The organism is Micromonospora sp. NPDC004551 (assembly GCF_040609975.1).
GTDB lineage: Bacteria > Actinomycetota > Actinomycetes > Mycobacteriales > Micromonosporaceae > Micromonospora.
The window spans coordinates 170,246-276,463 of sequence record NZ_JBEXLM010000006.1 but is presented as its reverse complement, the minus strand read 5'-3'; the positions used below and the strand labels follow the sequence as shown (position 1 = coordinate 276,463).

Genomic DNA, 106,218 nt, shown 5'->3' with positions numbered 1-106,218 from the left:
GCGGCGGGCCCCGCCGCGGGCCCCCCCCCCCCCCGGCGCCGCGCACGTAGAGTTCAGCAGTCCGGCGTGACGCCACCGGGGCGGGCGGGTCGCGCCGGCCGGGAGCTACGCACAGGGGGCGGGCGCATGATCGAGGTGGACGCCGACGTGCCGGCGCGGGTGGACGGCCGGTCGGCGCGGGCCGAGCGGACCCGGGCCGCCATCGTCGAGGCGCACCTGGCGCTCATCGACGAGGGCGACCTGCGGCCCACCGGGGAGCGGATCGCCGAGCGCGCCGGGGTGTCCCTGCGCACCCTGTGGACCAACTTCAAGGACATGGAGACCCTGTTCGCCGCGACCGGGCTGCGGGTCGGCGAGCGGCTGGACGCGCTCTGGCAGCCGATCCCGCCGGAGCTGCCGCTGACGCGCCGGATCGCCGAGTTCTGCGACCAGCGGGCCGAGATGCTGGAGGTGCTGGCGCCCTCGGCGCGCGCCTCGGCGCTGCGGGAGCCGTTCTCGCCGCAGTTGCGGCGCAACCGCGAGGCCGCCATCGCCCGGGTCCGCCAGGAGATCGAGCTGACCTTCGACCAGGAGCTGGCGCACGCGGGGGAGGGGCGCGAGCAGTTGCTGGACGCACTGACCGTGGCCTGCACCTGGGCGGCCTGGGCGATGATGCGCGACGCCATGGGCCTCGACGTGGCCGCGGCCCGGGCCACCCTGGCCCGCACCATCGGCGCGCTGCTGGTCGACGCGATCGCCGCCGGCCTGCGCTGACCCCGCCGGGCCCACCGCCCCTCAGTCGTCGCGCAGCCGGCGCAGGATGCGGGTCAGCTCGGCCCGGTCGGCCGGGTCGAGGGCGCCGAAGAACCGTTCCGCCTCGGCGGCCCGGGCGACCCGGATGGCCTCGCCGACCCGTTCGCCCTCCCCGGTGAGCGCGACCAGGGTGGCCCGCCGGTCGACCGGGTCGGGCCGCCGCTGCACCAGACCGCGCTCCGCCAGGCCGTCGACCACCTCGGTGGCGGAGCGGGGCGCGATGCGCAGGTGCTCGGCGAGCGCGCTGAGCCGCACCGCGCCGTGCCGCATGAGTACGGCGAGCGCCCGGGCGTGCCCCGGGTTGATCTCCCAGGGTTCGAGGGTGCGCTTGGACTGGTGGCGCAGCCGCCGGGCCACCGCCCAGAACGTCTCGGCCAGGCTCTCCTCGTCGTCGCTCCCGCTCACCGGAATACGGTAGCAGCACATGCTGTTGCTACCTCATGATGAGGTAACCTCAGCAATGTCCCCCGACGAGAGAGAGCAACCCTTGGACGGATTCCGTGACGGCCGCGGTGGCGGCCGAACCACCGTGACCCCCGCCGAGAAGGCGCAGGCCCGCCAGGTCTCGCTGCGCCGGATCGGCCGTCTCTTCACCGCCCACCGCGGCCCGCTCGCCGCCGTGGTGGCGATCATCGTGGCGTCGTCCGTGATCGCGATGGCGTCGCCGTTCCTCCTGCGTACCGTGATCGACCGGGCCCTCCCCGAGCGCGACCTGACCCTGCTGGCCTGGCTGGTCGCGGGCATGGTCGCGGTAGCCGCCGTGACCGCCGTGCTCGGCGTGGCGCAGACCTGGATCTCCACCCGGGTGGGGCAGCAGGTCATGCACCGGCTGCGCACCGACGTGTTCACCCACCTCCAGCGCCAGTCGATCGGCTTCTTCGTCCGCACCCGCACCGGTGAGGTGCAGTCGCGGATCACCAACGACATCGGCGGCATGCAGGCGGTGGTCACCTCCACCGCCACCTCGATCGCCGCCAACCTCACCACCGTGGTCGCCACGGTGATCGCCATGGTCGCGCTGAGCTGGCGGCTCACCCTCGTGTCGGTGGTGGTGCTGCCGCCCGCCATCTGGCTCACCCGGCGCGTGGCCCGGCTGCGCCGGGAGATCACCGCCCGCCGCCAGCGCGAGCTGGCCGACCTCAACGTCACCATCGAGGAGGGGGTGTCGATCAGCGGCGTGCAGCTGGCCAAGACCCTCGGCGCCGGCGCGACCCTTGTCGACCGGTTCACCACCTCCTCGGCCCGCCTCGTCGACCTGGAACTCCGCTCGGAGCTGGCCGGCCGCTGGCGGATGGCCTCGATGACGGTGATCTTCGCGGCCATCCCGGCCGTCATCTACCTCGGCGCCGGCCTCCCCGGCACCGCCGGCACGCTCACCATCGGCACCCTGGTCGCCTTCACGGCCCTCCAGGGCAACCTGTTCCGGCCCCTCATGGGCCTGCTCAACGTCGGCGTGTCGCTGACCGCCTCGATGGCGCTGTTCGCCCGGATCTTCGAATACCTGGACCTGCCCGTCGAGGTGGCCGACCCGGCCCGGCCGGTGACCCTCGACCCGGTCCGGGTCCGCGGCCACCTGCGCTTCTCCGACGTCACCTTCAGCTACCCGGGCAGCGACACGGCCGCCGTGGCCGGCGTGAGCCTGGACGTCCCGGCCGGCACCAGCCTGGCCCTGGTGGGGGAGACCGGCTCCGGCAAGAGCACCCTCGCCGCCCTGATCAGCCGGCTGCACGACCCCGACGCCGGGCGGATCACCATCGACGGCGTCGACCTGCGCGACGTGCGCCTGGCCGACCTGGCCGCCGTCGTGGGCGTGGTCAGCCAGGAGACCTACCTGCTGCACGCCACCGTGCGGGAGAACCTCCGGTACGCGAAGCCGGACGCCACCGACGCCGACATCGAGGCCGCCGCCCGCGCCGCGCAGATCCACGACCTGATCGCCGCGCTTCCCGACGGGTACGACACGGTGGTCGGCTCCCGCGGCCACCGGTTCTCCGGCGGCGAGAAGCAGCGCCTGGCCATCGCCCGCACGCTGCTGCGCGACCCGCGGATCCTGGTGCTCGACGAGGCGACCAGCGCGCTGGACACCGAGACCGAGCGCGCGGTGCAGCGGGCCTTCGACGAACTGGCCCGGGGCCGCACGGTGGTCACCATCGCGCACCGCCTCTCCACCGTCCGCGACGCCGACCGGATCGCCGTGCTCGACCACGGCCGGATCGTCGAGTCCGGCACCCATGAGAGCCTGCTCGACCACGCCGGCCGGTACGCGGCCCTCGCGGCCTGAGCGCGGCACTGGCGGGCCGTCACCGCCCCTTGATTCGGGACGCCAGGTCCAGGGCGCCCCGGATCGGGTCGTCCGCCCAGCGGCTGGCGAACACGTCGTGCAGCCGCCATCCGGCCCGGGTCAGCGTGCGCTGCCGTTCCAGGTGGGCCGCGACCCCCTCCGGATGCACCGCGCAGACCACCCCGACCGCGTCGGCGTCCGTGCCCACGCAGAGGTCGACCCGCCAGCGGCCCACCGGATAGCCGGGCCGCACCGGCAGCCCGAGCCGGCGCAGCTCCTCCGCCAGGTCGGCGGTCCAACCCGTCACCGGTTCCGCCTCGGGTGCGACCGGCGGCCGGCCCGCGTACGCCAGGTAGTCGCCCACCAGGCCCTCGGGCGCCCGCAGGGAGGTGACCACGGTCAGCCGCGTACGGGCCCGGGTGACCAGCACGTTGAACAGGTTGGGCTCGGCCACGAACCGGTGCCGCGAGGGCGGATCGCCGTCCACCAGCCCGAGCGAGGCGATCACCACGTCCGCCTCGCTGCCCTGGAACGCGTGCACCGTGCCCGACCGCAGGCCGAGGCGCTCGATCTCGTCGACGTCGAACGCGGCCAGCAGTTCGGCCTCCAGCGCGTCCGCCTGCGCCCGGAACGGGCTGACCACCGCGATCCCGCCCGCCGGCGGGTTCTCGGCGAGCCGCCGCACGAGGTCGAGGGCGGCGGTGACCTCGGCCTGGTTGACCCCCTCGACGACGGTCGCCCCGGCGACGGTCAGCACGTCGATGACGTCGGCGCGCTCGTTGCGCGGATGCCGGGTGACCAGTTCCAGCCGGTCACCGTAGAACCTCCGCGCGGAGAACTGGATCAGGTGCGGCACGGACCGGTGGTGCTCGCCGAGCCAGGTGACCGGCGCGGCGCCGGCCGCCACGTCGAACGCGCTGGACCGGCGCACGTCGAGCCGGTCGCCGTACCGGTCCAGGCCGTGCCGGCGCAGGGTGGCGGCCACGTCCACGTCGGCCACGAACGACACGAACCGGAGCTGCCGGGGGTCACCGGCCACCAGCGCGCGCCGGGCCCGGGCCAGCGCCGGCGCGGCCCGCAGCTGGTCGATGTGCGCGGCCTCGTCGAGCACCACGAGGTCGAACATCCCGGCCACCGGCGGCAGCAGGTCCTCGACGTCGGTGACCGTGCCCACCCACAGCGGCAGCACCCGCACCAGCGCCTCGGCGTCCAGCCCGGCGAGCAGTTCGCGGCGACGGTTCCGGCCGGCCCGCAGCGCCGCGCCGAGCCCGCTCGTGGCGCGCCGTGCCGCACCCGTCCACCGCCGGGCGCCGGCCGCCCGGTGGCGCATCGCCGTGCCGACGGCCTCGGCCAGCGCGGCGTCCGCCTCCGCCAGGCTGCGCCACGCGGCCGCCAGGTCGGTGCCACCGGTGGCGGCCAGCCGCGCCGCCGCCCGTACCGCGGTCGCCGCCTCCACCGCGGCCCGCACCCGCTCCACCGGCACGTCGCCGCCCGCGAGCCGCCGCAGCCGCTGCCCGGCGCGCGCCCGCCGCCAGCGCCGCCACCAGCCGTCGCCGGAAACGGTGGCAGCGGCCAGCGCGGACCGGACCGCGCCCAGGTCGGTGTCCGGGTCGAACAGGCGCGGGGCGTCCCGGGTCAGGGCGGGCAGCAGCGGCTGCCAGCCGGGCAGCGTGGCGGCCCGGCGTTCCTCGTCGAGGGCGGCGGCGACGCCGGCCGACACGGCCGCCACCCGGTCCCGGGCCGACGCCACGGCGGTCTCGTCGGCCCGCAGCGTGGCGTCGTCCACCCCCGCCGCCGCGCCGCCGGCCAGGTCGGCGGCGATCGCCTCGCGGCGCTCCGCGTCACCGAACAGCACCGGCGTCGGCCCGGGGTGGCGGCGCAGCAGCTCGCCGAGCACGTCCGCGGCGTGCACCGACTGGGTGGCCACCAGCACCGATCCGCCCCGGTCCACGGTGTCCAGCGCGGCGGCGACCAGTGCGTGGCTCTTGCCGTTGCCGGGTGCGCCCGAGACGACCACGACCGGCTCGGTCCTGGTCCGCCGGACCACGTCGCGCTGGGCGTCGTTCAGCGGCAGGGGCGACAGCACCTCGGCGTCGTCAGCCTGGACGTTCCCGGTCTTGTCGCCGTAGAGCCGGTCCAGCGCCGTGTCCGCCAGCCCGGGGCGGGCGGCCCAGCCGAGCAGGGTGTCGCGCAGCCGGCCGGCGAGCACGTCGCGGGTGGTGAAGAGCGCGGCGGCCGCGACCCCGGTGAGCGTGCCGTCGTCGATGCTGCGGGGCGGTCCCGCCAGCACCGCCTCCACCTTCAGGCCGGCGGCCTCGGCGGCGGCGGTGATCCACGCCGTGGTGCCGGGTGCGCCGAGCCAGCCCGGCCCGGCGAGGCCCGGGGCGGCCTCCAGCCGGGCGGCGAGGTCCCGGTCCTCGATCAACGAGGTCAGCTCCAGGTCACCGGCCGGCACGATCCGGTAGCCGCGGCGGGTGCGGTCCAGGCGTACCGGCTGGGCCAGCAGCGGCACCCGGACCCGCCGACGGCCCCCGTCGAGGTCGGCCCCGCCGACGACGAAGGCCAGGCCCCGGCGGAGGATCCGCTCGTCTCGGTGCAGCGCGTCCAGGGCGGCCAGCCGGTCCAGCCGGGTGCCGCGCGGCCCCCGGTCGGGCTCGGGCAGCCAGATCAGCGGGCGGCCGGCGCCGGACACGTCGAAGGTCCGCTCGGCGCCGGCCGGGGCCAGCTCGGCGAGCGCGGTGAGGATCCTCGCCGCCTCCATCGCCCGCCGATTCTGCCGTACGCGGGCGCGGGCGACCCGCCGCCCGTGGCATAACATCGATTTCTGTCGCTCAGCGCGGAGGGGAGAATCGATGTCTGTGACGTTCACCCGCACCCGGTGGCGGTTGCTCGCGTTGCTCACGGTCGCCGTCGTCGTCGGGGCGCTGTCCGGGGTGCAGCCCGCGCAGGCCGCGCGACCGGGGTTCCGGATGCCGTTCCTGTGCGGCCAGACCTGGCAGGGCAACAACTGGAACGGGCACAGCCCGGCCCACTCCATCGACTGGAACCACTACGACGCGAACGGCAGCCCCGACGACTTCGGCCGCCGGGTCGTCGCCAGCGCCGGCGGCACCGTGCTGGAGTCCTACTACTCGACCACCACCGGCTACGGGAACACCATCGTCATCGGCCACGGCGACGGCTGGCGCACCCGGTACGCCCACCTCAGCGAGCGGCTGGTCGCCGCGGGCGCCAGCGTGAACCAGGGCACCGTCATCGGCAAGGTCGGCGCTTCCTCGGCGAAGTACGACCTCAGCCCTCACCTGCACTACGAGCAGATCCACGACGGCAGCGTCGTCGTCTCGGTCGTCCAGGGCGTCACCTGGTCCGACTACCTCAAGCGCAACCAGACCAGCACCAACAACTGCTGACCGGCGGGCTCAGGCGTCGGGCGGCCCCGGGCGGTCCGGGTCGCCCGACGGGGCCTCGCCGCGCTGGGGCGATGCCGGTCGGGGCCCGGAAGGACGGCGCGGGGGAGGCGGTGCGGGCGGCGGCAGCAAGGGTTCGAGCGGGAACAAGCGCTCCACCGGGGAGTCGGGGCGGGACTGTCGCGGCGCTCTGCTCGCGCCGGCTTCCCGCTGGCCCTGCCCGTCCGGATGCCGCTGGGAGCCGCCCGGCCCGGCCTCCCGCTGGTGTGGCGGGTGCTCCTCCCGGAGCGCGTCCGGCATCCCGCCCCCCGACCCGGCGCCCTTCTCCGGTGTCTCCGCCGGCCTGGCGCCGTTGTCCGGTGTGCCCGCCGGGTGACCGCGCTGTTCCCCGGCGTACTCCGCGCGCCGGCGGTCGAGGTCGCGCTGCCAGTCCAGGGCGATGCGCTGGTCCCAGTAGGGCTGGAGCAGCTTGCGGACCGGCTCGTCCAGGTAGACCGACACGTCGGGCTCACAGGTGAACGTGACCTCGCCACGCTCGTAGCCCCAGGGGAGGGCGTCGTCGCCGGTCATCGCGTCGTCCAGCGCGAGCGCGAACGCCCGGGGGCGATCCGGCGGGATGTCCGCGGCACACCGGACCGCGAGGCGCCGGAACCTCTGCATCGCCTGGGGCTGGAACTGGTCGACGTACCAGCCGAAGAGTTCCGAGCGCGCGTTGTCGGAGGTCCAGGTGAAGGTGGCCCGGACGACGAAGTGGTAGACCTGCCCCTGCGCCGGCACCAGCAGGGTCGGCGCCGCCCGCCGGTCGACGAGCGTGACGGGTGACGCCTCCGCCTCGGCCCACCGCAACTGGTCCAGCACGGGCTTGGCCGCCGTCCACAACCACTTCGCCCCGCGCCACGCGGCCGCCCAGAGTTCCCGCGCACGGGCGAGCCAGGGTTCCCACCGATCGCGCGCCGGCACCGGGGCCCGACCGTCCTCGACGCCCCGTCCGCGGCCGGCCCCGCGGCTGCCGCCGTCCGTCTCACCCGCCCGGGAGCTGCCGTCTGCGCTGGTCCGGGAGCGGCTGTCTGGGCCGGGGCGGGAGCTGCCGTCCTCGCCTGCGCGGGAGTCGCCGTCTTCGCCGGGCGTTCCGGTCATCGCACCCCTCCCCGGCCGAGCAGCCGCGCGTCGTACGGCCGCGCCGGTGCGGGATCGGTGCGGCCGTTTGAGGGGTGTGCGGAGACGCCAGGCCGGGCCTCCGCCGTCCCACGCTAACAAGCCGGCGCGGCGACGCACGGCAGCCGCGCGGGGACCCGGGGGCGGTCGCGGTGACTCGGGCCGGCGCGCCGCTGGTAGCCGTCATGATCGCTGACGGACGGGTGACCGGACACGCCGGTGATACGGCCCTGAGGTGCCAACGATGGTCGATGAGCGGGCTGCCGGAGAACCGGCCGGCCGCGCGGCCCGGCCGGGGACTCGTCGTCGTTCCGGGCGCCCCAGAGCAGACGGCGGATGGATTCGGGGGCTGGAAAACGGCCGCCCGCGGTCGCCTCCGGGCATCCACGCAACCGAATATGTAGATGTTCGGCCGGTGTCGACCGTGCTTCTGAACTGGTCCGATGTCGGAACGGACATCGCCGTTCGACGACAGGAGGGACCGTGCGCACACCATCGCGTGCGACGACGGGCGCCAGCGCGCTGCTACTCGCGGCCGGGCTGGTCCTGACCGCTGGAGCTGGCGGCCAGGCGGCACCCCGAACCGAGACTCCGACCCAGGCGTCACCCGGCCACCTGCCGGGCGACAGCCACGACAGCAAGACCAGGGACAACCGGAAGGGACGGACCGCGCCGACCGACCGCCAGCGAGACCGTGCGGCGGCGCTCGGCGCCCGGGTCCGCTGGACCGACTTCGGCACCCCCGCCACCCTGACCTCGACCGAGCGGCCGCTCGCCGCAGGCCTGCCCGCCGACCCGGCCGCCGCCGCGCGGGCATACGTGGCCGCGAACCGGGACGTGCTGGGGCTGACCGAGGAGGGCGCCGCCGCCCTGGAGCAGTTGACCGTGGCCCCGATGGGTGACGGCGCGACCGTGCTGTTCCGGCAGCGTTTCGGTGACCTGCCTGCCGCCGTCGACGGCATGCTGGCCGTCGGCGTACGCGACGGGAAGGTCTGGCACGTCAGCTCGTCCCTGGCCCGGGACGGCGGCACGCCCGCCCCGGCTACGATCAGCGCCGACCAGGCCCGGCAGGCCGCCGCGGCCGACGCCGGGCTGACCGGGCCGACGGTCCTGCGTACCGCGCTCGTCGCGGTGCCCACCGCGGACCGGGGGCCGCGGGCGGCGTACGAGGTGGTCCTCGGCGCGGACGTCACCGGCGCGGACCCGGCGGCCTTCGCCACCTACGTGGACGCCCGCGACGGCACCGTGCTGGTCCGCGAGGACCTGGTCGACCACGACGTGGACAACCCGTCGTGGGAGGTCTTCCCGAATTCTCCTTCGGTCGACAAGTCCTCCACCGACACCCGGGTGCGCTGGTGCGCCGCGCCGGCGGCGGGCTGCGCCGAGGTGGTCGGCGTGCCCGGGCACCCCGCGTGGGACGTGGACCCGGCCACCGGGACGTCCACCACCACGACGAACGGCAACAACGCGATCGCCGTGCAGAACTGGTTCAGCAACGACCCGTTCAGCGTGGGCACCGAGACGGCCTCGCCGCGTCCCGATCGCACGTACGCATATCCCTGGACCAACCAGTGGTACGAGCAGAAGTGCAGCCCGGACACCTTCACCTCGCCGCGGGCCAACGACATCGACGCGGCCCGGGCGAACCTGTTCGCCATGCACAACCGGATGCACGACTGGTCGTACCACCTGGGCTTTACCGAGGCGACCTGGAACATGCAGCGGGACAACCTCGGCCGCGGCGGGCTGGGCAACGACCCGGAGCAGGGCAACGCGCAGGCCGGCGGCGTGACCGGCGGCCCGCCGGCCTTCGCGGCCCGCAACAACGCCAACCAGATCACCCCGCCGGACGGCATCGCCCCGACCACCAACATGTACCTGTGGCAGCCGAGCGCCGGCTCGTTCTACGCGCCCTGCGTCGACGGCGACTTCGACATGTCGGTCATCGCCCACGAGTACGGCCACGCCGTCAGCGGCCGCATGATCGCCGGCCCCAACGCCGGGGTCAGCTCCCCGCAGGGGATGAGCGAGAGCTGGTCGGATCAGCTCGCCATGGAGTACCTGTACGAGCACGGGTTCGCGGCGCCGGGCCGGAGGGGCTTCACCATCGGTGAGTACACCACCGGCGACCCGAACGCGGGCATCCGCAACTACAACATGAGCGACAGCCCGCTCAACTACAGCGCGATCGACTACGACCTCGTGGGCCTCCAGGTGCACGCCTCGGGTGAGGTCTGGAGTGCGACCAACGCCGACATCCGGGCGGCCATGATGCGCCGCTACGGCGCGGGCGACGCGGCCCTGCAGAAGTCCTGCGCCGAAGGGGCGACGCCGGTGACCGCGTGCCCGGGCAACCGGCGGTGGATCCAGCTCGTCTTCGACTCGTTCCTGCTGATGGCGGTCAGCCAGGTGAGCATGGTCGACAGCCGGGACGCGATGCTCGCGGCCGACCGGATCCGCTTCGGCGGGGCCAATCAGGACCTGCTCTGGAACGCCTTCGCCGCCCGGGGGCTCGGCGAGACGGCGGCCAGCGCGGGCAACGCCGACACCGACCCGACGCCCGGCTTCACCTCGCCGTACGCCACCGAGGCGACCGTGCGGTTCGCACCGGAGGCGGACGACGCGGCCGTGCCGGGTGCGCAGCTCTACGTCGGCCGCTACCAGGCCCGGGCGGTGCCGGTCGCGGACACCGACGCGGCCACCCCGCTGACCGACCGGGTGAGCCTGGTCCCCGGCACGTACGAGTTCGTCGTCCGGGCGCCGGGCTACGGGCACCGCCGGATCGGCCCGGTCACGGTCAAGGCCGGGCAGATCCGGGATCTCGCCGTGGAGCTGCGCCGCAACCTGGCCTCCACCAGCGCCGGCGCGGCGGTCAGCGGCGACGGGATCAACCTCGCCAAGATCGCCGACGACGACGAGGCCACGAACTGGGCCTCGCTCGGCGCGCCGGTGGCCGGGCGGCAGGTCACCGTGGACCTGGCCGGTGCTGCCCAGCAGGTCCGCCGGGTGCAGGTCAGCGCGATGCTGCGGCCGCCGGTCGCCGGTGACCCGGATGCCGGCACGCAGAGCCGGTACTCCGCGGTGCGGCAGTTCCGGGTGCTCGCGTGCGAGGCGAAGAATGCGGTGAGCTGTGCCGACGCCGCGGACTTCCGGGTGGTCTACACGAGCCCGGCGGACGCCTTCCCGTCGGTGGCCCCCCGGCCCCGGGCGCCGGAGCTGATCATGCGCTCGTTCGACATCCCGCGTACCAAGGCGACGCACCTGCGCGTCGAGGTGCTGACCAACCAGTGCACCGGCGCGCCGGACTACGCCGGCGAGCAGGACGCCGACCCGCGGGCGGCGACCGACTGCGCCACCGCCAGCCCGCAGGCGCAGAACGTGCGAATCGCCGAGTTCCAGGCGTTCGCGCAGTAGGCGACGGGATGCGGGTGGGCGGTGCCGCCCGCCCGCACCCCTTGCCAGGCATCGTCAGTCATCACTACATTGACCGGCGGGCGCCGCCGTACGGCGGCTGCACGTCCCGCCCGAGCCGGGCAGTACCGGCACGCGCCGTCGCGCGTGCCGGGCACGCGAGGTCCCCGCAGCTCCACGCCGCCGGTCGGTCGACCGGCGGCCTGCCGAGAGGACCCCGATGAGGATCTTCCGCGCCCGTCTCGCCCCGGCCGCGGCGGCCGTAGCCACCCTGGCCGCCGCCGTCGTCACCCCGCTGGTGGCCGGCCCGGCCGCCGCCGCACAGGGCTGCCAGGTCGACTACCGCCCCAACGTCTGGCCGGGCGGGTTCACGGCCACCGTCCGCGTCGCCCCCGGCGACACCCCCGTCAACGGCTGGACGGTCACCTGGACCTACCTCGGCGACCAGCGGATCACCGGCGCCTGGAACGCCGTGGTCAGCCAGTCCGGCGCCACCGTCACCGCCCGCAACGCCGCCTGGAACGGCGGCGTGCCGGCCGGCGGTGCCACCGAGTTCGGCGTCCAGGGCACGGTCGGCCCGGCCGCGCCGGCACCGACCGGGTTCGCGCTCAACGGCGTGCCCTGCAACGGCACGCCGCCCGGCCCGACCACCGCGCCGCCCTCGCCGACCAACTCGCCGAGCCCGACCATCTCACCGAGCGCCACGCCGACGACCTCCCCGAGTCCGAGCCCGACCGGGCCGCCGCCGGCCGGTTGCGCCGGCGCGGTGCTCTGCGACGGGTTCGAGAACCAGACCGGGTCGGTGCCGTCCGGCGACTGGGCGGTCGTGCACCCGGACTGCGCCGGCACCGGCGCCGCCGCCGTGGACACCGCCACCGCACACGGCGGCGGCCGGTCCGTCCGCATCGACGGCGGGGGCGGGTACTGCAACCACGTCTTCGTCCGGGCCAACCGCGACCTCTCCGGCGTGGGAACGGTCCGCTACGGCCGGCTCTGGGTCCGCCACACCACCGCGCTCCCCGCCGACCACGTCACCTTCCTGGCCATGACCGACGCCGCCGACGGCAACCGGGACCTGCGGATGGGCGGGCAGAACGGGTCGTTGCAGTGGAACCGGGCCTCCGACGACGCGACCCTGCCCGAGCAGAGCCCGGCCGGGGTGGCGTTGAGCGTGCCCCTGCCCACCGGCCGCTGGTCGTGCGTGGAGTTCATGGTGGACGGGAGCACCGGGCAGTTGCGCACCTGGCTCGATGGCGCGGCGGTCGCCGGCCTGACCGCCGACGGCGTGCCGACCCACGACGTCGACGGGCAGTGGTACGGGCGTACGTGGCGTCCGCGGCTCACCGACCTCAAGATCGGCTGGGAGAGCTACGGCGGGGCGGCTGACACCCTCTGGTTCGACGACGTGGCGCTGGGCGCCAGCCGGATCGGCTGCTGACCGGCCGGGCCGGGCGGTCCCGCGGGGCCGCCCGGGCCGTGTCGATCATGCAGCGTTCATCCGAGATTCGGGGCGCGGTCGCCGCGCGGGGGCTGTACGTCGGGAAGGATCACCGCCAGACTGGGCGCGATCGGGAAAATGATACCGATCGATATGTCGCCCAGTTCGGGGAGGATCCCTTGACCACGCTCGCGACCCCGCTCCGCTCCACCGGCGCCCGCCTGCGCAGGGCCCTCGGCGCGTGCGCCCTGCTCACCGCCATGGTCGCCGCCGCGCTCGTCGGCCCGCCGGCGGCCTCCACCCGGCTCGCCGAGCCGGCACAGGCCGCCGTCTACAGCTCCTGCACGATGACCCGCTGCGCGGACGCCCGCACCGCCCGGTCCGGCTGGTCCTCCCGCAGCTTCCCGACCAGCCGTGGTTGGTACTCCTGGAGCGGCGGGCAGTGCAACTTCGCCGGTGGCCGGTTCTACAACTACGAGGGCCAGTTGCCCACCAACGCCACCTACTACGAGTACGACGTCTACCCGCGCGCCTGCGGCGCCGCCCGGGACGCGTACCGGATCGTGGTCAACAAGAGCACCGGGGCGACCTGGTTCTCGCCCGACCACTACGCCAACTTCTACCGGCTCTGAGCGACGTCGGGGTGGGCCGGGCCGGTGTGCCCGGCCCGCGCCGGCCGGAAAGGATCGACCGATGGGCGCTGCCTCCCCGCACCCGCCGGCCTGGCTCGCGTTCGACGCCGGGCCGGAGGCCGAGGCGACGGGCGTGGCCCTGGCCGGAGCGCAGGCCCGCACCCGGGCGGGCCTGCACGAGGCCCTGGCCGCGGCCGTGCCCCTGCCCGCCTGGTTCGGGCGCAACTGGGACGCGCTCGCCGACGCGCTGGCCGACCGGCTCGACGCCGGCCCGTTGACCCTCGTCGTCGGGGATGCGGCCGACCTGCTCGCCGACGAGCCGCCGGCCCAGCTCGGCACCCTCCTCGACGTGCTCGGCGCGGTCGCCGCCGGCGGCCACCACTCGCTGCGGTTGGTCCTGCGCGACCACCCCGACCGGCTGGCCGCCCTGCGGGCCCGGATCGCCGCCGCCCTGGGCGGCCGCGTCGGCGCCCCGCCCCCGGACGCCGGCTGACCGGACCCAACCCGACGGGCGCCGGTCAGTTCGGCTGGTCGAGGATGGCGCTGAACCGCTCCTCGGCCAGGTCGAGCTGGGCGAAGATGTGCCGCTTCACCGGCGCCGACAGCGGCGTGTCCGGCCGGCCGATGAGGTCGCGGAAGACCGGCACCAGCGGCCGGTACTTGGCCGCCGAGCGGGCCACCTTCGGGCCGACCGTGTGGATCACGCCCACGCCGTTGTCGGTGAAGTCGGACACCTTGATCACCCGGGCCCAAGGCTCCCGGTCCAGGCTCGCCGCCACGTGCTCCCGGTACTGGACGTGCCGGTCGCGCCCCGGGTCGTACGCCGGGTTGGTGACGGCGCCGACCAGCCGGGCCACCCGCGGGCCGAACCGCGCGGCCAGCTCCGCCAGCGCCGCCGGGGTCGGGTCGACGGCTCCAGGTCGCTGCGCGGCGCCAGACGCGCCGAGCTGGAGTCGTCGCACGGCGATCGGGCCGGCCAGCTCCGCCGGGTGGTCCTCCACGGCGTCGTGCAGCAGGCCCGCGACGATCACGTCCACGTCCCGCACCTGGTAGTGGTGCATCATCCGGATCGCCACCCGCAGCAGGTGGTTCAGGTACGGCTCGCGCACCCGCCGGTCGTCCCGGTGCAGCTCGGCGGCGAGGTCGAGGGCGGCGGTGAGCCGCTCGCGGGCCGGCTCGTCGAACGCCTCGACCTCCAGTCGGAAGCGGGCCAGCAGACCCGGCTCGCCGTGGATCTCGGTGATCGCGTGCATCGGCATGGTCGCCAGGTACGCCGGGAACTCCATGCGTCCCTTATAGCGGATCTTTGCTCGTGCGCGTGGCCCCCGGTCGGCCTCCCGACGGTATCGGTCAGTCGCCGGTGAGCCGCTTGACGAGGCGGACGGTGGTGCCCTCCGCGGTGCCGGCGATGCTCACCTCGTCCATCACCCGGGTCATGATCATTCGCCCGCGGCCCCGCTCGGCGCGGTCCGCGTCGGCGTCGGGTCGCCAGCCGCCGCGGTCGCGCACCTCGATCACCAGGTGGTCGTCGTGCAGCTTCGCGCGGAGCGTGGTGATCCCCTCCGGTGCGAAGCGGTAGCCGTGCTCGATGGCGTTGGCGCACGCCTCCCCGGCGGCGATCAGCACGGTCTCGACGTCCCACTCGCTCACCCCGTGGGCGCGCAGCCAGCCTCGCAGCCGTTCGCGGGTCGGCGCGAGCCGCGCGGGGTCGGCGGGCAGGTCGACGGTGAACGCCGGGGCCGTCCCGGCCGGGTCGTCGCCCGGCACCAGCCCGGCGGCTGTCCCACCCTCCACGTCCGGTCCCCCGTCCCGCGCACCTTCCGGGCCTGGGCGCTCACCGTCACCGTCCCGTCCTGCCGGTCATTGTCCCCGGTCCGGGGGCCCGGTATTCCTCGACCCGGCGGTTCGTTCCGACCGGATGTCCGATCCGGCCGGGCGGGCGTGGCGCCGCCGCGTCACGGGTCACAATCGGCGGGTGGACCGGGTGCTGAACCTGCTGCTGGCGCTGCCGCCCGCGCTGGTGCTGGCCCTGGTGTTCCTGCTGCCGGCGCTGGAGGCGTCGACCTTCCTCGGGCTGCTCGTGCCGGGGGAGATCGCCGTCCTGGTCGGCGGGGTCCTCGCGCACGAGGGACGGCTGCCGCTCTGGGCGGTGATCCTCGCGGCGGTCGCCGGCGCGGCGATCGGCGACCAGGCCGGCTATCTGGTGGGCCGCCGGTACGGCCGGCGGCTGCTGGCCCGCGTGCCCCGCCGGCTCGCCCGGTCCGGGGAGCTGTCGCGGGCGTTGGAGCTGGTCCGCCGCCGGGGCGCCGTGGCCGTGGTGCTCGGCCGGTGGGCGGCGGCGCTGCGCGCCCTGGTGCCGGGGTTGGCCGGGATGAGCGGCATCCCGCACCGCGCGTTCACCGTGGCGAACCTGACCGGCGGCGCGCTCTGGGCGGTGGCCGTGACGCTGCTCGGCTATCTGGCGGGGGCGTCGTTCCGGCTGCTGGAGCGGCGGCTCGGTTGGGGTGGCGAGGCGCTGCTCGCCCTGGTGGTGCTGCTGGTGGTCGTGCGGGTGGTCCGGGCCCGGCGGGTCGCCCGCCGCGAACGGGCGGACACCGCCGGGCCCGGCTGATGGGGGCCGTCCCGGGGACCACCCTCGCGGCCGACCGAGGCTGAACCGACCGGGCGGCGGGCGAGCCGGTCGGGCCGGGCTGATGCCGGTCAGGCCGGGGCCGGGCCGAGGCTGTCGCGGTGGACCAGTGCGGCGGGGAGGGCCTCCACCCGGTCCCGGCCGTCGGGCGCGTCCAGGGCCAGGGTCATGGCCCGGGCGCCCAGTTCGGCCAGCGGCAGCCGGACCGTGGTCAGCGCCGGGGTCACGTCGGCGGCGATCGGCATGTCGTCGAAGCCGACCACGGAGACCTGCCCGGGCACCCGCACGCCCCGGGCGCGCAGGAGGTTCAGCGCGCCGACGCCCATCGAGTCGTTCAGCGCCACGATCGCGGTCAGCCCCGGCACGGCGTCCAGCAGCTCCGCGGTGGCCCGGGACCCGCCGTCGCGGGTGAAGTCCGCGTACCGGATCCGTGCCTCCGGCAGCGGCCCGCCCAGGCCTGCGGCCAGCCCGGCGAGCCGGTCGCTGGTGGTGGTGAGGGTCCGCGGGCCGGCCAGCACGCCGACGGTCCGGTGGCCGAGCCGGCGCAGCTCCGCGCCGAGCAGGCGGCCACCCTCCTCGTTGGCCGGCAGCACGGCGTCGCCCCGGTGCCGGTGCCTGCCGATCACCGCGACCCGGCCGCCGGTGGCCGCGTACGCGGCGAGCCGCTCGTCGAGCAGGGCGTTGACCGTGTCGTCGTGGTAGCCGGAGCCGGCCAGCACGATCGCGGCGACCTGTTGGGCGCGGAGCAGGTCGACGTACTCCACCTCGCGTTCCGGATCGCGGTAGCTGTTGCAGATGATGACCAGCCGGCCCCGCTCGGTGGCGACCCGTTGCAGCCCCCGGGTCACCTCGGCGAAGTACGGGTCGGACACGTCGTGCACCAGCACCCCGACCACGCTGCGCTGCGGCCGGGCCAGGAGCTGGGCGTGCGCGTTCGGCACGTACCGCAGCTCGGCGACGGCCTTCAGCACCCGCTCGCGCAGCTCGTCGGCGACCGGCTTGCTGCTGCCGTTGATGACCCGCGACGCGGTCGCGGGGGAGACGCCCGCCCGGCGGGCGACGTCGGCCAGCGTCGCCATCGGCACCCCCTCGCACAGCCCGGTGGCGGAGAGGCTACCGCAGCACCGCCGGGAAAGCCGTTGCCTGATCGGCGGAGGCGGCGCTCACCGGGCGCGTGCGGTGGGGCGGGACGTGGTTGCGGTGCTGCGGACGGCCTTGACGATGGCGGGGATGGAGCCGATCAGCAGGACCAGCGCCCAGACCAGCGCCACCACGGCGAACACCACCGCGCCCAGGTCGTCGGTGATGCTGACCAGGATCCCCGGCACCAGCTGGTGCAGGAACTCCAGGACCACCGTGCACAGCAGGGTGGTCAGCGCCAGTAGCACGAGGCCCTTGTTCTGCAGGAAGCGTGGCTGGGCGAGCAGCAGCAGCGCCGCCCAGACCAGCTTGAGCAGCAGCACCAGCCCGAGCAGCACGGCCGCGTCGCCGACCGGGAAGAACCCCCACACCGCGAGGTACGCCAGCGTGCCGAACGGCGCGGCCAGGAACAGCGAGACCATCACGGTCAGCTCGACGAAGGCGACGACGAGCAGGACCAGCGACGCGAGCAGCAGCAGGATCGAGAAGACCAGGGTGGCCACCCCCTGCACCCGGCCCTGGATCCGCTCCGGCACCACCAGGCTCAGGCTGAACAGCCCGGTGGTCCAGAGCGCCACCACGTCGATCAGCGCCAGGTGACCGGTGCCCCGGCCGGACGGCTCGGTTACCGTGCCGACGTCGCCAAGCTCGACGCCGAGCCGCCCGGCGCTGTCCCGCAGCGCGCCGCCGGCGTCCCCGCCGCCGGTGAGCGCGGCCGCCCCCAGCTCCAGCCCCACCACCAGCGCGATGGCGAGCAGCGCCAGCAGCAGGAAGGGTTTGCGCAGCTCACCCATGGCGCACCTCCGCAGCGGCCGGCGTCGGCCGGCCGGGACCGCGTCCGATCAGGACCGGGCGATGGTGACCACGCATCCGCCACCTCCCGGGCACCGCAGGGCGACCTCGGTCGCCCCGTCCACCGCCACCTTCGCGACCGCCGTGCCGTCGTCGCCGGGCGCCACCTCGTCGGTGACCGTGACGTCGGCGTCGCCCGGCGCCGGGGCGCTCACCAGGAACGGCGCCCCGCTGCGCAGCACCAGGCTGCGCAGGCCACCCGGATCGGCCACCCGCAGCCGGCAGGTGGTGCCGAAGCCGACCACCACGCCCTCGGGGGACGGGCTCGGTTCGGCGGCCGGCGGCACGCACGTCACGGCCACCGTGGCCGGGTCCACCGTGCCGCCGTGCCCGCCGAACCGGGCCAGCCAGCCGGGCCCGGCGGCCGGGTCGCCCCGGTCGTGCCGGCCGCCGCCCACCGCCACCAGGTAGAGCACCACCAGCAGCGCGGCGAGTGCCGCCAGCAGCACCTTCTGCCGCCCGCTCACGGCTTCCGCCACCAGTTCACGGCTCCTGCCGCCCGTTCACGGCTGGAGGAGCTGGGTGAAGCGGATCTGGTCGACCCCGGCGAAGTACCGGTCGGTGCCCTGCGTCCGGCTCACCGCCACCAGGGTCAGCTTGTGCGGGCCCCGGGCCAGCTCCACCGTTCCCACGTCGACGAAGTCGGTGCGGACCACGGTCGGGGTGAAGCCGAAGAAGGTGTCGCCGACCTGCCGGCCGTCCACCAGCCAGATGGTGTTCGCGTAGTCGAACGAGGTGGTGCGCACCGTGGACAGGCGCCACGTGCCGTCCGTGGGCAGGTCCACCGAGACGGTCACCCGGTCACCCACGGCCCGGCCCAGGAAGAACAGCTGCGCGTCGCCGGACCAGACCACGTCGCAGCAGTTCGGCTGGGCCTCCACCCGCGCGGCCGCCGCGGTGGTCGACTGCACCGTCGCGCCGGAGACCAGGCTCTCCGCCTCCACGGTCACCACCTGCGCCCGCGGCGGGGGTGGCGGGTCGCCGCCGCGGGTCACCAGCCAGGCCACCACCCCGGCCACCACGAGCAGCAGCGCCGCCGCGGCCGCGAGCCACGGCCACGGCGCGCGCTTCGGGGGTACGACGGCCCGCACGTCGTACGTCACCCGGCCGCTGGACCGGGAACTCTCCTCGGGCGCGGTGTTCGCCGAGTACGCGAACCCGGTCATGTCGTAGCGCCGGGGCGGGGTGCCGGCCGGCACGGTGAGCCGGACCAGGAACGAGACGGAGCCCTGCCCGGGTACCACCCGTTGCGGCTCGGCCACCGTGAACCAGCCCCGCTGGCTGCCCTCGCCGGGCGCCACGTCGAAGACCACGGTGTCGGGCGCCTCGCCCGGATTCGAGACGGTGAAGGTCAGCTCGCCGCTGTTGCGGGCGTCCAGGGTGAACTGCTCGGCGGCGGCGACGACGGCCCATTCGGTGGTCATGACGGCTCCTCTTACGGCTGGTCCTGGGGTGCGGTCGCCGGGTCGGTGATGACCTCGACGGTGACCGCGGCGGGCTTCTCCGCCTCGACGATGCGGGTGATGAGGGCGAGCCGGTCGGCGGCGGCCGGCGGTACCCGGACCACCACGTGGAACGGCCGGTCGGCCGGCTCCTCCAGCACGAATCCGGCCACCCCGGTGGCCAGCTCCAGCGCGGTACGCATCCCGTACGGGGTGCCCCGCCACCGGGCCAGCAGCGCGCCGTGCGCGACCAGGTCCCGCAGCCGCCCCACCGGCAGCGGCAGCGGGGCGTCGGCCCGGGGCGCGGCGGCCACGTGGTCCATGGCCACCCACCGGGTCAGGTAGGCCACGAACCCGTCCGGCGTCCGGTACGGCGCGAACAGCGCGTCGACGTCGGCCAGCACGGCCTCGTCCGGGGTGTGCAGCGCCTCCATGACGTCCAGCAGCGCGCCCAGCACGCTGCCCGGGCCGGCGGCCCGCTGGTACGCGGCCGGCAGCAGCCGCTCAATCGCCGCTCGGCGCATCCTGCCGCACCACCTCGATGTCGTGCTCGCCGGAGCAGAGCAGCCAGGTGCCGGGGACGGTGACGACGTCGGCGGTGGCCTGGTTGGCGCTGGCCGTCCAGTCCTCCGCGTCGCCGCTGCGGTACACGCCGCGCTCGCCACCGGCCAGGACCAGCCGGGCGCCACCCGCGCCGGACGGCCCGGTGGCGGCGACGGCGTCGACCGGGACGAACCGGGTCCGGTCGCGCAGCGGCAGCCCGCAGTTGACCATGACGGGCTGCCACTGCGGCTGCGCGGCCAGGGTGTCCAGCCGCACCACCCCGCCGCTCTGCGTGGCGGCCAGCGCCAGGGTGCCGCTGAACGCCAGGTCCCGGCAGGTGCCGCCGATCCAGCCGCTCGCCACCGGCTGCCACTTCACGTCGGACTCGAACAGCCGGGTGCGGTGGCAGCCCTGCCCGGGCTTCTTCGGGTCCGGCTCGCCGGCCCCGCTCCACAGCAGGGTGGCCGGGCCGTCGTACTGCACGGCGAGCACCCGGTTGTCCACGTTGGCCAGGCCCACGTGGGCGAAGGTGCCGGGGCGGCCGGCGGCGGTGGACAGGTAGACCCCGAAGCCGGCCTGTGCGGCCACGGCCACCCCGGGCGCGCCGCGCTCGGAGACGAACGAGCGGACCGCGTAGAAGCCGCGGTCGGCGTCGGCCGGGTCGACCAGGATCTGCAACGGCACCGCGCCGGGCAGCAGCGACACCTCGTAGAGGCCGGAGTCGGTGGCCAGCAGCAGTGCCCCGGCGCCGTCCCGGTCGATCCAGGCCAGGTCCCGCACGCCGGAGTCCAGGTCGGTCAGCAGCGTCCACGTCTCGCCCAGGTCGGTGCTCAGCCGGACCCGGGAGCCGCCCGCTTCGCGCGCGGTCACCACGGCCACGGAACCGGCCCGGGGCACCACGCCGGGGCGGAGCGGGGCGGGGGCCGGCACCACCCGCACCACACTCTCGCCGTCGAACCGGCCGGCCGGCTCCCAGCCCGCGCCCGCGTCGGTGGAGCGGAACAGCACCGGGCCGCGCCCCGCGTACCAGGTGCCCGGCTGGTACTGGTCGACGGCCACGGTCCGCACCTCGGCGTCCGGCGCCTCGTCGACCACGAACCGGACCGACTCGACGTAGCGGACGCCCGGCTCGGCGTGCTCCAGCAACCGGTAGACGTTCGACGCCCGCAGCGGCTCGCCGAACGCCCAGCCGGCCGGGTTCAGCGGGGTGGACAGCGGGCTGAGCGTCTGGTGCAGCCGGTCGTGGATGCGCCGGCGCACCGCGTCCACGTCCTCCTCGCGGCGGACCACCACCCGGGCCCGCACGGAGACCGCCTTGTAGCGCGCCCACCCGGCCCGCACGGCCGTGCCCAGCGCCCGGCGCCGGTCCAGGTCAGCCTCCACTCGGCGGCGGGCCTCCTCGACCTCGTGCTCCCGCAGCACCGCCACCGGCAGCCGGCCACCCGGGCGGGCCTGCTCCGGCACGTACGGGACCAGCACCACCTCGACCTCGCCGGGGCGGGCGAAGCTGTAGACCGCCGCCCGGGTGAACGCCCGCGCCCGGGCCACCGCACCGGAACCGGCCGCGAGGATCTCGTAGTCCCGGGCGGTCACCGCGCGCTGCTGGGCGAAGAACTCGTACGGGCCGCGAGCCAGGGCCGACTCCAGCGACTCCAGGTCCCGGCCACCGGCGGCCGGCACCGGGTTGTCCACCTTCAGCCCGGGCAGCGGGTCACGCAGGCTGGTCAGCGTTCCGGCCGCCACGTTCCCGGCCGGCCCGCCGCCGCACCGATACCAGAGCCGCACCTGCCTGCCGGCCGGCGGCACCGCCGCCACCGTGACCGGGCCGGGCGCCCCCTCGACACCCGGCCCGGCCCCGTCCGCCGGCCGCAGGTCCAGCGCCGGGGCGAAGGTGACCACCCCGGAGGCCCGGTCGACCAGGTAGACCTTGGCCTGCGGGCCGACGCCGGCGAAGCTGTCCACCGGCTGCCAGATCTCGTACGTGCGGCCCTCGTGCTCCCGCGCGGCCGCGCCCAGCTCCACCGACCCGGTCGGCACCTCCACCCCGAGCAGCAGGTCCAGCGCCTCCGTGGTCCGCGCCAGCGGCGCCCGGCCCGCCCGGAACACCTGCCCGGCCTGCCCGGTGCCGGTGCCCAGCAGCTCCGCCTCGACCGGCTCGCAGTGGTGCACGCGTACCGTCACCTCGGTCTCCCCGGCGGGCAGCACGGCCGGCTCGGTCGTCACGAAGACGACCGGCCGGGGGTCGGCACCGCGGGCGGCGGCGACCCGGGTGCCCGCCGGGACGCGGACCGCGCCCCGGTCCGGGCCGGTCCGGGTGAAGCGGACGTCCGCCCAGGCGGCGGCCGGCGGATGCCGGGTCACCCCGAGCAGGTTGAGGAAGGCCACGTACGCCTTCTCCGGCAACTGGTTCAGCCGGTAGATCATCACCTCGGTGAGGTAGGCGAACGACTCCAGCAGCGCCATGCCCGGGTCGTGCGCGGAGAGGTCCGTCCAGTCGGGGCACGACCGGCGGATCCGTTCCCGCGCCTCGGTGACCAGGTCGAGGAAGGCGCGGTCGTCCAGGTGCGGCACCGGCAGCGTCATGCGGGAGCCTCCTCGCCGGGGTCGTCGTCGACGGGCAGCAGGTCGACGGAGAAGACCAGCTGCCCGGGGGAGAGGCTGGCCCGCACCCGGTAGTCGAGCCGGATCACCAGCCGCCACTCCTCGTCCGGGTCCGGCCCGGCGTCCACGTCGAGCACCTCGACCCGGGGCTCCCAGCGCCGGATCGCCTGCCGCACGTAGTGGATGGCCAGGCCGGCCGTGGTGTCGTCATTGGGCGCGAAGACCAGCCGGTGCAGCCGGGACCCGTACCCGGGGCGCATCAGCCGCTCGCCCGGCGTGGTGGACAGCAGCAGGAACAGGGCCTGGCGTACGGTCTCGTCGCCCTCGGTCATGGCCAGGCCGCCGGCGGCGGTCAGCGCGAGACCGCCGGTCCGACCCGCGTCGAAGCCGGCGCCGACGAAGCGGAAGGCCCTCATGCGTCCGCCCCCAGGAAGGTCTGTCCCGGGTCACGCACCGTGTGGTGGACCAGCCCGGGCGGGGTGCCGTCGGTCAGCCCGTCCAGGTTCGACAGCGTCACGCGGTGCCCGTCGACCCGCAGCCAGGCGCTGTAGCCCACGGTCACCTTCAGCGTCTTCGCGCAGGGCTTGACGGTCGGCCCGTAGTTGGGACAGGCGGTGATGTCCCGCCCCTCCGGGTCGGCCTCCACCAGCACCGGGACACCCCGCACGGTCAGCCACTGCTGTGAGGGGCGGTTGGCGACCCGGCCGTCGTGGTCGCAGGTGATCAGCGAGTCGCGGTGGATCCAGCGCATCAGCCACCTCCGTGGGCGCGGGCGAGGGTACGGGCCTGGGCGGCGGCGGTCTCGGCGTCCTCGGCCGTCTCCGCCTGGAGGAAGTCGACGGTGCGGGCGCGCACCACCATGGCGCGGCCCGGCGCGGAGAGCACCAGGTCACCGGCCGCGTGCACGGTGGTCAGCTCGGGCCGCAGCTCGACGAAACTGCCGGCGTCGGTGGCCAGCCGGAGGGTGCGACCGTCGTCGTCGATGACGATCGACTGCCCGGTGCCGGTCCGCATCGACCAGCGCCGGGACCGCCCCGACACGATCCCCGCGTCGTACGGCTCGACGGCGCCGAACAGCGAGCCGAGCACCACGCCCGAGGCGGGCTCGCCGCCGGGCAGCGCCACCAGCACGGTGTCCTCCGGGTCGGGCAGCGCCACGATGCCCTTGCCCCGCCCCGCGCCCGGGCAGACCACGGCGAGCCAGCCGGCGTCCAGGTCCCCGTACGCGGGCAGGGTCACCCGGGCCCGGCCCAGCCCGTCCGGGTCGTCCACGTCGGTGACCGTGCCGAGGGTGACCGTGGCGGCGAGGGGCGCGGCGGCGGGCGGCGGCCCGGGCGGGACGGTGGAGAAGCGGGTCAGGTGCCCGTTCGCGTCGAGGGTGTGCACCACCTCGGTGAGCACGTACACCCCGGCGACCGGGTCGGGGACGCCGGACAGGGCGATCCGCCGCCCGGGGCGCAGCGCGGGGTCGCCGTCTGCCGTGCCCTCGGCCGTGACCAGCGCGGCCACCCGGGCGTCCAGCGCGGCCTGCGCCAAGGCGGCCAGCTCGTCGTCGCTGCGGCCGGGCTGGTCGACGGCGGTGCGCACCCCGTCCGCACCCACCCCGCCCGGGTCCGGGTGCAGCGGGATCCGCCGCCCGGAGCGGGCCTCGCCGGCCTCCTGGCGCAGCGGCTCGGCGCGCTGCGGATGCCAGCCCAGGGCCGCGCACCCGCCGCCCGCCCGGTCCAGGTTCTCGGCGATCCGCAGCGCGTGCACGGTGCCGCCGAGGGTGAGCGGGACCGGGTCGCCGTGCCCGTCGAGGGTCAGCAGGCGCAGCCGGTCACCCTCCACGGCCAGGTGCAGGCCGGCCCGGCCGGCCACCTCGCGGAGCAGCTCCAGGTCGGTGTGCCGGTGCTGGAGCAGCCGGTCCAGGCGCGGCCCGTCGGCGTCGGCGTCGACGGTGAGGCCGAGGTCGGCGCAGAGCGCGCCGGCCAGCTCGGCGGCGGTCACCGACTCGAACACCCGCAGCTCCTGCCGCTTGCGCAGCCGGTGCAACGGGTCGTACGCCCGGACCCGCAGCAGCGCCGCGCCGTCGTTGGCGTACTCCACCTCGACGGCGGTCACCTCGCCGGTGAACAGGGCGTCGGGCTGGCCGTCCAGGCGCAGGTCGAGGGCGGCGCCGGGGCGTACCGGGGGGTCGAGAGCGGCGGCGCCCGGTGCGGTGACCAGGGTGAGCTCGCACTGGGCCGGCTGATCCAGCCGGGCGGCGACCCGTACGCCGCGCAGCCGCCGGGGGTCGGCGAGCGGAGTGCCGTCGATCGTCACGGTGGCCGCTCGGATCACGGCGCACCTCCCGTCCCGGCCCGCCGACCGGCGGGCGGAGTGCGGCCGATCGTCACGGCGGCGACTCGGATCACGGCGCACCTCCCGCCGTGATCGGGCCCTCGGCGGGCGGCGGGGCGGCGGTGGTGGCGGTGGCCGGCACGGCCAGGGCGGTGCCGGCCGGCACGGTCAGCGGGTCGCTGATCCGGTTGTGCTCGGCCAGCAGCCGCCAGCGCAGCGGCGAGCCGAGCGCGTCGTGGGCGAGCAGGTCGAAGCGGACCCCGGACCAGCCGGGCTCGGCCGCTCCGTCCGCGGCGGCGACCACGGCCGACCCGGGCGGCACGGCCGGCGTGCTCGCCGCGGCCAGCTCCTCCTCGAAGCCCGCCTGCGCCGCCTCGGCCGTCTCGGCCACCCGGACCAGCTTGAGCCGCAGCCAGGAGCGGCGCGGAGTGCCGGTGAGGGTGAACGCGTCGAAGCGCTCCGCGATCGCCACGATGACGCCGGGCACGTTCCAGGTCTTGCCCCAGACCAGCCGCACCAGCGGAGGCCGCAGCCAGCCGTGCTCGGTGGCGGAGTTCTCGGCCAGCATCCACAGCGGACGGGTGAGCGCGCGGACGTCCTCGGGGCGAGCCGGGGACTCCACGAAGTCGGTGTCGAAGAGCAGGTCCAGCACCAGCTCGGTCCGCCCGCCGCCGGTGAAGACGAGCGGGTCGTCGGCGAGACCGGCCCCGGTGAGCCAGCCGTCCGGTGCGCCCCGGGGGCGTACCCCGGCCAGCCGGGTCACCTGCACGGTCTCCGGGTTGAGCAGGCAGTCCACCCGGGTGCCGGACTCGTCCACGAGGAAGGCGACGCGCTCCATCAGTCGCCTGCCTGTTCCCGGTCGAGCCACGCCAGCCGGTCGGCGTCGTACGCCGCGACCGCCGGCGTCCACAGCTCCCGGTCGTCGGGCAGCGCCGGCCACGGATCCCGCGGGGGTGTGCTGGTGCCCTCGTCGCGTGCCTGGTCACCGGTCTGCCCGCCAGCCTCTACCGGCAGCGCCGGCCACAGTCGGGCCGACGTCCTGGTCGGGTCCGGATGGTCGGGGCCGTGCCGCCCCGCGCTGCCGTTTCCGCTCCGGGACGGGGGTGCGAGCGGATCCGGGTGCACCTGTTGCCGCTCCAGCGACAACAGGTGCACCCGAAGGTCGTGCGCCAGCGCCGTCCGGGCGCCGTCCGATGCCGCGGCCGGCGGTCCGAGCCGGGCACGACCCGCGGCCGCGCCGGGGAGCGAACCGGCGGGCGCAGGCGGATCGGCGGCGGTGGCGGAACGAAGCGGCAGGGTGTGACCGGTCGTTCCCCGCTCGGCCGCGCTGCCCGCCGTGGTGTCGGACCCCCACCGGTCGCGGCCGGGCAGTCCCGGCGAGGCCCCGGTCCGGCCGGGCGACGATCCCGGTGGGCCGCTCGCCCGCCCGGGTGGCGTGCCGCTCTCGGCATACGACCGGTGCGCCCGCACGGCCGGGGGGACGACGGCGCCGTCCGACCCTCCGGCACGGCGGGCGTCGTCGGGCGACGCCGCACCCGGCGGCCCGAGGACGGATCCGGTCGCGGCGGACCCCCGGCTCCGGGCGAGTGGGCTACCGGGTGTTTCCCCGCCGTCCGACGTGGATCCACCCCCGGCCGCACCGCTCGCCGGCTGCCCGCGCCCGGCGAACCCGTCCGACGTGGATCCATCCCCGGCCGCACCACCCGCCCACGGTGCGCGCGAGGCGGGCTCGCTCGTTGTGGATCCGCTGTCGGCTGCGTAATCCGGCCACGGTGCGCGTCCGGTGAGCCCGCTCGACGTGGATCGACCGCCGGCCGCAGCGCCCACCGACGGTGCGCGCCCGGCGAGCCCGCCCGGATCGCCCGCCGGGCGGGACTCACCACCGAACCCGGGAACGCCCCCCGCTGCCGTCCCGACCGTCCCCGCAGACACTCCGGGTGCCCCTCCAGCCCGCCCCGGCCACCGGCCCGAGCCCGGAACCGACGGCCGCAGCCACAGCCCACGCCCGCCCCCGTCCCCACCGCCGCGACTCCCCGCCGCCTCCTCCTCGTCGTCGATCAAGAAGTTCGCGTCGGCGGAGGCGTCGGATCCGACGCAAACTTCTTGATCAACTGGGAGAACGGGGGGAACGGGGGGGACGGGGGAAGCGGGTGTGGGGAGGTCGTGGAGGAGGCCGGGGGCGTGGGTGGTTACCAGGCGGAGCCAGTGCTCCGGGGGTTCGCCGGGGCGGCGCGGTGCGGGAGGCTCGGAAGATCGGCCGCCCGGCGCGGTGGCGAGGCGGTCGGCGGTGGCCCGGAGCAGGCGGGCCAGCCGGTCACGCGGTCGCCGGGGCGGCGGCACTGCCGGACTCCAGTTCCAGCCCCTCGTACGCCAGGGTCAGCGCCTCGATGGCGATCTCCTGGCTCAGGGTGTTCAGGTGCGCCCCCCGCCACCGGGTTGGCCACGCGTTGATCATGTTCCAGCGCAGCACCTCGGCGGTACCGGCCGGGTCGAGCAGCACCACCGAGACGTTGCGCCGGCTCACCGTGCCCTTCGCCGCCGCGTTCACCCAGTCCCACAGCTCGCGTGACGAGGTCAGGCCGAAGTGGAGGGTGACCGGGGCGTACTCGACCTGGCCGGGGACGGCCCGGATCCGCTCGTTGCCGGCCTCTCGGTACGCCAGCGACGGAATCGCCACCTCGAAGCCGCTGACCTCGGTGAAGTGCCCGTTGGTGATGCCGTTGATGAGCAGCTTGAAGTGGTACGCCCGGTAGGGGTCGACGGGCGCGCCCGGCTGCGGGGTGGCCGTGGTGGGCATGTCAGCCTCCGATCGTCTCGGTCTCGGTGCCGCCGGCCCACTGGCTCAGCTTGAACACCACGAACTCCGCGGGCTTGACCACCGCGATGCCGATGTGCGCGACCACCATCCCGGCGTCGCGTACGTCGGCCGGATTGGTCTCCTCGTCGCACTTGACGAAGAACGCCTCCTCGGGCGTGCGGCCGAGCAGAGCGCCGTCCCGCCACACCCGGGTGAGGAACGCGCCGATGTCCCGCCGGATCGAGCGCCACAGCGTGTAGTCGTTCGGCTCGAAGACCATCCACCGGGTGCCGTTGGCGATGGCCTGCTCGATGGCGATGGAGAGCCGCCGCACGTTCAGGTAGCGCCACTCGCTGGCCTCGGCGGCGAGCGTACGGGCGCCCCAGAGCCGGATGCCCTCGCCGGCGAAGAAACGGATGACGTTGACGCCCTTGGGGTTGAGCACGTCGTGCTCGGGGCGGGTGACCCGGTAGGCCAGGTCGACCGCACCGCGCACCGGCTCGTTGGCCGGCGCCTTGTGCACCCCGCGCAGCGCGTCGGTGCGAGCCCAGATGCCGGCCACGTGCCCGCTCGGCGGGGTGAGGACGAGGTCGCCGCTGAGCGGGTCGCGCACCCGGATCCACGGGAAGTAGTAGGCGGCGAAGTCCGACTGCCGGGGCCGGTCGCCGCCCGGTGAGTCGTCGTCCGGCTTCGGCGTACCCTCGGCGGGCTTGCCGGACGACTTGCCGGGCGTGGCGACCCGGGTGAGCCGGGAGATGTCGGCGACGTCGGGTGGCGGGTCGCAGATGGCGACCATGGTGCGCAGCCGCTCGGCCATGCTGATGAGCGCCTCGTGCGAGACCGGGTCGTGATAGCCGGGCGCGGCCAGGATGGAGATCTCGTCGACGGCCTCCAGCAGTTGCAGGCCGCTGCGCTTCCCGCCGGTGCCGGTGAGCTGGCCGCCCTCGCCGACGTTGACCACCCAGCAGCGGGTGCCGCCGTTGTCGAGGAAGCCGAAGACCGCGCGGGCGAGGGGAGTGCTCTCCAGGTGCTCGCCGTCGGCGTAGAGCCGGAGGAACTCCGACCAGCTGTTCACGGCGACGGCCTGGTCGACGTGGGCGGTGCGGTCGGGCGCGAGCCCGACGAACGCGGCGGTGCTCGTGCCGACCGGCCCGATCGGGCGTGCGCCGCTGGGCACCTCCTCGACGTAGATGCCGGGGGAGAAGTAGGTGGGCATCGGTCCTCCAGGAGTCAGTCGGGGGCGCAGACGACGACGTGGTCTCCGTCGGCGGGGTCCAGCTCGGCGGTGTGGGTGCGGCCCCGGCCGACCAGCCGGACGCGCACCGGCCGGTCCGGAGCGTCGGGGTCGTGCGGCACGCCGACCAGCCGGAACCGGCCGGCGGCGTCGGTCTCGGTGGCCTGGGCGGTGCCGACCAGCTCGACCCGCATGGCGGCGAGGGGCTGCCGTTCCGGCCCGACCACCCGGCCGTCGAGGGTGCGCATGTCGAGCTGCCGCAGCCGCAGCGGTTGCCGCACCGGCGGCGCGGCCGGCACGGGCCGGTCGATCCGCGCGGGCACGTCGAGCAGCAGCGCGGGCCGGGGCCGCACGCCGAGGGCCCGCCAGAGCGCCGGGTCCCCGGCGGCCAGCACCACCTCGGGCTGGCCGGCCGCGCTGGCGGCGGCGAGTACCCGGTCCAGCGCCGGCAGCGCCGCCGGCCCGCCCCCGCTGAGCAGCAGCCGGACCACGAACCGGTACGGCTCGCGCGTCCCGCCGCTGCCCGCGGTCTGCCGGGCCGGCCGCAGCTCCAGCGGCCAGACGGTGAGGCCGCCGTCGGGGTCGTCGCGGGGCGGGCCGACCGGGACGGGGTCACCCGCCGCCCCGGTCAGCCAGGCCGCGAGGTCCGCGACCGCCGCCTCGATGGCGCCGGTCATCGCGGCGGGGTCCCCTGGATCCGGTACGCGATGGCCTCGTTCCAGACGTGCGGGTAGACGCCGATCTCGAAGTAGCGGGTGAACCGGTTGATCGGCGCGTTGCCGTGGTCGTGCCACAGCAGCCACACCGGCGCGATGGTGAACAGGATGTAGTTGAGGGCGACCAGCGGCAGGTAGAGCGGCCCGAGCAGCCGCGCCTGGAGGACGTGCACGTCCTCGTGCCGCTGGATGCCGGGGCTGGAGCCGGCGCAGACGGTCCCGATGGTGGTGGCGTAGCGGGGCGAGACGCCCTCCACCACGTTGACCCGCCCGCTGCCCTGCGAGACCACCCGGTCGAGCTGGTGCCCGAAGACCAGGTGCAGGGCCAGGTAGAGCGCGCCGGCCACGGTGTTGAGCAGGCTCCAGGTGTGGTCGACCACGAAGAGGAAGATGCCCTTCGCGTCGGCGCCGTAGGTGCCGGCCGAGGCGACGGCCCAGCCGAACGGCGCGCCGACGAGGAGCCCGACGACGGCGCCGACGAGCAGGCCGATGGTGCCGCCGGCGACCGCGCCGAGCCCGGCGCCGAGGACGATGTGGACGGCGGCGCTGATGATGCCGAGGATCATGGGGGTCACCTCTCTCAGACCCAGGAGCGGATGTAGCGGGGCTCGCGGTTCTCCGCGAGCTGGGCCGGCGACGCGCTCGTCGCCTGCCGGTTGCCCGGGGGCAGCTGGTTGATGCCGAGGGCGGCGGAGAAGATGACCAGCCCGTTGAAGAACGCGATGATCCACTTTTCCGGTCCCGCGTCGTCGGCGAAGGCGGCGGTCAGGTACGACAGGACGAGCGCGATCCCCAGGGCGATCCACTTGCGCGCCTTGTCGCCGCTCGGGCCGATGAGGCCGCCGATGACGTTGGTGGCGAGCAGGGTGGCGGCGCTGGCGCCGGTGAGGCTGCCGAGGGCGGCCCAGGTGAAGAGATCGTTCACGGCGATCCCCTCTCTTCGGTTGTGCGGTGGTGCGGTCGGGGTGGGGTGGTGCGGCGGCCCCGGCGGTTGCGGTGCCGGGTGCCGCCCGGGTGGCGGCGCCGCGCCCGTTCAGGCCGGCCGGTCGGCCGGGGGAGTGGGCGCGGGGGTGGGTGCGGCCGGGGCGGCGGCGACCGGGCCGCGCGGCCGGCGGAGCAGGAGGACGACGACCACGGCGACCAGCAGCAGCACGAGCACCCCGCCGGCGACCAGGAGCCAGGGGAACCCGCCGCCGGCGGCCGCGGCGGCGGCCGAGGTGACGGAGGCGGACGGCCGCGCCGGCGCCTCGGCGACGGCCCGCAGCTCGGCGGGCTTGGGCTGGTTGGCGACCACCTTCCAGCTCACCGACCGGCCGTTGGTCGTGCCGTTGGTGTCGAGCACCCGGCCGGGAAAGGTCACCGAGATCTCGAATGACATCAAGGTCATGAATGCCTGCTGGTTCCGCGGATCCTGTTCGGCGACCTTCCCGCCGTATTTCTTTGGATCCAGGGGGAGCGAGAAGCGGTAGAGATCGCCGTCCCGGGAAAGATTCACACTCTCGCTCGTGAATTGCGCCAGGGGCGTTTTCCGGTACGCGATCTGAATGCCGTAGTAGTTCGCGTCCTCGTACCGGGTCTCGGTGCCGGCGGGGAGGGTGGGGATGTTCTGCCGCAGCTCGGCGAAGGCCGCCGCGACGTCGGGGTTCCGCCGCTTGAGCACGGATTTCTCGGCGGTGAGCAGGAGTTGGCCGGTGACCGTGTCGTCGGCGTCCACGGTCAGCCCCAGGTTGAGTTGCATGCAACCGCTCAGTGCCGCCACCAGGGCGAGACACACCGCGAGGCCGAATACCTTGCTGCGGCGGAGTCTCGTATTCATGGGCACAGTGTGTGTGATCGCCGTCACGTCCAGCAGTCAGCGATCAGTCACAGGCTTGTCGCCGATCTTACCGGCCCGCTCTCCCATTCGGCCGACCCCGAAATCGCGCGCGATCGATATTCTGGAGGGTTGTCGATTTTCCTTTCGAGAGGCCGCGACGCAGGATGGTGGGCGGGCGCGACAGGGAGGCGGGCGATGGCGGGCTGGAGCGGGGTGCGGGAGGCGGCCGGGCGGCTGCGGCGCGGCTGGCTGCCCGTGGTGGAGGCGACCCTCGCGGCCACCGTCGCGTGGATCCTCGCCACCCGGCTGGTCGGCCACCCGCAGCCGTTCTTCGCCCCGGCCGCCGCGCTGATCGTGCTCGGCCAGGCCCGCGGCCAGCGGATGCGCCGGGCCGTCGAGGTGGTGCTCGGCGTCGCGGCCGGCGTGCTCGTCGCCGACCTGGTGGTGCAGGCGCTCGGCCCCCGCACCACGTGGACGGTGCTCACCGTCATCCTGCTCACCGTCGCCCTGGCCGTCGCGATCGGCGCCAGCTCGGTCACCGTGGTGCAGGCGGCCGTCTCCGCGCTCTACCTGGTGGTCGTCTCCCCGCCGACCGAGTCTCTGGTGCCCTTCCGGTTCGTCGACGCGCTGATCGGCGGGGCGGTGGCCGTGGTCGCCAGCCAGCTCGTCGACGCCCGCCGGCCGCTCGCCCCGCTGGTCAGCGAGTTCCGGCACACCTTCGAGGAGCTGGCCGGAGTGCTCGGCGAGATCGCCGACGCGCTAGACCGGGGCGACGACGCGGCGGCGCTCGCCGCCTTGGAGCGGGCCCGGCACGCCGACGCCGGCGTGGAGCGGCTGCGCGGCGCCGTGCGGGCGGCCGGCGAGGCGCTGCGGCTCAACGTGCGCCGACGGCGGCACCTGGGCCGGCTGCGCTCGGTGGAGGGCTCGATCCGGCAGATCGACTACGCGGTCCGCAACGTCCGGGTGCTGGCCCGCGCCGCCGTCACCCTGACCCGGGGCCCGGCGCCGGTCCCGGCCGAGCTGGGCGGCGCCGTGCGGACCCTCGCCGAGGCCGTGCGCTCAGCCGGCGACGCGCTCGCCGCCGACCTGACCGGGCAGGACGCCGTCGCCGACGCCCACGCCGAGCGGGTCGACGTCGCCGCCCTGGAGGCGGTCCGGGCCGCGGGCCGGCTCTTCACCCCCGGCGAGACCCTGCCGCTCGCCATGATCATCGGACAGGTGCGGGCGACCGCCATCGACCTGCTGCGCGGCGTCCGCGGCGACGACGACGCCACCGTGCTCACCCGGGTCGACGCGGCGGTCACCGGGCCGGGGCACTGACCCGGCTCACCCCACCAGCCAGTCCACCGCCCGCCGCCGGATCTCCGCCGGCACCTCGTGCCCACCGGTGAACTCGGCGTACTCGGCCGCGTAGCCGAGGGTGTGCAGGCGGGGCACCAGCCGCCGGCTGCACACGTCGATGGGCAGCACCCGGTCGTCGGTGCCGTGCGAGACGAACACCCGGGGCCGGCCGTGGGTGACCAGGGGCGCGGCGAAGCCGGGGGAGAAGGCCAGGACCGCGTCGATCAGGTCGCCGTTGGTCAGGCCCAGGGAGAGGGCGTACGAGGCGCCGTCGGAGAACCCGCCGAGGGTCAGCCCGGCCACCGGGTACGCGCGGAGCGTGGCGGCCAGCAGCGCGTCGATCCGGGCCACGTCCGGGCCGTACCCCTCGGCGATCAGGTCCCAGGTGCTGGCGAGCGCCTGCGGGGCGAGCAGCAGCAGCCGGTGCGCGTCGGCCAGCGGTTGCAGCAGGTCCAGGCCCTGGCGGGCCGATCCGCCCGCACCGTGCAGCAGCACCACGATCCGGTACGGCCCGCTGCCGCCGGCCGGCACGTGGCGCAACGCGGGCGGCCCGCCGGCCGGGTCGGGGACCTCGGCGGGGCCGACCGGCCCGGGCATGGCCACGGTGGTGAGGCGGGCGGTCAGCCGGCCGTGCCGGTAGCCCTCCTCGGGCTGCCGGTGCGGCGGCGCGGGTTCGGTCACCTCGCCCCCCTGTCGTCGGTCGGGTCGGGCGGCGGATACCCGGCTGCCGGCCGCTCAACCGCCCGGCCCTCGCTGCCGCTCGACGGCCGGCAGTGCCCGGCCGCGGCTCAGGCGCTCTCGCGCGCCACCAGCGTCGAGGGGAACGCGGTCACCGGCGGCACCGGACGGCCGTCCAGCACCGCGGTCGCCGCCGCCGTGGCGATCCGGGCCACCGGGTGGGTGGCCGTGGTCAGCGCCGGGCTGCTCACGGCCGCGTACGGGATGTCGTCGAACCCGGCCACCGCCACGTCGTGCGGCACCCGCAGCCCGCGCCCGCGCAGCGCCGCGATCACGCCCAGGGCGGTGGCGTCGCTGGCCGCGTAGATAGCGTCGGTGTCCGGCCAGCGGTCCAGCACCTCGGCCGCCGCCCGGCCGCCCCGCGCGGCGGTGAAGTCGCCGGTGACCAGCCGCACCGGGAGCCCGGCCGACCGCATGAGCCCCTGGTACGCGGTCACCGACCGCTCGGCGCAACTCAGCCAGCGCGGGCCGGTGACCATGGCGATCCGGCGGCGCCCGCCGGCGTGCAGGTGGCGCAGCACCGCGTCGGCGCCGGCCGCGTTGTCCACGTCGAAGGAGGGCACCACGGGCGAGCCGGTGCCGATCGAGACGACCCGGCCGCGCAGCCCCGCGGGGACCGCGTCGAGCACCGGCGCGGTGGTGTTGACCAGCAGCACCCCGCAGACGCTGCGGTCGTCGCCGAGCCGGCGCAGCCCGGCCGGGGCGTCCAGCGGCAGCCACTCCAGGGCGACGCCGATCCCGTGCGGGGCGCACACCCGGGCCGCCGCGCTCACCAGCCGGTCCACGTACGGGTCGTCCAGCACCGTGGCCTCGGTGCCGGACACGGCCACGACGAGGCGTGTCCCGGAGCCCCGGACCAGCGCGCGGGCCGTGGTGTTCGGCACGTAGCCGAGCCGGTCGGCGGCGGCGCCCACCCTCTCCCGGGCGTCCACGGAGGCGAACCCGTAGCCGCCGAGCACCCGGGACGCGGTGGCCCGGGAGACCCCGGCCGCGCGGGCCACGTCGTCGAGGGTCACCGGGCGGGTCGTCGGCGTCTCCATGTCTGGTCCTCCCCGTGGTGGCCGTTCTGTCGGCATCATGCCCGGTCGGTGCCGCGCGGGGTAAGGGGTGGGAGCGTTTGTGGTGGTAGCGCTCTCAGGTGTGCGATGGTCGTCGACGAATCGTGGGAGAGGACGACAGCACACGTGAGCAGCACCATCGACGCGCCGGCCGGGGCCCGTGCCGGGAGCCCGCGGGCGGTCCTGGCCGCCCGCAACGGCGTGGCGGCCGTGTTCGCCCTCAACGGGCTGGCGGTGGCCACCTGGTTCGCCCGGGTGCCCGCGGTCCGCGAGGCGCTCGGGCTCAGCACCGGGCGGCTCGGCCTGTTGCTGCTGGCCATGTCGGCCGGCGCGCTGATGGCCATGTCCACGGCTGGGCTGGTCACCCTGCGGCTCGGCCCGGCCCGCACCGTGGCGGCCTCGACCGTGCTGGTCGCGCTCGGCCTGACGGCCGCCGGCCTGTCGGCGAGCCTGGCCGGCTCGCTGGTCGGCGTCGTGGTCGGGCTCTTCGCCGTGGGATACGGCTCCGGCACGTGCGACGTGGCGATGAACGTCGAGGGCGCGGCGGTGGAGAAGCGGCTCGGCCGGACGATCATGCCCCGGTTCCACGCCGCCTGGAGCCTCGGTTCGGTCGCCGGGGCCGGGCTGGGCGCCGGCGCGGCCCGGCTGGGTGTGCCGGTCGGCTGGCACCTGCCCGTGATCGCGGTGGTGGTCCTGGCGGGCACGCTGCTCGGCGCCCGCGCCTTCCTGGCCGCACCGGCCGAGACGGCCGCCTCGACCGAGCCGGCCAGCCACCGGCGCGCGCTGCTGGCCACCTGGCGGGAGCCCCGCACCCTGCTCATCGGCCTGTTCGTGCTCGTGATGGCGTTCACCGAGGGCAGCGCGAACGACTGGCTGGCGGTGGCGTTCGTCGACGGCTACGGGGTGAGCGAGGCGGCCGGCGCCGCCGTCTTCGGGGTGTTCGTGGTCGGCATGACCCTCGGCCGGACGGCCGGCACCGTGGCGATCGACCGGTGGGGCCGCGTGCCGGTGCTGTTCGGCACCATCGGGCTGGCCGTCACCGGGGCCACCTGCGTCGTGCTGGCCGGCTCGGGGCCGCTCGCCGTGGTCGGCGTGGCCCTGTGGGGCCTGGGGGCGTCGCTCGGCTTCCCGGTCGGGATGAGCGCCGCCGCCGACGACGAGGACCGGGCGCCGACCCGGGTCAGCGTGGTCGCCATGATCGGTTACACGGCCTTCCTCGCCGGCCCGCCGCTGCTCGGCTTCCTCGGCGACCACCTGGGCATCCTCCGCGCCCTGGGCCTGGTCCCCCTGCTCCTGCTGCCCATCCTGGCTCTGGTTCCGATCCTGCGTCCGCCGGCCCGCTGACCGCCTCAGCGGACTTCCACCCGGCGTCCAGCCGGTTGCCAGGTGCGGGTGCTGCACTGGAGGGACACCGAGGAGAGGAGCCGGGCATGGGCTGGTTCAGCCGACGGGCCGCCGACCCGACGACCCCGACCAAGCTCGACCGGGAGGCGAACCGGGACGACCTGGCCGCGCTGGAGGCGTTCGTGACCAGCCGGCGCGGGGTGGAGTTCTACCTGGAACCGGAGACCACCGCCACCGACACGACCGTGGTCGCCATCGCCCACGACGGGGAGTGGATCCGCCGCCGTACCGGCTCGCCCCGGGCCGCCGGGAAGATCGCTCAGAAGCACGCGGTGCCGCTCTACGAGGCCGCCCGCACCGGCTACCCGGAGCGGATGCGGGCCTGGAACCGGGCCCACCCGGAGCGGCGCGCCCGCTGACGGCGGCTCAGCCTGCGGCCAGCGCGGCGCGCGCCTCGGCCGCCGACAGCGGCTCCTCGTGGGCGGAGACGAACCAGGCCACGTCGTCGTCGAGCAGGCTCGCCGCCAGCGCCAGGTCGGGCCCGTCCTCGGGCGTACGCAGGTGCGCGGGCGGCGGGTACCAGCAGTCGCCGAGCAGCAGCACCCCGGAGTCCGGCACCCGCACCACCGTGGAGTCCGGCGCGTGCCGGCCGCCCACGTGCCGGACCACCACGCCGGCGGGCAGGGTCAGCTCGTCGGCGAAGGTGCGCGTCGGCGGCCGCACCGCGAAGCCGTCCCAGGAGTCGACGGCCAGCGCCCGGGCCCGGAAGCTGTGCCCGAGTCGGGGGTTCTCGCGGACCTGCTCGCGCAGGTAGCGGTGGCTCCACGGCCGGGCCGCCTCGGCGCGCAGCAGGGCCACCGCCGACTCGTGCCCCACGATCTCCACCTCCGGCCAGGCGCAGGCGCCCCAGACGTGGTCCCAGTGGTGGTGGGTGTAGACCAGCCAGCGCGGCTCCGGAAGCCCGGCCGCCGCCAGCGCCGCCCGGACCTCCCGGGCGTGGGCGGGGCTCTGGCCCGCGTCGACGATCACACTTCCGCGCTCGTCGGCGACCACCGCCACGGTCGGGCGGACCGCGAGCGGGTCGGGATCGCCGGGGAACAACCAGACCCGGCCGGCGAGATGGCGCAGCGTCACCGGCAATTCCTCCCCGCTCCGTACGCGTGATCCACTGTCGACCGCGATGCTAGCGGGCGGCGCGGCTCCCGGCCGTCCGGGCTGCGGCGACGCGGTCGCCGGGCCGCGGGCCGGTGGGCGCCGGGAATGCCGCCTGGCCGCCGGAATGCGACTCCTCCCATCGACTCGCGCCATTGCCTTCGACGTGGCGGGCGAGAAATTTAGATCGACCGGCGCGGATGCCGTCGGCCGCGGGAGGGGTGGCGACCCCGGCGTTGACCCGCGCCGGGCGCCTGTGGCAGCATTCGCGGCCTGACGGCAGTGAAGGAAGCCGGTGCGATTCCGGCGCGGTCCCGCCACTGTCACCGGGGAGCGATCCCCCCTCGTGAGTCACGACCGTGCGTGCGCGGTTGGAAGGCCGGGGGTGAGCGTCGATCCGGGAGCCAGGATACTTCGGCCGTCGGAGAGCCCCAGGGCGTGGACACCCGAGGAGGACCCGATGCACGGCCTTTCCGCCATCGACGACGATCGTCGTTCCCGGCCGGCGCGCACCGACGCGCCGCTGACCGCTCACCCCGCCGCGCCGCAGGCCGCCGTGCCGCGCGCCGGGCGGGCCCGCGCCGTCCGCCGCTGACCGTCCCGCCGGGTCCCGCACCTGGCCGGGCGCCCCTGCCGACCCACCGTCGGTGAGCCGTCCGCCGGACCCGCGTACCCGCCGAATCCGCACCCGCCCCCGCCCGCCGCCGGCCCCGCCGCGCCGCCGGGCGTCACGCTCCGGAGCCGTCCGTGCGCATCCTGCTGCTCTCCACCGCCGACACCGACCTGCTCGCCGCCCGCGCCAGCGGCGCCGACTACCGGCTCGCCAACCCCGCCCGGGTCGCCGCCGACGCGGTGCCCGCGCTGCTCGACGGCGCTGACCTGGCCGTCGTACGCCTGCTCGGCGGCCGGCAGGCGTGGCCGGACGGCCTCGCCGCGGTGCTCGGCTCCGGCGTGCCCACGGTCGTGCTCGGCGGCGAGGCGGTGCCCGACGCGGAGCTGATGGCGGCGTCCACGGTGGCCGCCGGGGTGGCCGCCGAGGCGCTCGCCTACCTGGTCGAGGGCGGCCCCGGAAACCTCGCCGAGCTGGCCCGGTTCCTCTCCGACACGGTGCTGCTCACCGGCGAGGGCTTCGCCCCGCCCGCGCCCACCCCGCCGCACGGGATCCTCGGCACCGAGCCGGCGCCGGACGGCCGGCCCGTGGTCGGCATCGTCTTCTACCGGGCGCACGCCCTGGCCGGGAACACCGCCTTCGTCGAGACCCTGGCCGACGCGGTGACGGCCGCCGGTGGCCGGCCGCTGCCGGTTTTCTGCGGCTCGCTGCGCGGCCTCGCACCGGGCGCCGGCCCGCTCGAGCTGTTCGCGCGGTGCGACGCCCTGGTGGTGACGGTGCTCGCCGCCGGCGGGACGGTCGCCGCGGACGCCTCCGGCGGCGGCGGCGAGGACGCCTGGGACGTCGGCGCGCTCGCCGCCCTGGACGTCCCGATCGTGCAGGCGCTCTGCCTGACCAGCGAGCGCGACCGGTGGGCGGCCAGCGACGCCGGACTGTCCCCGCTGGACGCCGCCATGCAGGTCGCCATCCCCGAGTTCGACGGCCGGATCGTCACGGTGCCGTTCTCGTTCAAGCGGATCGACGCCGACGGGCTCTCGGTCTACGAGCCCGACCCGGAGCGCGCCGCCCGGGTCGCCGGCATCGCCGTCCGGCAGGCGCGGCTGCGCCACGTGCCGAACGCCGACAAGCGCCTGGCGATCGTGCTCAGCTCCTACCCGACGAAGCACTCCCGGGTCGGCAACGCCGTCGGCCTGGACACCCCGGCCTCGGCGGTGCGGCTGCTCGCCGCCCTGGCCGAGGCCGGCTACCACCTGGGCGACGGCCCGGTGCCGGACGACGGGGACGCGCTCATCCACGCCCTGATCGCCGCCGGCGGGCACGACGTCGAGTGGCTCACCCCGGACCAGCTCGCCGCCGCCGAGGCGCGGGTGCCCGGGACGACCTACCGGCGCTGGTTCGAGGCGGTGCCCGCCGCGCTGCGGGAGCGGATGCGGGAGCACTGGGGCGACCCGCCCGGCCGGCTCTACACCGACGGCGGCGACATCGTCCTCGCCGGGCTGCGCTTCGGCAACGTGGCGCTGCTCATCCAGCCGCCCCGCGGCTTCGGCGAGAACCCGGTGGCCATCTACCACGACCCGGACCTGCCGCCCAGCCACCACTACCTGGCCGCGTACCGCTGGCTGGCCGCGCCGGTCGCCGACGGCGGCTTCGGCGCGGACGCCGTGGTCCACCTCGGCAAGCACGGCACCCTGGAATGGCTGCCCGGCAAGGGCCTCGGGCTGGCCGCCGACTGCGCCCCCGACGCGGTCCTCGGCGACCTGCCGCTGGTCTACCCGTTCATCGTCAACGACCCCGGCGAGGGCACCCAGGCCAAGCGCCGCGCGCACGCCGTGGTGGTCGACCACCTGGTGCCGCCGATGGCCCGCGCCGAGACCTACGGCGACCTGGCGAAGCTGGAACAGCTCCTCGACGAGTACGCCACCGTGCAGGCCCTCGACCCGGCCAAGGCGCCCACCGTGCAGCGGCAGATCTGGGACCTCGTGCGGGCCGCCGAACTGCACCACGACCTGCACCAGGCCGAGATGCCCGGCGCGGACGACTTCGACGACTTCGTGCTGCACCTCGACGGCTACCTCTGCGAGGTGAAGGACGTGCAGATCCGCGACGGCCTGCACGTCCTCGCCGAGGCGCCCGCCGGGGAGGCCCGGGTCAACCTGGTCCTCGCCGTGCTGCGCGCCCCCCAGGTGTGGGGCGGGGCCCGTGCCCTGCCCGGGCTGCGCCAGGCCCTCGCCGCCCACGCCGGCCTCGACGAGGCGGCGCTGCTCGCCGCGCCCGGCGCGCGGATCGCCGTGCCGGCGGCCCTGACCGACGCGGTCGACGGGCCGGCCGCCACCGCCGCCGACGCCGTCGACCTCATCGAGGCGCTGGCCCGCCGCCTCGTGCTCGGCATGGAGACCCTCGGCTGGGACGCGGCCAAGGCCGGCGCGGTGGTCGAGGAGGTGGTCGGCGGGCCGGTGCCCGACGCCGCCGACGTGCTCCGCTTCGCCGCCCGCGAGGTGGTGCCGCGGCTGGACCGGACCACCGACGAGATCGACCGGGTGCTCGGCGCGCTCGCCGGCCGGTTCGTCCCGCCCGGCCCGTCCGGCTCGCCCACGCGCGGGCTGGTCAACGTGCTCCCCACCGGGCGCAACTTCTACTCCGTCGACCCGAAGGCCATCCCCAGCCGCAACGCCTGGGACGTGGGGGTCGCCCTCGCCGACTCCCTGCTGGCCCGGCACCTCGCCGACACCGGCGCGTACCCGCGGTCGGTCGGGCTCACCGTCTGGGGCACCAGCGCCATGCGCACCCAGGGCGACGACATCGCGGAGGTGCTGGCGCTGCTGGGCGTCCGTCCCGTGTGGGACGACCGGTCCCGCCGCGTCACCGGCGTCGAGGTGGTGCCCCTCGCCGAGCTGGGCCGCCCCCGGATCGACGTCACGGTACGCATCTCCGGCTTCTTCCGGGACGCCTTCCCGCACGTCGTCGCCCTGATCGACGACGCCGTCCGGCAGGTCGCCGCGCTCGACGAGCCGGCCGCGGAGAACCACGTGAAGGCGCACGTCGACGCCGACGTCGCCGAGCACGGGGACACCCGCCGGGCCACCGCCCGCATCTTCGGCTCCAAGCCGGGGGCGTACGGGGCCGGGCTGCTGCCGCTCATCGACGCCCGGAACTGGCGCACCGACGCCGACCTGGCCGAGGTGTACGCGGTCTGGGGCGGTTACGCCTACGGGCCGGGGCTGGACGGTCGGGAGGCGCGCGCCGACATGGAACGCTCCTTCGCCCGGATCGCCGTCGCCGTGAAGAACCAGGACACCCGCGAGCACGACATCGTCGACTCCGACGACTACTTCCAGTACCACGGCGGGATGGTGGCCATGGTCCGCCACCTCACCGGCGGCGCCCCGGCCGCCTACGTCGGCGACTCGGCCATGCCGCACGACGTGCGCACCCGCACCCTCGGCGAGGAGACCCGCCGGGTGTTCCGCGCCCGGGTGGTCAACCCGCGCTGGATCGCCGCCATGCGCCGGCACGGCTACAAGGGCGCCTTCGAGCTGGCCGCCACCGTCGACTACCTGTTCGGCTACGACGCCACGGCCGGAGTCGTCGACGACTGGATGTACGAGCGGCTCGCCGAGGCGTACCTCTTCGATCCGGAGACCCGGGAGTTCCTGGAGCGGTCCAACCCGTGGGCGCTGCGCGGCATCGCCGAACGGCTGCTGGAGGCCGCCGACCGCGGACTGTGGGCCGCGCCCGAGCCGGTCACCCTCGACCGGCTGCACGAGACGTACCTGGCCAGCGAGGGCGACCTGGAGGACCGGCTGTGAGCGCGAGGAGTGAGCCGGTTCTGCGAGCCCCGCAGTCGCGAACGAAGGAGGCACAGTGACGGGCTACCCGTTCAGCGCGGTGCTCGGGATGGACGAGATGCGGCTGGCCCTGCTGCTCAACGCGGTCAGCCCGGCCGTCGGCGGAGTGCTGGTCCGGGGCGAGAAGGGCACCGCCAAGTCCACCGCCGTGCGCGCCCTCGCCACCCTGCTGCCCCCGGTCGACCGGGTCGCCGCCTGCCGCTTCGCCTGCGATCCGGCCGCCCCGGACCCGGGCTGCCCGGACGGGCCGCATCCGGCCGGGTCGGTGGCCGAGCGCCGTCCGGCCCGCCTGGTCGAACTGCCCGTGGGCGCCGCCGAGGACCGTGTGGTCGGCTCGCTCGACCTGGAGAAGGCCCTCGCCGAGGGGGTACGCGCCTACGAGCCCGGCCTGCTGGCCGCCGCCCACCGCGGCGTGCTCTACGTCGACGAGGTCAACCTGCTCCACGACCACCTGGTCGACCTGCTCCTGGACGCCGCCGCCATGGGCCGCTGCCACGTCGAGCGGGAGGGCGTCTCGGTCAGCCACGCCGCCCGGTTCCTGCTGGTCGGCACCATGAACCCGGAGGAGGGGGAGCTGCGCCCGCAGCTGCTCGACCGGTTCGGGCTCACCGTCGAGGTGGCCGCGAGCCGCGACCCCGCCGTACGCGCCGAGGTGGTCCGCCGCCGGCTCGCCGCCGACGCCGACCCGGCCGGCTTCGCCGCGGGCTGGGCCGAGGCCGACGCCGAGGTGGCGCGCCGGGTGGCGGCCGCGCGACGCCGGCTGCCCCGGGTGGCGCTGCCCGGCGCGGCGCTGCGGCAGATCGCCGAGGTCTGCGCCGCGTTCGACGTGGACGGCATGCGCGCCGACATCGTCACGGCCCGGACCGCCGTGGCGCACGCCGCCTGGCAGGGCCGGGACCGGGTGACGGCCGAGGACGTCCGGGTCGCCGCCCGGCTGGCCCTGCCGCACCGCCGCCGCCGGGACCCGTTCGACACCCCGGGGCTGGACGAGCAGCGCCTGGACGAGGCGCTGCGCCGCGCCCGCGAGCAGCACCCGGACGACGACCCCGACGGCGACGATCCGGACGGCGGGCCCGACGGCGGCCCCGGGCCGGACGGCGGTCCGCGCGGCTCGGGCGGCGGGTCGGACGGCGCCGGGTCGGACCCCGACGGTCCCGGTCGGCCGGGCCGTGGGAAGGGCGGCGCCGACGGCCGGGACCCCTCGCGAGGGTCCGACGGGGACGGTCGCCCCGGGTCGCCGGACGACGGTCGCGGTGGAGCCCAGCGGGACGGCCGCTGGCCGGCCAACGGCTGCGCCGACGGGACGGGCCACGACGACCGGTCCGGTGACGGCGGCGCCGCCGACCCGGACCGGGCTGGTCCTCCCGACGACACGGGCGCGGATCGGCCCGGCGACGGCGCACCGCACGGCGGTGGCGACCGGTCCCGAGCCGGAAGCCGGCCGGGGGACCCGGACCAGGCGGAGGGCGGCAGCGTGGCCGTGCCGGACCGGGGGCTGCGTGCCCGGCTGCTCACCGCGCCCGGCATGGGTGAGGGCGTGCCCGGCCGGCGGTCCCGGGCCCGCACCGGGCGGGGCCGCACCACGGGTGCCCGCGTGCCCGCCGGACGGGCCGGCGCGCTGCACCTGGCGGCCACCGTCCGGGCCGCCGCCCCGCACCAGGCCAACCGGGGCCGGGCCGGCGGGCCGCTGCGGCTGCGTCCGTCCGACGTGCGCGAGGCGGTCCGCGAGGGACGCGAGGGCAACCTCGTGCTGTTCGTGGTCGACGCCAGCGGGTCGATGGGCGCGCGGCAGCGGATGTCCGCCGTCAAGGGCGCCGTGCTGGCCCTGCTGACCGACGCGTACCAGCGGCGGGACAAGGTGGCCGTGGTCGCCTTCCGGGGCGCCGGCGCGCAGACCCTGCTGCCGGCCACCTCCTCGGTGCTCGCCGCCTCGACCCGGCTGGCCGACCTGCCCACCGGTGGGCGTACCCCGCTCGCGGAGGGGCTGCTCGCGGCGGCCGACCTGCTCCGCGTGGAGCGGCTGCGCGACCCGAAGCGCCGCCCCCTGGTGCTGGTCGTCACCGATGGCCGGGCCACCGCCGGCCCCCGCCCGCTCGACCGGGCCGCCCGGGCGGCAGCCGTGCTGGCCGCCACCGGCGCCCCCTGCGTGGTCGTGGACTGCGAGTCCGGCCCGGTACGCCTGCACCTGGCCCGCCGCCTCGCCGCCCAACTGCACGCCCCGCACCACCACCTCGCCGACGTGGCCAGTGACCCGCTCGTCGGCCTCACCACGAGGAGCGCCGCCTGATGCCGCAGGGGAAGCCGAGCCACGTGCCCGCCGACGGGCTGACCACCCGGCAGCGGCGGCACCGGCCGCTGCTGATCGTGCACACCGGACAGATGAAGGGGAAGTCGACGGCCGCGTTCGGGCTGGCGCTGCGCGCCTGGACCGCCGGGCTGCCCGTCGGCGTCTTCCAGTTCGTCAAGAGCGCCAAGTGGCGGGTGGGGGAGGAGAACGCCTTCCGTGCCCTCGGCGAGGTGCACGAGCGTACCGGGCAGGGCGCCCCGGTCGCCTGGCACAAGATGGGCGAGGGCTGGTCCTGGATCCAGCGCGGCGGAGAGGCCGACCACGCCGAGGACGCCCGCGAGGGCTGGCGGCAGATCCGGCGCGACCTGGCCGCCGAACGCTACGGGCTCTACGTGCTCGACGAGTTCACGTACCCGATGAAGTGGGGCTGGGTCGACGTCGACGAGGTGGTCGCGACGCTGCGCGACCGGCCCGGCTTCCAGCACGTGGTGATCACCGGCCGGGACGCCGACCCGCGGCTGGTCGAGGCGGCCGACCTGGTCGCCGAGCTGACCAAGGTCAAGCACCCGATGGACGCCGGCCAGAAGGGTCAGAAGGGCATCGAGTGGTGACGCCCTGGGCGCTGCCCCGGCTGGTCGTCGCCGCCCCGGCCAGCGGGCACGGCAAGACGACGGTGGCCACCGGGCTGCTCGCCGCGCTGCGCCGCCGTGGCCTGACGGTCAGCCCGCACAAGGTCGGCCCCGACTACATCGACCCCGGCTACCACGCGCTCGCCGCCGGCCGTCCCGGCCGCAACCTCGACCCCTGGCTGGTCGGCCCGGAGTGGATCGCCCCGCTGCTGCGCCATGGAGCGAGCGTGCCCACCCCGGCCGACGTGGCCGTGATCGAGGGCGTGATGGGGCTGCACGACGGCGCGGTCGGGCACGGCGGGTACGCCTCCACGGCGCACGTCGCCCGGCTCGTCGAGGCGCCGGTCCTGCTGGTCCTCGACACCACGGCGCAGGGCCGCTCGGCCGCCGCGCTGGTGCTCGGCATGCGCGCCTTCGATCCGGCGGTGCGCGTCGGAGGGGTGGTGCTCAACCGGGTCGGCTCGCCCCGGCACGAGAGGCTGCTCCGCGACGCGCTCGCCGAGGTGGGCGTGCCGGTGCTCGGTGCGGTGACCCGGGCCGCCGAGGTGTCCGCGCCCTCGCGCCACCTGGGCCTGGTGCCGGTCGCCGAGCGCGCGCCCGAGTCGGTGGCCGTGGTGGCCGCGCTCGCCGACCTGGTCGAGTCCACCGTGGACCTCGACGCCGTCCTGGCGCTGGCCCGCACCGCGCCGCCCCTGACCGAGCCCGCCTGGGATCCCGCCGCCGCCGTCGGCGGTCCCGCCGGCACCGCCCGCCCGGTTGTCGCGGTCGCCGGCGGGGCGGCCTTCACCTTCTCGTACGCGGAGACCGCCGAACTGCTCACCGCGGCCGGCGCGCGGGTGGTGACCCTCGACCCGCTGCGCGACGGGGCACTGCCGTCCGGCACCCGCGCCGTGGTGCTCGGCGGCGGCTTCCCCGAACTGCACGCCGACGCCCTGGCCGGCAACACCACGCTCCGCGCCGAGCTGGCCGGCTTCGACGGCCCCGTGGTCGCCGAGTGCGCCGGGCTGCTCTACCTCGGCCGTTCCCTCGACGGGGTGCCGATGTGCGGGCGGCTCGACCACACCGCCCGGATGACCGGCCGGCTCACCCTCGGCTACCGCGACGCGGTGGCCGCCGCCGAGTCCCCGGTGCACCGCGGCGGCGACCCGGTACGCGGACACGAGTTCCACCGCACCGTCACCGACCCCGGGCACGGCGACCGCCCCGCCTGGCACTGGGACGGCGCCCCGCACGGCTTCGTGACCGGCCGGGTGCACGCGTCCTACCTGCACACCCACTGGGCCGGGCACCCGGCGGCGGCCCGCCGGCTGGTCGAGGCGGCGAGCCGGTGAACCCGCTTCGCCACCCGCCGGCCGCTCCGTCCGGCCCCACCCCACCCCGGCCCGCGCCTCCCGGCGACGGGGAGCAGCCGTCCGGCGCCGTGCTGACCGGGGTCGGGGTCGGACCCGGCGACCCGGAGTTGCTGACGCTCAAGGCGGCGCGGCTGCTGGGCGAGGCCGACCTGGTGTTCGTACCCGTGCTGGACCGGCACGCCGCGGACCCGGAGGCGCCCCCGGGCCGAGCCGAGACGACCGTGCGGGCGCACGTGCCCGCGGACCGGCTGCGCCGGCTGCCGTTCGCCCTCGACGACCGGGGCGGGGTGACCGCCCGCCGGGAGCGGGCCTGGGACGCCGCGGCGGCGGCCATGGTGGCCGCCGTCGACGCCGGCGCCCGGTCGGTCGCCTTCGCCACCATCGGCGACCCCAACGTCTACTCCACCTTCGGCTACCTCGCCGACGGCGTGCGGGCCCGGCGACCCGGGATCGTGGTGCGCACCGTGCCGGGCATCACCGCCATGCAGGACCTGGCCGCCCGTGCCGGCGTGCCGCTGTGCGAGGGCCGCGAACCGCTCACCCTGCTGCCCGCCACCGCCGGCCTCACGCCGGTCGCCGACGCGCTCGCCGGCCCCGGCACCGTCGTCATCTACAAGGGCTGGCGCCGCCACCCCGACCTGCTCGACGAGCTGCGCCGGCAGGACCGGCTGGCCGGCGCCGTGCTGGGCCGGTCGCTCGGCCTGCCCGACGAGCGGATCGGGCCGGTGGACGGCGCCGCCGCCGACCTGCCCTACCTGTCGACGCTGCTGGTCCCGGCCCGCCGGGACCGCCGGGGAGGAAAACTGTGACCACCACCGGCAAGGTCTGGTTCGTCGGGGCCGGCCCCGGCGCCGCCGACCTGCTCACCCTGCGCGCCGCCCGGGTCATCGCCGGGGCGGACGTGGTGATCTGGGCGGCCAGCCTCGTACACGCCGACGTGCTCGCCCACGCCCGCCCGGACGCGGAGATCGTCGACTCCTCCCAGCTGCCCATCGAGGGCGTCCGCCCGCTCTACGAACGCGCTGCCGCCGACGGGCTGACCGTGGCCCGGATCCACTCCGGCGACCCGGCCCTGTGGGGCGCCGTGCAGGAGCAACTCGACCTGTGCCGCGACCTCGGCCTGGCCGTGGAGGTGGTGCCCGGGGTGTCGTCGTTCACCGCGGTCGCCGCGCTGGTCGGCCGGGAGCTGACCATCCCCGAAGTCGCCCAGTCGGTGATCCTCACCCGACTGGAGGGCGGCAAGACGCCGATGCCGCCCGGCGAGCGGGTCCGCGACTTCGCCCGGCACGGCACCACCATGGCGCTGTTCCTCTCCGCCGCCCGCTCCGGGCAGGCGCAGGCGGAACTGCTGGCCGGTGGCTACCCGCCGGAGACGCCGGTGGTGGTCGCGTACCAGGCGACCTGGCCGGACGAGCTGGTGGTCCGGTGCGCTCTGGGCGAGCTGGAGGCCACCGTCAAGGCGCACCGGTTGTGGAAGCACACGCTGTTCCTGGTGGGGCCGGCGCTCGCCGCCAGCGGCACCCGCTCACACCTCTACCACCCCGGGCACTTCCACACCTACCGGCGGGCCGAGCCGGGCGCCCGCGCCGCGCTGCGCCGCACCCGGGCCGGCGACCCCGCCGGGGACGACCGGTGACGTACGCCGAGCCGCCGCTGCGCGAGCCGGACCTGCCGCGTACGGCGAAGGTCCGGCCCACCGCGCTGCGTACCGGCTGGACCACCGGCGCGTGCGCCACGGCGGCGACCAAGGCGGCGCTGACCGCGCTGGTGACCGGGGAGCCGCAGCGCCAGGTCGAGATCGGCCTGCCGGCCGGCCGGCGGGTCAGCTTCGCGGTGGCCCGCTGCGACCTGGAACCCGCCCGGCGGGCCGAGGCCGTGGTGGTCAAGGACGCCGGTGACGACCCGGACGTCACGCACGGCGCCGAGCTGACCGCCACCGTCACCTGGGGGGACGAGCCGGGACTGCGCCTCGACGGCGGGCCGGGCGTCGGCACGGTCACCCGCCCGGGGCTCGGCCTCGCGGTGGGCGGCCCGGCCATCAACGAGACCCCGCGCCGCATGATCGGCCAGGCCGTCGCCGAGGTGGTCGACCTCGACGAGACCGGCGTCCGCGTGGTGATCAGCGTGCCGCGCGGCGAGATCATGGCCCGCAAGACCACCAACCGGCGGCTCGGCATCCTCGGCGGCATCTCCATCCTCGGCACGACCGGGATCGTCCGGCCGTTCTCCACCGCCTCCTGGCGGGCCAGCGTGGTGCAGGCCGTGCACGTGATGGCCGCACAGGGGGAGCGGACCGTCGTGCTGTGCACCGGCGGGCGTACCGAGCGGGCGGCCCGGGCGCTCCTGCCGGAGCTGCCCGAGGTGTGCTTCGTCGAGGTCGGCGACTTCACCGGCGCGGCGGTCACCGCCGCCGTCGGCGACGGGATGACCGGGCTGGTCTTCGTCGGCATGGCCGGCAAACTGGCCAAGCTCGCCGCCGGCATCCTGATGACCCACTACACCCGCTCCAAGGTGGACCTGTCACTGCTCGGCGCGGTCACCGCCGAGGCCGGCGGCGACCCGGGCCTGGTCGCCGCCGTCACGGCCGCCAACACGGGCCGGCACGCGTACGAGCTGTGGGCGGCCGCCGGGCTGCTCGGCCCGGCCGGGGACCTGCTCTGCCGGCGGGTCCGGCAGGTGCTGCGCCGCTTCGCCGGGCAGGCCGTCACCGTGGACGTGGCCATGGTGGACTTCGCCGGGGACCGGGTGGTCGCCTCTTCCGGGCGGTGGGCGGCGTGACCGTGCTCGTGGCGGGGATCGACGCCGCCGGCCGCCCCGCACACCCCGTGCTCGCCGAGGCGCTGGCCGGCGCCGGGCTGGTCGTCGGCGCGGCCCGGCACCTGGCCGCCGTCCCCGTGCCGTCCGGCTGTGCCACCGTCGTGCTCGGCCCGCTCGCGCCTGCCCTGGACCGGCTCGCCGCCGCCGTCGCCGCCGGCACGCCCGCGGTGGTCCTGGCCAGCGGCGACCCCGGGTTCTTCGGCATCGTCCGCCGGCTCCGGGCGGCCGGCCTGCCGGTAGGGGTGCTGCCCGCCGTCTCCAGCGTCGCCGCCGCGTTCGCCCGCGTCGGGCTGCCCTGGGACGGCGCGGCCGTGCTCACCGCGCACGGCCGGGATCCGCGCCCCGCGCTCAACGCCTGCCGGGCGCTGCCCCTCGTCGCGGTGCTCACCGCTCCGGGCGCGGGCGCGGCCGAGTTGGGCGCCGGCCTGGCCGGCTGGGACCGCCGCCTGGTCGTCGCCGAGCACCTGGGCACCCCGGACGAGCGCGTCACCTGGACCACCCCGGCCGAAGCCGCCGCGACCCGTTGGGCCGACCCGCACGTCGTGCTCAGCCTCGCCCCGGAGCCCGTCCGCGCCGCCGGGATGCGCGTCGACGACCAGCCCGCCGCCGCCCCGGCCGGGGGCTGGGCGCTGCCCGAGTCCGACTACGTCCACCGGGACTCGATGATCACCAAGGCGGAGGTACGGGCGCTCGCGGTTGCCCGGCTGCGGCCCCGGCTGGGCCGGCTGGTCTGGGACGTCGGCGCGGGCAGCGGCTCGGTCGGGATCGAGTGCGCGCTGCTCGGCGCGGCCGTGCTCGCCGTGGAACGCGACCCGGACGCGCCGATCCGGGCCAACGCCGCCCGGCACGGCGTCGACGTCCGGGTCGTGACCGGGGCGGCCCCGGCGGCCCTGGCCGGGCTGCCCGACCCGGACGCGGTCTTCGTCGGCGGGGGCGGCCTGGACGTGCTCGCCGCGGTGGCCGACCGCCGCCCGCCCCGGGTGGTGGTCACCCTGGCCGCCCTCGACCGGGTCGGCCCGGCCGTGCACCTGCTGCGCGCCGCCGGCTACGCGGTCGACGGCTGCCAGCTCACCGCCGCCCGCCTCGCCGACCTGCCCGGCGGTTCCCTGCGCCTGGCCGCCACCAACCCGGTGGTCCTGCTCACCGCGGAGCTGCCATGACCGTCCATCCGGAGGAACCCGTGCCCACAGCCTCGAACGGATCAGCAGGGGACCTCTGCTCCACCGGAAGCGGGGAGAAGGAGCCCTTCCTCGTCGGGCTCGTGGCGGCGACCGCCGCGGGGCGGCGGAACGCGCGCACGCTCGCCGCGGCCTGGCCGCACGCCCGCCTCGTGGCGGCGGAGAGCGCCGCCGACGCGCTGCGGGCCGCCTGGCGGGAGTGCGACGCCGTGGTCGCCTTCCTGGCCACCGGCGCGGTGGTCCGCATCCTGGCCCCGCTGCTGGGTGACAAGCACACCGACCCGGCCGTCGTGGTGGTCGACGAGGCGGCCCGGCACGCGGTGGCCCTGCTCGGCGGACACGAGGGCGGCGCCAACGCTCTCGCCGCCGAGGTGGGCGCCCTGCTCGACGCCCGGCCGGTGGTCACGACCGCCACCGACGCGGTCGGCCTGCCCGGGCTGGACACCCTCGGCTGGCCGGTGGAGGGCGCCGTGGCGGCGGTGTCCCGGGCGATCCTCGACGGGGAACCGGTGCGGCTGGTCGCCGACGCCACCTGGCCGCTGCCCGCACTGCCGGACCACGTCCACGTCGAGGTCACACCCCCTCCGGCCCACGTCCCCGCGTCGATCGCCACGCCGGTCGCCACGGCGGGCGACACCCCGGCGCCGGCCACCGGAGCGGCGACTCCCACCCCGGCCGCCGCGAGGTCGACTGCGGCAACGGCTGCCCCGACTCCCGCCAGTGACGGTGACGGTGCGGGAGGCTGGCGGATCCTGGTCACCGACCGGGTCGTTCCGCTCGACGGGCGGACCGTGGTGCTCCGGCCACCGTCCCTGGTCGCCGGCGTCGGCTCCAGCCGCGGCGTGCCGGCCGCAGAGGTGACCGGCCTGCTGCGCCGGGCGCTCGCCGACGCCGGCCTCAGCCCGGCCAGCCTGCGCTGTCTGGCCAGCGTGGACCTCAAGGCCGACGAGGCGGGCATCCGGTCGACCGCCGACGCGTACCGCGTACCCCTTCAGACCTGGCCGGCGGCGGACCTGGCGGCGGTCGACGTGCCGCACCCCAGCGAGGTGGTCCGTGCCGCGGTCGGCACGCCGAGCGTCGCGGAGGCCGCGGCGCTGCGCGGCGGCGGCACGCTGCTGGTGCCGAAGACCGCCTCGGCGATGGCCACCGTGGCGGTGGCCCGGCACGCCCCGCGCGGCCGGCTCTCGCTGGTCGGCCTCGGCCCCGGCGCCGCCGACCTGCGCACCCCGCGTGCGGTGGCCGAGCTGCGCCGGGCCGCCGTGGTGGTCGGCCTGGACCAGTACGTCGACCAGATCCGCGGCCTGCTCCGTCCCGGTACCCGGGTGCTGGCCAGCGGGCTCGGCGCGGAGGAGGCGCGGGCCCGGGCCGCCGTCGCCGAGGCCGCCGCCGGCCACGCCGTCGCCCTGGTCGGCTCCGGCGACGCCGGGGTGTACGCGATGGCCAGCCCCGCCCTGGAGTACGCCGACGACCGGATCGACGTGGTCGGTGTGCCCGGAGTGACCGCCGGGCTCGCCGCGTCCGCCCTGCTCGGCGCGCCGCTCGGGCACGACCACGTCTACCTGAGCCTGTCCGACCTGCACACCCCGTGGGAGGTGATCGCGGGCCGGGTCGCCGCCGCGGCCGGGGCCGACCTGGTGGCGCTGCTCTACAACCCGCGCAGCCGTACCCGGGACTGGCAACTCGGCGCGGCGCTGGACACCTTCGCCGCGCACCGGCCGCCGGACACCCCGGTCGGCGTGGTGCGCAACGCCAGCCGGCCCGGTGAGCGGGTGCACCTGGCCACCCTGGCCACCCTCGACCCGGCCCTGGTCGACATGTACAGCGTGGTGGTGGTCGGCAGCTCGCAGACGCGGGTGGTCGCCGGCCGGATGGTCACGCCCCGGGGGTACCGGTGGCGGTCGTGACCATCGGCGCCTGCCAGGGCTGCGGCGCCTGCCTGCTCACCTGCCCGGTGCACGCCATCCGCCCCACCGGCGTCGGCCTGCGGGTCACCGACCGCTGCACCGGCTGCCTCGAATGCCTGGAGATCTGCCCCGTGGACGCCATCCGCGTCGACCCCGAACCCCGAGGAGAGCGATGACCTCGACCCCGACCGCCGCCCCGACCATCGGCCGGTGGAGCCGCGCCGAACGGGCCCGCCTCGGCGGCATCATCTGCGCGGTCGCCGCGTTGCACGTCGCCGGCGTGACCCTCTACCTCTACTGGAACAACCAGCCGGTCGCGGCCGGCGGGCTGGCCGGCGCCGGCACCCTCGCCTACGTGCTGGGGGTGCGGCACGCCTTCGACGCCGACCACATCGCCGCCATCGACGACACCACCCGGCTCATGCTGCTGCGCGGCCGGCGGCCGGTCGGCGTCGGCTTCTTCTTCGCGCTCGGGCACAGCGCCGTGGTGCTGCTGCTCGCCCTCGTGGTCGGGCTCGCCTCCACCCGGCTGACCGGCGACGGGATGGCCGGCGTCCGCGAGGTCGGCGCCACCGTGGCGGTGGTCACCGCCACCGGCTTCCTGCTGCTCGTGGCGGCCCTCAACGCGGTGGTGCTGGCCGGGCTGGCCCGGCTCTGGCGGCGGCTGCGCGCCGGCGCGCTGGACGAGACCGAGCTGGACCTCCTGCTGCTCAACCGGGGCCTGATGCACCGGATCCTCGGGGCCCGGGCCCGCACCCTGGTCCGTTCCTCCTGGCACATGGCGCCGGTCGGCTTCCTCTTCGGGCTGGGCCTGGAGACGGCCAGCGAGGTGACCCTGCTGGCGCTCTCGGCGAGCACCGCCGCCGCCGGCGGGCTGCCGGTGCTGGCGTTGCTCACCCTGCCGCTGCTCTTCGCCGCCGGGATGTCCGCCATGGACACCGCCGACAGCCTGCTGATGAGCCGCGCGTACTCGTGGGCGTACCGGCAGCCGGCCCGCCGGCTCTGGTACAACCTGGCCACCACCACGATGACCGTGCTGGTCGGCGGCCTGGTCGCCAGCGTCTACCTGGCCGGGCTGCTGGCCGACCATCTCGGGCTCACCGCACTGGCCGGGTACGCCTCGATCGCCGACCACTTCGAGCAGCTCGGCTACGCCGTGGTGGGCCTCTTCGCGCTGGCCTGGGGCGGCGCGGTGCTGCTCTGGCGGCTGCGCGGCCACGACCGCCGCTACGGGCGGGCGGAGTCATGACGCGGACCGTGCACCCCATCGAGGCGGAGTCCTACCGGATCCTGCGCGAGCGGGTCGACCTGTCCCACCTGCCGCCGCTGACCCGGGCGGTCACCGAGCGGGTGGTGCACGCCAGTGCCGACCTCGACTACGTCACCGACCTGGTCTGTGACGAGGACGGCCTGGCCGCCGGCCGGGCCGCGCTGCGGGGCGGCGCGCCGATCGTCACCGACGTGTGGATGGTCGCCGCTGGCATCACCCGGGCCGGGCGGGACATCGTCTGCCCGGTCGCCGAGCCGGCCGCCGCCGACCTGGGCCGCGCCGCCGGCATCACCCGCTCGGCGGCGGCGGTGCGGATCGCGGCCGACCGGGTCGGCCCGGGCGCGGTCTGGGTGGTCGGCTGCGCGCCCACCGCGCTGGTCGAGCTGATCGCGCTCGGCGCGGCCCCGGCGCTGGTGGTCGGTCTGCCGGTCGGCTTCGTAGGCGCGGCCGAGTCCAAGGCGGCGCTGCGGGCCAGCGGCCTGCCCGCCGTGTCCAACGTGGGCGAGAAGGGCGGCTCCGCAGTGGCCGCCGCCGCCCTCAACGCCCTGCTCTACCTGGAGGACACGTGATCGACCGGACCCCCCTGCTGATCGTCGGGCACGGCACCCGCAGCGCGGCCGGCGTCGCCCAGTTCGCCGCGCTCGTCGAACGGATCCGCCGCCGGGACGCCGTCACCGACGTCGAGGGCGGCTTCATCGAGCTGTCCCGCCCGCCGCTGGCCGACGCCGCCGCCGCGCTGGCCGGCCGGGGCCACCGCAACCTGGTGGCGCTGCCGCTGGTGCTGGCCGCCGCCGGGCACGGCAAGGGAGACATCCCCGCCGCCCTGGCCCGGGAGCGGCAGCGTCACCCCGGCCTGCGGTACGCGTACGGCCGGCCGCTCGGGCCGCACCCGCTGCTCCAGGAGGCGTTGGCGGAGCGGATCGACGGGGCGCTCGACGGCACCGACCGGGCCGGCACCTGGGTCGCCCTGATCGGACGCGGCTCGACGGATCCGGACGCCAACGCCGAGGTGACCAAGGTGGCCCGGCTGCTCTGGGAGGGGCGCGGGTACGCCGGTGTGGAACCGGGCTTCATCTCCCTCGCCGAGCCGTCCGTGCCGGCCGTGCTGGAGCGGCTGCGCCGGCTCGGGGCCCGGCGGATCGTGGTCGCCCCGTACTTCCTCTTCGCCGGGGTGCTGCCGGACCGGATCGTGGCGCAGAGCCGGGAGTTCGCCGCCGACCATCCCGGCCTGGACGTGCGGGTGGCCGAGGTGATCGGCGACTGCGACGCCCTGGCCGACCTGGTCCTGGAACGGCACGCCGAGGCGTTGCGCGGGGACATCCGGATGAACTGCGACACCTGCGCGTACCGGGTGGCGCTGCCCGGGTTCGCCGACAAGGTGGGCCGGCCGCAGACCCCGCACCACCACCCCGACGACCCGGCCGACGGGCACGGCCACCACCACCATCACCACGCCGGCCATCACCACGAGCCGGCGCTGCGCCCCGGGCAGGTGGCCGTGGTGGGCGGCGGGCCCGGGCCGGACGACCTGATCACCGTACGCGGCCAGGCGCTGCTCGACGCCGCGGACGTGGTGGTGGCCGACCGGCTCGCCCCGGCCGGGCTGCTGCGCCGGCTGCGCCCCGGCGTGCTCGTGGTGGACGCCGCGAAGGTGCCCCGGGGCCCGTCGATGAGCCAGGACGCCATCAACGACACGCTGGTCGCGCACGCCCGCGCCGGGCGGCGGGTGGTCCGGCTCAAGGGCGGCGACCCGTACGTCTTCGGGCGGGGTCACGAGGAGGTCCTCGCATGCGCCGCGGCCGGGGTGGAGACGGTGCTGGTGCCCGGGGTGAGCAGCGCGGTGGCCGCGCCCGCGCTGGCCGGGGTGCCGGTGACCCACCGCGGGGTGGCGCACGAGGTCACCGTGGTCTCCGGGCACCTCCCGCCGGGGCACCCGGACTCGCTGGTGGACTGGGCCGCGCTGGCCCGGGCCCGGGGCACGCTGGTGCTGCTCATGGCGGTGGACACCGTCGGGCGGATCGCCGCCGAGCTGCTCGGCCACGGGCGGGCGGCGGAGACGCCGGTGCTGGTGGTCCGCGACGCCGGCCATCCCGAGCAGTGGACGGCCCGGTGCCGGCTGGACGAGGTCGGCGCGCTCGCCGCGCGGGCCGAGATCCGGCCGCCGGCGGTCTTCGTGGTCGGGCCGGTGGTGGCGCTCGCCGCGGATCCCGCCGCGGCGCCTGCCGTCGTACCTGCGCGGGGGTGAGAGCGCTGGCCGGCCGGTGACGGCTGTGCGGGTGGACCTCGCCCGCCGCCCGGCCGGTGAACTGTGCCGGCGTGGTGAGTGGCGTGTCCCGGCGGGTCAGCCGGTGACGGCTCCGGCCAGCGCGTAGCCCAGGGTGGCCGCCGCGAGGCCGGCGGCGATGCTGACCAGCGCGTTGGCCAGCGCGTGCCCCCGCCGGCCCTCGCGGTGCAGCCGCACGGTCTCGTAGCCCAGCGTGGACCAGGTGGTCAGCGCACCGCAGAAGCCGGTGCCGACCAGGGCGGCCACCGCGGGGGACGCCGGCAGGGCGGTCACCGTGCCCAACACCAGCGACCCGGCCACGTTGACGGTCAGCGTGCCCCACGGGAAGGGGGAGTCGTGCCTGGCCTGCACGGCCCGGTCGGTCAGGTAGCGCAGCGGAGCGCCCAGCGCCGCCCCGAGCGCGATCAGCAGGACGGTCACCGGGCCGCCCCGTTCCCGGCGCGGGCCAGGACCCGGCCGGCCGCCGCGTCCCCGGCCCACACGGCCAGCAGCGCACCGGCCAGGGTCGCCGCCAGGTACGCCAGCGCCGTGCCCGGCGCCCCGGCGGTGATCGCCCGCTGGGCCTCCACGGCGTAGGTGGAGAAGGTGGTGAAGCCGCCGAGCACACCGACGCCGAGGAACGGCCGGACGAGCGGCCCGGCCGGGCGGGCGGTGAGCACCGCCATGAGCGCGCCGATCAGCAGGCAGCCGGCGACGTTGATGCCGAAGGTGGCCCACGGGAAGCCGGTGGGCGAATGCGGGAACGCGGCCTGGAGCCCGGCCCGGGCCAGCGCGCCGAGCACCCCACCGGCGGCGATGACGCCGAGCACCGCCGCCGGGTGGGCGGGCAGCTCCCGCCGGTCGGCGGGGACGCGCAGGTCGACGTCGGGGTCGACGCGGAACTCGGACGGTCCGGTCACGGTGCCTCCCACCAGGACGGGCATCACTGGCAGGGACCGTTGGCGAGCCTGTCGCGGTTCTCCCGGCCGTTGCCGGGACGGCGGGCCCCACCGCCGGTGTCCGCCCGAGCATAACGCCGCGTCGGCCGGCCCGGTCCGGCCAGCCAGGCCCGGCGGCCGGTCCGACCGCACGGGCGGTCAGGCCGTGGCGTCGGCGAACTCGCGGGTGTCCGCGGCGTCGGCCGGGGTACGCCGGGCGCGCCGCTCGGCCGCCAGCAGCACGGCGAGGCCGAGCAGGGTGAGCCCGGCGCCCGCCCAGATCGGGGCGGTGTAGCCGAGGCCGGCGTCGATGGTCAACCCGCCGAGCCAGGCGCCGAGAGCGTTGCCGACGTTGAACGCGGCGATGTTCGCGCCGGAGGCCAGCGTCGGGGCCTGGCGGGCGTACTTCATGATCCGCATCTGCAGCGGCGGCACGGTGGCGAAGCCGAACGCGCCCATCAGCACCAGCGCGACCACGGTCAGCACCGGGCTCCCGGCCGCCAGCGCGAATCCGACCAGCACCAGGGTGAGCACGGCGAGGACGGTGACCAGGGTCCGGGGCAACGACACGTCGGCGGCCCGGCCCCCGGCCAGGTTGCCGGCGAACAGCCCGACGCCGAAGAGCACCAGCAGCCACGGGACGGTGCCGGTGGCGAAGCCGCTGACCTCGGTGAGCGTGTACGCGATGTAGGTGAACGCGCCGAACATGCCGCCGAAGCCGAGCACGGTGACCACCAGCGAGAACCAGACCTGGGCGTGGGCGAACGCCCGCAATTCGCCGCGCAGGCCGCCGGTGGGCGCGGCGTCGCCGTCCGGACCGCGGCCGGGCACCAGCGCGGCGAGGCCGACCAGCGCGACCAGCCCGATGCCGGTGATCGCCCAGAACGTGGCGCGCCAGCCGAGGTGCTGGCCGAGGAGGGTGCCGAACGGCACGCCGAGGACATTGGCGGCGGTCAGGCCGGTGAACATGAGGGCGACCGCGCCCGCCCGGCGGGCCGGCGGGACCAGGCCGGTCGCCACCACCGCGCCGATGCCGAAGAACGCGCCGTGGCAGAGCGCCGCGACGATCCGGCCGGCCAGCATGGTGCCGTAGTCGCCGGCCAGCGCCGAGAGCAGGTTGCCGGCGATGAAGAGCACCATGAGCCCGAGCAGCACCGGCTTGCGGCGCAGCCGGGTGACGGCGGCGGTGAGCGCCACCCCGCCGACGGCGACGCTGAGGGCGTACCCGGAGATCAGCCAGCCGGCCACCGACTCGCTGACCGCGAAGTCGGCGGCGACCTGGGGGAGCAGCCCCATGATCACGAACTCGGTCAGCCCGATGCCGAACGCCCCGATCGCCAGGGCGACCAGGCCGCCGGGGAGGGCCGAGGTGCGCTGTGCCATGCCGTACCCAATCCGTGCTCGGAAACAATGAGGCGCGTGCAACTACCCGCGCCGACAACCAGATAGTTGCACGCGCCTTATATCGGCGCAAGGGTGGTAGCCTGGGGGACGTCCAGGTCACACCGGAGGGGGCGCCATGGGCATCGCCGACGACGCGGTCGAGATCCGCGCGCAGGGCTGGCGCACGCTCGCCGCGCTGCACGGCCTGATCGAGGCCGCCCTGGAGCGCGCCCTCCAGGCCGAGCACGACCTCTCGGTGGTCGAGTACACGGTGCTCGACGCGCTCTCCCGCCAGGACGGCTGGCACATGCGGATGCGGCAGCTCGCCCGCGCCGCGGCGCTCTCCGGCAGCGCCACCACCCGCCTGGTCGCCCGGCTGGAGGAGCGCGGCCTGCTCACCCGCGTGCTCTGCGCGGACGACCGGCGCGGCATCTACACCGAGCTGACCCCGGCCGGCTCGAAGCTGCTCGGCCGGGCCCGCCCCACCCATGACCGGGTGCTCGCCGACGCCCTCGCCGAGGCCGAGCGCACCCCCGAGCTGGCCCCGCTGGTCGACGCGCTGCACCGGCTCCCCGCCGCCCGCTGAGCCACCGACCTGCGGACCCGCCCCGGCCGCCTTGCGGCGGAGGTCAGGAGGTCATGTTCGCGTCGGACGCTGTCTTCGGTACGGAGTGACGAGCCCAACCCGCGCCATCGAGGTGCGTCTGGCCGGCCGCCTGGGGGCGCCATTGACGGCGATCTCCGACTCGCATCGCCCCGTGCACTCGGACGCGATGCAATTCCCGGAAGTTCAAGCGTCGCTCAAGAAAAGACGGACGTCATTGTTTGCGGGTAGCTCGGTCTCCTAGCCTTCCCGCAACCGACCGCAAAGGCGCGGTCCCGTCAGGAAGTTGGCCGACAATGTCGAAGAAATGGTACGTACGCGGTGCGGCCCTGCTGGCCGTCCCCGCCATCGTGCTCGGAGTGGGCAGTCCCGCATTCGCCGGTGACACGTGGGTGTCCCTCGTGAACAGCCAGACCGTGGTCGCGAGCATGCAGCACGTCGACGACGGCGACTACTTCCGGGTGTACGACAAGTTGGCCGACGGCCACGGCGTGCGCGGGTACCTGTATCACTACAACTCTCCGGCGGACAAGACCCTGGTGGCCACCAAGTACAACGGTGGCGGTTCGGGCTCCTACGCACAGTTCCAGTACGACGTGTGGGAGCTGAACACCTACGCGATGATGGTCTGCACGGTGGACGGCGCCAACGACACTTCTCCCGGGCCCTGCTCGCCCATTCGGAACTTCACCGAGTAAGGCTTTTCGGGGTCTCCGGCAGAGGTTCGAAAGGACCCGGAAACCGGAGACCTCGTCGCCGGACGCAGGCGAATCGGCCGCCATTCTGCCGCGGCGCCGCAGGTGCTACCCGGGGATGCCGATCGCCCGGCGGGGCCGGGCGCCGCCGGCTGCGCCGGTCTCGACCGCGCCGGCCGGCCCGGGCTGGATGCGCTGCCGCGCGAGCGGGCCTGGACCCGGGCCACCCCTGACGGCGGCATGGGGGACCTGACCTGGCAGGACGGGCCGTACGGGCGTACGGTGACCGACACCCGCCCGGCGCGACGCGGCGCCGGCGCACCCGTCGCGCAGGAGGCCACCGTGCAGGACCGCACCCCTCGTCCGGACGAGCTGGAACCCGTCGAGCGGGCCGGCGTCGACGAGCTGCGGACGCTGCAACTCGACCGGCTGCGCTGGTCGCTGCGGCACGCGTACGACAACGTGCCGCACTACCGCCAGGCCTTCGCGGCGGCCGGGGTGCACCCCGACGACCTGCGTGAGCTCGCCGACCTGGCCCGCTTCCCGTTCACCGGCAAGGCCGAGCTGCGGGAGAACTACCCGTTCGGCATGTTCGCCGTGCCCCGCGAGCGGGTCGCCCGGCTGCACGCCTCCTCCGGAACCACCGGCCGGCCCACCGTGGTCGGCTACACCCGCGCCGACCTCGACACCTGGGCGAAGCTGATGGCCCGCTCGATCCGGGCCTCCGGCGGCCGCCCCGGCGACCGGGTCCACGTCGCCTACGGCTACGGGCTCTTCACCGGCGGCCTCGGCGCGCACTACGGCGCCGAGGAACTGGGCTGCACGGTCATCCCGGTCTCCGGCGGCATGACCGAGCGGCAGGTCATGCTGATCCGCGACTTCGCGCCCGAGGTCATCATGGTCACCCCCAGCTACATGCTGGCCATCGTCGACGAGATGGAGCGCCAGGGCGTCGACCCGAGGTCCACCTCGCTCCAGGTCGGCATCTTCGGCGCCGAGCCGTGGACCGAGGACATGCGCCGCGAGATGGAGCAGCGCCTCGACATGCACGCCGTGGACATCTACGGCCTCTCCGAGGTGATGGGCCCCGGGGTGGCGGTCGAGTGCGTGGAGACCAAGGACGGCCTGCACCTCTGGGAGGACCACTTCTACCCGGAGATCATCGACCCGGTCACCGGCGCGGTGCTGCCCGACGGCGAGCAGGGTGAACTAGTGCTCACCTCGCTCACCAAGGAGGCCATGCCGGTGGTCCGCTACCGTACCCGTGACCTCACCCGGCTGCTGCCCGGCACCGCCCGGAGCATGCGCCGGATCGAGAAGATCACCGGCCGGACCGACGACATGATGATCGTGCGCGGGGTCAACGTCTTCCCCACGCAGATCGAGGAGCTGATCCTGCGTACGCCCGCGCTGTCCCCCCACTTCCAGTGCGTGCTGAACCGGCAGGGCCGGATGGACACCCTCACCGTCAAGGTGGAGCGGCGGGCCGGGGTGGCCGCCGACGAGGCCGAGCGGGCCGGGGCGACCCTGGTCGAGCAGGTCAAGAACACCATCGGGGTGAGCGTGGCGGTCCAGGTCATCGAGCCCGACGGCGTGGAGCGCTCGATGGGCAAGATGCGCCGGATCGTCGACCAGCGGCGGGAGCGCTGAGATGGCGGGCGAGGACGGCCGCACGGCGGCCCACGACATGTTCGACGCCGACGTGGCGTCCAAGGGGCTCGGCATCGAGCTGGTCTCGGCCGGCGACGGCGCGGCGGTGGCCCGGCTGCGGGTCACCGCGGCCATGCTCAACGGCCACGCCATCGGCCACGGCGGCTTCGTCTTCCTGCTCGCCGACACCGCGTTCGCGCTGGCCTGCAACAGCCACGGCCCGGCCACCGTGGCCGCCGGTGGCGAGATCAGCTTCCTCCGCCCGGTCCGCGAGGGCGACCTGCTGGAGGCCCGGGCCACCGAGCGGGTCCGCTACGGCCGCAGCGGCATCTACGACGTCACGGTCTGGCGGGACGACGAGGTCGTCGCCGAGTTCCGGGGCCGCAGCCGCACCATCGCCCGGGACTGACCGGCGCGCCGCCCGGCGGCCCGCCGGAGTGCGGGCCAGGATGAGCCGATGGCACACATCCTGCTCCTGCACAGCGTCTACGGGCTGCGCCCCGCCGTGCTGGCCGCCGCCGACCGGCTCCGCGCCGCCGGGCACCGGGTGACCACCCCCGACCTGTACGAAGTGCCGGCCGCGGACACCGTCGACGCCGGCTTCGCGCTGTTGGACAAGATCGGCCGGGACGCGGTGCTCGACCGGGCCCGCGCGGCGGCGGCCGAACTGCCCGCCGAGACCGTGCTGGCCGGCTTCTCGATGGGCGCCGGCATCGCCGGGGCGCTGCTCGCCGAGCGCCCGGAGGCCGCCGCGCTGCTCCTGCTGCACGGCACCGGCGGCGACCCCGGGTCGGTGCGCCCCGGCCTGCCCGTGCAACTGCACCTCGCCGACCCCGACGAGTACGAGCCGCAGGACGAGGTCGACGACTGGCAGCGGGCGATGACCGCGGCCGGCGCCGAGGTGACGGTCCACCGCTATCCGGGCGCCGGGCACCTCTTCACCGACCCCGGCACGCCCGACCACGACGCGCCGGCCGCGGCCCGCACCTGGGACCGCGCCCTGGCGTTCCTCGCCGACCGCTGACCGCCCGGCGTCGACGGCGGCCCTGACACGCGTTCCGGGTACCGCCGGCCCGGTGCCCTGCCCCCTGCGGAGCGAACGCCGGCGGGCCGGGGCATGCGGCGTGGGCCGTGGGCGTGCGGCTTCGAGGGCTGCGGGCGTTGTGCTGGTCCAGCCTTCCGCAGGCGGCTTCGCCGCCCACCGGGGACGTCCGGGTCGGAGTGGCCCCGTGCCCGCTCCGGCCCGGACGTCGCGTTCAGGCGGCCAGCACCGGCCCGCCCACCGCCAGGGAGCTCCCGGCCCGGCCGGTTGCCGCGGCCGTCCGTCCCCGCCGGACCCGGTGCGGAGGCGGCGGCCCGCCGGTCGTCGGTCGCCCACCCACCGGCCCCCACCGGCCCGCCGATCCGGGCGGCGGGCCGCCCGGTAACGGGTCGTGGAGCCCCGGGAACACCCCGGGTCGCGCACCCGTCGGCCGCCCGGTCCGCGTCCCCCCACGCCGGACCGCCGGCAGGCCCGGCGAGACGGAACGCGCGGCGGAGACGTCCCCCGACACCCCGGCTGGCCAGCCCACCACGCCGTTGCCCCCCTCCGCGGCGGCGGCGACCAGCCGTCGGCCACCCGGCGCGGCGGTCCCCACCACCGCGCCGGCCGTCCCGGGCACGTCCCGCTTCGCGCCCGTCGGGGACACGAGCCACGCCGGCACACCAAGCCCCGGGTCGCCTCCCGCCGGCACGACCGGCGCGGCGCGGCCCCCCGCCGGCACACCGCGCGCCCTGCCGCTCCCCACCGGCGCACCCGCCACCGGGCCGCCCGCGGCCGGTACCACCGGCATCGGGTTGCCCGCGGCCGGCGCAACCGCCACCGGGACCGGCGCCGGTCGGGCCCCTCCACCCGACCGGCGTCCCGTCCCCGCCGGGCAGGACGCCCGGACGGTGGTGACCCCGCGCGCCGTGCCGGCCGGGCGGATCGCCCCGGCCGCCGCGGTGTCCCGCAGCCGGCGGGCAAACTCCGCCCGCACCGCGCGAGGCAGCCGGTGGGCGGCCACCCGGGCGATCGCCGGTTCGGCGACCGCGTACCCGCCGGTGGCGGTGCGGCGCAGCAGGCCGGCGTCGACGAGCGCACCCAGCACCGGCTCGGCGCGCCGGGCCGGCCAGTCGAGCATCCGCGCCACCGTTCCGGCCGGGACGTCCCCGCCCCCGGCGGCGGCCGCCATGAGCACCGCTCGCTGCTCCCCTTCGAGCCGGTCCAGCCGGGCGTCGACCAGGCGGCGGACCGGCTCGGGCACCCCGGCCGGCTCGCCGTCGGCGCCGAGCGTGGCCACGTACGCCGCCGCGACGGCCGGGTTACCGCCGACCAGCGGGAGCAGCGCCGCGGCCGGCGCCGTGGACCGCCCGGCCCGGTCGAGCAGGTGCCGCAGCAACCGTCCGGTGTCGGCGGTGCCCAGCGCGGGCAGCGGCACCCGGCGCTGCCGGCCGGCCGCCCCAGGAAGCAGGTCGGCCCAGCGCGGGCCGTGGGTGGCCACCACCGCGAGCGGCAGCCCCCGTTCGCCGGCCGCGGCGAAGAGCCGGTGCAGGAACCGGTTCAGCGCCGGCGCGGCCCGGTCCAGGTCGTCGACCGCCACCACCACCGGCTGGCCGGCGGCCAGGTCCAGCAGGATCTCCCGGAACAGCTCGGCGCCCCGCACGGACGCCCCGGGGTCGCGCGGCGCGGCCAGGAACTCGGCCAGCGCGTGCGCCGCCGCATCGCGCCGGGCCGCCGGCAGCAGTCCGTCCAGGGCGGTGCCGAGCCGCCGGCGTGCGGTCTCCGGCGAGTGGGTCTCGCGCAGCCCGGCGAGGCCGCGGACCAGGTCCGTCAGCGGCGCCAGGTCCCCGTCCGGGAACGGCGGGCAGTGCGTGACGCACCAGCGCACCCGCACACCGTCCACTGCCGACACCGCGCGGACCAGTTCGTGCAGCAGCCGGCTCCGTCCGCTGCCGGCCGGGCCGACCAGCGATATCCACCGTGGACGCCGCTCGCGTACCGCCCGGACGATCTCCTCGCCGGCGGTGGCCAGCTCGTGGCGGCGGCCGACCAGCGGCCCGTGGTGCCGGGCCGGCCGGTGCGGGGCCGGCCCGGTCACCCGCCAGACGTCCAGCGGCGCCGCGCGGCCGGCCACCGTCATGGCGGCCAGCGGGCGCTGCTCGACCAGGCCGGCGACGGCCCGCCGGGTGTCCGCGCAGACCACCACCCCGCCGGGCGGGGCGTACTCCTGGAGGCGGGCCGCCGTGGTGATCACCGCGCCGCTGGCCGCGGCGTGCCCGCCGTCCCGGGTGGCGCCCAGGTCGACCAGCACCTCGCCGGTGGCCACGCCGACCCGCACCCGTAGGCGGGAGCCGGCCGGCAGCCGCCGGTCCAGCGCGTCCTGGATCTCCAGCCCGGCGCGCACGGCACGGTAGGCGTCGAAACCGTCGGAGCCGTGCGCGCCGAACAGCGCCATCACGGCGTCGCCCACGTACTTCTCGACCACCCCGTGCCAGCGGCGCAGGACCGCGGCGACCGTGCCGAAGTACGCCTGCTGCAACGCCCGGACGTCCTCGGGGTCGAGGCGCTCGATCAGGCCGGTCGAGCCCACGATGTCGGCGAAGAGGACGGTGACCGTGCGCCGCTCCTCCGGCACCGGCCAGCGCGCGACGGTGGCAGCTTCCCGACTCCCCACGGGCGTGGTGATCAGCATCGCACCCACCCTTTCCCGGTCCGGTGCCTGACGACCACCGGAGACTTTCACCACCGGGTCCTCGGGGGATCGGTAGGACGACGTATGTCGACCACCCGCAACCATTAGTCGTAATGTCGACGCGAGGAGTACCACAAGGGCCCTGAGCCCGTAGAACGGTGCGGGAACCTGTGACTAGGCTGCGGGACATGGCCAGCGATGTGGACACCGCGCCGCTCGTCGGCCGTGCCGACACGACGGCGGCGCTGCGTTCGGCGCTGCTCGACGACGTCGCCCCCGGGCAGACCGCCGCGGTGTTCCTCACCGGCGAGAGCGGCGTGGGCAAGACCCGCCTGCTGGCCGAGACCGTCGAGCACCTGCGGGACGCGGGCGCGCTGGTCCTCACCGGCACCTGCCTCGACATCGGCGACGCCTCGCCGCTGCACCCGCTGCGCCAGGCGCTGCGCCGCCTCGACGCCGACCTGACCGAGGCCCGCACCTCCTCCGCCGTCCGCGGCCTGCTCCAGGTCTTCGACGAGGAGACCCCCGGCCCGGACGGCGCGGGCGCGCTGCTGGAGCGGGTCTCGCGGGGCCTGCATCTGGTCGCCGGCGGGCGGCCGCTGGTGCTCGTCCTCGACGACCTCCAGTGGGTCGACCGCAGCACCCGCCAGCTCCTGCTCTACCTGCTCGCCGGTCTCGGCGACCTCCAGCTGTCGGTGCTCGCCGCGATCCGGGCCGAGTCGTTGCAGGGCGCGCACCCGCTGCGCCGGGTGCTCACCGAGCTGCGCCGGCTTCGCTCGGTGCGGGTGGTCGACCTGGCGCCCCTGGACCGGGCCGGCACCGACGAGTTGGCCGCCGCGATCGTCGGCGCGCCGCTGGCCCCGGAGGCCGCCGACCAGCTGTGGCAGCGCAGCGGCGGCAACCCGTTCGTGGTGGAGGAGCTGGCCCGCGACCTGCGCGACGGCCACGACGGCCTTTCCGACACATTGCGCGAGGTCTTTCTGGCCCGGGTCGACGCGCTGCCGCAGCCCGCGCACGCCGTGGTGCACGCGGTAGCCGCCGGTGTCGAGCCGGTCGAGCACTGGCTGCTGGCCCAGGTCGTCCGACTGCCGGAGGAGCAGCTGATCGAGGCGGTCCGCGAGGCGGTGGCGCACCGGCTGCTGGTCGGCGCCGACGACGGCTACCGGCTGCGGCACCGCCTGGTGGCCGAGGTGCTGGCGCACGAGCTGCTGCCCGCCGAGCGGGCCGCGCTGCACCGCCGCTACGCCGAGGCGCTGACCTCGGCCACCGCCGAGTTGCACCAGGCCCGGCTGGCGCACCACTGGCGGCTCGCCGGCGAGCCGGCCCGGGCCCTGCCGGCCGCGATGGCCGCCGCGCGGGAGGCCGAGCGCCTGCACGGCTACGCCGAGGCGCACCGGCACTGGTCGGCCGCCCTGAGCCTGGCCACCACCCCGCCCGCCGTGCTGCCCGACGGCGGCCGGCCCGAGCCGGTCGAGGTCGACCGGGCCGAGCTGCTGACGCACGCCGCCGAGTCGGCGCACCACTGCGGCGAGCACGCCCGCGCGCTGGCTCTGCTGGAGGAGCTGGCCGCCGACCCGGCCGGCCCGCCCACGTGCGCCCTGCACATCCGGCGGGCCCGTTACCTGGCCGCCGCCGGCCGGTCCGCCCCGGCCGAGGCCGAATACCGGCGGGTGCTCGCCGCGGCGGACTGCACGCCCCGGGAACGTGCCACGGCCGCCGCCCGCCTGGCCGAGCTGCTGCTGCACCTGGGCCGCTACGCCGAGGCCGGCGACCAGGCCCGGGAGGCGCTCCGGCTCGCCGCCGAGGTCGAGGGCACCGCCACGGAGGTGGTGCTGGCCAGCTCGGCGCTCGGCTTCAGCGAGGCCTACCTGGAGGACCCGGACGCCGGGCTGGCCGTCATGCGCAAGGCACTGGACACCGCCGAGCGCTCGGGCCGGCCGGAGGACGTGGCCTGCGCGTACCTGCACCTGGCCGAGCTGCTCACCGGGCCGCTGAACATCCTCGAGGAGGGCGTGGTGGTGGCCCGCCGGGGCGCCGAGCGGGTCGCCGAGCTGGGGCTCGGCCGCACCTGGGAGACCCGGCTGCTGGCCATCGCCACCAACGGGCTGTTCCGGGTGGGGCAGTGGGCCGAGGCCGAGAAGGTCGTCGCAGCCGCGCTGCGGCACCGCCCGTCGGGCGCCGACGCGGTCGAGCTACTGCTCGCCCGGTGCCGGCTGTCCGTCGGCTACGGCGACGTCGAGGCGTCCGACCGTGACCTGGAGGCGGTCGCCACCGTGCTGGCCGGCGGCGGGGCCCGGCACGTGCTGCCGATGCTCATCCTGCGCGCCGGGCTGGCCATGTGGCAGGGCCGGCACGACCTGGCCCGGCAGGCGGTCCAGCGGGGCCTGACCGAGAGCCGCTCCGACGACGTCATTGTGCTGGCCACCCTGGCGTGGCACGGGCTGCGCGCCGAGGCGGAGGCGTCCGCCAGCCGCACCGTCGAGGTGGACCCGAACGCGGTCCGCCGGCTGCGCGAGGTGGTAGACCGGGTGGCCGCCAAGAGCGGGAAGGCCGGCGCGCCGGTGCGCTACGTCGCGGACGGGTTCCTGGCCCTCTGCGCCGCGGAGCTGAGCCGGTTGGACGACGGCCGGGGCGATCCCGAGCTGTGGGCCCGCGCGGCCACCGAGTGGGACCGGCGCAACCATCCCTACCCGGCGGCGTACTCGCGGCTGCGGCAGGCCGAGGCGCTCCTGGGCCGGCGCAGCCGGCTGGCCACCGCCGGCAAGCTGCTGCGACAGGCCCACGGGACGGCCCAGGCGCTCGGCGCGGTGCCGCTGAGCGAGGAGATCCGTACCCTGGCCGGGCGGGCCCGGGTGGCCCTGGACGAGGGGCCGGCTGCCGCCCGTCCGGCGCCCCGGCCCCGGGCGGCGGCGCCGGCCGCGCCCGCGGTGGACGAGCTGGTCGTGCTCACGGCCCGCGAGCGGGAGGTGCTCGCGGCGGTCGCCGAGGGGCTGACCAACCGGGAGATCGGCCAGCGGCTGTTCATCAGCGAGCGGACGATCGGCGTGCATGTGTCGCACATCTTCGACAAGCTCCAGGTCCGCACCCGGGTCCAGGCCAGCGCCATCTTCCTGCGTAACCGCGCCGACCAGCACTAGCCGTACGTCGGCAATACGTCGTTCTACTGATCCGGCCGGCGTGCGCCGCTGGAAGGCTGTCCAGCGTCACCGGGTGGCGTCGTGGGGGGCGCCGACCACTGTGGAGGAGAGATGACCGAACCGGTCTGGGGTCCCGTGCACCAGGACATCGTCGGGCTGCTCGCCGACCACCCCGCCGACGTGCCGGCGGTCGTCGACCACCTCACGAAGCTCCAGGACCTGCTGGTCCGGCTGCCTCCGCTGGAGGAGAGCTGCCCGCTGGCCGACTTCAACAAGCTCTACCTGGTCATCACCTCCACAGTCCTCGACGGGCTCTACGACGACCGCTTCACCGACCCGGCCTTCCTGGCCCGGCTCGACGTGGAGTTCGCCGCCCGCTACTTCGACGCGCTCCGGTTCTGGACCGACTCCCACCCGAGCACCCCGAAGGCCTGGGCCTGCCTGTTCCAGCGGATGCGCGGCCCGGACGCCCGCCCGCTGCCGTCGGCCGCCGCCGGGGTGAACGCGCACATCAACTACGACCTGCCGTTCGCGCTGGTGACCACCTTCGACAGCCTCGACTCGGAGCCGATCGACGACAGCGACCAGCACCGCGACTATCTGGAGATCAACAAGATCTTCGCCGAGCGGATCCCGGAGCTGCGCCGCGGCTACCTGGACCACTGGCAGCTGATGATCGACATGGTGAACGGCGACATCGACGACTGGTACCAGGGCGAACTGGTCGAGTACACCCGGAACGTGGCCTGGCGCAACGCGCAGAAGATCTGGCGCTGCCGGCACGACCCGGACGCCCGCGAGTGTGAGCGGATGCGGCTGGACGACAACGCCGCACTGCTCGGCCGGCTGCTGCTCTCGCCCCTGGGGGCGTTCCTCCAGTAGCCGGGACGGGGGGTCCCCGCGTCCCGCGGTCGTGGGGCGCGGGGACGCCGCCCGTGCCGCCCGGCCGGGTCAGCCGCGCCGGGACCGCCCCCGGTACGCCGCCGCGGCGGCCCGGTTGTTGCACAGCTCGCAGCAGTAGCGTTGCCGGCCGGCCCGGGTCCGGTCCAGATAGGGCGCGTCGCACCCGTCGGCCGCGCAGACACCGAACCGCTCCGTCCCGCCGGTCGCGGCGGCCCGGGCGAGCGCCCCGGTGACCAGGGCGGCGAACGCCCCGACGGGGCCGGGCCGGGGCAGCGGGGTGAGTCGCAGCGTGCCGTCGGGTCCGGGCTCGACCGCCGTGCCGGCGCTCACCTCGCCCAGCACCTCGTTGAGCGTGGCCACCCGGGCGGCCGGGTCGGGTGCGGCGAAGACACCGTGGAGCCGGTCGCGCAGCTCGCGCAGCGGGGGCAGATCGGCCTCGGTGAGCGGCTCGACGGCCTCGGCGAGGCCGAGTTCCCGGGCGGCGGCCCGCAGCCGGGCCACCGACAGCTGGTCGACCGGGTCCTGGAGCACCCAGTAGCTGTGCAGCAGCGCGACGGCCAGGCGCAGCGCCGGCTCCAGGGGTGGCACCGCACTCATCCGCGCCTTCTCCCTCGTCCGATTGCCGACACGCCCGTTCCTCCGAACTTGACCGATCGCCGTCCGCCATCCTAGCGTCGTCAGTTGTAAAACGCATTTAAAAACTTATGGAGGTGGCACATGCGACGTCTGCCCGTGCTCGTGTCCGTGGGCGTGCTGCTCGTCGCCGGCGCGCTCGCCGGCGGTGGCGGCGCCCAGGCGGAGGCACCCGCCGAGCCGGCACCGGCCGCCGCGGGCCACGCGGCGCCCACGGTGGTCCGCGACATCGAGATCCCGGTGGCCGGGCAGCCGGCGGTCCGGGCCTGGCTGGTCCGGCCGCAGCGGGCCGGCGGCGGGCTGGCCGGGGTGCTGGACCTGCACTGGTTCGAGCCTGGCCGGGCCAGCCAGGACCGCAGCGAGTTCCTGGCCGAGGCGACCACCCTGGCCGGCCGGGGCGTGGTGTCGGTGCTGCCGCAGCTCACCTTCCCGTGGGCGGGCGACCCGGTCGGGGACGCCCGCGACCGGGCCGCCGTCACCGCCCAGCTCGACGCCGTGCAGGCGGCGTACCGGCGGCTGCTCGCCGAGCCGGGCGTGGACGGGACCCGCACCGCGGTGGTCGGCCACGACTACGGCGCCATGTACGCCGTCGACCTGACCGCCCGCGAGCCCGGGCTGCGCACCGCGGTGCTGCTCGCCCCCGACGCCACCTGGGGCAACTGGTTCGACCTGTACTGGCTCCAGCTGCCGGCGGGAGAGAAGGAGGCCTACCGGGCGGTCTTCGCCGGCCTGGACCCGGCGGACCTGGTGGGGCGGCTCGGCAGCGGGGCGTACCTCCAGTTCGCCGGCGCGGACCGCTTCGTGGGCGCCGAGACCCGCGGCGCCTTCGCCGCCGCCGCGCCGCAGGCGAGGGTGTCGGTCTACCCGCAGGAGGAGCACGACCTGGGCGCCGCCCGCACCCGGGACGACCGGCTCGCCTGGCTGGCCGGCCGGCTGGGGCTGCGCGGATGACGCGAGGGAACCACCGGACCGGGCGGCGTCGGTGGACGCCGTCCGGTCCCGGTCCGCGGGGGAGCGGCTGGGCCGGCCCGGGCTGACGGCGCCTGCGGGTGTCGGCCCGGCCCGACCGGGTACCCGGCGGTCATGCCGCACACCGAGCCGGTCCGCCGCTTCGCCTTCCGGTTCGACCCGGCGTTCCGGCTGCCGCTGGCCCTGCTGGGGGTACGGCCGGAGACCGCCCGGGTCGAGCTGGGCCCGGACGAGCTGACCGTGCGGTTCGGACCCTGGCGGCTGCGCACCGCCCGGACCAACATCAGCGGGGCCGAGCTGGGCGGGCCGTACCGCTGGTGGCGGGCGGTCGGCCCGCACCTGTCCCTGGCCGACGGCGGGGTCACCTTCGGCACCGGCGTGGCCGCCGGGGTCTGTCTCCGCCTCGCCACGCCGGTGCCGGCGCTCGTCCCCGGTCCGTGGCTCCGCCACCCGGCGGTCACGGTGACGGTGACCGACCCGGAGGCGCTGCGCGACGCCCTGGCCACCGCGCCCTGATCATCTTTTTCCGCTTGTCCGGTTCCGCCGGGCCGCACCCGGGGTACCGCCTACCGTCGGTTCAGGGCCTTAAGGGGTGCACATGGCGGAGGCACGGGACGGGGGACACCCCCGGCGGACGCGGGGGCGCCGCAACAACGGGCAGTCGACCCCGGCGGACCGGGCGCTGCGCGCCGCCCGCGACCCGGAGATCGGCGACCGCGCCCGGCGGGGCCCCGCGACGCTTCCGTCGCGCGTGGAGAGCCCCGTCCGGCCGGCCCCACCGGCCAACCGGCTCACCCGCTGGCTGTTCCAGCACCGGGTCCAGCCGGTCGGCCCGGAGACCCGGGAGCACCAGGCCCCGGCGCACTCCTGGTGGCAGGTCATGTGCCTGACCGGGGTGGACTACTTCTCCACCCTGTCCTACCTGCCCGGCATCGCCGCGGTGGCGGCCGGCGCGCTGAGCCCGCTCGCGACCCTGCTGATCGTCGCGCTGACCCTGTTCGGAATGCTGCCGATGTACCGGCGGGTGGCCCGGGAGAGCCCGCACGGGCAGGGCTCGGTGGCCATGCTGGAGCGGCTGCTGCCGTTCTGGCGCGGCAAGGTCTTCGTGCTGGTGCTGCTCGGCTTCGTGGCCACCTCGTGGATCATCACGATCACGCTCTCCGCCGCCGACGCCACCGTGCACCTGCTGGAGAACCCGATCCTGCCCGAGTCGTTCCCGCACGGCACCACGGCCGCCGTGCTGGTCACCGTGGTGCTGCTGCTCATCCTCGGCGGGGTGTTCCTGCTCGGGTTCAGCGAGGCGGTGCAGGTCGCCATCCCCCTGGTCGCGGTCTTCCTGGCGCTGAACGCGGTGATCGTGGTCGGCGCTCTGGTCGAGATCGCCGCCGACCCGTCGTCGCTCAGTGGCTGGACCGACCGGCTGACCCGGGTCGGCGGCGCGGGCGACGTACTGGCCACCAGCGTGCTCGCGTTCCCCCTGCTGGTGCTGGGCCTGTCCGGCTTCGAGACCGGGGTCAGCATGATGCCGCTGGTCAAGGGCGACGGCGACGACGCCGAGCGCCGGCTGGGGGCGCGGATCCGCAACACCCGCAAGCTGCTCGCCACCGCCGCGCTGATCATGTCGGTCTACCTGATCGCCACCACCTTCGTCACCACCGTGCTGATCCCGGAGCGCGACTTCGCACCCGGCGGGGCCGCCAGCGGTCGCGCCCTGGCCTTCCTGGCCCACGAGCACCTGGGCGAGGCGTTCGGCACGGTCTACGACATCAGCAGCATTCTCATCCTCTGGTTCGCCGGCGCCTCGGCCATGGCCGGCCTGATCAACATCGTGCCCCGCTACCTGCCCTCCTACGGCATGGCGCCGGAGTGGGGACGGGCGGTCCGGCCGGTGGTGCTGGTCTACACCGCCATCAGCATCGCCATCACGGTCGCCTTCCGGGCCGACGTCAACGCCCAGGCCGGCGCGTACGCCACGGGCATCCTGGCCATGATGGTCTCCGGCGCGATCGCGGTGACCATCTCGGCGTACCGGTCGCGGCATCCGTTCGCCGGGGCCGGCTTCACGGTGCTCACCCTCGTGCTGCTCTACGCGCTTGTCGAGAACGTCATCGAGAAGCCCGACGGCATCACCATCTCCGGCCTGTTCATCGCCGGCATCGTCGCCGTCTCGCTGATTTCCCGGGTGTCCCGCACCACCGAGCTGCGTGCCGAGCGGATCGAGTTCGACGACGCGGCGCGGCGGTTCGTCGCCGACTCGATCGCCCACGACGGCCGGTTGCACCTCATCGCCAACAAGCGGCAGAGCGGTTCGCTCAAGGAGTACCGGGTCAAGGAGCGCGCGCAGCGCGGCATGAACCCGGTGCCCGGCGCCGCCGACGTGCTCTTCCTGGAGATCGACATCAGCGACCCCTCGCGGTTCAGTGAGGTCCTGCGGGTGCACGGGGTCGAGGTCGGTGGGTACCGGATCCTCCGGGCCAACAGTCCCGCCGCGCCCAACGCCATCGCGGCCATCCTGCTGGCGCTGCGCGACGCCACCGGGGTCCGCCCGCACTGCCACTTCGAGTGGTCCGAGGGCAACCCGATCGCCCACCTGCTGCGCTATCTGATCCTCGGCCGTGGCGACACCCCGCCGGTGGTCCGGGAGATCATCCGCAAGACCGAACCCGACCCGGCCCGGCGGCCCGGCATCCACGTCGGCGGCTGAGCGCCGCCGGTGCCTGCGGCCCCGTCCCGGTCCGCCGTCCCGAGGGGTACGCCGACCGCCGCCCGCACCGGGCTGCGCCCGGCTACCGGCGCCCCGATCAGGCGAGTGCGCGCACCCGGTCGACGAAGCCGCCCGCGCAGAAGTCGAGGAAGCCGTCCGGGTCGGGGCCGGCGTTCTGCAGCACGACGTGGTCGAAGCCGGCCTCGACGTACGTCCGCACCTTCGCCAGGTGCGGCTCCGGGTCCGGCCCGACCGAGAACTGCTGCCGGATGTGCTGGTCCTCGACCCAGACGGTCGCCGCGTCGAAGTTCACCGGGTTGGGCAGCTCGCTCATCACCTTCCACCCGGTGATCGCCCACCGGCTGGTCTCCTTCGCCGCCCGGACCGCCTGCTCCTCGTCCGACGCCCAGGCCATGGGCACCTCCGCGTAACGTGGCCCCTGCCCGCCGGCGTCCCGGTAGTGCGTCACGATCGACGACTTCGGCTCGGTGGCGAACAGCCCGTCGCCCAGCTCGGCGGCCGTCGCGGCCGAGGAGCGTCCGCTGGCGGCCACGGCGATCACCGGCGGCGTCTCGGGCAGGTCCCAGACCCGGGCGTCCTCGAGCTGGAGGTGCTTGCCCTCGTACGACTGGTAACCGCCCCGCCAGAGCAGCCGGATGATCTCCAGGGCCTCGCGCAGCCGCTCGTGCCGGCCGCGGACGCTCGGGAAGCCCTGCCCGACCACGTGCTCGTTGAGCCGCTCGCCGGCGCCGACCCCCAGGGTGAAGCGCCCGTCGGAGATCAGCGCCAGCGTGGCCGCGGCCTGGGCGATGATCGCCGGGTGATACCGGACCGACGGGCAGGTGACCCCGGTGGCCAGGCCGAGCGTGCTGGTCTTCGCGGCGATGGCGGCGAGCGCGCTCCAGGTGAAGCAGGAGTGCCCCTGCACCTCCAGCCAGGGGTGGTAGTGGTCGCTCATCTCGACGAAGTCGAAGCCCGCCTGCTCGGCGCGGATCGCCTGCCGGATGAGTTCCTGCGGACCGAAGGCCTCCGAGGCCAGCTTGTAGCCGATCTGCATCGCCCTGGTCTCCCGTCCCTGCGCGGCTGGACCGCTGCCCTTCCCGCCGGCGGGCTGGACAAACGCGCTCGGGCCGAGGAACCCAGCCTCCTAGGACGGACTACGGATGGTGACACCGCGCACGCCGGGCACGGAGAGGCCCGCGCCGCGGGGGAGCGGGCGCGGGCCGGGGTGGTGAGGGGGTCGGGCCTACTTGGACGGCTGGGGGAGCTCGCAGTCCACCTTGGGGTTCGCGCCGATGTAGTTCAGCGGGCCGGCCACGATGGTGACCAGGATGGTGCCGGCCTCGGCACAGTTGGTGTCGTCGTTGCCGTAGTAGCCACGCTGACCGGCGGCGATCGCGCCGATGATGAGCCAGATGACGACCAGGACGCCGAGTATCGAGGTGCCGCGCATGGGTTGCCTCCACTGGGGTTGTGGTGGTTTCGAGGTGCAGCCCATGTACCCCGATCGGGTGAACGGTCAAACGGCGCCGCCGCCGCGGCGCGGCCGATTCCGACCATCGTGGCGCCGGCTCTAGTGCGGCGGTGAGGGGTCCTCCGGCGGCCGGCCTCGGCTGCGCAGGTGGTCGGCGACGGCCACCCCGGCCAGCACCAGCATCGCCCCGAGAGCGGCGTAGACCGGGGCGAGGAAGAGCAGGCCGGGCGCGATGGTGAGCAGTGCCAGGATCCCGCCGGGGCGGGAGAGCGAGACCCGGCTGAACACCTCGTACTCGAAGGCGGCGCGACCGGCCAGGAACAGCGCCGGTCCGCCGAGGATGACCGCCAGCCAGGCCGGCGGCGTACGCCCGGTCGGTTCGAGCAGCACCAGGTCGAAGCCGGCGGCGCTGGTCACCACGCCGGCGACCATGAGCAGGTGGGTGTAGGGAGCGGAGTTCAGGAACCGGTGCGGGTGCTTCGCCATGGCGATGGCGTGCGGCAGCAGCTCGCCGGACTTGTGCACGTAGATCCGCCAGAGCAGCAGCGTGGTGGCGAACGCGACGGCGAAGGCGCCGATGTTCTCGGTCTCGGAGTGGTGCAGGCTGAAGACCGTGCCGGTGACCAGGATGGCGTCGCCCAGCGCGATGATGAAGAACTGCTGGTAGCGCTCGGAGAGGTGCTCGGCGGTCACGTTGCGCTGGGAGTCCGGCACCACGCCGAGACCGGGCACCGGGTACGCGAGCCGGAACCCGAGGTAGTCGATGCCCAGGGCCAGCGCCCAGAGGATCTCGCGGGCGTGCCCGCTCGCCATGGCGCCGACGAGCCAGGGGATCGAGGAGACCGCGAACCAGGTGAAGATGCGGGCCGCCCGGCGCTGGGACTGCCGGTGGCGCCGGACCGTCGGCATGAGGAACAGCCCGCGTCCGAGATGGATCGCCACGTACGTCGCGGCGAAGACCAGTCCGCGGGCGCCGAAGGCCTCCGGGATCGCGGTGGTCATCAGCAGCGCCCCGAACATCACCGCGATGATCAGCAGTTTGATCTCGGGACGCTGCGGGTCGTACAGGTCGGTGACCAGGGTGGTGATCGCCCAGGTCCACCACATGGCCATCAGCATGATCAGCGACTGGAAGGCCCGCTGCCAGTCGACCTCGGTGAGCAGGCCGCGCGAGATGAGCGAGAGCGCGACCACGTACACCAGGTCGAAGAAGAGTTCCAGCAGGGTCACCCGGCGGGGCGCCTCGGGATCCCGGACCGGGGGACGCCGCCCGGCGGGCTGCTCCGGCGTGGCGGTGGGCACGAGGTGCTCCTGCGGTGGCGGGATCGGCGCGGCGGGCCGTCCGGCCCTGCACCGACCGTAGCGACGGCCGCCCGGGCCTGTGCCGGTTTCGGGCATTCGCGCTCGTCCGGGGCACCGCGCCGGTGGCCCGCGTGGGGTTGACCCGGGCCGGCTCGACGGCCTCCGGACACGGCGCGGGCCGGTGGTGACCGACGGTCACCACCGGCCCGGCGGTTGGATCAGGCGTCCTCGCCGGTGCCGACCGGGAGCACCCGCTCGGCGTCGGCGCGAGCGCCGGCCAGCACCTTCGCCTGCTGCGACCAGGTCGCCAGGCCCGGGGCGGCGCGCAGGCCGGCGGCCTTCACGGTGTCCCGCAGCACCGTCTCGTCCAGCTCGCTGAGCTGCTGGTAGGTGCGGATACCGGCGGCCTGGAGGGCGGCGGCCAGCTTCGGCCCGATGCCCTGGATCCGCCGGAAGTCGTCGGCGGCGTCCACCTGGGCCGGAGCCGCGTCCTCGACCGCGACGCGGGGGGCGGGCACCGCCACCGGCGCGACCGGCTCGGTCCCGACGACCGGCTCGTCGGCCGCCGGCTCGACGGCCTCGGACGTCGCCGGCACGGCCACCGGCTCGGCCGGCTCGGTCACGGGCTCGGCGGGCACGGACACCGGCTCGGTGGGCACGGCAACCGGCTCGGCCTCGGCGGCCGGCTCCTCGGCGGCGGCCACCGGCTCCGGCGCGGTCCGGACCGGCTCGTCCTCCGCGTCGGCGGTCACCGGCCGCTCCGCCGCGGCCGCCACCGTGCGGGCCGGCTCCTCGTCGGCCGTCACCGGCTCGGCGACCGCGACCGGCTCGGCGGACGGCAGGGTGGTGGCCTCGGCGGCCAGGGCGGCGGCAGCCGGGGCGGCCTCCTGCTCGACCGGGGCCGGCTGTTCGGTCACCGCCGCGGGCGCCGGCACCTCGTCAACCACGGCCTCCGGCCGCTCCTGGTCGACCGTGGCGGTCACCTCGGGCGCCGGGGCGGCACCCTCCACCGTGGGCGTGCCGGCGTCGGCGGCGCTGCGCCGGCCGCTCACCACCCACCCGATTCCCAGGCCCACCAGCAGGGCCAGGATCACGACCAGCCACTGCCCGAAGCTCGACGGCATGGCCAACCTCCTCCTATGTACGTGCACGACAATCGCGTGAAAACTCGGGGCAGCTTCGCACACGTACGCGCGGGGCGACAGGGAGGTCGGGGGCTGGCCGCAGCCCGTGGGACGGGCGGTTCCGGCCGGTGGCCGCGGGATGACCGAGCGTGTGCCACGCCGGGTGGCGCAAGGGGCGCCCCGGACCCTGGTGCCGTTCGAGGGTCCGGGGCGCCCGGTCTTCGCGCCGGAACGCTCAGCAGCCCCGCCGGGGCGCGGGCACGTCGGCCGCGTCCCAGCTGTAGAAGCAGCCGGCCACCGCGTCGCGAGGGGAACGCCAGGTCGGCAGGTACGGCGACGTGTGCGCCGACAGCCGTTCGTTGACCTGCTGGTAGAACGGGTTGTCGCGGACCCCGGCGGCCAGGTCCGGGTCGACGTCCACCGTCTCCATGAGATGCACGCACAGGTCGTGCAGGTAGTAGAGCGACCGGTGCCGGATCCCGGTGAGCCGGGGCAGTTCCGTGGCGTCGGACTCGGCGAAGATCTGGGCCACCCGGCCCTGCGCCCCCGGCACGATCCGGCTGACGACCAACAGTCGACTCATCGGGACCCCTCTCGCCGCTGGTGATGCGCCGACCCGGCCCAGGGTGTCGGCCACCGTGGGGGCCACCCTGCCCGGTCCGCTGTCACCTGGCCGTCACGGTCCGGGCGGCCACATTGATGGGGGTGGTGACGCCACGGTCAGCGGGGGTGCGGCGTGGTCGGCGCGGTCGGGCCGCGTTGCGCCGTCCCGGCCGGGCGGCCGGGGGCGTTGGACCGGTCGGCCCGCCGCTGCGGCGCCTCCCGCCGGGTGGCCCGCCGGATCGGGGCGAGGGTCTCGTCGAGCAGCGCGGACATCGCCGGGGACGGCTCCAGGCGCAGCTCGCGGAGCAGCAGGTCCCGGTAGACGTAGAAGGCGTGCACCGCTTCGAACGCGTTGCCCTCGGCCAGGTGGATGCGGACCACCAGGCGGTGCGGGGTCTCCCGCAGCGGCTCGGCGGCCATCGCCTCCAGCGCCGCCTCCAGGGCCTCGCCGTGCCGCCCGGCGTTGAGGTGGTTGCCGGCGAGCTCCTCCAGCATGTGCAGCCGGAGCTGCCGCAGCCGTTCCCGTTCCAGCAGCACCCAGTCGTCGTACCAGCCGGGGAGGAGGTCGTGCCGGCCGGCCCCGGCGGCGCCGCGGGGGACCTCGCCGTCGCGTACCCGGGTGGCGGTACCGACCAGCTCGTCGACGTCGAGGTGGACGGTGGGGTCGAGGCGGACCGTGTCCCCGTCGGTGCGCAGTGGGCAGCAGGGGTCCTGCCGGAGCCGCCACAGTGCGGTCCGCAGCGAGGAGAGCGCGCGGTCCTCCGAGGTCTCCGGCCAGAGCAGTCCGGCGAGGTGGCTGCGGGTGGCGGCCGGGCGCAGCCCGATGAGGGCGATGACCCGTTGCAGGCCCCGGGGAACCACCACCGGGACCCCGTCGTGGAGCAGTCGGAACCCACCGAGCAGGTGCAGCGACACCCCTGGGGCGGGGTCTTCCGCCGTCGGCATTCTCGATCTACCGGACACGGGCGCACCCCCTGCACCGGAACCCTCGTCCCGACCGTCCTCTGTTGCTCGCTCGGCTGCCTCGACGCCGGTGTCGGAACGGCTCCGCCGTGGCGGAGAAAGCCCGCTCTGGCCGGGCTGACCGGTACGGAGGATATCAACACTTGTTACTCTGAGTCAACGGCGCGTCGGTTTGCTGACCGTCCGTAGTGGTCGGACGAACCGCCTGTGAACTGCGAAAAACTGTCGCTATCTATTCGGGGAACTTGATCTTCGCATAGCTACCGCACAGTTCGCGTCAACGCAGCGTCACCGACTTCCCCGGCCGATGGTGGCCGGTTGACGCCCCGTTGACGGTGCCGGCGGCACCGTGGCGCCAGTCGTGCGGCGAATCCGGTCGCCGCGCACCGGGACGCCCAGGGGAGGCTGCGCATGGACCGTTCGCTCATCGTCGCGAAGGTGGTGCCGACCGCCGAGGACCAGGTAGCCGAGATCTTCGCCGCGTCCGACGCGACCGAGCTGCCCGGCCTGGTCGGCGTCCGGCACCGTTCCCTCTACCGCCTGCACGATCTCTACGTTCACCTCCTGGAGACGGAGGCGCCGGCCGAGGGGGCGGTGGAGGAGGCGCGCGGCCACCCGGAGTTCGTCCGGGTCAGCGAGCGGCTGCGCCCGTACATCTCGCCGTACCTGCCGACCTGGCGCTCGCCGCGCGACGCCATGGCGCACTGCTTCTACCGGTACGACGCCCCCGGGCGGCGGCCGTGACCACCACCGCTCCCCAGGACGAGCAGCTCTGGTCCCGGTGCGACGGCTGCGCCTCCCTGCTCTACCGCAAGCGGCTGCGGCGCAACCTCGACGTCTGCCCGGAGTGCGGGTCGCACGCCCGACTCGACGCCCCGGACCGGGTGGCGCAACTGGTCGACCCGGACTCGTTCACCCCACTGCCGGATCGCGCCGTGCGGGTCGACCCGATCGGGTTCGTGGACGCGCTGCCCTACCCGCACCGGCTCGGCGCGGCCCGCGCCGGCTCCGGCCTGGACGAGGCCGTGCTCTGCGGGACCGCCCGGATCGGCGGCCACCCGGTCGCCCTCGCGGTGATGGACTTCCGTTTCCTCGGCGGCAGCCTCGGCTGCGCGGTCGGCGAGCTGATCACCCGCACCGCCGAGCGGGCGCTGGCCGACGCCACTCCGCTGGTGGTGGTCACCGCCTCCGGCGGGGCGCGGATGCAGGAGGGCGCGCTGTCGCTCATGCAGATGGCCACGGTCAGCCAGGCCGTCGCCGGGCTGCGCGAGGCGGGGCTGCTCACCGTCAGCGTCGTCACCGATCCCACGTACGGCGGGGTGGCCGCCTCCTTCGCCACCAATACCGACGTGGTGCTCGCCGAGAGCGGCGCCCGGCTGGGCTTCGCCGGCCCCCGGGTGATCCGCCAGGTCACCGGCGCCACGCTGCCGGAGGGCTTCCAGACCGCCGAGTTCCTGCTCCGGCACGGCCAGGTCGACCTGGTGGTGCCCCGGCACGCGCTGCGCGGCCGGTTGACGGCGCTGCTCGCCGCCGCCGAGGCGGGCCGGCGGGTGCCCGTGCCCCGGCCGGAGCCGGCGCCGCGACCGGCCGCCGCGGGCGGCGTGCCCGGCCCGGCGCGGGACGCCTGGGAGACGGTACGCACGGCCCGGCACCCCGGCCGGCCCACGACGCTGGACTACCTGGAGACCGCCTTCGACGGCTTCGTGGAGCTGCACGGCGACCGGCTCGGCGCGGACTGCCCGGCGGTCGTCGGCGGGCTGGCCCGGCTGGACGGCCGGCCGGTGATGGTGATCGGCCACCAGAAGGGGCACACCACCGCCGAGCTGGTGGCCCGCAACTTCGGCATGGCCAGCCCGGCCGGGCACCGCAAGGCGCTGCGGCTCATGCGCCTCGCGGCCCGGCTGCGGCTGCCGGTGGTGACCCTCGTGGACACCCCGGGCGCCGACCCGGGAGTGGACGCCGAGCAGCAGGGCCAGGCCGCCGCCATCGCCGAGAACATCCTCGCGCTGAGCGTGCTGCCGACGCCGGTCGTCGCGGTGGTCACCGGCGAGGGCGGCAGCGGCGGCGCGCTCGCCCTCGGGGTCGCCGACCGGGTGCTGATGCTGGAGCACGCGGTCTACTCGGTGATCAGCCCGGAGGGCTGCGCCGCGATCCTCTGGCCGGACAGCTCGGCGGCACCGCAGGCCGCCCGTGCGCTCCGGCTCACCGCCGCCGACCTGTGCCGGCTCGGGGTGGTCGACGAGGTGGTGCCCGAGCCGCGGCCCGCCGCCCACGACGACCCCGCCGGCGCGGCCGAGCTGCTGGGCCGTGCCGTGGCGGCGAACCTGGCCCCGCTGCTGTCCGTGCCGCCGGCCACCCTGGTCCGCCGCCGGCGGCAGCGGTTCCGCCGCTTCGGCGCGGCCCGCTCGACCGCCGCGAACCCACCGTTCGAGGCGACCGACCGCCCACGAACGGAGGTGTTGCCGTGAGCGCGGAGGGCGGGCCTGAGGAGGTGCTGGACGGGCTGAGCCGGCAGGCCCGCAAGCTGGTCGCCAAGCTGGCCGGGCCGGTGCGCCGGGTCCGGCTGCGCAGCGGCGAGACCGTGCTGGAGGTGGAGTGGCACCACCCGGCCCGCCCGGCGCCCGCGCCGCGTGCCGAGCCCGACCCGGTCGCCGCGCCGCAGGTCGGGGCGGCGGCGCCCGTGACGGAGCGGCCGGCGGTGCGGGCGCCCGTGGTGGGCACCTTCTACCGCGCGCCCGAGCCCGGCGCCGCCCCGTTCGTGGCGGTCGGCGACGTGGTCCGGCCCGGCCAGGTGGTCGGCATCGTCGAGGCCATGAAGCTCATGAACGAGGTGACCGCCGGCCAGGCCGGACGGGTGGTCGAGCTGCTCGTGGAGGACGGCAAGCCGGTCGAGTACGACCAGCCGCTCATCGCCCTGGAACCGCTGACGGGACGGGACGCGTGATGTTCGAGAAGGTGCTGATCGCCAACCGCGGCGAGATCGCGTTGCGCGTGCTGCGTGCCTGCCGGGAGCTGGGCGTGCGGACGGTCGTGGTGCACTCCAGCGCCGACGCCGACTCGCTGCCGGTACGGCTGGCCGACGAGACCGTCCGCATCGGACCGGCGTCCAGCCGGCAGAGCTACCTGAACGCCGCGGCGATCGTCGAGGCGGCCCGGCAGACCGGCGCGCAGGCTGTGCACCCCGGCTACGGCTTCCTCTCCGAGGACGCCGACTTCGCCGAGATCTGCGCCCAGAACGGGCTCACCTTCATCGGCCCGCCGCCGCAGGTGATGGCCGCCCTCGCCGACAAGTCCACGGCTCGGGCTCTGATGAGCCGGGCCGGCCTGCCGCTGCCGCCGGGCAGCGTGCGCACCCTGCCGACCGCCGCCGACGCGCTCGACGTGGCCGCCGAGGTGGGCTACCCGGTGATCGTCAAGGCGGCCGCCGGCGGGGGCGGGCGCGGGATGACCGTGGTCCGCTCAGCCGCCGAGCTACCCCGGGCGTACGCCCGCACCCGCGCCGCCGCCCAGGTCGCCTTCGGTGACGACCGGGTCTACGTCGAGCGGTACCTGGCCGACGCCCGGCACGTCGAGGTGCAGGTGCTCTGCGACGGCCACGGCAACGGGATCCACCTGGGCACCCGGGACTGCTCGGTGCAGCGCCGCCACCAGAAGCTGATCGAGGAGGCCCCGGCGCCGGCGCTCCGGCCGGCCACCCTGGACACCATCGCCGAGATCGCGCTGCGGGGCGCCCTCTCGGTCGGCTTCACCGGCGCCGGCACGGTCGAGTTCCTGGTGGACGAGGCCGAGCGCTGCCACTTCCTGGAGATCAACTGCCGGATCCAGGTGGAGCACCCGGTGACCGAGCTGGTGACCGGCATCGACCTGGTCCACGAGCAGCTGCGCGTGGCCGCCGGCACGCCGCTGCGCTGGCGGCAGGAGGACGTCCGGCTGCACGGGGTGGCGGTCGAGTGCCGGGTCAACGTGGAAGACCCGGACCGCGACTTCGCCCCCGCCCCCGGCCGGCTGGAGCGCTTCCGGCCGCCCGGCGGCCCGTTCACCCGGGTCGACACCCACGGCCACGTCGGCTACCTGGTCAGCCCGCACTACGACTCGCTGCTGGCGAAGGTGGCGGTCTGGGCGCCGGACCGGGACGGCGCGCTGGACCGGCTCGACCGGGCGCTCGGCGAGTTCGAGGTGGCCGGGCCGGGGGTCCGCACCACCATCCCGTTCGCCCGGCGGGTCCTGCGCGACGCCGCCTTCCGGGCCGGACGGCACACCACCGCCCTGGTCGACCGCCTGCTCAACCCACCCGATGCCGGCGCCGATCCGGTCGCCGCCCCGCCGCGCGACGGCACCGGCGCGGACCCGGACCGCGCCGGACCGGTCGTGCCCGACATCCGAGCCGACGCCGACCCGGCCGGCCGTACCCCCGTCACCGCCGCGCCCGCCGCCGGCCCCAACGCCTGGAGGAACCCATGACCGTCGCCCCCGACCGACCGCTCGCCAGCGAGATCACCGACATCCTGGTGACCCACTGCGGCCTGGACGCCGACGCGGCCGCCCGCACCCCGGCCGCCAGCCTGGAGGAACTGGGCATGGACTCGCTGGCGCTGCTCGAACTCTCCGCGGTCATGGCCGACCGGTGGCGGGTGAAGATCCCGGAGCAGGCCGGCCAGCTCAGCATCGCCGGCGTCGCCGACCTGGTGGCCCGGAAGGCCGACCCGCCCGGGCACACCGAGAACGCCGTCGACATCGCCGCCCCGCTGCCGCTCGTCTGGGAGATCACCAACGACGTGGCCCGGTGGACCGAGCTGTTCACCGAGTACGCGGTGGCCGAGATCCTGCACCGGGAGGGCGACACGGTCCGGTTCCGGCTCACCATGCACCCGGACGAGAACGGCACCTCGTGGAGCTGGGTCAGCGAGCGCACCGCCGACCCGGCCACCCGCGAGGTGCGCGCCCGGCGGGTGGAGACCGGCCCGTTCGAGTACATGCGCATCCACTGGCGCTACGACGAGATTCCCGGCGGCACCCGGATGACCTGGGTGCAGGACTTCGCCATGAAGCCCACGGCGCCGGTCGACAACGCCGGCATGACCGAGCGGATCAACACCAACAGCGCGGTGCAGCTCGCCGTCATCAAGGAGAAGATCGAGCGCGCGTACGCGGGAGGCGCACGATGACCGACACCACCACGGCCCGGGTCTCCGTCCACGACGTCACCGCCGACCGGCGGCGCGGCGGCGAGCTGCGGGTGCTGCTCGGCCCGAAGACCGTCGGCAGCACGTCCGGCTTCCTGGGGGTGGCCACGCTCGCGCCGGGCGAGCGGATCGCCGAGCACTACCACCCGTACAGCGAGGAGTTCCTCTACGTCGCCCGCGGCGCCATCACCGTCGACCTGGACGACCGGCCGGTGCCCCTGGCCGCGGGGGAGGCGCTCTTCGTGGCGAAGGACGTACGGCACCGGCTGCGCAACACCGGCGACGAGCCGGCCGAGGTGGTGTTCCACCTCGGGCCGCTCGCCCCCCGCCCGGAGCTCGGCCACGTCGACACCGAGGGCGCCCCACCACCCCGGAGACCGTCGTGACCGGCCGGCGCACCGTGGTCACCGGCGTCGGCGTCGTCGCCCCCGGCGGCGCCACCCGGGACCGGTTCTGGAAGACCATCACCGAGGGGCGCACGGCCACCCGGCGGATCAGCTTCTTCGACCCGTCGCCGTTCCGCTCGCAGATCGCCGCCGAGTGCGACTTCGACCCGGACGCCGCCGGCATCACCCTGGCCGAGCGGCAGCGCGCCGACCGGTACGTGCAGTTCGCGCTCGCCTGCTCCGCCGAGGCGCTCGCCGACAGCGGCCTGACCCTGTCCGACGCCGACCGGGAGCGGGCCGGCGTGGTGCTCGGCACCGCGGTCGGCGGCACCATGGCGCTGGAGAAGGAGTACGTCCGGGTCAGCGACTCCGGCCGGCACTGGCTGGTCGACCACACCCTCGGCGGACCCTACCTGTACCAGGCGCTGATCCCGAGCAGCCTGGCCGCCGACGTGGCCGTACGGCACGGGCTGCACGGCCCGGCGCAGGTGGTCTCCACCGGCTGCACCTCCGGCATCGACGCGATCGGCTACGCCCACCAGCTCGTCGCCGACGGCGAGGCGGACGTCGTGCTGGCCGGTGCCGCCGACTCGCCGATCTCCCCGGTCACCGTCGCCTCCTTCGACGCCATCGGCGCCACCAGCCCGGACAACGACGACCCGGAGCACGCCTCCCGGCCGTTCGACGCCGACCGGCACGGCTTCGTCCTGGCCGAGGGGGCGGCCGTGCTGGTGCTGGAGGAGGCCGAGCACGCCCGCCGGCGTGGCGCGCACGTCTACTGCGAGGTGGCCGGCTACGCCAGCCGCAGCAACGGCTTCCACATGACCGGGCTGCGTCCGGACGGGGCGGAGATGGCCGTGGCCATCACCGACGCGCTCCGCCAGGCCCGGCTCGCCCCGTCGGCCGTGTCGTACGTCAGCGCGCACGGCTCGGGCACCCGGCAGAACGACCGGCACGAGACCGCCGCGTTCAAGCGGGCGCTGGGCGCGACGGCGTACCGGGTGCCGATCAGCTCGATCAAGTCGATGGTCGGGCACTCGCTCGGCGCGATCGGGTCGATCGAGATGGCCGCGTGCGCGCTGGCCATCGAGTACGGCGTGGTGCCGCCCACCGCCAACTGGGCCACCCGGGACCCCGAGTGCGACCTGGACTACGTGCCCAACGAGGCCCGGGAGGTGCCGGTGGACGTGGCGCTCTCGGTGGGCAGCGGCTTCGGTGGCTTCCAGTCCGCGATGATCTTCCGCCGCCTGGCGGTGTATCCATGACCGCCCGGGCGGTGGTGACCGGGATCGGGGTGGTCGCACCGACCGGCGTCGGCGCCGACGCGCACTGGGCCGCCGTGCTCGCCGGCACCCGGCGCACCGGGCCGATCACCCTGTTCGACCCGGCCGGCTACCCGACCCGGGTGGCCGGGGAGGTGCCCGACTTCGACCCGGCCGGGTTCTCCGACACGCGGCAGCGGGTGCAGACCGACCGCTGGACCCACCTCGGCTTCGCCGCCACCCGCCTGGCGCTGGCCGACGCCGGCCTGCCCGAGGAGGCGCCCGACCCGTACCAGTGGGCGGTCACGCTGGCCAGTTCCTCCGGCGGGAACCTGTTCGGGCAGCGGGAGCTGCAACGGCTGTGGGGCGGGCCGACCCGCACGGTCGGGGCGTACCAGTCGATCGCCTGGTTCTACGCGGCCAGCGTGGGGCAGCTGTCCATCCGGCACCAACTCAAGGGGCCCTGCGGGGTGACCGTCTCGGAGTCGGCCGGCGGGCTGGACAGCCTGGCCCACGCGGTGCGGACCATCCGCCGCGGCACCCCGCTCGTGGTGGCCGGGGCGACCGAGTGCCCGCTCAGCCCGTACGCGCTGGCCTGCCAGCTCCGCTCCGGGCTGCTCAGCGACGTGGCCGACCCGGAGCGGGCGTACCGGCCGTTCGACGCGGGCGCCGCCGGCTACGTGCCGGCCGAGGGTGGCGCCGTCTTCGTGGTGGAGGAGCTGGGCCACGCGCTGGGCCGGGGCGCCCGGATCTACGGGGAGATCACCGGCTGGGCGGCGACCCACGACGCCGCCCCGACCGACGCCGAGGCCGGACCCGATCCCACCCACTACGCCCGGGCGCTGCGCCTGGCCCTGGACCGGGCGGGGGTGCGCCCGCACGACGTCGACGTCGTCTGGCCGGACGCGCTCGGCGTGCCGGCGTACGACCGCGCCGAGGCGGCCGCCCTGCGCTCCGTCCTCGGCGCGACGACCCCGCCGGTGACCACCCAGAAGCCGCTGACCGGCCGGGCCCACCAGGGCGGTTCGGCGCTGGACGCGGCGACGGCGCTGCTGGCCTTCCACCACAATCTGCTGCCCGCCTCGGCCGGACCGGAGGAGCCCGCGCCCGGCTGCGAGCTGACCTTCCTGCGCCGGCCGCGCCCGCCGCGCAGCCGCATCGCCCTGGTCGGGGCGCGCGGTTTCGACGGCTTCAACAGCGCGCTGGTGCTGCGCGGCGCCGCCCCGCCGCCGGCCACCGGGGCCTGATCCCGCACGGACCTCGCCGCGCCGCGCAGCACGGGGCGGCCGGCGGGGTACCGAGCCGGCGTGGCACCGATACTGCCTGTCCGATCGAGCCTGAGCAATCCGCCCAGCCGCTCTTATTGATCTAGCCATTTGCATGTAGCAATGGACCAATGGCTGTCGTACTGTTCCGTCAGCACCCCGGAGAACGCACCTGATGGGCGGATTTCGCCCACTTCGAGGCTGGGCGGTGGGCGGTCGTGACAGCACATCCTATGGCGGAAAATCCTGTGTCGGCAGACGCGAGTTGGGTGGACGACACTCTGTTCACCGGGCGTCCCACCGACATCTGTCTCCGCCTGCCCGAGCCGGTCGACAAGGCCACGCTGCGCGGCCTTGTCGGCGCGGCGCAGACCCGGCTCGCCGAGGCCGGCCTGCGCCCCGGCGGCGCGGCCGCGCTGCGGCTGCCCCCGTCGTTGGCGTACGTGGTGAACCTGCTGGCGACCTGGCGCAGCGGCGCCCAGGCCATCCTGCTCGACCACCGGCTCACCGACCACGAGGTCGACAAGGCCCTCCGCCGGCTCGGCCCGCAGGTGGTGGTCGCCCCCGTGCGGACCGGCGGCGGCGCCCTGCGGATCTTCGTGGACGTCACCGAGGGTGTCACGGCCTACTCCGACCGCCCCGCCGGCAGCCCGCACGCGGTGATCCAGCTCAGCTCCGGCTCCACCGGGCCGTCCAAGGTGATCGGCCGCACGGCGGCCGACCTGGTGGGCGAGGTGCACCGCTACACCAAGATCGACGGGGTGGCGCTGCCCGGCGAGCGGATCGTCCTGCTGCCCTCGATGGTGCACGTGCTCGGCCTGGTCGGCGGCCTGCTCTACGGGCTGCACGCCGGCGTCGAGCTGTGCCCGCCGGAGCGGCTCAGCGGCGACGCCATCCTCGCCGCCGTGGCCGCCCAGGACACCCCGGCCACCGTGCTCGGCGTGCCCTTCCACATCGGCCTGCTGGCCTCCACCGTGCCGTCCGCGCCGCTGCCGCAGCTCAAGCGGATGACCACCGGCGGCGAGCTGGTCCCGGCCGCCGTCGCCCGCGCCTTCACCGACCGCTACGGCGTCCCACTGGGCAACATGTACGGGATGACCGAGGTCGGCGTCATCGGCACCGACCTGTACGGGGCGCACCGTCCCGCCATCGCCCCCGCCCCCGGCATCCGCGTCCGCGAGTCCGGCGGCGAGCTGTGGGTCAGCTGCCCGGCCAACCCGTACGTCGGGCTCGCCGACCCCACCCGCTGGGCGGACGGGTGGCTGCACACCCGCGACGCCGGCGCCGTCGACCCGGACACCGGGCTGGTGACCGTCAAGGGCCGGCTCGACTCCCAGGTGTCGGTGGGCGGCATGAAGGTCGACCTCACCGAGGTGGAGGCCACCGTCGCCGAGCTGCCCGGGGTGACCGCCGCCGTGGTGGTCTGGGACGACGGCATCACCGCCTACGTGCAGACCGACGGCTCGCTCTCCGAGGACGCGCTGGACAAGCTGCTCACCGAGCGCCTGGCCGGCTACAAGCGCCCCCGCACGCTGCACCTGCTCGACCAGCTGCCCCGCACCACCACCGGCAAGCTGGTCCGCTCCACCGCGGCGCTGCGGGACGCCGCGTCATGACCGGCCCGCTGTTCGAGGGCGACGTCGACCGGTCCGGTCGCCCCGGCGACCGCGACGGCGAGCACCAGGCCCGCCCCGCCGGCCGGATGGCCGACCCGCACCCCGGGACAGCCCGGGACCGGGCGCAGCAGCTCGCCTCCGCCATCGTCCGGCGGGGGCATCCGGCGACGCAGCCCGCCGTCGCGCAGCCCGGTGCCGAGCGCCTTGCCGACCGCCTCCTTGGCCGTCCACAGGCGCAGGAAGTCCAGCTCCCGGCCGGCCTCCGCCCGGGCGGCCAGCCAGGCCGCCTCGTCCGGGTCGTACCAGCGGCGGGCCAGGGGCGTGGCGGGCAGCGGCCGGCGCAGTTCGACGTCCACCCCGACCGGTCCGCCCGCCCGGGCGGCCACCACGACCACCCCGTCGACATGGCTGACGCTGACCGGCAGCGTCCGGCCGTCGGCCGCGTACACCTCCGGGCGCCCGCCGGGCGCCCGTCCCACCCCGATCTCCGCCTCGGGCCGGCCGAGCAACGCGCCACCCGCGCGCCTGAGCAGCCGCCGCGCCAGCTCCCGCTGGTCGTCGGCGGCACGGCCGGTCCACACGTACACGGTGTCCCGACCGGGCACCGGTAGCTGGTTCACGGAAAGAGGTTAACGCCATGCGAGACGAGGTCCGCACCTTCGTCATCGAGCAGCTCGCCGACATGAACTACGACGTCGAGGACATCGACGACGACACCACCCTCGGCCCCTCCGGCGTCGACCTCGAGTCGCTGGCCCTGGCCGACCTCGCCGTCCGGGTGGAGGACCGGTACGGCCTGAAGTTCGCCGACGACGAGTCGGAGAAGCTGGCCCTCATGACGGTCGGCGAGTTCACCACGATGGTCGCCGACCAGGCGGCCGCGAACAGCGACAACGCCTGATGACCGGTCAGCCCGACCTGGGGCGAGCTGACCTGGTGAGCATGCTCGCCGAACTGACCGCGAAACCCGTCGACCAGGTGTCCGACCGGATCGGCTCGATGGAGCTGGCCTGGCTCGTGCACCTCGTCGAGCAACGCTACGACCGCCGGCTGGAGCTGACCGACGACCAGCTCGCCGGCATCCGCACCGTCGACGACGCGCTGGCGGTGTTCCACACCTCGCTGACCGCTCCCGCAGATGGCTGAGCGGGAGCACCTGAGGATCACCGGCGTCCACGCGGTCAGCGCCCTGGGTAGGGGCGCCGACGCGCTGCTCGCCGGGGTGCTCGCCGGCACCCCGGCGTTCACGCCGGTGCGCCGCTTCGACACCACCGGCCGGCGGGTCACCGTGGCGGCCACCCTGCCGGACGTCGGCACCCTCACCGACGAGCTGACCGACGCGGTCGACCGCGCGTGCCGGGCGGCCGGCCTGGACCAAGCCCACCGGGCCGGCGCCGCGCTGTTCCTGGCGACCCACGGCGGCCCGCCCTCGCTGCCGGCGTCGGACGCGCCGGCCGGCGACCCGTCCGGGGCGCCGGGCGGCGGGGACGCCGCGTCGGAGGTGCCGGCACTCGCCGGTCGCCTGGCCCGCCGCTGCGGCCTGGGCGGACGCACCCGCGTCTACACCACCGCCTGCGTGTCGGCGAGCACCGCGGTCGCCGACGCCGCGACCCTCATCAGCCGGGGCGACCTGGACCGTGTGGTGGTCGCGGCCGGCTACCTGGTCGAGCCGGACCAGTACGCCCTCTTCGACGCCGGTCGGGCGCTGGCCGCCGACGGAGCGGTCCGACCGTTCAGCGCCGGGCGGCAGGGGCTGCTGCTCGGCGACGCGGTGGTGGCGGTGGTGCTGGAGTCGTCCCGCGCCGCCGCCAGGCGGAGCGCCCCGACGCTGGCCACCGTTGCCGGCTGGGGGCGGGCCGGCGACGCGTACCACCCGTGCCAGCCGCACCCGCAGGGGCACGGCCTGGCCCGGGCGGTCGAGGCGGCGCTGCGCCGGGCCGGGCTGCCGGGCACGGAAGTGGGCTACGTCAACGCCAACGCCACCGGCACGCCGTACAGCGACGCCTCGGAGGCGGCGGCGCTGGTCCGGGTGTTCGGCGCGGCGGCGGGGCGGATCCCGGTCAGCTCGACGAAGGCGGTGCACGGGCACGCGCTGGAGGCGTCCGGGCTGCTCGAACTGGTGGTCACCGTGTTGACCCTGGGCCACGGCAAGCTGCCGGTCAACGCCGGCTGGCTCGGCCCCGACGAGAACTGCCCGCTGGACGTCATCACCGACGCCCCGCGCCCCGCACCGACGCCGTACGCCCTGACCCTGAACGCCGCCTTCGGCGGGGCGAACACCGCGCTGCTGGTCGGTGCGCCGTGACCGCCGCCGTGCTGGCCGAGGCGCGATGGCCGCAGGCCGGGGACGGGGCCGCGCCGCCGGTGCCGGGGTTCGTGCACTCCGGGTTCGCGCCGCTGGTGGTGGCGGTTGCCGACCGGTGCCTGCGGGCGCGGTACGGGGACGGGCCGCTGCCGGCCGGCAACCGGACGGCGGTGGTGCTGGTCAGCGCGAGCGGCGACCGGGCCAGCGCCGTGCACGTCCGGGCCACGGTCGCGGCCGGCGGCCGGGTCGGCCCGCTGTTCTTCTTCCAGTCGGTGCCGAACAGCGCAGCCGGGCACGTCGCGGCGCGCTGGGGACTGGACGGGCCGGTGGTGTGCCTGAGCCCGACGGGAGACCCACGGGCAGAGGGCGCCGCCGAGGCGGACCTGCTGCTGCACGACGGCGACGCCGCGCAGGCGTTGCTGATCCTGATCGAACAGGCACCGGACGGTACGCCGGGCGAGGCGACCGCGGTGCTGCTGGGGGAGGGAACACGTCAATGAGGACGAAGGGACTGCGCGGCGCCCTCGCGGCGGACACCGAGCTGGGCGCGGGGAACGTGCTCGCCAAGGTGCTGGCCCACGGCGCCGACCCGGACGGGCCGGGACTCACCTTCGACACCGCGGTCGACGGCCACCCGGCCGACACCCCGCTGTCCCTGGGCCGGCTCGACGAGCTGGTCGCCGCCCGGGCCGCCTGGCTGCACGAGCGCGGCGTGAAGCCACGCGACCCGGTCGCCGTCTGGGCCGGCGGCGCCGCCGACATGGTGCTGTCGTTCCTGGCGCTGGCCCGGCTCGGCGCGATCCCCGCGCTGATGAACGGCCGGCTGCGCCCGGAGATCGCCGCCGAGTACATCCGCCGGCTGCGCGCCGCCGGGGTGCTCGCCGACGCCGCGCACGCCGCGGCCCTGCGGGGGCACGACCTGGGGGCACCCCTGCTCGGCGAGCCCGCCGAGGCGGGCGGCGGCGACCCGGCCGCGGCGCCGCCGCACTACCGGCACCACGACGACGACCCGATCGTCATCACCCACACCTCGGGCACCACCGGGGTGCCGAAGGCGGTGACGCACTCGCACGCCAGCCTCTTCGCCGCCACCCGGCACCTGCTCGCCATGCCCCAGGCGCAGGGCACCAGCCGGATCCTCAACGCGCTGCCCGCACCGCACACGGCGACCGTGCTGATGGTCAACCAGGCGCTGGGCAACCGGGCGGAGATGTACCTCCTCTCCGAGCAGGGCGGCGAGGGGGTGCTCGACGCGATCCAGCGCTGGCGGCCGGACGGCGTGTTCGGGTTCTCCGTCACCTGGGCCGAGCTGGCCCGTTTCGACCTGTCCGCGTACGACCTGGACTCGGTGCGGCTGTGGTTCAACACCGGCGACTGCTCACACGAGCCGCACGTGCGCCGGCTCGTGAAGGTGGGCTCGCGGGACGTGATGACCCGCGACGGGGTGACCCGGGTGCCCGGCTCGGTCTTCATCGACGGGCTCGGCTCCAGCGAGATGGGGCACTCGATGTTCCACATCACCCACACCGTCGACACCGACCGGTACGGCCGCTGCGTCGGCCGCCCGTACCGGTTCACGAAGGTGGCCGTGCTCGACGAGGCGGGCAACGAGCTGCCGCCCGGGCAGGTCGGCTGGCTGGGCATCGACTCGCCGTCGCTGTTCCGCGGCTACTGGAACGACTCGGTCACCACCTACCGGTCCCGGCTGCGCGGCTGGTACCTCACGGGCGACCTGGTCCACGCCGACGCCGACGGCCGCTACTACCACCTGGACCGGGCGGTGGACTCGGTCGAGGCGGGCGACGGGAAGCGGTTCTTCACGGCGCTGTCCGAGGAGCGGATCCTCGCCGCCTGCGCCGACGTCACCGACTGCACCGTGGTGATCGTCAAGGAGAGCGACGCGGTCGTGACCGACGTGCTGCTGGAACTGGCGGCCGGGGCGGACCCGGCCGAGGACCGCACCGCGCGGATCCGCGCCGCGATCGGGCCGGACCTGGCGGCCACCCTGCGCCGGGTGGTGCCGGTGCGCGCCGACGACATCCCGGTCACCGTGACCGGCAAGGTCCGCAAGGTGGCGCTGCGCGAGCGCTACCTCGCCGAGGCGCCGTCATGAGCGCCGTCGTCACCGGCATGGGGCTGTTCACCCCGGCCGGCCGGGGCGTCGAGGAGACCTTCACGGCGCTCACCACCGGCCGGTCCGGGCTGCGCCGGCCTCCCGAGGGGCACCCGGCCCGGGACAGCCTGGAGGTGGCCGGGATCCTGCCGGACATCGACCCGCGCAGCGTCGCCTCCGGCCCCGAGACCAAGGTGCTCGACCGGATCGTGCTGCTCGCCCTGCTCACCGCCGCCGAGGCGCTCGCCGACGCCGGCATCGAGGTGGGGCGGGACGTCGACCCGGACCGGATCGGGGTGATCGTCGGCGGCGTCGGTGGGATGTCCACCCTGGAGAGCCAGGTCCTCGCGCGGGCGGCCCGGGGCCGGGCGGCGGTCAGTCCGTACCTGCTCACCGGGATCCTGCCGAACATGCCGTCGGCCCGGATCGCCATCGCCCACGGCATCCGGGGCTACAGCTCGGCGGTGGGCACCGCCTGCGCCTCCGGCGCCCAGGCGGTGGCCGACGGGGTACGCCTCATCCGCGCCGGCGAGGCCGACGTGGTGGTGTGCGGGGCGAGCGAGGCCCCGCTCTTCCCGACCTTCGCCGACACCTTCGGCAACGCCCGGGCCCTCGCTCGCGGCTGGGACGAGCCCACCGAGGCCAGCCGCCCGTTCGACAAGCGGCGCAACGGGTTCGTGCTCGCCGAGGGGGCGGCGCTGCTGGTGCTGGAACGCGCCGAGCACGCCGCCGCCCGGGGGGTCACCGGCTACGCCGAGGTCGCCGGCTACGGCGTGAACACCGACGCCCACCACCCGACCGCGCCCCGGCCGGACGGCGCCGGGGCGGCCGCGTGCATGCGCCGGGCGCTGGCCGGCGGGGGAGTGACACCGGCCGACGTCGGCTACGTCAACGCGCACGGCACCGGCACCAAGCTGGGCGACATCGCCGAGACCACCGCCCTCGCCACGGTGTTCGGCGCCGGCGGGGTGCCGGTCAGCTCCACCAAGGCCCTCACCGGGCACCTGCTCGGCGCCTCCGGCGTGCTGGAGGCGGCGGCCACCGCCCTCGCCCTCGGGCGCGGGCTGCTCCCGCCCACCTACCACCTCGACGACCCGGACCCGGACTGCGAGGCGGACCACGTCCGCGCCGCGCCCCGGGCCACCCGGGCGGACCACGCGCTGACCAACTCGTTCGGGTTCGGCGGCCAGAACGTCAGCCTGCTGCTGCGCCGGGTGCCGGGACCGGTCCGGCGGGCCACCACGGCGAACTGATCGGAACATCCCGGGCGGACGCCCGGGTCGCAGTCACGGGGGGGAACAGGGGGAAAGGCTACCTATGGACATCAATGGAATAGACCACATCGAGCTGTACGTGGGGGACGCCCGCCAGGCCGCCTTCTACTTCGAGACGGCCGTCGGTTTCCGCCTGCGGGGCCAGGGCGGCCCGGAGACCGGGCTCGCCGGGCAGCGCTCGCTGCTGCTCGAACAGGCCGCCATCCGGATGGTGCTCACCAGCGGGCTGACCGCCGATCACCCGGCCTCGACGTACGTGCACCGGCACGGCGACGGCATCGCCGTGGTGGCCCTGGAGGTCGACGACGCGGCCGGGGCGTACGCGGAGCTGGTGGCCCGGGGTGCGACCGGGGTGACGCCGCCGCGCACCTTCACCGGCGCGGACGCCGAGGTGGTGACCGCCGAGGTCGGCGGCTTCGGCGACGTGCTGCACCGGCTGGTCGAGCGGCGCGGCGACCGGACGGCGTTCCTGCCCGGCGCCATCGAGGCGCTGCCCGGCGGCGGCGACAGCACGCTGCTCGCCGAGATCGACCACCTGGCGGTCTGCGTGCCGCCGGGCCAGCTCGACGAGACGATCCGGCACTACGAGAAGGTCTTCGGCTTCGCGCAGATCTTCGAGGAGCACATCGAGGTCGCCGGGCAGGCCATGAACTCGAAGGTGGTGCAGAGCCCGTCCGGGCGGGTGACCCTCGTGCTCGTGGAGCCGGACACCAGCCGGCGGCCCGGCCAGATCGAGGACTTCCTGCGCTGGCACGCGGGCGCCGGCGTGCAGCACCTCGGGCTGCGCACCGACGACATCGTCACCGCGGTCGGCGCCCTCGCCGGCCGGGGGGTGCGCTTCGCCGGCACCCCGGACACCTACTACGACGACCTGGAACGGCGGGTCGGCAAGGTGGACGCGCCGCTGGACCGGCTGCGCGACCTGAGCATCCTGGTCGACTCGGACCACGACGGCCAGCTGCTCCAGATCTTCACCGAGTCGATGCACGTGCGGCGCACCCTCTTCCTCGAACTCATCGAGCGGCGCGGGGCGCGCACCTTCGGTAGCGGCAACATCAAGGCGCTCTACGAGGCCAAGGAACGCGAACTCGCCGCGGCGGGGGCGACCCCCGCCGTCGCGGCCGGGACGGCAGGAGGGGTTCGGGCATGACCACGACACATCCGGGGCTGACCGCCGAGGAGGAGGCGCTGCTGCCGTCCGAGGAGGACGTGCGGCACTACGCCGAGCACGGCTGGTACCTGAGCAAGAAGCTGCTCACCGACGACGAGGTGGACACCCTCGCGGCGGCGACCGACCGCTACTACGCCGGCGAGCGGGACCGGCGGCTGCCCGTCCGCCCGCCGAAGCTCGCCTACTGGGAGCCCGCCAGGGGCGACGTGCAGCGGCACAACGACTACGTGCACCACGAGCACGACGCCCTCGGCCGGATCCTGCGCAAGCCGCTGATCGGCGCGGTCGCCGCCCGGCTCGCCCGGGCCGACGAGATCCGGATCTTCCAGTCCACCCTCATCTACAAGCCGCCGATCTCCGGCGAGCCGTCCAACATCGTGCCCTGGCACTTCGACAAGCACTACTGGGCGTCCTCCTCGTCGGAGAACATGCTCACCGCGTTCATCCCGTTCCACGACTGCGGCGAGGAGATGGGCACCATCACCATCGTCGACGGTTCGCACCGCTGGCGGGAGATCGGCGCCGACGACACCGTGGTCCGGCACTTCGCCGACCGGGACCGCGACCAGCTGGAGACGATGCTCGCCGAGAACGCCGCGCACAACCAGGCGGAGATCCGCAAGGTGCCCATGGTGATCCCGAAGGGGCACATGAGCTTCCACCACTGCCGCGTCTACCACGGCAGCGGCCCGAACGTCAGCGGACGCCCCCGCCAGGCCGTCTCGCTGCACCTCCAGGACGGCGCCAACGCCTGGCGGGAGTATCCGCTCTCCGACGGCACGCTCGCCGCGTACAACCACGACGTGCTGGTCCGCCGCACCCCCGAGGGCCGGCCCGACTACGCCGACCCCGACTTCTGTCCCGTCATCTGGCGCGACCGCGCCCCGCAGGGAGGCTGACATGTCACGGTACGACTGGGGGAGGACGCACCCGGGCATCGAGCGGCTGGAGCGGGCGGTCACCGACCGCCGCGACGTGGTGGTCAAGCACCCGCTCTACGCCAATCTGGACACCCACGAGGCGCTGGTCACCTTCATGGAGCACCACGTCTTCGCGGTGTGGGACTTCATGTCGCTGCTGAAGTCGTTGCAGCGCCGGCTCACCTGCGTGGACGTCCCGTGGATCCCCACCGGCCCGACCGGCAGCCGCCGCCTCATCAACGACATCGTGATGGTCGAGGAGAGCGACGAGCTGGGCGAGGGCTACATCAGCCACTTCGAGCTGTACGTGCGGGGCATGCGGGAGGCCGGCGCGGACACCGGCGCCGTGGACCGGCTCGTCGATCTGCTGCGCGCCGGCCGCCCGGTCACCGGTGCGCTGGCCGAGGCGGGCGTGCCCGCGCCCTCGGCCGAGTTCGCCGCCACCACCTGGCGGATCATCGAGAGCACCCCGGTGCACTGCCAGGCGGCCGCCTTCGCGTTCGGCCGGGAGGACCTCATCCCGGAGATGTTCACCCAGGTCGTCGCGGTCAACGAGCGCAGCAACCGGCTCAACACGTTCGTCGACTACCTGGAGCGGCACATCGAGGTCGACGGCGAGCAGCACACGCCGATGGCCATGCAGATGCTGGCCGACCTCTGCGGCGACGACGACGGCAGGTGGCAGGAGTGCGCGGACACGGTCAACGCCGCGCTCGCCGCCCGGGCGCGGCTCTGGGACGGCATCCTGGCCGCGATCAAGGAGGGGCGTCCGGCGTGACCGGTCCCGACCCGGTCCGGCTCTACCGGACGGTCCGGCTCATCCGCCGCTTCGAGGAGCGGGCCATCGAGCTGGTCGACGCCGGGGAGATCGTCGGCGGCATCCACCCGTACGTCGGTCAGGAGGGCGTCGCGGCCGGCGTCTGCGCGGCGCTGGCCCCCGCGGACCTGGTGACCGGCACCCACCGCGGGCACGGGCACGTGCTGGCCAAGGGCGCCGACCCGGCCCGGATGCTCGCCGAGCTGTGCGGCCGGGTCACCGGGCTCAACCGCGGCCGGGGCGGGTCGATGCACGCCGCCGACTTCGGCGTCGGGGTGCTCGGCGCCAACGCCATCGTCGGGGCCGCCGGCGCGATCCTCACCGGAGCGGTGTGGGCGCGCCGGCGGCGCGGCGACGACGTGGTCGGGGTGACCTTCTTCGGCGACGGCGCGGTCAACGAGGGAATGCTCCTCGAGGCGTTCAACCTGGCCGCGCTCTGGCGGGTGCCGGTGCTCTTCGTCTGCGAGAACAACGGCTACGCCACCACCATGCCGGTCGAGGGCGCGGTGGCCGGCACCATCGCCGGCCGCGCCGCCGCCTTCGGCATGCCGGCGACCGCCGTGGACGGCCAGGACCCCGAGCAGGTACGCGCGGTCACCGCCGCCGCCGTCGCGCGGATGCGCGCCGGCGGCGGCCCCGAGCTGGTCGAGGCCCGCACCTACCGGTTCGACGCCCACCACACCTTCGAGCACCGGGTACGCCTCGACTACCGCCCGCCCGAGGAGGTGGCGGCCGCGCGGCGGCGGGATCCGGTGCTCATCCAGGGCGACCGGCTGCCCGCCGAGGTCCGCGCGGCGGTCGACGCCGAGGTCGAGGCCACCCTCGCCGCGGCGGTGGACTTCGCAATGGCCGGCCCGGCACCCGATCCCGCCACCGCCCTCGACCACCTGTACGCCAGCGGGCTCACCGCCCGGACCGGAGGTGGCTGATGCCCCGGCTCTCCTACCGCAGGGCGCTCACCCGGGCGCTGGCCGACGAGATGACCCGCGACGAGTCGGTCTTCCTGCTCGGTGAGGACATCCGGGTGGCCGCCGCGAACGTCACCACCGGCCTGCTGAAGAAGTTCGGCCCGGAGCGGGTCCTCGACACGCCCCTGTCGGAGCAGGCGTTCACCAGCTTCGCCACCGGAGCCGCGCTGGCCGGGGCGCGGCCGGTGATCGAGTTCCAGATCCCCTCGCTGCTGTTCCTGGTCTTCGAGCAGATCGTCAACCACGCGCACAAGTTCCCGCTGATGACCGGCGGCCAGTGCGCCGTGCCGGTCACCTATCTGGTGCCCGGCTCCGGCTCCCGCACCGGCTGGGCCGGGCAGCACTCCGACCACCCGTACAGCCTGTTCGCCCACGTCGGGGTGACCACCGTGGTGCCCGCCACCCCGGCCGACGCGTACGGGCTGCTGGTCTCGGCGATCCGCTGCGACGACCCGGTGGTGGTGTTCGCCCCCGCCGGGGCGCTCGACCTGCGGGCCGACGTCACCGACCTCGCCCCGGTGCCGCTGGGGCGGGGCGTGGTGCGCCGTCCGGGCGCCGACGTCACGGTGGTCGCCGTGGGGCACCTGGTGCACGACGCCCTGGCCGTCGCCGACGAGCTGGCCGGCCAGGTCTCGGTGGAGGTGTTCGACCCGCGCACGCTGTACCCGTTCGACTGGGACGGGCTGCTCGACTCGGTGTCGCGCACCGGCCGCCTCGTCGTGGTGGACGACTCCAACCGGTCGTGCGGGATCGCCGGCGAGATCATCGCCACCGTCGTCGAGCGGGTCCCGCTCGTCGCCCCGCCGCGGCGGGTCACCCGCCCGGACGGTGCCGTGCTGCCCTTCGCGCCCGCTCTCGACCGCGCCGTGCAACCCGGCCGCGACCAGCTCACCGCCGCCATCCAACTGACCTGTAAGGACGGATGAACGATGGACCCGAACTACCCGTGGCCGCCCGCCGGGCAGGCGTGGACGGACCTGCCCGAGCCGACCCGTACGGCGATGGTGGCGGCCGGCGCCGGCGCCTGGGAGAAGATCTTCCACGGCCGGGCCACGTACAACAAGCAGTGGCGGCTGGCCCGCCCGCCGGTGCTCACGGCCGACGCGTTCCGCGAGCTGAACGAGGTCTGCGACCGGATCGCCCAGCTCATCCTGGAGGCGTGCCGGCGCCGCGCCCGCACGGCCGGGGAGCTGCGCCGGCTGCTCGACGTGCCGGTGGGGGAGACCCGGCTGCTCGACGAGGACGAGCCGCTGCACGAGGGGCTGCTCGCCGCGTACCGGCCGGACGTGCTGTTCTCCGGCGGGGTGCCGTGCATCGTGGAGTACAACATCGACAGCAGTCTGGGCGGCGGCTTCGACGCCGACACGGTGATCCACCGGTACGCCGAGCTCTACCGCGAGCACCGGCTGCTCGACGGGCTGCCGGTCCGGCCCGCGCCGTCGCTGCTCGACCAGCGGTTCGTGGCCATCCGCGACACCCTCGGCCTGCCCGACGGCGCCCGGGTGGCGCTGCTCATGGACTTCGACGCCGAATATCCCGGGCTGGACGACCCGGACACGTTCATCCGGATCCTCTCGCCGCTCGCCGACCAGGCGAAGCGCTTCGGCATCGACCTGGTCATCGCTCCGGTCCGCACCGCCACGCTGGACGCGCAGCGCCGGCTCGTCGTGGGCGGCGCCCCGGTCGACGCCCTGTTCCGGCTCTTCGTCCCGAACCGGGTCACCCCCAGCTCCGGTCTCGACGCGGTGGCCGGCGCCCTCGCGGCCGGCACCCTGCCGATGTTCGTCAGCAGCGCGGCCTGGCTGCTCAGCAACAAGCTGAACTACGCCTGGCTCTGGGCCGACCTCGATCTGCTGCCCGAGGCCGACCGGGCGCTGATCCGCCGGTACGTCCCGCACACCGTGGCGCTCACCGCCGACCAGTTCGACCGCGCCCTGGCCGAGCAGGCCGACCTGGTCGCCAAGCCGGCCGGCGGCTCGGCCGGGCACGGGGTGCTGATCGGCCGGGAGATGAGCCCGGTGGCGTGGGAGGACGGCGTCCGCGCCGCCATCGACGCGGGCGGCAACATCCTCCAGCGCTTCCACGAGGCCGACGGGGTAGCCATGGACTTCGTGCAGATCGAGACCGGCGAGACGGTCACCACCGACGTCCCGTACAGCCTCGCGCCGTACCTGTTCGGCAGAACGGGTTCGGGCGCGCTGGCCCGCGTGGGCTACCCCGGCTGCGAGGGCGTCCTCAACCTGGCAAGAGGCGTCCTGATGACCGGCATCCTCCTGACCGACTGACTGACACCTGCCCCGTCCCTGGCCCGCGTTGATCAAGAAGTTCGCGTCTGCCGGAGCCGGAATCCGGACGCAAACTTCTTGATCAACGCGGCGTGGCCGGGGCCGTGGGGGCGGTGAAGAACGCGCTGAGGGGGTTGATCAGGGTCGGGGGTGCCACCGCGATGCCGTTGTGCGGGCTGCCGGGGACGCGCAGGGTTCGGGCCCGGGGGATGGCGGCGGCCAGGCGGTCGTTGATCTCGGTGAAGTAGGGCGCGGCCCTGGCGCCGCTGACGAGCAGCGTCTCGGCGGTGATCCCGGCGTACTCCCCGGCCGGTCCCTCATGTGTCTGGACCTGCCGTGACTCGGCCAGCGTCATCCCCACGAGGCTGCCCATGGTCCGCCCGACCTCGGTACGCAGGAACGCCCGGCAGATCGCGGTCCGCAGGCCGAGCGGCAGCTTCGACGCCGCCGACTGCGGGTTGACGGCCGCGCCCACGATCGCCAGCGCCCGCGCAGGGTTCCCGTCCCGGATCGCCTCCTCGGCCGGGTCGAGGAAAGCGGTCGGCAGGCCGTGCCCGGCCAGGCACAGCGGGGTGTCGTAGACCGCGATCCGGTCCAGCGGCAGCCGGAGCGCGGCCCGCAGCACGACGAACGCGCCGTAGCTGTGCCCGACGGCCCGGCGGGCGCCGGTGTGCGCGAGCACCGCGCCGAGGTCGTCGATCTCCTGCTCCACCGTGTACGGCTCGCGTCGCGGCGCGGCGTCGGCCCGGCCGCGCCGGTTGTAGAGGTGCACGGTGAACCGGTCGGCGAGCCGTGCGGCGAGCCGCCGGTATTCGTGGATGGTGACCCCGCCCCCGTGCACCACCACGAGATCCGGGCCGCTGCCCGACGAGTGCAGGACGATCCCCGCGCCGTCCGGTGCCGTGATCCGCTGCATGACCGCTCCCTTCGACCCCGCAAAACCGCGAACGACGTTTGCAGTTTACAGTGGTGTGGTGAGCGGCGCACCGAGGAATCCGGCCGACGGCGACTCCGCCGGACGGTCGATCTGGACCCGGCCGCAGCGCGGCGCGCGGGGTCCCGCCCCGACGCACACCCGGGACGAGATCGTCGCCGCCGCCGTCGCGCTGGCCGACGCCGACGGGCTCGGCGCCGTCTCGATGCGCGCGGTCGCCGGCACGCTGGGAATGGCCGCCGGCTCGCTCTACCGGCACCTGTCCTCACGGGACGACCTGCTGGACCTCATGGTCGACCGGTGCGTGGGCGAGCTGCGGCCCTACCCGGCGGACGACGGAGACTGGCAGGACCGCTTCCTGCTGCTGGCCCGCCGCCAACTTGCGCTCTACCGGCGCCACCCGTGGCTGCCCGACGCCATCAGCCGGCCCACGGTCCCCGGGCCGAACACCCTCGCCCACTTCGACGCCTGCCTGGGCCTGCTGCGCCCGGTCAAAGCCCGGGTGACCGCGAAGTTCGAGGCGATCGCCATGGTCACCGGCGTGGTGTCGCTCTTCGCCCGCAGCGCGGCGGCCGCCGGCACGGTCACCTTCGACCACGTCGACCTGGCGGCGTACCCGCACCTGGCCGCCGCGTTCGCCGAGCCCCCGTCCGCCCCGCCCGACGGCGACCTCTTCGACCGCACCCTGCGCAGCCTCCTGACCGGCCTCCTCACCCCGAACCCGACCTGACCGATCCACCGGCCACCCGGCCTCCCGCCTCCCCGCCGCGTTGATCAAGAGCTCTGCGTCATCCGGAGCCCGGTTCCTGACGCAAACCTCTTGATCAACGCGAGCCCGGCGCCCGGCCCGGGCCGGCGCGGCCGGCCGGTCAGCCTGCCGGTTCGGCGGTGGCTCGCAGGTGGGCGGCGAGCACCCGGAGGGTTTCCGCGGTGGCGACGGCGTCGCTGCGGGCGCTGCCGTGCCGGCCGTCGCTGCTGTAGAGCGACGGATCCGCGACGAGCGGGTGGTCGGTCAGGTGCACGTGCAGCGTGCCGAGCCGTTGTGCCAACCGGCCGGTGTGGATAGACAGCTGACGCATCCGCTCGCCCAGCCCGGCCCGCAGCGGATCCGGCACCGCCGGGCTGTGCGACACGTCGAACATGCCGACCGTGATGACGTCCGCCCCGGCGCCCTGGAGCGCGGTGACCATCGCGGCCAGCTCGGCATCCACCGCCTCGGGGTCGTACGCGGGGCGGAAGGCGTCGTTGCCGCCGCACACCACCAGCGCCAGGTCCGGTGCGAACTCCAGCGCCGGGGCCAACTGGGTCGCCCGCACCTCGTGCGCCCGCAGCCCGCGCCGCCCCAGGTTCAGGTACGCCAGCTCCGGCCGCACCGCACGCAGCTCCGCGCCGATCCGCTCGGCCCACTGGAGGTCCGGGTAGCCGTCGACCGGCTCGCACATGCCCTCGGCCACGCTGTCGCCCAGCACCGCGAAACGCCGCCACGGGTGCCCCCGCAGCAGCTCGCCGGCCTCGCCCGGGCGCAGGCACCACGGATCCGTCGCTTCGGTCACCGTCGATCCCATCCCCGCACGCTAGCCCAGCCGTACCGGATCCGTCGATCATGCGGCCGCCGGCCCTCGACCCGGGACAATGGCGGGATGCAGGTGGCGGTGTGCGGGCCGGCGGAGGCGACGCCGGGGGAACTGGCGCAGGCCCGGCGGGTGGGCGAGCTGCTCGCCGAGCGCGGGGCCACCGTGCTCTGCGGCGGGGGCGGCGGGGTGATGGCCGCGGTCGCCACCGGCGTCCGCGACCGCGCCGGCCTGGTCATCGGGGTACGCCCCGACGACGGCAGCGTTCCCGCCCCCGTCGAGCTGTCCGCCTCCGTGGTGACCAACCTGGGCCAGGCCCGCAACGCGATCCTGGTGTGGAGCGCGGACGCGGTGATCGCCGTGGGCGGCTCCTGGGGGACCCTCAGCGAGGTGGCCCTGGCCCTGCGGCGCGGCGGGATCCCGGTGGTGGTGCTCGGCGGCTGGCGCGTGGTCGACGCGGGCGGCGTCCCGATCCCCGGGCCGGTCGACGCGGCCACCCCCGAGGACGCCGTGCGCCTGGCCCTCGGCAATCCGCCGGAGTCGGCCCGTCCCGGCCCGGTCGCACGCTGACCCGGCGGATCCCGGCCGGTGTTCACCCGTCCCTCGTCGAGGTCAGCCGAGCAGGGCCAGCAGGTCCCCGGGCCGGGTGGCGCTGACGTCGGCCGCCTCCGCGGGGTCGTACTGGTGGCCCCAGGCCGCGGCCACCGCCACGGCGCCGCTGTCCCGGGCGGCCCGCAGGTCCAGCGGCGAGTCACCCACGTAGGCGGCGCGGCCCGGCGCCACGCCCAGCCGCCGGCAGGCCAGCTCGACGCCGTCCGGCGCCGGTTTGGGGCGGGCGACCTGGTCGCCGCCGAGGACGACCCGGAAACGGCCGAGCAGGCCGACCCGGTCGAGCAGGATCTCGGCCGCCCGGTGGCTCGCGCCGGTGAACAGGCCCACCGGCACCCGCGCGGCGACCTCGGCGAGCACCTCCGCCACGCCGGGATAGACGGTGACCCGCTCGGCGAGCGCGGCCAGCTCGGCGTGGTAGGTGGCCAGATCCGCCCCGGTGGCCGGCCGCCCCAGCAGGTGGGTCAGCAGGTCGGCCGGCGACCCGAGCGAGTAGCCCGCGATGACCTCGGCGTCGGTGCGCTCCGGCCCGCCGCCGGCCCGCACGGCCGCGCGGTAGGCCGCGGGCACCACCTCGTGCGACTCGATCAGCGTGCCGTCCATGTCGAACACGATCGCGGCGACCGGCCCGGTCATCCGGCCTCCGCCCGGTGGGCGTCGGCCAGCCGCTTCGGGGCGCGCGCGTGCCACGCCTCGGTGACCAGCTCGGTAAGCTCCTCGACCCCGATCCGGTCGAGCCGGACCAGCACCGCCGGGTAGCCCTCGAAGTGCGGGGTGGTGAAGTAGACCTCGGGGTCGTCGGCGAGCAGCGCCTCCTTGGCGCCCAGGTCGGGCACCCGGGCGCCCAGGATCGGGCCCTCGGGCGCGGCGTCGCCCAGCGCGTCCAGGTCGGCGCGGCGCAGCGGCCGCTCCCAGACGAAGAGCTTGTCGCGCACGCGCCACGCGGGCAGGTCGTCGTGGGAACCGCGCTCGGTGGTCTCCGGCAGGGCGAGCGCGATCCGCCGGACGTCGTCCCAGGTCGCCATGCGCCGACCCTACGCCGGCCCACCGACACCGGCGCCCGTTCGACGGCGGCGTCCGGCCGGGCGCCGCCGGTCAGGCCGGGGTGGAGGCCACGGGTTCCGCGGCCGGCCGGTCGGCGGGCGGGCGGGCCACCAGCAGCGGCGCCACGGTGAGCACCAGGCAGGCCACCGCCATCACCAGCAGCGCCGGGGTGAGCCCGAGCACCGCCACCGACCAGCCGCCGAGCAGCGCGCCGACCGGCAGGCCGAGGAAGGCCACCGAGCCGGAGATGCCGAGCACCCGGGTCTGCAACGACTCCGGCACCCGCTCGTAGAGGGCCGCGCCGAGCAGCGGGTTCACCGCCGCGATGGCGATGCCGGACACGAACGTCACGACGAGCACCACGGCCAGGTCGTCGCTGAGCGCCAGGGCGAGCAGCCGGGGCGTGCCGCTGAGCGCCAGCCCCAGCGCGAACGTCGCCTGCCGGGGCAGCCGGGTGCCGGCCACGGTGAAGAGCAGGTTGCCCAGCAGCGCCCCGGCGGAGAACACCCCCAGCAGCAGGCCGAACCCGGCCGGGTCGCCGAGCACCCGGTCCACCCAGAGCGGGATCCAGACGGCGACGCTCGCATTGGCGAACATGTTCGACGCGGAGACCACGATCAGCATGGTCAGCAGCGTCCGGTCGGTGCGCAGGTAGGCGAAGCCGCCGCGCAGCGCCCGCAGGTAGCTCTCCCGGGGCGCCGGCTGGGCCGGCGCGGGCGGGCGGACCAGCAGCCCGATCAGCAGCGCGCAGGCCGCGAACGTGGCCGCGTCGATCCAGATCGCCCGGGTCACCCCCACCCAGTCGATGAGCAGGCCGCCGAGCACCGCGCCGAAGAGCGTCATGCCCCGGGCCAGCCCGTCGTAGGCGGAGGTGAGCCGGATGAGCGGCACCCCGGCCCGCTCGGCGGCCGGCTTGAACAGCACGTGCTTGACCCGATCACCGATGCCGCGCAGCCCGCCGGCCACGGCGACCAGCACCAGCAGCGTGCCGAACCCGAGCCAGGGCGCCAGCGCCACGACGGCCATCGCGGCCGCGCTGGCCGCGTCCACGGCGACCGAGGTACGGCGTACGCCGAACCGGTCGGCCCACGGGGTGGCCAGGGCGCTGGAGAGCATGTACGGCAGGGTCTCCGCCGCGGCGACCAGGCCCATCCGGGTGGGGCTGCCGGTGGTCTCCAGCACCAGCCAGGGGATCGCCACCACCGAGATCCGGGTGCCCAGGTTGGACAGCAGGTCGGCGCCGACCAGCGTGTAGAGCGCCCGGCGGGGGGTCACGCCGGGCTGCCGATGGCCGTACCCAGCGACTCGGCGTCGGCCGGGTGGGCGGCGGCGTACCGGGCGCGGAGGGCACGCTTGTCGACCTTGGCGGAGCGGTTCAGCGGCAGCGCGTCGAGGAACTCCACGGCGCCGGGCGCCCAGGTCTCGCTCAGTTCCGCGGTGACCAGCGCGATCAGCTCCTCCCCGGTGACCGTGGCGCCCGGCGCCGGCACCACGTACGCGTGCGGCAGCTCTCCGGCGACCGGGTCGGGCACGCCGATCACCGCGGCGGCGCGGACCTCGGGGTGGGCGGCGAGCACGTCCTCGATCGGGCGGGAGTAGATCGGCCAGCTGCGCTGCCGGGTGAGGATCCGGTCCTGCAGGCGGTCGACCAGGTAGAGGTAGCCGTCGTCGTCGAGATGGCCGATGTCGCGGGTGCGGACCCAGCCGTCGACCAGCGTCTCGGCGGTCAGCTCGGGCTGCCCGTGGTAGCCCGCGAAGCTCAGGTTGGTGCGCACCCACACCTCGCCGTCCGCGCCGGCCGGCAGCACCCGGCCGTCGGCGTCGCGGATCTCCACGGCCACGTCCCCGTAGGGGCGGCCGCAGGAGCGCAGCCGCTCCGGGTGCTCCGGGTCCTCGGTGAGCCCGGGCAGGGCGCAGATCACCACGGCCTCGCTGAGCCCGTACACGATGCGCAGGCACGGGCCGAAGCGGGCGATCGCCTGGCGCAGCCGGGCGGGCGCGGCGGGCCCGGCGCCCACGTTGAACATGAACATGGCGGAGAAGTCGGCGCCGTCGAGGGCCGGGTGGTCGAGCACCTCGTAGAGCATCGGCGGGGTCACGAAGGTGGAGGTCAGCTTCTCCGCGTCGACGGTCCGGATGAACGCGGCCGGGTCCCACTGCTCGCGCAGGAACAGCACCCCGCCGGTGAACAGGTTGAAAAGCGTGGTGATCTGGCCGCTGGCCAGCCACATGGGGGAGTGCGACAGGTGCCGCAGCAGCGGGAACCCGGCCGCCCGGAAGTCGGCGGCCAGGGCGAGGATCTGCCGGTAGAAGCTCTCCCGGTGGTGCACCAGTTTCGGCGTGCCGGTGGTGCCGCTGGTCTGCAGGAACGACTCCGGCGCGGGCGCCCCGGCGGGTAGGCCGGCCGGTTCGACGCCGGCCGCCGTGAGGTCCGGCCCGGCGCCGCCGGGCCCGAGGCAGAGCACCGGCACGCCGGTCAGCTCCGCCGCGATCCGCGCGCCGAGCGGGTCGCGCGGGTCGTGCACGAAGGCGTCGGGGCGGGCCAGGGCGACGAACTCGTCGACCTCCCGCCGGGAGGTGACCGGGGCGACCCACATGCTCCGGCAGCCGATCAGGTGCAGCGCGAGCTGGAGCAGCGGCCCCTCCACGGTGTTGCCGAGCATCACGAGCACCGCGTCACCGGGGCGTACGCCGTGGCGCAGCA

100 protein-coding genes, 1 pseudogene and 1 riboswitch (1 of these 102 running past the window's edge) are annotated in these 106,218 nt (G+C 75.8%); of the genes and pseudogenes, 58 read left to right on the top strand and 43 right to left on the bottom strand.

Annotated elements, in window-relative coordinates:
- Positions 1-126: 126 nt before the first annotated feature.
- The gene (locus ABZW14_RS10660; protein ID WP_355343145.1) at positions 127-753 is read left to right on the top strand and encodes a TetR/AcrR family transcriptional regulator; all 627 of its coding nucleotides are present in this window, start codon (positions 127-129) and stop codon (positions 751-753) included.
- A 21-nt stretch (positions 754-774) separates the two neighbouring features.
- Here the strand turns inward: ABZW14_RS10660 and ABZW14_RS10655 are convergent, their stop codons facing one another.
- Positions 775-1,197, bottom strand: a complete 423-nt coding sequence (locus ABZW14_RS10655; protein ID WP_355343142.1) for a MarR family transcriptional regulator — start codon at positions 1,195-1,197, stop codon at positions 775-777.
- A 124-nt stretch (positions 1,198-1,321) separates the two neighbouring features.
- Here ABZW14_RS10655 and ABZW14_RS10650 point away from each other — a divergent pair, with 124 nt between their 5' ends.
- The gene (locus ABZW14_RS10650) at positions 1,322-3,073 is read left to right on the top strand and encodes an ABC transporter ATP-binding protein (protein ID WP_355343139.1); all 1,752 of its coding nucleotides are present in this window, start codon (positions 1,322-1,324) and stop codon (positions 3,071-3,073) included.
- A 19-nt stretch (positions 3,074-3,092) separates the two neighbouring features.
- Here ABZW14_RS10650 and ABZW14_RS10645 read toward each other — a convergent pair whose 3' ends face one another.
- Positions 3,093-5,834: an AAA domain-containing protein gene (locus ABZW14_RS10645; protein ID WP_355343136.1), complete on the bottom strand. Its 2,742-nt coding sequence runs from the start codon at positions 5,832-5,834 to the stop codon at positions 3,093-3,095.
- A 91-nt stretch (positions 5,835-5,925) separates the two neighbouring features.
- Here ABZW14_RS10645 and ABZW14_RS10640 point away from each other — a divergent pair, with 91 nt between their 5' ends.
- Positions 5,926-6,483 (top strand): M23 family metallopeptidase, encoded by a 558-nt coding sequence (locus tag ABZW14_RS10640; RefSeq protein WP_355343133.1) that lies wholly within the window; start codon positions 5,926-5,928, stop codon positions 6,481-6,483.
- 9 nt (positions 6,484-6,492) lie between these two features.
- Here ABZW14_RS10640 and ABZW14_RS10635 read toward each other — a convergent pair whose 3' ends face one another.
- Complete coding sequence (locus ABZW14_RS10635) at positions 6,493-7,617, bottom strand: hypothetical protein (RefSeq protein WP_355343130.1); 1,125 nt, start codon at positions 7,615-7,617, stop codon at positions 6,493-6,495.
- A gap of 501 nt (positions 7,618-8,118) precedes the next feature.
- Between ABZW14_RS10635 and ABZW14_RS10630 the strand changes: the two genes are divergently transcribed.
- The 4 genes from ABZW14_RS10630 to ABZW14_RS10615 all read left to right on the top strand — a co-directional run bounded on the left by ABZW14_RS10630 (position 8,119) and on the right by ABZW14_RS10615 (position 13,609).
- Positions 8,119-11,049: a M36 family metallopeptidase gene (locus tag ABZW14_RS10630; RefSeq protein WP_355343127.1), complete on the top strand. Its 2,931-nt coding sequence runs from the start codon at positions 8,119-8,121 to the stop codon at positions 11,047-11,049.
- Positions 11,050-11,266: 217 nt separating this feature from the next.
- Positions 11,267-12,484 carry a cellulose binding domain-containing protein gene (locus ABZW14_RS10625; RefSeq protein WP_355343124.1) on the top strand — a complete coding sequence of 406 codons (1,218 nt, stop codon included), beginning with the start codon at positions 11,267-11,269 and terminating at the stop codon, positions 12,482-12,484.
- A 179-nt stretch (positions 12,485-12,663) separates the two neighbouring features.
- The gene (locus ABZW14_RS10620) at positions 12,664-13,116 is read left to right on the top strand and encodes a ribonuclease domain-containing protein (protein WP_355343121.1); all 453 of its coding nucleotides are present in this window, start codon (positions 12,664-12,666) and stop codon (positions 13,114-13,116) included.
- A 61-nt stretch (positions 13,117-13,177) separates the two neighbouring features.
- Positions 13,178-13,609 (top strand): barstar family protein, encoded by a 432-nt coding sequence (locus ABZW14_RS10615; RefSeq protein WP_355343118.1) that lies wholly within the window; start codon positions 13,178-13,180, stop codon positions 13,607-13,609.
- Positions 13,610-13,634: 25 nt separating this feature from the next.
- Here the strand turns inward: ABZW14_RS10615 and ABZW14_RS10610 are convergent, their stop codons facing one another.
- The gene (locus ABZW14_RS10610; protein ID WP_355343115.1) at positions 13,635-14,402 is read right to left on the bottom strand and encodes an HD domain-containing protein; all 768 of its coding nucleotides are present in this window, start codon (positions 14,400-14,402) and stop codon (positions 13,635-13,637) included.
- A gap of 64 nt (positions 14,403-14,466) precedes the next feature.
- Positions 14,467-14,910, bottom strand: a complete 444-nt coding sequence (locus tag ABZW14_RS10605; protein WP_355343112.1) for an ATP-binding protein — start codon at positions 14,908-14,910, stop codon at positions 14,467-14,469.
- Positions 14,911-15,091: 181 nt separating this feature from the next.
- On the opposite strand from ABZW14_RS10605, the gene ABZW14_RS10600 reads away from it, so the two are divergent.
- Positions 15,092-15,727 carry a DedA family protein gene (locus ABZW14_RS10600; protein WP_355343109.1) on the top strand — a complete coding sequence of 212 codons (636 nt, stop codon included), beginning with the start codon at positions 15,092-15,094 and terminating at the stop codon, positions 15,725-15,727.
- A gap of 89 nt (positions 15,728-15,816) precedes the next feature.
- On the opposite strand, the gene ABZW14_RS10595 is transcribed toward ABZW14_RS10600, so the two are convergent.
- The 17 genes from ABZW14_RS10595 to ABZW14_RS10515 all read right to left on the bottom strand — a co-directional run bounded on the left by ABZW14_RS10595 (position 15,817) and on the right by ABZW14_RS10515 (position 31,208).
- Positions 15,817-16,824 (bottom strand): LacI family DNA-binding transcriptional regulator, encoded by a 1,008-nt coding sequence (locus ABZW14_RS10595; RefSeq protein ID WP_355343106.1) that lies wholly within the window; start codon positions 16,822-16,824, stop codon positions 15,817-15,819.
- 84 nt (positions 16,825-16,908) lie between these two features.
- Positions 16,909-17,679, bottom strand: coding sequence for a hypothetical protein (locus ABZW14_RS10590; protein ID WP_355343103.1), 771 nt, complete (start codon positions 17,677-17,679; stop codon positions 16,909-16,911).
- Between the two features lie 48 nt (positions 17,680-17,727).
- Positions 17,728-18,216, bottom strand: a complete 489-nt coding sequence (locus tag ABZW14_RS10585) for a hypothetical protein (protein ID WP_355343100.1) — start codon at positions 18,214-18,216, stop codon at positions 17,728-17,730.
- 24 nt (positions 18,217-18,240) lie between these two features.
- On the bottom strand, positions 18,241-19,161 hold the full coding sequence (locus tag ABZW14_RS10580) for a hypothetical protein (protein ID WP_355343097.1): 921 nt from the start codon (positions 19,159-19,161) through the stop codon (positions 18,241-18,243).
- 11 nt (positions 19,162-19,172) lie between these two features.
- Positions 19,173-19,703, bottom strand: a complete 531-nt coding sequence (locus tag ABZW14_RS10575) for a phage tail protein (RefSeq protein WP_355343094.1) — start codon at positions 19,701-19,703, stop codon at positions 19,173-19,175.
- Positions 19,684-22,305, bottom strand: coding sequence for a putative baseplate assembly protein (locus ABZW14_RS10570; protein ID WP_355343091.1), 2,622 nt, complete (start codon positions 22,303-22,305; stop codon positions 19,684-19,686). The genes ABZW14_RS10575 and ABZW14_RS10570 overlap by 20 nt, the downstream gene beginning before the upstream one ends.
- Complete coding sequence (locus tag ABZW14_RS10565; RefSeq protein ID WP_355343089.1) at positions 22,302-22,739, bottom strand: GPW/gp25 family protein; 438 nt, start codon at positions 22,737-22,739, stop codon at positions 22,302-22,304. Before ABZW14_RS10565 ends, ABZW14_RS10570 begins: the two co-directional genes overlap by 4 nt.
- Positions 22,736-23,074 carry a hypothetical protein gene (locus ABZW14_RS10560; protein WP_355343086.1) on the bottom strand — a complete coding sequence of 113 codons (339 nt, stop codon included), beginning with the start codon at positions 23,072-23,074 and terminating at the stop codon, positions 22,736-22,738. The genes ABZW14_RS10565 and ABZW14_RS10560 overlap by 4 nt, the downstream gene beginning before the upstream one ends.
- Positions 23,074-24,645 carry a phage baseplate assembly protein V gene (locus tag ABZW14_RS10555; RefSeq protein WP_355343083.1) on the bottom strand — a complete coding sequence of 524 codons (1,572 nt, stop codon included), beginning with the start codon at positions 24,643-24,645 and terminating at the stop codon, positions 23,074-23,076. The genes ABZW14_RS10560 and ABZW14_RS10555 overlap by 1 nt, the downstream gene beginning before the upstream one ends.
- Positions 24,646-24,715: 70 nt before the next feature.
- A complete protein-coding gene (locus ABZW14_RS10550) occupies positions 24,716-25,483 on the bottom strand; it encodes a hypothetical protein (RefSeq protein ID WP_355343080.1) in 768 nt (255 codons plus the stop codon).
- On the bottom strand, positions 25,483-25,800 hold the full coding sequence (locus tag ABZW14_RS10545) for a hypothetical protein (RefSeq protein WP_355343077.1): 318 nt from the start codon (positions 25,798-25,800) through the stop codon (positions 25,483-25,485). Before ABZW14_RS10545 ends, ABZW14_RS10550 begins: the two co-directional genes overlap by 1 nt.
- Before the next feature lie 1,159 nt (positions 25,801-26,959).
- Positions 26,960-27,442, bottom strand: coding sequence for a phage tail protein (locus ABZW14_RS10540; protein ID WP_355343074.1), 483 nt, complete (start codon positions 27,440-27,442; stop codon positions 26,960-26,962).
- A gap of 1 nt (position 27,443) precedes the next feature.
- Positions 27,444-28,658 carry a phage tail sheath subtilisin-like domain-containing protein gene (locus ABZW14_RS10535; RefSeq protein ID WP_355343071.1) on the bottom strand — a complete coding sequence of 405 codons (1,215 nt, stop codon included), beginning with the start codon at positions 28,656-28,658 and terminating at the stop codon, positions 27,444-27,446.
- 14 nt (positions 28,659-28,672) lie between these two features.
- Positions 28,673-29,353 (bottom strand): carboxypeptidase-like regulatory domain-containing protein, encoded by a 681-nt coding sequence (locus ABZW14_RS10530; RefSeq protein ID WP_355343068.1) that lies wholly within the window; start codon positions 29,351-29,353, stop codon positions 28,673-28,675.
- A complete protein-coding gene (locus ABZW14_RS10525) occupies positions 29,350-29,958 on the bottom strand; it encodes a glycine zipper family protein (RefSeq protein WP_355343065.1) in 609 nt (202 codons plus the stop codon). Before ABZW14_RS10525 ends, ABZW14_RS10530 begins: the two co-directional genes overlap by 4 nt.
- A 14-nt stretch (positions 29,959-29,972) precedes the next feature.
- Positions 29,973-30,317 (bottom strand): hypothetical protein, encoded by a 345-nt coding sequence (locus ABZW14_RS10520; RefSeq protein ID WP_355343062.1) that lies wholly within the window; start codon positions 30,315-30,317, stop codon positions 29,973-29,975.
- Positions 30,318-30,425: 108 nt separating this feature from the next.
- Positions 30,426-31,208, bottom strand: coding sequence for a DUF3153 domain-containing protein (locus ABZW14_RS10515; protein WP_355343059.1), 783 nt, complete (start codon positions 31,206-31,208; stop codon positions 30,426-30,428).
- 195 nt (positions 31,209-31,403) lie between these two features.
- Here ABZW14_RS10515 and ABZW14_RS10510 point away from each other — a divergent pair, with 195 nt between their 5' ends.
- A complete protein-coding gene (locus ABZW14_RS10510; protein WP_355343056.1) occupies positions 31,404-32,528 on the top strand; it encodes an FUSC family protein in 1,125 nt (374 codons plus the stop codon).
- Between the two features lie 6 nt (positions 32,529-32,534).
- Here the strand turns inward: ABZW14_RS10510 and ABZW14_RS10505 are convergent, their stop codons facing one another.
- Both ABZW14_RS10505 and ABZW14_RS10500 read right to left on the bottom strand, forming a co-directional pair.
- Positions 32,535-33,230, bottom strand: coding sequence for a phospholipase (locus ABZW14_RS10505; protein WP_355343053.1), 696 nt, complete (start codon positions 33,228-33,230; stop codon positions 32,535-32,537).
- Between the two features lie 107 nt (positions 33,231-33,337).
- A complete protein-coding gene (locus ABZW14_RS10500) occupies positions 33,338-34,327 on the bottom strand; it encodes a LacI family DNA-binding transcriptional regulator (RefSeq protein WP_355343050.1) in 990 nt (329 codons plus the stop codon).
- Positions 34,328-34,471: 144 nt separating this feature from the next.
- Between ABZW14_RS10500 and ABZW14_RS10495 the strand changes: the two genes are divergently transcribed.
- A complete protein-coding gene (locus tag ABZW14_RS10495) occupies positions 34,472-35,689 on the top strand; it encodes an MFS transporter (protein WP_355343047.1) in 1,218 nt (405 codons plus the stop codon).
- Positions 35,690-35,775: 86 nt separating this feature from the next.
- Positions 35,776-36,108 (top strand): hypothetical protein, encoded by a 333-nt coding sequence (locus tag ABZW14_RS10490; protein ID WP_355343044.1) that lies wholly within the window; start codon positions 35,776-35,778, stop codon positions 36,106-36,108.
- Positions 36,109-36,115: 7 nt separating this feature from the next.
- Here ABZW14_RS10490 and ABZW14_RS10485 read toward each other — a convergent pair whose 3' ends face one another.
- On the bottom strand, positions 36,116-36,823 hold the full coding sequence (locus ABZW14_RS10485) for an MBL fold metallo-hydrolase (RefSeq protein ID WP_355343041.1): 708 nt from the start codon (positions 36,821-36,823) through the stop codon (positions 36,116-36,118).
- 303 nt (positions 36,824-37,126) lie between these two features.
- Positions 37,127-37,256: riboswitch (cobalamin riboswitch) on the top strand.
- A 45-nt stretch (positions 37,257-37,301) separates the two neighbouring features.
- On the opposite strand from ABZW14_RS10485, the gene ABZW14_RS10480 reads away from it, so the two are divergent.
- The 14 genes and pseudogenes from ABZW14_RS10480 to cobA all read left to right on the top strand — a co-directional run bounded on the left by ABZW14_RS10480 (position 37,302) and on the right by cobA (position 54,978).
- Positions 37,302-37,436 (top strand): hypothetical protein, encoded by a 135-nt coding sequence (locus ABZW14_RS10480; protein WP_255474590.1) that lies wholly within the window; start codon positions 37,302-37,304, stop codon positions 37,434-37,436.
- 152 nt (positions 37,437-37,588) lie between these two features.
- Positions 37,589-41,257, top strand: a complete 3,669-nt coding sequence (gene cobN / locus ABZW14_RS10475; protein ID WP_355343038.1) for a cobaltochelatase subunit CobN — start codon at positions 37,589-37,591, stop codon at positions 41,255-41,257.
- A pseudogene (locus tag ABZW14_RS10470) lies at positions 41,254-43,583 on the top strand (VWA domain-containing protein). The gene cobN and the pseudogene ABZW14_RS10470 overlap by 4 nt, the downstream one beginning before the upstream one ends.
- Positions 43,583-44,194, top strand: a complete 612-nt coding sequence (gene cobO, locus ABZW14_RS10465) for a cob(I)yrinic acid a,c-diamide adenosyltransferase (RefSeq protein WP_355343035.1) — start codon at positions 43,583-43,585, stop codon at positions 44,192-44,194. Before ABZW14_RS10470 ends, cobO begins: the two are co-directional and overlap by 1 nt.
- Complete coding sequence (locus ABZW14_RS10460; protein ID WP_355343032.1) at positions 44,188-45,543, top strand: cobyrinate a,c-diamide synthase; 1,356 nt, start codon at positions 44,188-44,190, stop codon at positions 45,541-45,543. Before cobO ends, ABZW14_RS10460 begins: the two co-directional genes overlap by 7 nt.
- A gap of 89 nt (positions 45,544-45,632) precedes the next feature.
- Positions 45,633-46,373, top strand: a complete 741-nt coding sequence (gene cobI, locus ABZW14_RS10455) for a precorrin-2 C(20)-methyltransferase (RefSeq protein ID WP_355343166.1) — start codon at positions 45,633-45,635, stop codon at positions 46,371-46,373.
- Entirely contained in the window at positions 46,370-47,200 is an 831-nt protein-coding gene (gene cobM / locus ABZW14_RS10450) for a precorrin-4 C(11)-methyltransferase (protein WP_355343029.1), read from the top strand. Before cobI ends, cobM begins: the two co-directional genes overlap by 4 nt.
- On the top strand, positions 47,197-48,342 hold the full coding sequence (locus ABZW14_RS10445) for a cobalt-precorrin-5B (C(1))-methyltransferase (protein WP_355343026.1): 1,146 nt from the start codon (positions 47,197-47,199) through the stop codon (positions 48,340-48,342). Before cobM ends, ABZW14_RS10445 begins: the two co-directional genes overlap by 4 nt.
- Entirely contained in the window at positions 48,339-49,541 is a 1,203-nt protein-coding gene (gene cbiE / locus ABZW14_RS10440; protein ID WP_355343023.1) for a precorrin-6y C5,15-methyltransferase (decarboxylating) subunit CbiE, read from the top strand. The genes ABZW14_RS10445 and cbiE overlap by 4 nt, the downstream gene beginning before the upstream one ends.
- A complete protein-coding gene (cobJ, locus tag ABZW14_RS10435; RefSeq protein WP_355343020.1) occupies positions 49,538-51,463 on the top strand; it encodes a precorrin-3B C(17)-methyltransferase in 1,926 nt (641 codons plus the stop codon). Before cbiE ends, cobJ begins: the two co-directional genes overlap by 4 nt.
- A complete protein-coding gene (locus ABZW14_RS10430; protein WP_355343017.1) occupies positions 51,451-51,639 on the top strand; it encodes a 4Fe-4S dicluster domain-containing protein in 189 nt (62 codons plus the stop codon). Before cobJ ends, ABZW14_RS10430 begins: the two co-directional genes overlap by 13 nt.
- Positions 51,636-52,712 carry a HoxN/HupN/NixA family nickel/cobalt transporter gene (locus ABZW14_RS10425; RefSeq protein WP_355343014.1) on the top strand — a complete coding sequence of 359 codons (1,077 nt, stop codon included), beginning with the start codon at positions 51,636-51,638 and terminating at the stop codon, positions 52,710-52,712. Before ABZW14_RS10430 ends, ABZW14_RS10425 begins: the two co-directional genes overlap by 4 nt.
- The gene (locus ABZW14_RS10420) at positions 52,709-53,302 is read left to right on the top strand and encodes a precorrin-8X methylmutase (RefSeq protein ID WP_355343011.1); all 594 of its coding nucleotides are present in this window, start codon (positions 52,709-52,711) and stop codon (positions 53,300-53,302) included. Before ABZW14_RS10425 ends, ABZW14_RS10420 begins: the two co-directional genes overlap by 4 nt.
- Positions 53,299-54,978 (top strand): uroporphyrinogen-III C-methyltransferase, encoded by a 1,680-nt coding sequence (cobA, locus tag ABZW14_RS10415; protein WP_355343008.1) that lies wholly within the window; start codon positions 53,299-53,301, stop codon positions 54,976-54,978. Before ABZW14_RS10420 ends, cobA begins: the two co-directional genes overlap by 4 nt.
- 96 nt (positions 54,979-55,074) lie before the next feature.
- Here cobA and crcB read toward each other — a convergent pair whose 3' ends face one another.
- The 3 genes from crcB to ABZW14_RS10400 all read right to left on the bottom strand — a co-directional run bounded on the left by crcB (position 55,075) and on the right by ABZW14_RS10400 (position 57,317).
- Positions 55,075-55,437 carry a fluoride efflux transporter CrcB gene (gene crcB, locus ABZW14_RS10410; protein ID WP_355343005.1) on the bottom strand — a complete coding sequence of 121 codons (363 nt, stop codon included), beginning with the start codon at positions 55,435-55,437 and terminating at the stop codon, positions 55,075-55,077.
- Positions 55,434-55,928, bottom strand: coding sequence for a CrcB family protein (locus ABZW14_RS10405; RefSeq protein ID WP_355343163.1), 495 nt, complete (start codon positions 55,926-55,928; stop codon positions 55,434-55,436). The genes crcB and ABZW14_RS10405 overlap by 4 nt, the downstream gene beginning before the upstream one ends.
- Before the next feature lie 165 nt (positions 55,929-56,093).
- Positions 56,094-57,317: an MFS transporter gene (locus ABZW14_RS10400; RefSeq protein WP_355343002.1), complete on the bottom strand. Its 1,224-nt coding sequence runs from the start codon at positions 57,315-57,317 to the stop codon at positions 56,094-56,096.
- Between the two features lie 136 nt (positions 57,318-57,453).
- Between ABZW14_RS10400 and ABZW14_RS10395 the strand changes: the two genes are divergently transcribed.
- The 5 genes from ABZW14_RS10395 to ABZW14_RS10375 all read left to right on the top strand — a co-directional run bounded on the left by ABZW14_RS10395 (position 57,454) and on the right by ABZW14_RS10375 (position 61,290).
- The gene (locus ABZW14_RS10395) at positions 57,454-57,903 is read left to right on the top strand and encodes a MarR family transcriptional regulator (protein WP_355342999.1); all 450 of its coding nucleotides are present in this window, start codon (positions 57,454-57,456) and stop codon (positions 57,901-57,903) included.
- 314 nt (positions 57,904-58,217) lie between these two features.
- Complete coding sequence (locus ABZW14_RS10390; RefSeq protein WP_355342996.1) at positions 58,218-58,619, top strand: hypothetical protein; 402 nt, start codon at positions 58,218-58,220, stop codon at positions 58,617-58,619.
- 339 nt (positions 58,620-58,958) lie between these two features.
- Positions 58,959-60,266, top strand: a complete 1,308-nt coding sequence (paaK, locus tag ABZW14_RS10385; RefSeq protein ID WP_355343160.1) for a phenylacetate--CoA ligase PaaK — start codon at positions 58,959-58,961, stop codon at positions 60,264-60,266.
- Position 60,267: 1 nt separating this feature from the next.
- Complete coding sequence (gene paaI / locus ABZW14_RS10380; RefSeq protein ID WP_355342993.1) at positions 60,268-60,675, top strand: hydroxyphenylacetyl-CoA thioesterase PaaI; 408 nt, start codon at positions 60,268-60,270, stop codon at positions 60,673-60,675.
- 48 nt (positions 60,676-60,723) lie between these two features.
- Positions 60,724-61,290, top strand: a complete 567-nt coding sequence (locus ABZW14_RS10375) for a dienelactone hydrolase family protein (protein WP_355342990.1) — start codon at positions 60,724-60,726, stop codon at positions 61,288-61,290.
- Positions 61,291-61,522: 232 nt separating this feature from the next.
- Here ABZW14_RS10375 and ABZW14_RS10370 read toward each other — a convergent pair whose 3' ends face one another.
- Entirely contained in the window at positions 61,523-63,979 is a 2,457-nt protein-coding gene (locus tag ABZW14_RS10370) for an adenylate/guanylate cyclase domain-containing protein (RefSeq protein ID WP_355342987.1), read from the bottom strand.
- 188 nt (positions 63,980-64,167) lie between these two features.
- Here ABZW14_RS10370 and ABZW14_RS10365 point away from each other — a divergent pair, with 188 nt between their 5' ends.
- Both ABZW14_RS10365 and ABZW14_RS10360 read left to right on the top strand, forming a co-directional pair.
- Positions 64,168-67,116, top strand: a complete 2,949-nt coding sequence (locus ABZW14_RS10365; RefSeq protein WP_355342984.1) for an AAA family ATPase — start codon at positions 64,168-64,170, stop codon at positions 67,114-67,116.
- 111 nt (positions 67,117-67,227) lie between these two features.
- Entirely contained in the window at positions 67,228-67,998 is a 771-nt protein-coding gene (locus tag ABZW14_RS10360) for a DUF5995 family protein (protein WP_355342981.1), read from the top strand.
- A 69-nt stretch (positions 67,999-68,067) separates the two neighbouring features.
- Here ABZW14_RS10360 and ABZW14_RS10355 read toward each other — a convergent pair whose 3' ends face one another.
- Entirely contained in the window at positions 68,068-68,616 is a 549-nt protein-coding gene (locus ABZW14_RS10355; protein ID WP_355342978.1) for a CGNR zinc finger domain-containing protein, read from the bottom strand.
- Between the two features lie 120 nt (positions 68,617-68,736).
- Here ABZW14_RS10355 and ABZW14_RS10350 point away from each other — a divergent pair, with 120 nt between their 5' ends.
- From ABZW14_RS10350 to ABZW14_RS10340, 3 genes are all read left to right on the top strand, one after another.
- Complete coding sequence (locus tag ABZW14_RS10350) at positions 68,737-69,603, top strand: hypothetical protein (RefSeq protein WP_355342975.1); 867 nt, start codon at positions 68,737-68,739, stop codon at positions 69,601-69,603.
- Between the two features lie 132 nt (positions 69,604-69,735).
- On the top strand, positions 69,736-70,137 hold the full coding sequence (locus tag ABZW14_RS10345; protein WP_355342972.1) for a hypothetical protein: 402 nt from the start codon (positions 69,736-69,738) through the stop codon (positions 70,135-70,137).
- An 82-nt stretch (positions 70,138-70,219) separates the two neighbouring features.
- On the top strand, positions 70,220-72,325 hold the full coding sequence (locus ABZW14_RS10340) for an amino acid transporter (RefSeq protein ID WP_355342969.1): 2,106 nt from the start codon (positions 70,220-70,222) through the stop codon (positions 72,323-72,325).
- Positions 72,326-72,422: 97 nt separating this feature from the next.
- On the opposite strand, the gene ABZW14_RS10335 is transcribed toward ABZW14_RS10340, so the two are convergent.
- The 6 genes from ABZW14_RS10335 to ABZW14_RS10310 form a co-directional block, all read right to left on the bottom strand.
- On the bottom strand, positions 72,423-73,382 hold the full coding sequence (locus ABZW14_RS10335) for a TIGR03557 family F420-dependent LLM class oxidoreductase (RefSeq protein WP_355342966.1): 960 nt from the start codon (positions 73,380-73,382) through the stop codon (positions 72,423-72,425).
- 189 nt (positions 73,383-73,571) lie between these two features.
- Positions 73,572-73,778 carry a hypothetical protein gene (locus ABZW14_RS10330; protein WP_355342963.1) on the bottom strand — a complete coding sequence of 69 codons (207 nt, stop codon included), beginning with the start codon at positions 73,776-73,778 and terminating at the stop codon, positions 73,572-73,574.
- 120 nt (positions 73,779-73,898) lie between these two features.
- The gene (locus tag ABZW14_RS10325; protein WP_355342960.1) at positions 73,899-75,101 is read right to left on the bottom strand and encodes a low temperature requirement protein A; all 1,203 of its coding nucleotides are present in this window, start codon (positions 75,099-75,101) and stop codon (positions 73,899-73,901) included.
- Positions 75,102-75,319: 218 nt separating this feature from the next.
- The gene (locus ABZW14_RS10320; protein ID WP_355342957.1) at positions 75,320-76,225 is read right to left on the bottom strand and encodes a hypothetical protein; all 906 of its coding nucleotides are present in this window, start codon (positions 76,223-76,225) and stop codon (positions 75,320-75,322) included.
- A gap of 235 nt (positions 76,226-76,460) precedes the next feature.
- On the bottom strand, positions 76,461-76,808 hold the full coding sequence (locus ABZW14_RS10315) for a TcmI family type II polyketide cyclase (RefSeq protein ID WP_355342954.1): 348 nt from the start codon (positions 76,806-76,808) through the stop codon (positions 76,461-76,463).
- Between the two features lie 137 nt (positions 76,809-76,945).
- Positions 76,946-77,773: a BTAD domain-containing putative transcriptional regulator gene (locus ABZW14_RS10310; protein ID WP_355342951.1), complete on the bottom strand. Its 828-nt coding sequence runs from the start codon at positions 77,771-77,773 to the stop codon at positions 76,946-76,948.
- Positions 77,774-78,202: 429 nt separating this feature from the next.
- On the opposite strand from ABZW14_RS10310, the gene ABZW14_RS10305 reads away from it, so the two are divergent.
- The 9 genes from ABZW14_RS10305 (at position 78,203) to ABZW14_RS10265 (ending at position 87,503) form a co-directional block, all read left to right on the top strand.
- Positions 78,203-78,535 (top strand): TcmI family type II polyketide cyclase, encoded by a 333-nt coding sequence (locus tag ABZW14_RS10305; RefSeq protein ID WP_355342948.1) that lies wholly within the window; start codon positions 78,203-78,205, stop codon positions 78,533-78,535.
- Complete coding sequence (locus tag ABZW14_RS10300) at positions 78,532-80,259, top strand: acetyl-CoA carboxylase carboxyltransferase subunit alpha (RefSeq protein ID WP_355342945.1); 1,728 nt, start codon at positions 78,532-78,534, stop codon at positions 80,257-80,259. The genes ABZW14_RS10305 and ABZW14_RS10300 overlap by 4 nt, the downstream gene beginning before the upstream one ends.
- Entirely contained in the window at positions 80,256-80,735 is a 480-nt protein-coding gene (gene accB, locus ABZW14_RS10295; RefSeq protein ID WP_355342942.1) for an acetyl-CoA carboxylase biotin carboxyl carrier protein, read from the top strand. Before ABZW14_RS10300 ends, accB begins: the two co-directional genes overlap by 4 nt.
- Complete coding sequence (locus tag ABZW14_RS10290) at positions 80,735-82,252, top strand: acetyl-CoA carboxylase biotin carboxylase subunit (RefSeq protein ID WP_355342939.1); 1,518 nt, start codon at positions 80,735-80,737, stop codon at positions 82,250-82,252. Before accB ends, ABZW14_RS10290 begins: the two co-directional genes overlap by 1 nt.
- On the top strand, positions 82,249-82,956 hold the full coding sequence (locus tag ABZW14_RS10285) for an SRPBCC family protein (protein WP_355342936.1): 708 nt from the start codon (positions 82,249-82,251) through the stop codon (positions 82,954-82,956). The genes ABZW14_RS10290 and ABZW14_RS10285 overlap by 4 nt, the downstream gene beginning before the upstream one ends.
- On the top strand, positions 82,953-83,360 hold the full coding sequence (locus ABZW14_RS10280) for a cupin domain-containing protein (RefSeq protein WP_355342933.1): 408 nt from the start codon (positions 82,953-82,955) through the stop codon (positions 83,358-83,360). Before ABZW14_RS10285 ends, ABZW14_RS10280 begins: the two co-directional genes overlap by 4 nt.
- A complete protein-coding gene (locus ABZW14_RS10275) occupies positions 83,357-84,625 on the top strand; it encodes a beta-ketoacyl-[acyl-carrier-protein] synthase family protein (protein WP_355342930.1) in 1,269 nt (422 codons plus the stop codon). The genes ABZW14_RS10280 and ABZW14_RS10275 overlap by 4 nt, the downstream gene beginning before the upstream one ends.
- Entirely contained in the window at positions 84,622-85,869 is a 1,248-nt protein-coding gene (locus tag ABZW14_RS10270; protein ID WP_355342927.1) for a beta-ketoacyl synthase N-terminal-like domain-containing protein, read from the top strand. Before ABZW14_RS10275 ends, ABZW14_RS10270 begins: the two co-directional genes overlap by 4 nt.
- 251 nt (positions 85,870-86,120) lie before the next feature.
- Positions 86,121-87,503 carry a class I adenylate-forming enzyme family protein gene (locus ABZW14_RS10265; RefSeq protein WP_355342924.1) on the top strand — a complete coding sequence of 461 codons (1,383 nt, stop codon included), beginning with the start codon at positions 86,121-86,123 and terminating at the stop codon, positions 87,501-87,503.
- Here ABZW14_RS10265 and ABZW14_RS10260 read toward each other — a convergent pair.
- On the bottom strand, positions 87,401-88,123 hold the full coding sequence (locus tag ABZW14_RS10260; protein ID WP_355342921.1) for a 4'-phosphopantetheinyl transferase superfamily protein: 723 nt from the start codon (positions 88,121-88,123) through the stop codon (positions 87,401-87,403). The genes ABZW14_RS10265 and ABZW14_RS10260 overlap by 103 nt on opposite strands.
- Positions 88,124-88,140: 17 nt before the next feature.
- On the opposite strand from ABZW14_RS10260, the gene ABZW14_RS10255 reads away from it, so the two are divergent.
- From ABZW14_RS10255 to ABZW14_RS10200, 12 genes are all read left to right on the top strand, one after another.
- Positions 88,141-88,404: an acyl carrier protein gene (locus tag ABZW14_RS10255; protein WP_355342918.1), complete on the top strand. Its 264-nt coding sequence runs from the start codon at positions 88,141-88,143 to the stop codon at positions 88,402-88,404.
- On the top strand, positions 88,404-88,649 hold the full coding sequence (locus tag ABZW14_RS10250) for an acyl carrier protein (protein WP_355342915.1): 246 nt from the start codon (positions 88,404-88,406) through the stop codon (positions 88,647-88,649). Before ABZW14_RS10255 ends, ABZW14_RS10250 begins: the two co-directional genes overlap by 1 nt.
- Positions 88,642-89,808 carry a beta-ketoacyl synthase N-terminal-like domain-containing protein gene (locus tag ABZW14_RS10245; protein ID WP_355342912.1) on the top strand — a complete coding sequence of 389 codons (1,167 nt, stop codon included), beginning with the start codon at positions 88,642-88,644 and terminating at the stop codon, positions 89,806-89,808. The genes ABZW14_RS10250 and ABZW14_RS10245 overlap by 8 nt, the downstream gene beginning before the upstream one ends.
- Positions 89,805-90,308 carry a beta-ketoacyl synthase chain length factor gene (locus ABZW14_RS10240; protein ID WP_355342909.1) on the top strand — a complete coding sequence of 168 codons (504 nt, stop codon included), beginning with the start codon at positions 89,805-89,807 and terminating at the stop codon, positions 90,306-90,308. The genes ABZW14_RS10245 and ABZW14_RS10240 overlap by 4 nt, the downstream gene beginning before the upstream one ends.
- Positions 90,305-91,921, top strand: a complete 1,617-nt coding sequence (locus ABZW14_RS10235; protein ID WP_355342906.1) for a class I adenylate-forming enzyme family protein — start codon at positions 90,305-90,307, stop codon at positions 91,919-91,921. The genes ABZW14_RS10240 and ABZW14_RS10235 overlap by 4 nt, the downstream gene beginning before the upstream one ends.
- Entirely contained in the window at positions 91,918-93,174 is a 1,257-nt protein-coding gene (locus tag ABZW14_RS10230; protein WP_355342903.1) for a beta-ketoacyl-[acyl-carrier-protein] synthase family protein, read from the top strand. The genes ABZW14_RS10235 and ABZW14_RS10230 overlap by 4 nt, the downstream gene beginning before the upstream one ends.
- Before the next feature lie 64 nt (positions 93,175-93,238).
- Positions 93,239-94,345 carry a 4-hydroxyphenylpyruvate dioxygenase gene (gene hppD / locus ABZW14_RS10225; RefSeq protein ID WP_355342900.1) on the top strand — a complete coding sequence of 369 codons (1,107 nt, stop codon included), beginning with the start codon at positions 93,239-93,241 and terminating at the stop codon, positions 94,343-94,345.
- Complete coding sequence (locus ABZW14_RS10220) at positions 94,342-95,265, top strand: phytanoyl-CoA dioxygenase family protein (RefSeq protein ID WP_355342897.1); 924 nt, start codon at positions 94,342-94,344, stop codon at positions 95,263-95,265. Before hppD ends, ABZW14_RS10220 begins: the two co-directional genes overlap by 4 nt.
- Position 95,266: 1 nt before the next feature.
- A complete protein-coding gene (locus tag ABZW14_RS10215) occupies positions 95,267-96,064 on the top strand; it encodes a DUF3050 domain-containing protein (protein WP_355342894.1) in 798 nt (265 codons plus the stop codon).
- Positions 96,061-97,032, top strand: a complete 972-nt coding sequence (locus ABZW14_RS10210; protein ID WP_355342892.1) for a thiamine pyrophosphate-dependent dehydrogenase E1 component subunit alpha — start codon at positions 96,061-96,063, stop codon at positions 97,030-97,032. Before ABZW14_RS10215 ends, ABZW14_RS10210 begins: the two co-directional genes overlap by 4 nt.
- Positions 97,032-97,997, top strand: coding sequence for a transketolase C-terminal domain-containing protein (locus tag ABZW14_RS10205; protein WP_355342889.1), 966 nt, complete (start codon positions 97,032-97,034; stop codon positions 97,995-97,997). Before ABZW14_RS10210 ends, ABZW14_RS10205 begins: the two co-directional genes overlap by 1 nt.
- Before the next feature lie 3 nt (positions 97,998-98,000).
- Positions 98,001-99,356 (top strand): hypothetical protein, encoded by a 1,356-nt coding sequence (locus ABZW14_RS10200; RefSeq protein ID WP_355342886.1) that lies wholly within the window; start codon positions 98,001-98,003, stop codon positions 99,354-99,356.
- An 82-nt stretch (positions 99,357-99,438) separates the two neighbouring features.
- On the opposite strand, the gene ABZW14_RS10195 is transcribed toward ABZW14_RS10200, so the two are convergent.
- Positions 99,439-100,272, bottom strand: coding sequence for an alpha/beta fold hydrolase (locus tag ABZW14_RS10195; RefSeq protein WP_355342883.1), 834 nt, complete (start codon positions 100,270-100,272; stop codon positions 99,439-99,441).
- Positions 100,273-100,330: 58 nt separating this feature from the next.
- Between ABZW14_RS10195 and ABZW14_RS10190 the strand changes: the two genes are divergently transcribed.
- A complete protein-coding gene (locus ABZW14_RS10190) occupies positions 100,331-101,020 on the top strand; it encodes a TetR/AcrR family transcriptional regulator (protein ID WP_355342880.1) in 690 nt (229 codons plus the stop codon).
- Between the two features lie 139 nt (positions 101,021-101,159).
- On the opposite strand, the gene ABZW14_RS10185 is transcribed toward ABZW14_RS10190, so the two are convergent.
- A complete protein-coding gene (locus ABZW14_RS10185; RefSeq protein ID WP_355342877.1) occupies positions 101,160-101,855 on the bottom strand; it encodes an SGNH/GDSL hydrolase family protein in 696 nt (231 codons plus the stop codon).
- Between the two features lie 75 nt (positions 101,856-101,930).
- Here ABZW14_RS10185 and ABZW14_RS10180 point away from each other — a divergent pair, with 75 nt between their 5' ends.
- A complete protein-coding gene (locus ABZW14_RS10180; protein ID WP_355342874.1) occupies positions 101,931-102,431 on the top strand; it encodes a dethiobiotin synthetase in 501 nt (166 codons plus the stop codon).
- Positions 102,432-102,473: 42 nt separating this feature from the next.
- Here the strand turns inward: ABZW14_RS10180 and ABZW14_RS10175 are convergent, their stop codons facing one another.
- The 4 genes from ABZW14_RS10175 to ABZW14_RS10160 all read right to left on the bottom strand — a co-directional run.
- Positions 102,474-103,106 (bottom strand): HAD-IA family hydrolase, encoded by a 633-nt coding sequence (locus ABZW14_RS10175; RefSeq protein WP_355342871.1) that lies wholly within the window; start codon positions 103,104-103,106, stop codon positions 102,474-102,476.
- The gene (locus ABZW14_RS10170) at positions 103,103-103,495 is read right to left on the bottom strand and encodes an MmcQ/YjbR family DNA-binding protein (protein WP_355342868.1); all 393 of its coding nucleotides are present in this window, start codon (positions 103,493-103,495) and stop codon (positions 103,103-103,105) included. Before ABZW14_RS10170 ends, ABZW14_RS10175 begins: the two co-directional genes overlap by 4 nt.
- A 70-nt stretch (positions 103,496-103,565) precedes the next feature.
- Positions 103,566-104,789, bottom strand: a complete 1,224-nt coding sequence (locus ABZW14_RS10165) for an MFS transporter (protein WP_355342865.1) — start codon at positions 104,787-104,789, stop codon at positions 103,566-103,568.
- On the bottom strand, positions 104,786-106,218 hold the 3' portion of the coding sequence (locus ABZW14_RS10160; protein WP_355342862.1) for an AMP-binding protein. It continues 139 nt past the right edge of the window; 1,433 of the gene's 1,572 nt are visible here — the last part of the coding sequence; its start codon lies off the right edge, out of view; it ends in the stop codon at positions 104,786-104,788. The genes ABZW14_RS10165 and ABZW14_RS10160 overlap by 4 nt, the downstream gene beginning before the upstream one ends.

Bases quoted from the DNA above. Each gene is read 5' to 3' on its own strand.
- ABZW14_RS10660 (WP_355343145.1), top strand. From the start codon at position 127: ATGATCGAGGTGGACGCCGACGTGCCGGCGCGGGTGGACGGCCGGTCG.
- ABZW14_RS10645 (WP_355343136.1), bottom strand. From the start codon at position 5,834: ATGGAGGCGGCGAGGATCCTCACCGCGCTCGCCGAGCTGGCCCCGGCC.
- ABZW14_RS10640 (WP_355343133.1), top strand. From the start codon at position 5,926: ATGTCTGTGACGTTCACCCGCACCCGGTGGCGGTTGCTCGCGTTGCTC.
- ABZW14_RS10635 (WP_355343130.1), bottom strand. From the start codon at position 7,617: ATGACCGGAACGCCCGGCGAAGACGGCGACTCCCGCGCAGGCGAGGAC.
- ABZW14_RS10625 (WP_355343124.1), top strand. From the start codon at position 11,267: ATGAGGATCTTCCGCGCCCGTCTCGCCCCGGCCGCGGCGGCCGTAGCC.
- ABZW14_RS10615 (WP_355343118.1), top strand. From the start codon at position 13,178: ATGGGCGCTGCCTCCCCGCACCCGCCGGCCTGGCTCGCGTTCGACGCC.
- ABZW14_RS10610 (WP_355343115.1), bottom strand. From the start codon at position 14,402: ATGGAGTTCCCGGCGTACCTGGCGACCATGCCGATGCACGCGATCACC.
- ABZW14_RS10595 (WP_355343106.1), bottom strand. From the start codon at position 16,824: ATGGCGACGCTGGCCGACGTCGCCCGCCGGGCGGGCGTCTCCCCCGCG.
- ABZW14_RS10590 (WP_355343103.1), bottom strand. From the start codon at position 17,679: ATGGGTGAGCTGCGCAAACCCTTCCTGCTGCTGGCGCTGCTCGCCATC.
- ABZW14_RS10580 (WP_355343097.1), bottom strand. From the start codon at position 19,161: ATGACCACCGAATGGGCCGTCGTCGCCGCCGCCGAGCAGTTCACCCTG.
- ABZW14_RS10575 (WP_355343094.1), bottom strand. From the start codon at position 19,703: ATGCGCCGAGCGGCGATTGAGCGGCTGCTGCCGGCCGCGTACCAGCGG.
- ABZW14_RS10570 (WP_355343091.1), bottom strand. From the start codon at position 22,305: ATGACGCTGCCGGTGCCGCACCTGGACGACCGCGCCTTCCTCGACCTG.
- ABZW14_RS10565 (WP_355343089.1), bottom strand. From the start codon at position 22,739: ATGAGGGCCTTCCGCTTCGTCGGCGCCGGCTTCGACGCGGGTCGGACC.
- ABZW14_RS10560 (WP_355343086.1), bottom strand. From the start codon at position 23,074: ATGCGCTGGATCCACCGCGACTCGCTGATCACCTGCGACCACGACGGC.
- ABZW14_RS10550 (WP_355343080.1), bottom strand. From the start codon at position 25,483: ATGGAGCGCGTCGCCTTCCTCGTGGACGAGTCCGGCACCCGGGTGGAC.
- ABZW14_RS10540 (WP_355343074.1), bottom strand. From the start codon at position 27,442: ATGCCCACCACGGCCACCCCGCAGCCGGGCGCGCCCGTCGACCCCTAC.
- ABZW14_RS10535 (WP_355343071.1), bottom strand. From the start codon at position 28,658: ATGCCCACCTACTTCTCCCCCGGCATCTACGTCGAGGAGGTGCCCAGC.
- ABZW14_RS10530 (WP_355343068.1), bottom strand. From the start codon at position 29,353: ATGACCGGCGCCATCGAGGCGGCGGTCGCGGACCTCGCGGCCTGGCTG.
- ABZW14_RS10525 (WP_355343065.1), bottom strand. From the start codon at position 29,958: ATGATCCTCGGCATCATCAGCGCCGCCGTCCACATCGTCCTCGGCGCC.
- ABZW14_RS10515 (WP_355343059.1), bottom strand. From the start codon at position 31,208: ATGAATACGAGACTCCGCCGCAGCAAGGTATTCGGCCTCGCGGTGTGT.
- ABZW14_RS10510 (WP_355343056.1), top strand. From the start codon at position 31,404: ATGGCGGGCTGGAGCGGGGTGCGGGAGGCGGCCGGGCGGCTGCGGCGC.
- ABZW14_RS10500 (WP_355343050.1), bottom strand. From the start codon at position 34,327: ATGGAGACGCCGACGACCCGCCCGGTGACCCTCGACGACGTGGCCCGC.
- ABZW14_RS10490 (WP_355343044.1), top strand. From the start codon at position 35,776: ATGGGCTGGTTCAGCCGACGGGCCGCCGACCCGACGACCCCGACCAAG.
- ABZW14_RS10480 (WP_255474590.1), top strand. From the start codon at position 37,302: ATGCACGGCCTTTCCGCCATCGACGACGATCGTCGTTCCCGGCCGGCG.
- cobO (WP_355343035.1), top strand. From the start codon at position 43,583: ATGCCGCAGGGGAAGCCGAGCCACGTGCCCGCCGACGGGCTGACCACC.
- cobJ (WP_355343020.1), top strand. From the start codon at position 49,538: ATGACCGTCCATCCGGAGGAACCCGTGCCCACAGCCTCGAACGGATCA.
- ABZW14_RS10425 (WP_355343014.1), top strand. From the start codon at position 51,636: ATGACCTCGACCCCGACCGCCGCCCCGACCATCGGCCGGTGGAGCCGC.
- ABZW14_RS10420 (WP_355343011.1), top strand. From the start codon at position 52,709: ATGACGCGGACCGTGCACCCCATCGAGGCGGAGTCCTACCGGATCCTG.
- ABZW14_RS10400 (WP_355343002.1), bottom strand. From the start codon at position 57,317: ATGGCACAGCGCACCTCGGCCCTCCCCGGCGGCCTGGTCGCCCTGGCG.
- ABZW14_RS10395 (WP_355342999.1), top strand. From the start codon at position 57,454: ATGGGCATCGCCGACGACGCGGTCGAGATCCGCGCGCAGGGCTGGCGC.
- ABZW14_RS10390 (WP_355342996.1), top strand. From the start codon at position 58,218: ATGTCGAAGAAATGGTACGTACGCGGTGCGGCCCTGCTGGCCGTCCCC.
- paaI (WP_355342993.1), top strand. From the start codon at position 60,268: ATGGCGGGCGAGGACGGCCGCACGGCGGCCCACGACATGTTCGACGCC.
- ABZW14_RS10375 (WP_355342990.1), top strand. From the start codon at position 60,724: ATGGCACACATCCTGCTCCTGCACAGCGTCTACGGGCTGCGCCCCGCC.
- ABZW14_RS10370 (WP_355342987.1), bottom strand. From the start codon at position 63,979: ATGCTGATCACCACGCCCGTGGGGAGTCGGGAAGCTGCCACCGTCGCG.
- ABZW14_RS10365 (WP_355342984.1), top strand. From the start codon at position 64,168: ATGGCCAGCGATGTGGACACCGCGCCGCTCGTCGGCCGTGCCGACACG.
- ABZW14_RS10360 (WP_355342981.1), top strand. From the start codon at position 67,228: ATGACCGAACCGGTCTGGGGTCCCGTGCACCAGGACATCGTCGGGCTG.
- ABZW14_RS10355 (WP_355342978.1), bottom strand. From the start codon at position 68,616: ATGAGTGCGGTGCCACCCCTGGAGCCGGCGCTGCGCCTGGCCGTCGCG.
- ABZW14_RS10350 (WP_355342975.1), top strand. From the start codon at position 68,737: ATGCGACGTCTGCCCGTGCTCGTGTCCGTGGGCGTGCTGCTCGTCGCC.
- ABZW14_RS10345 (WP_355342972.1), top strand. From the start codon at position 69,736: ATGCCGCACACCGAGCCGGTCCGCCGCTTCGCCTTCCGGTTCGACCCG.
- ABZW14_RS10340 (WP_355342969.1), top strand. From the start codon at position 70,220: ATGGCGGAGGCACGGGACGGGGGACACCCCCGGCGGACGCGGGGGCGC.
- ABZW14_RS10335 (WP_355342966.1), bottom strand. From the start codon at position 73,382: ATGCAGATCGGCTACAAGCTGGCCTCGGAGGCCTTCGGTCCGCAGGAA.
- ABZW14_RS10330 (WP_355342963.1), bottom strand. From the start codon at position 73,778: ATGCGCGGCACCTCGATACTCGGCGTCCTGGTCGTCATCTGGCTCATC.
- ABZW14_RS10320 (WP_355342957.1), bottom strand. From the start codon at position 76,225: ATGCCGTCGAGCTTCGGGCAGTGGCTGGTCGTGATCCTGGCCCTGCTG.
- ABZW14_RS10315 (WP_355342954.1), bottom strand. From the start codon at position 76,808: ATGAGTCGACTGTTGGTCGTCAGCCGGATCGTGCCGGGGGCGCAGGGC.
- ABZW14_RS10310 (WP_355342951.1), bottom strand. From the start codon at position 77,773: ATGCCGACGGCGGAAGACCCCGCCCCAGGGGTGTCGCTGCACCTGCTC.
- ABZW14_RS10305 (WP_355342948.1), top strand. From the start codon at position 78,203: ATGGACCGTTCGCTCATCGTCGCGAAGGTGGTGCCGACCGCCGAGGAC.
- ABZW14_RS10290 (WP_355342939.1), top strand. From the start codon at position 80,735: ATGTTCGAGAAGGTGCTGATCGCCAACCGCGGCGAGATCGCGTTGCGC.
- ABZW14_RS10285 (WP_355342936.1), top strand. From the start codon at position 82,249: ATGACCGTCGCCCCCGACCGACCGCTCGCCAGCGAGATCACCGACATC.
- ABZW14_RS10280 (WP_355342933.1), top strand. From the start codon at position 82,953: ATGACCGACACCACCACGGCCCGGGTCTCCGTCCACGACGTCACCGCC.
- ABZW14_RS10270 (WP_355342927.1), top strand. From the start codon at position 84,622: ATGACCGCCCGGGCGGTGGTGACCGGGATCGGGGTGGTCGCACCGACC.
- ABZW14_RS10265 (WP_355342924.1), top strand. From the start codon at position 86,121: ATGGCGGAAAATCCTGTGTCGGCAGACGCGAGTTGGGTGGACGACACT.
- ABZW14_RS10255 (WP_355342918.1), top strand. From the start codon at position 88,141: ATGCGAGACGAGGTCCGCACCTTCGTCATCGAGCAGCTCGCCGACATG.
- ABZW14_RS10250 (WP_355342915.1), top strand. From the start codon at position 88,404: ATGACCGGTCAGCCCGACCTGGGGCGAGCTGACCTGGTGAGCATGCTC.
- ABZW14_RS10245 (WP_355342912.1), top strand. From the start codon at position 88,642: ATGGCTGAGCGGGAGCACCTGAGGATCACCGGCGTCCACGCGGTCAGC.
- ABZW14_RS10235 (WP_355342906.1), top strand. From the start codon at position 90,305: ATGAGGACGAAGGGACTGCGCGGCGCCCTCGCGGCGGACACCGAGCTG.
- ABZW14_RS10230 (WP_355342903.1), top strand. From the start codon at position 91,918: ATGAGCGCCGTCGTCACCGGCATGGGGCTGTTCACCCCGGCCGGCCGG.
- hppD (WP_355342900.1), top strand. From the start codon at position 93,239: ATGGACATCAATGGAATAGACCACATCGAGCTGTACGTGGGGGACGCC.
- ABZW14_RS10220 (WP_355342897.1), top strand. From the start codon at position 94,342: ATGACCACGACACATCCGGGGCTGACCGCCGAGGAGGAGGCGCTGCTG.
- ABZW14_RS10215 (WP_355342894.1), top strand. From the start codon at position 95,267: ATGTCACGGTACGACTGGGGGAGGACGCACCCGGGCATCGAGCGGCTG.
- ABZW14_RS10205 (WP_355342889.1), top strand. From the start codon at position 97,032: ATGCCCCGGCTCTCCTACCGCAGGGCGCTCACCCGGGCGCTGGCCGAC.
- ABZW14_RS10200 (WP_355342886.1), top strand. From the start codon at position 98,001: ATGGACCCGAACTACCCGTGGCCGCCCGCCGGGCAGGCGTGGACGGAC.
- ABZW14_RS10195 (WP_355342883.1), bottom strand. From the start codon at position 100,272: ATGCAGCGGATCACGGCACCGGACGGCGCGGGGATCGTCCTGCACTCG.
- ABZW14_RS10185 (WP_355342877.1), bottom strand. From the start codon at position 101,855: ATGGGATCGACGGTGACCGAAGCGACGGATCCGTGGTGCCTGCGCCCG.
- ABZW14_RS10180 (WP_355342874.1), top strand. From the start codon at position 101,931: ATGCAGGTGGCGGTGTGCGGGCCGGCGGAGGCGACGCCGGGGGAACTG.
- ABZW14_RS10175 (WP_355342871.1), bottom strand. From the start codon at position 103,106: ATGACCGGGCCGGTCGCCGCGATCGTGTTCGACATGGACGGCACGCTG.
- ABZW14_RS10170 (WP_355342868.1), bottom strand. From the start codon at position 103,495: ATGGCGACCTGGGACGACGTCCGGCGGATCGCGCTCGCCCTGCCGGAG.